Here is a 115,343-nt window from a genome sequence, read left to right on the forward strand (position 1 = left end):
TTGTGTTAGCTCTCGACAAGCACCACACAACACCCGGAGGTCCTCTTATTGCGACAAATCATCCCCTCGTGTCACCAACGTCCCGGGACAGTACACCTAGAGCTCCTGGCGGTAGACGAGCAGTTTGATGTCTGTGCCCGGGACCAGCCAGTCGCGGTCCGGCGCCCGGAGGAAACCGGTTTTCCGGTAGAGCCCGTGGGCGCTTTCCCAGCTCTGGCCCGTGGTGAGGGCCACGGCACTGATTCCCGGCAGCGATCTGGCGTGCTCGATGATGGCCTGGACCATGGCCTTGCCGGCGCCGCTGCGCTGGACCGCCGGGTCCACCACGAGCATGCGGAACTCCAGTTCGTCGCTGCGGGCGATGTCCGCGTACGGCTCACCCTCGACCGCCAGCGTGACCGAGCCCAGGATCCGGCCGTCCCGCTCCGCGACCCACACCGTGGCGTCTGCGGCGCGCTGCCCGACGTTCTGGATCTGACGCATGTACGGGTGGTCCGCGCTTTCAAAGTAGCCCGCCGCCAGGTAGGCGTCCCGGGTGATGCGCGCTATGGCGTCGAAGTCGGCCGGAACGGCGGGGCGAATGAGGATCTGCGAAGGCACCTGTCAATGGTACGGGCGGCCGACGCCGGCCTCCCCCGGAACCGCCGTTTCCGTGACTGAACTATCACTACGTCAGGCACTGCGGCACTCCGCCGCTTAGAGCGGGAATTTCCCGGAGAGTTCCAGCGAACCGGCGCACGTCCACGCGGCCAGGCGCTCATCATCGGACGGTCCGCCGGCCAGGGGGCTGGTGAGCCGGGGCCGCCGCACCCAGCAGCCTGCTTCCTCGGCCACCAGGGCCCCGGCGGCGAAGTCGTGTTCGTTGAGCCCGCGCTCACCATAGGCGTCGTGGGTGCCGTCCGCCACGAGGCACAGGTCCAGGGCCGCCGACCCGAGCCGGCGCATGTCGGCGAAGCCGTCCATCAGGGCGCCCAGGGCAGTGGCCTGTTCCGCCCGGACGTCGGGATCGTAGCTGAAGCCCGTGGCCAGGATCTGGCCGGCCCGGCCTGGGACCGGGCCCAACAGGGCGGTCAGCCGGCCCTGTTCCTCGAGCCAGGCCCCCTCGCCGCGGGATGCGTAGTAGGTGCGTCCCAGCGCCGGGGCGCTGACGACGCCGGCCAGCCAGACGCCGTCGGCGTCCGCCACCGCCACGGAGGTGGCGTAGTAAACGATGTTGCGGATGAAGTTGGTGGTGCCGTCGAGCGGGTCGATGGACCAGCGATAGCCGCTGGGTTCCGCAGGAAGGACGGTGCCGCCCTCCTCCCCGGTGATGATGTCCCGCGGCCGGGCGGTGGTGATGACGTCGCGGACGGCGGCCTCGGCGGCGAGGTCGAAGGCCGTCACCCAGTCTCCCGAATCGCCCTTGTTGCTGACGTCCAGGGCGGCGGTCTTCCGGGTGGCCAGGACCGCGGCGCCCGCCGCCGCGGCCGCCTTGGCCAGCTCCAGCAACTCCGCAGTGCCCGGAGTCTGAGCGGAGTCCCCAGCGGGATGTGGGCTCATTCGGCCGCTGCCGCAGCATCGACGCCGAGGGACCCGCCGCCGTCGTCCATGCCAGGCACGCTATCCTCGGCGGTATCCGCGGGGCTGTCCGCGCCGGCGTCGGCCGGTCCGTCCGCCAGCAACGCCCGGAACCCGTCCTCATCCAGGACCGGGACACCGAGTTGCTCGGCCTTGTCCAGTTTGGTGCCGGCGTTCTCGCCCGCCACCACGTAGCTGGTGTTCTTCGAGACCGAGCCGGCCGCCTTGCCGCCGCGGATCAGGATGGCTTCCTTGGCCTCGTCGCGGCTGAAGCCCTCGAGGCTGCCGGTCACCACGATGGTCAGCCCTTCCAGGGTCCTCGGCGTGGATTCGTCACGTTCGTCCGCCATCCGGACGCCGGCGTCCGCCCAGCGGTCCACGATGTCGCAGTGCCAGTCCTCGGCGAACCATTCCGTCAGCGCCTGGGCGATGACCGGGCCGACGCCGTCGACGTGGGCGAGCTCCTCCTCGGAGGCCCGCCGGATGGCGTCCATGCTGCCGAACGCGGTGGCGAGGGCGCGCGAGGCCCGCGGGCCGACATGCCGGATGGACAGGGCCACCAGGACCCGCCACAGCGGCTGGGACTTGGCCTTCTCCAGTTCGCGGAAGAGCTTGTCCGTGGTGGCGGTGGGCTTGGACGGGGTCTTGGTGGTGGCCTTGGTGTAGAAGTAGGGCACCAGCTCGAATTCGCCCGTACCCACGCCCTTGGAGCGCTTCTCGCGGCGGACGCGGACGTCGGCGAGCTGCTCCGGGGTGAGGTCGAACAGGGTCGCCTCCGTGGTCAGCGGCGGGTCCGAGGGCTCGGCGGGCTGGGTCAGGGCGATGGCGGCTTCCCAGCCGAGGGCCTCGATGTCGAAGGCGCCGCGGCCGGCGAGGTGGAAGACGCGTTCGCGCAGCTGCGCCGGGCAAGAGCGGGAGTTGGGGCAGCGGATGTCCACGTCCCCTTCCTTCCCGGGCGCCAGCGGTGTGCCGCAGGAGGGGCATTCGGTGGGCATGATGAAGTCGCGGACGGGCGGGTCCTGCTGGTCACGGAGGGCCAGGACGGGCCCGACAATTTCCGGAATGACGTCGCCGGCCTTGCGCAACACCACGATGTCGCCGATCTTCACGCCCTTGGCCTTGACCACTTCCTGGTTGTGCAGGGTGGCCATTTCCACGGTGGAGCCGGCAACCTTGACCGGTTCCATCACGCCGTACGGGGTGACCCGGCCGGTGCGGCCGACGTTGACGGCGATGTCCAGCAGCTTGGTGTGGACCTCTTCCGGCGGGTACTTGTACGCCACGGCCCAGCGCGGCACCCGGGTGGTGTAGCCCAGGGCCCGCTGGGTGGCGAAGTCGTCAACCTTGATCACGATGCCGTCGATCTCGTGGGTGAGGCTGTGCCGCTTGTCCCCGTAGCGCTTGATGAAGGCCAGCACGTCCGCCAGCCCGGGAAGGACCTCGAAGTACGGGCTCGTGGGCAGTCCCCACTCGGCGAGCTTGCGGTAGGTCTCCGACTGGCTGGCGGTTTCGAGTCCCTCGCGGGCGCCGATGCCGTGGACGTACATCCGCAGCGGCCGCTTGGCGGTTTCCGCGGGGTCTTTCTGCCGCAGCGACCCCGCGGCGGCGTTGCGCGGGTTGGCCAGCGGGGCCTTGCCGGCCTCGATCAGGGCCTCGTTGAATTCGGCGAACGCCTGGGACGGGATGAAGACTTCGCCTCGGATTTCCATCTCCGCGGGGAAGCCGGTGCCGGTGAGCTGCTGCGGGATTTCCTTGATGGTCAGGACGTTGTGCGTGATGTCCTCGCCGGTGGTGCCGTCGCCGCGGGTGGCGGCCCGGACCAGCGCCCCGTCGCGGTAGAGCAGGTTGACGGCCAGGCCGTCGATTTTCAGTTCGGTGAGCCAGGCTGCCGGGTTGCCGCCGTTGCCGATCTTGGCAACGCCTGCCTCGGCCTTTACCATCCAGGCCTCAAGCTCCTCGAGCGAGAAGACGTCTTCCAGGCTGTACATGCGCTGCAGGTGCTGGACGGCCGCGAACGCCGCCGAGACCTCGCCGCCGACCTCCTGGGTGGGCGAATCGTTGGCCACCAGTTCCGGGTGCATGGCTTCGAGGGTTTCCAGCCGCCGGTAGAGCTCGTCGAACTCGGCGTCGGAGATGGTCGGCGCGTCCTCCTGGTAGTACGCAAAGCGGTGTTTGCGGACCTGCTCCACAAGGTCCTCGTACTCCTCGCGGATGTCCCCGGACGGGACCTGCTCCCCCTCCGGAGGTTGACGATCCGTGGCGTGCCCGGGGGCTTCTTCGGCGGCTTTTTCAGCTGCTTCTTCAGTGCCTGCTGCGGTCTCTGCTGCGGTCTTCCCTGTGCTCACAGACCTATCCTGCCCTAGATCACCGACATTGTCCGGTCCAAGGGCAGGTCAGGGAGGCGCGGGACCGGTCAGGGGCCGGGCGCGGGGCCGGTCAGGCGGGCGCATCCTCGCTTGCAGTCCGGGCGTCTACCACGATCGCCGTGATGTTGTCCCGGCCGCCGCTGCGCAACGCCGCCTGGATCAGTTCGTCCACGGCCGCCTGCGGGTCCGCCTCGGCCGCAAGGATGCCGGCAATCTGCTCATCGCTCAGTTCCCCGTTGAGACCGTCGGAGCAGACCAGGATCCTGTCGCCGTCCTCCAGGGGAAGCAGCCAGTAATCGGCCTCGGAGTCGTCTCCGGTGCCTAATGCCCGCGTGACAACGTGCCTGCGCGGATACACAGCAGCCTCATCTTCGCTGATCTGGCCGGTGTCCAGGAGTTCCTGCACCTCGGAATGGTCCACGCTGATCTGGACCAGCTGGCCGTGGCTGTACCGGTACGTGCGTGAATCACCAATGTTGAGCACAAGCCAGTACGGAACGTCCAGCTGTTCCACCACCACGACGCCGGACAAGGTGGTTCCGGCGCAGGATCCGGTGGCGTGACGGATGCCGGTGTCGGCCATCAGCAGATGCTCCTGGAGGATGTCCGCCGTCGCGTCCCGGCTGCCGGTCTTGAACTGTGGCAGCTCGGCCAGGGTGCGCACGCAGATGCCGCTGGCAACTTCGCCCGCCTCATGCCCGCCCATGCCGTCCGCCACGGCGAAGACGGGGTCGGCGGCAATGAAGGAATCCTCGTTAGCCTCGCGGCGCAGCCCCCGGTCCGTACCGTACCCGCAGCGCAGGCGCGGTCCCCGTTTCCCGTCTGACGGCGGGAGGGGGGCGTCTGGCGATTGGTTCATGGCGGTCCTCAATAAAGTGGTGCGCGGCTGCAGTGGTGCGCGAGGGTTCACGGCGGTCACAAACCCAGCCGGATCGCAACTGCCGGTCCGACTATTGCATATGCGCCGCACACTGAGAAGCCCGCCACGGGCTACCGCCGGGCTTATCCTGATCTGCCGCTTAGTCCAGGACCAGACCCCGGCCGCTGCCGGGCAGCAACTGCACGGGGTGGATTTCACCGAACCCGCGGACGTCCTCGGCCGGGCGGGGCACCAGGACGAAGCGTTCGTCCTGTTCCAGCGCGGCCGCGGTCATCGAATCCACCAGCACCGTTCCGGGGTCCGCGAGGGCAGTCAGGCGTGCGGCGAGGTTGACGGTGGGTCCGTAGATGTCGCCCAGGCGGGAGAGGATGCGGCCCCAGACCATGGCCACGCGGGCCTGGGGCAGGATCTCGTCCTCGGTGAAGGCGCGGCACAGTGCCAGGGAAATTTCGGCGCCGGCGGCGGGGGTCTCGGCAATGTAGAGGACTTCGTCGCCGACGGTCTTGACCAGCCGGCCGCCGCCGACGGAGATGATTTCGGCGCATTTGTTCTCGAAGCGCTGCACCAGCTGGGCGAGGGTTTTCTCGTTCATCCGGCGGGAGAGGCTGGTGTAGGACACGAGGTCGGCGAAGCCGACGGCCCGGGCCAACGGCAGCGGCGAATCGTCCTCGTCGCCTTCGCGGCCCTCCTCGCTGGACTGCAGTCCGGCCTCGGCCCGGACGGCCAGGCGCTGGACCGCGGCGTTGAGCTGCCGGCGCCACGAATAGACGAGCATTTCCTCGAGGGCGTCAATGAGGTTCGGCAGCTCGGTGACGAGTCGCTTGCGCGCGACGGCGTCCGGCACGCCCTGCTCTTGGACCATGTCTTCCACCAGGGCCTCGATCTGCCACACGACCATCCGGTCGGTCATCTGGCCGATGGCACGGGTGATCGAGATGGCGGCTTCCTCGGTGAGCTTGCCGTCACGCACCAGGTCCACGATGGTGGACAGGGCGGCCTGGTCGCGCTCGGTGAAGGCGACATCCTCGTCCCCGAGGTTGGGAAAGCCGAGGGCGCGCCAAAGTTTCCGGGCGGAGAGCAGCGAGAGTCCGGCACCGGCGGCGACTTCGCGGCGCCGGAGCTTGCGTTCCCCGCCCAGCAGCCGGGCTTCCAGGGCCTTGGCGGCGAGCCGGTCGGCGGACATCGTTCCGGTGGCCGGGGCGGCAGGGTCGGCGTCGGGCTCGAAGTCTGGATTGGCGGGCTGGCCGTCGGCCGGCTCGTGTTCGGCGGGTTCGATGAGCTCTGCGGCGTCGGTGTCGAAGGGTGCCTCAGTGTCGAAGGCGGTCTCGGCGTCGAAGGATGACTCAGTATCGAAGGCGGCCTGGGCGTCGCTGTCGGCCGCGGCCGGGCCGGTGCCGTCCCGGGGCTCCCGGGGCAAATCCGGGGCGGCGAGGTCGATGTCCTGGTGGACGTTCTCAGCGTTCATCTCTTCCACCTTCTCTCGTCTCCCACGGCCGGGCCTCGCCCGGGTTGTAGCTCATGCCCTCGCCCCCGAACACCTCACCCTTGGGGAGATCGCCGATGGCGTCGAGCATGAAATTTCGGAATGTCGCGACCTCCGGGACATCCGGAACCACCATTCCATCGGGGTACCCGGTCTCCAAGGATATATTCCCGGAGCGCAATAGGCGCTGCAACAACGATTGCTCAATGGCCACATTGCGGACGGTCGCGAGGGGTACCTGTTCGTCGCGCCGCCGTAACATGCCGTAGCGGGTAACTAATCGCTGGCTGGTCAGGATGTAACGCGTGGCGTGCCAGGCTATGACCCGCGGGAGGCAATAGCCCAGCAGCACCCACGCCGCCAGGCCCAGGCAAACGGCCACCAGCCACGGCGTCCAATCCTTGGGAATGAAGGGCACCAGCCTTGCAGGGCCGCCCTTGACAACCCAGGCGCAGGCGTACGCGGCCAACGCCGGAACAACAACAAAGAACAGCCCCGGGACAATGAGCATCCTGGGCTGCGGCCGGGTCACAACAATCACTTGCTCTCCCGGCAGGAGCACTCTACGCATAGCCGCTTTCTGCCCCGCCGCGGCCCTCGCCCTGCCCGCCGGCCCCGGCCGGGTTCCACGGCCTCAGGTGCACGACGTCGCCGGCGGTCACCACGTGTTCATGGCCAGCCGCATCAGTCACCAGGAGCGAACCATATTCGTCCAGCCGCGTGGCGTGGCCAATGATCTCGTGGTCGCCGGGGAGCTGGGCACGGACCTGCTTGCCGAGGGTCGTCAGCAAGTGTTCCACCCGCTTGTGCAGCGAGGGGCCGCCGGCCATGCCCGCGGCGGGGTCGCCGTCGGCGTTGCAGAAGCTCCGGTAGAGGGTGGCGAAGCGGGACAGGTAGCTCTTCAGGAGTTCCGTCCGGTCCACGGTGTCCGGGTTCTCCAGCAGCACGGACGTGGCGGTGGGCACCGGCAGTTCGGGCTCCGTGAGCGTGACGTTCAGGCCGGTGCCCAGGATGACCGGAGGGGTGCCGGTGCCGCCGAGCGGGCCGAGCTGGGCGAGGATGCCGGCGATCTTCCGCCCCCGCACCAGGACGTCGTTGGGCCATTTAAGTTCCGCGGGAAGCCCCGCCGTCTCCGCCAGCGCCTCACGCAGGGCGAGGGCGGCCAGGAGGGAGAGCCAGGAGTAGCTGTGGGTCGGCAGCGGCCGGCCGGCAGCGTTGACCGGGCGGAGTACGAGCGAGACGGAGACGGAGCTGCGGGCCGGCGCCTCCCACCGGCGGTCGAGGCGGCCGCGCGCGGCGGTTTGGTATTCCGCGGTCAGTACGGACAGGTCCGGCCAGGCGCCGGGGTCCTCGGTCACGCCGCGGAGGAGATCGGCATTGGTGGAACCGGTGGATTCGACCACCGTCAGGTGCGGGATTCCGTTGGCGGACAGGAACGCCTCATCGCTGAGGGCACTGAGGTCCAGGGGCGGACGGTCCGGGGTTTCCTGCACGGCTTCCATGTTTGAATCCTACCGAGGAAAGCCCGGCCCGGCTCGCGGCCCGGCTGGATCAAGCGGCCGCGGAAACTCCCCACCTTTGGCCGCCAGGCCCGGCGGGTCGGCCCGACATGCCGGGAATTTTCGGCCACCGATCCGCAAACAAGGGGAAATTCCGCAGGGAAGGCGGCCGGGAAACACTCAGCAAGTTCAGAGGAAGATGTCCGGGACCAGCTGGTCCTCCGGCGCGCCGAGGCTGTAGGGGCTGAAGTCCGTCACCCCGGCCGCGGAGAGGACCTGTTCGTCGGTGTAGAAGTTGCCGCTCCGGCTGCCGCCGGCCGGGACCGCGTTGGCACCGGTCAGCACGGCGTGGGCGGCGTCGGCCATGATCTCGGGGCTGCGGGCACCCTGGACGATCTTCTCGCCGCCGGGCATGTTGCGGATCGCCGCGGTGTCGATCAAGGTGCAGGGCCAGAGCGAGTTCACGGTGACGCCGTCGGCCTTGAGTTCCTCGGCCAGCCCCAGTGTCGTCAGGCTCATGCCGTACTTGGCCATGGTGTAGGCCAGGTGCATCCCGGCCCACTTGGGATCCAGGTTCAGGGGCGGGGAGAGCGTCAGGATGTGCCCGGCGTCGGATGCCCGCAGCGCAGGCAGCGCCATCTTCGAGAGCAGGAAGGTGCCGCGGACATTAATGTCCTGCATGAGGTCGTAGCGCTTCATGTCCACGTCGTCGGTCGTGGAAAGGTCGATCGCCGACGCATTGTTGATGACGACGTCGATCCCGCCAAAGCGGTCCACGGCGGCACCGACAGCGCCGGCGACGTCGGAGTCGTTCCGGACGTCGCCAACCAGCGGCAACGCCTGGCCGCCGGCGGCCTCGATCTTTTCGGCGGCGGTGTACACGGTGCCCTCGAGCCGGGCGTGGGGCTGGCCGGTCTTGGCCATCAGGACGATGTTGGCGCCGTCCCGGGCCGCGCGGAGCGCGATGGCGAGGCCGATGCCGCGGCTGCCCCCGGAGATGAGGACGGTGCGGCCCTGGAGGGAACCGGCGGCCTGATACGGCCCTGCGGCGGCGCCCGAAGCATCGTTGCTTGAAGTCATGAGCCCACTCTAGCGGACGGATGTTACCGACGGGTAACAAAACGGCGCCGGAGCTACATTGCGGGAAAATTGTAGGTTCCCTACAGCGGCACCCGCCAATACCGTCACTAGACTTGCCAGCAGAGCCCTGCTTTTGTGGATTCCAGCCAAAGGACCCACAGGACGGGCACCGAACAACCTAGCGACAGAGCCGGAGACACTTGATGAGCCACGATCTGACCACGACTGCGGGAAAGATTGCAGATTTCCGCGACCGCCAGGCCCGTGCCGAGCAGCCTTCCGGCCCGGAAGCGATCGAGAAGCAGCACGCGCGCGGCAAGAACACCGCCCGCGAGCGCATCGACCTGTTGCTGGACGCCGGTTCGTTCGTCGAATTCGATGCGCTGGCCGTGCACCGCTCCACCGCCTTCGGCATGGAGAAGAAGAAGCCGCTCGGCGACGGGCTCGTGTCCGGCTACGGCACAGTGGACAGCCGCCCGGTCGCCGTCTACAGCCAGGACTTCTCTGTCTACGGCGGCTCCCTGAGCCAGGTAAACGGCGAGAAGATCGTCAAGGTCCAGGAGTTCGCACTGCGCAACGGCTGCCCCGTGGTGGGCATCCTCGACGGCGGCGGCGCCCGCATCCAGGAAGGCGTCGCCTCGCTGGCCATGTTCGCGGACATCTTCCGCAACAACGTCCACGCCTCCGGCGTCGTCCCACAGATCTCCCTCATCATGGGCCCCTCCGCCGGCGGCGCCGCCTACTCCCCCGCCCTGACCGACTACGTGGTCATGGTGGACAAGACCTCCCACATGTTCATCACCGGCCCGGATGTCATCAAGACCGTCACCGGCGAAGACGTGGACATGGAAACCCTCGGCGGTGCCCGCCAGCACAACGCCAACACCGGCACCTCGACATACCTGGCCTCCGACGAGGCCGACGCGGTCGAGTTCGTCCGCGAACTGCTGGACTTCCTGCCCTCCAACAACCTCGCCGAGGCTCCGGTGCTGGAGCACCAGCAGGAGCTGGAGATCGACGACGACGACCTCACCCTCGACGCCCTGATCCCGGACTCGGCCAACCAGCCCTACGACATGCGCAAGGTCATCGAGCAGATTGTCGACGACGCGCACTTCCTGGAGATGCAGTCCCTCTACGCCCCGAACGTGATCATCGGCTACGGCCGGGTGGAGGGCCACACGGTGGGCATCGTGGCCAACCAGCCCATGCAGTTCGCCGGCACCCTGGACATCGCCGCTTCGGAGAAGGCCGCCCGCTTCGTCCGGCACTGCGACGCCTTCAACATCCCCATCATCACGCTGGTGGATGTCCCGGGCTTCCTGCCGGGCAAGGACCAGGAGTTCCAGGGCATCATCCGCCGCGGCGCGAAGCTGCTCTACGCCTACGCCGAGGCCACCGTGCCCAAGCTGACCGTGATCACCCGCAAGGCCTACGGCGGGGCCTACATCGTGATGGGCTCCAAGAAGCTCGGCGCGGACCTCAACCTCGCCTGGCCCACCGCCCAGATCGGCGTCATGGGCGCCCAGGGCGCCGTGAACATCCTGTACCGCCGCGAACTCGCCGCGGTGGCCGAGAACGGCGGCGACGTCGAAGCCAAGCGCGCCGAGGTGATCCGACAGTACGAGGAAGAGCTGCTGAATCCCTACCAGGCCGCCCAGCTGGGCTATGTGGACTCCGTCATCGCGCCGTCCGAGACCCGGGTGCAGATCATCAAGGGGCTGCGCGCGCTCCGGGACAAGCGGGCCGCGCTGCCCGCCAAGAAGCACGGGAACATCCCGCTGTGATCCCCACCGGCTCCCAACCTTCGCAAGCTCAGGCCGGGTCCCTCGCCGGCGTGGGCCCAGCCATCGAGCCGGCAGTACCGGCCGACGAAACAGCAAGCGACGCGGCGCCAGCCCTGCTTTCCGTAGTGAAGGGCGATCCGACGCCGGAAGAGCTGGCAGCGCTGACCGCCGTCGTGCTGTCCCTGGGACAGGCCGAGCAGGCCGCACCGGAAACCCCGGGCGTCCGGCACTGGGTCCGCCGGCAGCAGCTTCGGCTGGCACCCCGGCCGGGACCGGATGCCTGGCGCCGCAGCCTGGGCTGAACGTCCCCGGCTGGGCGGGGGCAGAAAAAGTTCAGTGACTCTTTCATAACTGACTTGCCCGGGCTAGTCTCGTCGGGTGACTACCGAAACGATCGCCTCAGACAACACTGCCCCCGTGCGCCAGCAGACCGCCATCGACGCGGTCGCCGACGCCTACACGGACACCCTGATCCGGCTGAATCCGAGCTTCGCCACCGAGCTCGGCCTGCCCGGGCACGAGACCGAGTACCAGGACTTCTCCCCCGCCGGCCACGAGGAATTCGCGGCTGCCGCTCGCGAGGCACTCGCGGCGCTGGACGGATTGGAACCGGTTGACGACGTCGACGCCGTCACGCTCGACGCCATGCGCGAGCGGCTGGGCCTGCACCTGGAAATCCACGAATCGGGCTGGGACACGGCCGACCTGAACAACATCGCCTCGCCGTCCCAGGACATCCGCGCCATTTTCGACCTCATGCCGACCGATACCGCCGCGCAGTGGGACCACATCGCGGGCCGGGCCCACAATGTCCCCGCCGCGATCGACGGCTACATCGAGTCGCTGCGTTCGGCGCTGCAGGACGGCAAGGTTTCTGCGGCCCGCCAGGTGTCGATCGTGATCGAGCAAGCCACCAAGCACGCCGCGGAGGACGGCTTCTTCGCGAAGCTCGCCGCCGGCGCCAAGACCGCGGAAGGCCCGCTGCCCGCCGACGTGCAGTCAAAGCTCGACGCCGGCGCTGCCGCCGCGCGGGTGGCCTACTCCCGGCTGGCCGGCTTCCTGGAGTCCGAGCTGCTGCCGGTCGCCCCGGCCAAGGATGCCGTGGGCCGCGAGCGCTACGCCCTGGCCTCCCGCGACTTCCTCGGCGCCACCGTGGACCTGGAGGAAACCTACGCCTGGGGCGTGCAGGAGCTTGACCGTCTCATCGCCGAACAGGAGCGCGTGGCCGGGGAGATCCGGCCCGGCGCCACGATCGAGGAAGCCAAGGAGATCCTGGACAACGATCCCGCGCGCCAGCTCAAGGGCACCGATGCCCTCCAGGCCTGGATGCAGGAGCTCTCCGACAAGGCCGTGGCCGACCTCGCGGGCGTGCACTTCGAGATCCCGGACGTCATGAAGACGTTGGAGTGCCGGATCGCGCCCACTGATGAAGGCGGCATCTACTACACCGGCCCCTCGGACGACTTCAGCCGCCCGGGCCGGATGTGGTGGTCCGTGCCGGCCGGCGAGGACACCTTCACCACGTGGGCCGAAACCACCACGGTTTACCACGAGGGCGTTCCCGGCCACCACCTCCAGGTCGCCACCGCCACCTACCGCCGCGAGCTGCTGAACAAGTGGCGCCGGAACGTCTGCTGGACCTCGGGCCACGGTGAAGGCTGGGCGCTTTATGCGGAGCGGCTCATGCAGGAACTGGGCTACCTCACCGATCCGGGCGACCACATGGGCATGCTGGACGCCCAGCGGATGCGTGCGGCCCGCGTGGTGTTCGACATCGGGGTGCACCTGGAGCTGGAGGTCCCCGAACGCTGGGGCTCCGGAACGTGGACCCCGGACAAGGGCTACGAGTTCCTGAAGCAGAACCTGGCGATCAGCGAAGGTCAGCTGAAGTTCGAGTTCACCCGCTACCTGGGCTGGCCGGGACAGGCGCCCTCGTACAAGGTGGGCCAGCGGCTCTGGGAGCAGATCCGGTCCGAGCTTGAATCCCGCCCCGGCTTCGATCTCAAGTCCTTCCACACGAAGGCGCTGAACATCGGCTCGGTGGGCCTGGATACCCTCAAGCGCGCACTGCTGGGGTAGGGCGGTTCCCGGGAGCAGGCATCGTTCCGGATGCCTGCTCCCGGGCGTCCCTTGACGAGACAATCGCCACATCCTGCCCGGGAATAACTTCACAAAAGTGCCGAACCACGCGGAAAGGCCGGGATCTCGCGCTGCGGGACCTCAAGTTGGCCCGTAACATTTCTCAACATCCGTTCGCCATGCTATGAATGGCCGCCCTAGCGTGTTCCGGTGACCACTCAGACAAACACCCCCGCACCTGCTGGAAAGACCGGGTTCCAGCTGCCCACATGGGCCGGATCCTTCGGCTTCCAGATCATCGCCGCCTTGATCGTCGGCCTGGGCCTTGGCCTCCTCGCCAAGTACACCGGCAGCACCAAGACGAGCCCCAACGCCCTCGGCGCCACACTGCAGACCATCGGCTCGAGCTACGTTTCGCTGCTGCAGACCGCCGTGGTCCCCCTCATCTTCACCGCCGTCGTCAGCTCCATCTCCAACCTGCGCGCGGTCTCCAACGCCGCCCGGCTGGCCTGGAACACGCTGCTCTGGTTCGCGATCACCTCGCTTGTTGCCGTGCTGATCGGCATCGGCCTGGGCATCCTGCTGCAGCCCGGCGCCGGTACGGGCATCAACCAGGAAGCCAAGTACACCGGCAAGTCCGGCGACTGGTGGGCCTTCCTCACCGGCCTGTTCCCGAAGAACTTCCTGGGCCTCGGCGCGAGCACCACCGTCACCGACGGCGTCGCCACCACCGCCGTGAGCTTCAACGTCCTCCAGATCCTGGTGATCGCGATCGCCGTCGGCGTCGCCGCGCTCAAGGTGGGCAAGGCCGCCGAGCCGTTCCTGAACCTCAACGCCTCCGCCCTCGCCGTCATCCAGAAGGTCCTCTGGTGGATCATCCGGATCGCGCCGCTGGGCACCGTCGGCCTGATCGGCAACGCCGTGGCCGTCTACGGCTGGGACACCATCGGCTCGCTCGGCAAGTTCACTGTGGCGATCTACATCGGCCTGGCGCTTGTGCTGTTCGTGGTCTACCCGGTCCTGGTCCGCAGCCACGGGCTGTCCGTCAAGCAGTACTTCTCCGGTGTGTGGCCGGCCGTGCAGCTGGCCTTCGTCTCGCGCTCCTCGATCGGCACGCTGCCGCTGACCCAGCGCGTGGCCGAGCGGAACCTGGGCGTCCCCCGCGCCTACGCCTCCTTCGCGGTGCCGCTCGGCGCGACCACCAAGATGGATGGCTGCGCCGCGATCTACCCGGCCGTGGCGGCGATCTTTGTGGCCCAGTTCTTCGGCATTCAGCTGGACTTCACCCAGTACCTGCTGATTGCACTCGTGTCCGTGCTCGGCTCGGCCGCGACCGCGGGCACCACGGGCGCCGTCGTCATGCTGACCCTGACGCTCTCCACGCTGGGACTGCCGCTGGCCGGCGTCGGGCTCCTGCTGGCCATCGACCCGATTCTGGACATGGGCCGCACCGCCGTCAACGTGGCCGGGCAGGCCCTGATCCCGGCGATCGTGGCCAAGCGCCAAGGCATCCTGGACGAGACGCTGTACAACGCGCCCCGGAACGGCGATCCGTTCGTCGACGACGCCGATGGCACGGTCGATGTCGATGGCACGGCCGCCGTCGATCCCGCGCCCGCCGCGGCTCCGGCGGGACGGGACGATCGGGAACTGGCGGACGCGAAAGCGTAGCCACTGGAACGACCGCTGACAGGGAAGTCCCCGGAAACCCCGGGGACTTCCCTGGTTTAAGCGGCGTCTCAAAGCGGCGTCGGCCCGAATCCGTCGGCCCAACTACCCAGCGGCCTAGCGTCCGCCGATCACGCCCTTCTCGGCGGCCTTGGTGACGGCATCCGCCTCCGCCTGGGTCAGTGTGCCGTCCTTGACGGCCTGGTCCAGCCGCGGCTTCAGCGCTGCGGCGTGGCTGGCCTGCTCGGCGGTGCGCAGTTCCTCAAGGGCTGCGGTGACCTTGGCTTCATCGATGCCGAGAGACTTCGCCAGGGATGCGGCCAGGGCCTTTTCCATGGCGGCGCGGTCCGGTCGCTGCCCTGGGGCCGGCGGGGTGGCCTGCTTGTTGGCTTCACGGAAGGCCTTCAGGGCGTCAGTGACCTTGGCCTCGTCAACGCCCAGCTTGGCGGCGAGGTCTTTGGCGCGGGTGCCGAATTCCGCACCGCCGTGGCCGTGGCGTCCACCGCGCATGCCGTGGCCGCCGGCGAAATTGTCCGCCGGGGCACTCGAGCTGGGGGCCGGGGTGGGGGTCGGCGTCGTGGTGGCGGAGGCAATCCCTGCAACTCCGAGCCCGGCGCCCAGTGCCACGGCCGCGGCCCCGAGGCCGAGCGCAATTTTGGTGGTGCGTGACATGTGCTGTCTCCTGGATCTGCCGCGCGGTGACGGCGCTTGAAGCCAATAGTTTTGCCGGGGAAGGCTGCTCAACGGGCATCATCAGTCTGCACCCGCCCCAGCAGAGATAGCTGTTTCCCACCTTTCACTTTCCTGTGAATCTCACAGGGAAACGCGGGCGGCAAAAGTGGATAGGCTCTGGGCATGCTGATCGTCACATCGAACGACATTCCGGGCCACCGGATCGACGCCGTCTTCGGCGAAGTCATGGGCCTGACCGTCCGCTCCCGGGACATCACAGCCCAGGTCATGGCCGGCTTCCGTTCCCTCGGTGGCGGCGAGGTGCTGGAAATGACGCGGGCGCTCTACGACAGCCGGCAGGATGTCATGGCCCGGATGGTGGCCGAGGCCGAGCAGCGCGGCGCCAACGCCATCGTCGCCATGCGCTTCGACACTTCAGCGATCGGGGCGAACTGGACAGAAATCTGCGCCTACGGCACTGCCGTTTTTGCGATTCCGCTGTCCCAGGATCAGCCCGGAGCCACCGGCCAGTCGATCTATCTGACCAATTCCGGCGGCACTGCGTCCCAGCTCAGGCCCTGATTCCCGGCTCAAGACCCCTTCAAGAAGATACTTGCGCAGAGTGCAAACATGCACGTAGTGTAAGCGCGTGACCCCAGCATCATCGCCTTCCGGCCAGGCCGCCCCCTCCAGCGGATCCGGCGCCGTACCGCCCTCGGGCCGCGAACTGAGCCGTCGCGAATTAAACAAGGCGGCCACCCGCCAGGCCATCACAGACGCCGCCATGGACTTGCTCCGCACCCGGGGTCCCGGAAACTTCACGGTGGAGGACATCGCCGAAGCCGCCGGGATATCCCGGCGCACGTTCTTCAACTACTTCGGCAGCACCGAGGCAGCGCTGTCCTCGGTCACTCACGGGTTCCTGGACAATGCCCTGCAGCAGTTCCGGCTCCGCCCGGCAGATGAACCCATCCTGGAGTCCGCCCGAGCGGCCCTCGTTGAACTGGCCGATCCCATGACCGTGGCACCGGTGGCCGAGATCTACAGCCTGGGCCAGACCAACCCGCAGCTCAGCCGTTCCGAGCTCGAAGCATGGGACCACTGCACCGAACAGATCATCGACGCCGCCCGTGAACGCTTCGCCCGGGACGCCGGCACCGAGATCGACGAACTGTACCTGCGCGCCCTCGCGGGCTCCATCATCTCCTGCGGGAAGGCCGCCATGGACGTCTGGTTCGCCCGGTGCGGCGGCGACCTCAGTCCGGCGTCCTTGTCCATCCTGCGCCAGCTCCTCATCGACTCCATGAGCCTCCTCGGCTCCGGCTTCTCGTCCCCCTCCCCCGCCACCCCTTCCCCAGATCGGCACTGACATGGCCCTATTGCTCTACCGACTCGGCAAGTTCTCCTACCACCGCCGCTGGCTGGTCATCTCCCTCTGGCTCGCCGTCATGGTGGCCGTCGGCGGCGCCGCGGCGGCCTTCCACGGCACCATGTCCAACAACTTTCAGATCCCCGGCACCGAAACCCAGCAGATGGCGGACAAGCTCAAGCAGGAGCTGCCCAAGTCCTCCGGCGGCTCGGCCGGCATCGTGTTCCAGTCGCAGGACGGCCAGTTCACCCCGGCCGGCAAGGACGCGGTCTCTGCCGCCCTGACCAAGCTGAAAACCCTTCCCGATGTTCAGGGCACCGTGGACCCGTTCGCCACCCAGGCCCAGCTGGACAAGGCCGTCACGGACGTTGCCGCCGGCGAGCAGCAGGCGTCCGCAGGCAAGGCACAGCTGGATGCCTCGGCTGCCCAGCTGGCCGCCGGGAAGTCCCAGCTGGCCGCCGCGGAGCAGCAGATGACCGCCGCGGGCATGTCCCCGGAGGCCATCGAAGCCCGGATCGGCCAGCAGAAGGCCGCCCTCACCGCGGGCCAGGAAAAGCTCGACGCCGGGACCAAGGAACTCGAGGCCGGCGCGGCCAAGCTAGATCTTGCCAAGCGCCAGCTTGACGCATCCCTGGGCATGCGGTTCGTCTCGGAGGACGGCACTGCGGCGATTGCGCAGGTCCAGTTCAAGACCTCGATCAACGGACTTGCCCCCGCCGTGCGCCAGCAGGTCCAGGACATCGCCCACGAAGTCTCTTCTGCCGGCGTGACCGCGCTGGCCAGCAAGGAAATCACCGAGGACGTCTCCGAGCTGTTCGGCATCTCCGAGATCCTCGGCATCGCCATCGCAGCGCTGGTGCTCATCGTCATGCTGGGAACCCTGATCGCCGCCGGGCTCCCCCTCCTGATGGCCATCGTCGGTGTGGCAGTGGGCGTCGGCGGCACGTTCGCGCTCAGCGGCGCCATCGACATGAGTTCCATTTCCCCGATGCTGGCGCTCATGCTGGGCCTCGCCGTCGGCATCGACTACTCCCTCTTCATCGTCAACCGGCACCGCAGCCAGCTCCTGGTCGGCATGGACGCGGAGGAATCCGTGGCCCTCGCCACCGGTACGTCCGGCAACGCGGTGCTGTTCGCGGGCCTGACGGTCATCATCGCCCTCGCGGCCCTCGTCATTCCAGGCCTTCCCTTTCTGGCCGTCATGGGCCTGTCGGCCGCGGCAACGGTGGCAGTCGCCGTCGTCGTCGCTTTGACCCTCACTCCCGCCGTGCTGTCGCTGATCGGCCCCAGGCTCATCTCCCGCCGTGCCTGGGCCAAGGCGGAGAAGCACAACGCCGCCCCGGGCCACGAGCGCGAGGACCGCGCCCGCGACGAACGCCGCAGCACCCGGGGCTGGGGCGGCCTGGTCACCCGGCACCCGGTTCTGGCGTTGCTGGCCGGCGTCCTGCTGCTGGGCATCGTGGCGCTGCCGGCCAGCCAGTTGCGGCTGGCGCTTCCCGACGGCGGGTCCGAGCCCGTTGAATCTCAGGCGTTCAAGGCCTATGACGTCACCGGCCGCAGCTTCGGCGAAGGCATGACGGGCCCGATCGTGGTGGTGGGCGATTTCCCCGCCGGCCTCAGCGAAGCCGAAGCCACGGCAAAACAGCTCGACGTCGCCGATATCCTCCGCGGCACGGACAACGTCACCGCTGCCGTTCCGGTGGCGCTGAGCGAGGACCGCCGCACCGCAGTCTTCCAGGTCATTCCCCGGGAGGGTCCCGCCAGCGCCAGCACGGTCAAGGTGGTCTCCGAACTGCGCGCCGAGAAGAGCCGGATCAAGGACTCCACCGGCGTCAGCATCGGCCTCACGGGCCAGACGGCCGGCAACATCGACGTCTCCACAAAGCTCGGCGACGCGCTGCCCCCGTACCTGGGAATCGTCGTCGGGCTGTCTCTGATCCTGCTGCTTCTCGTCTTCCGTTCGATCGTGGTGCCACTGCTGGCCACCGGCGGTTTTCTGCTCTCGCTCGCTGCCGCGTTCGGGGCCGTCGTCGCGGTCTACCAGTGGGGCTGGCTGGGGAGCGTGTTCGGCGTCGAAAATCCGGGCGCCGTGCTGAGCTTCCTGCCGATCATCCTGATCGGCGTGCTGTTCGGCCTGGCCATGGATTACCAGGTGTTCATTACCTCGGGCATGCGTGAGTCATTCATGCACGGGGAATCGGCCAAGCATGCGGTCCGCACCGGCTTCAGCCATGCCGCGTCCGTGGTCACCGCGGCCGCCATCATCATGGTCAGCGTGTTCTCGGGTTTCATCTTCTCGCACCTGAATATGGTCCGGCCGCTGGGCTTCGCGATGGCCTTCGGGGTCCTGGTGGACGCGTTCGTGGTCCGCATGACGATTGTCCCGGCCGTGATGTACCTGCTCGGCGACAAGGCGTGGTGGCTGCCCCGCTGGCTGAACCGGGTCCTGCCGGACGTCGACGTCGAGGGGGCGAGGCTCCGGCAGCCGGCACCCGCCCCGGCGGCCTCGCCCGAGGCCTCGCCCGAGGCCGAGCCTGAGGCTGAACCTGAAGAGGTCGGAGCGCGCTGACGTTCGCACCCCCGCTGACTAAGTGCCCGGATGCCGCCCGCTGATCACTACGATCGGCGGGCGGCTTTTTGGTGCGTGCAAAACTTCGTGCGTGCAAACTTCGTGAATGCAAACTTCGTGAGTGCACACGGGAAGGCTTGTGCGTCAGTCTCCCGCTCAGGCCACTAGTGAGACCGCAGGCCGCGCACGCTTTTGCTTCTTCGCATGGTGGCGCTGGCCGCGTCGTTGGCGGCGGAAATCCGCGTTCGCTTGGTCGGTTGGCGTCCCCGGCAGGGGCGGGGCGGTGGATTTGTAGGTGTGGCCGGTGGGGGTGGTGAGTTCGATGGTGTGGCGGCCGGCGCTGCCTGTTCCGGTTCCGCTGGCCGACCCTGGTGTGGTGACGGGGCGTGCGGTCCAGCCGGGGGCTTCCTTGGTGTGGTTGCAGGCTTCGCAGAGTCCGGCGCCGTTGCTCTGGGTGGTTTGGCCGCCGTGGTGCCAGGGGGTGATGTGGTCCAGGTGGCGGATGGGCGCGTCGCAGTATGGGGTGCGGCAGGTGTCGTCGCGGGCCTGGATGAAGCGGCGGAGCCCGGGCGGGAAGATCCGGGCGCGGGAGTCCATCGCGACGAGCTCCCCGCTGCCGGGGTGGGTGTAGAGCCGTCGGAGCCAGACTTTGTACGCGGTGTCATCGGCGGGAGCTCCGCCCATGTCACCGGGTCTCTCTGGACGCCCGGCACCCGGGCAATCACCGGCTGCGCCGCCGGGTCTATGCGGACTCGCGGGCCCCGGGCATCCGTCGGCGGTGGCGCCCGGCGCACTGGCAGGGTCGGGGTCGGGGCCGTTGATGAGGGTGCGGGCCCAGGCGGCGGGGACGGTGCCGTAGCCCGGGAGCCGGGCGGGCTCGGAGTCGGCCTGGAGGAGGCTCCGGTCGGTGATGACGAGCTGGATCTCGACCCCGGTGATCCCGCCCGGGGTGCCGGTGGCGCGTTCGACCAGGTCATCGGCCATCAGCTGCCCCCGGCCCCTCGGGTCGCCGGCGTTGCGGAGGGTGTCTGCGAGCCGGGCCAGGGCGGTGTACACGGCCACGCCCTGGGCGACCGGGAGCAGGGCGCTGAGCCGGCACATGGTGTCCGGGGCCGGGCGGAGGCTGACGTGCCGGTCGGTGGCGGCGTGCGCGGCGCGCTGGGTGACGGTGCGGGGGTCGAGCCGGTACGCGGCGGCCCGGGCGGTGGCCACCAGGGACCGGTCGCCTACGCCGTCGAACGTGCCGGTGTCGGCGGCGAGCTGTTCGTCGACGGCGGCCCGGTCCGCCGCGGCCAGGCCCGCGGTCTCGCGGACCAGCAGGGTGGCGCGCCATTCGTTCAACATCCCGGTTTCCAGGGCGGTGAGGGCGTGCGGCATCTCGGTCACGAGCGCTTTGGCCAGGCCGAGGAGCCGGCCGCCTTTGGCGGGGGATTCGCGCCGGGCGAGGGCGATCTGCGCGCCGATCCCGGCGCCGAGATCCTTGGCGGGCATGCCGGCGTCGGCCTGGGCGCGGCGCTGGAGCAGGTCGAACTCCACGGCCAGCCGGGCCTGTTCAGCCGCCGCCGCCGATTTCACGTCCTCTAGCACCCGGATCCGGTCGATGATCCAGGCAGCGTCCGCAGACGCGGGGACGGCGGCCGACACGGCGGGGACGGCGGTGTCGGCCGTGAAGGACCGGCCGACACGGCGCGCCGCCGCCGGCCCGGAAGCAGCAGCGCGTCCGGCGGCACTGAAGCGAGTGTCGCCGTGTCCTGCCGGAACCACTTCGGGCCCCTGATTGCCGTCCATGAATCCAGTGTCCCTGCGACCTACGACAGTAATGACCAACGAGAAGAGGGCCACGAAAAGTAGGGCTGGGCCCGTGGTCGGACGTGTTGCGTCGGAGGTGCTGCAGTGCCCTCAGTCGGAATCGGCGGCGACCGGAAGCCCCGCGCCCGCCAGGTAATTGGTCATGACGCTGGTGAATATTTCTTCTGGTCTCCCGGGTTCGTGCTGCCCGGTGAGTGCGCCGGCCAGCAGCGGGTAATCCCCGGACGATAGAACCTCGGAGAGGTACTGAAAGCGTGCCGGCGCAGCGCCGTCGCCCGTCCCGGAAGCGGCGGCGGAAGCGGCGGCGGCAAGCTCATTCTGCACGAAGGCTGACGTGATGGCCGTCATCATGGCCACCGTCTGCAGTTTGGCGGGCCCGGGCATGTCCACAGCCTGCAGTGCACTCAAGGCCCTCCCTAGATAACGGAGCGAGTTGGGCCCCATCGAGGGCCGGGTCAGCAACAACGGAGCCAGCCAAGGGTGCCCGTGCATCATGGCACGGCCCTGCCGTGCCAAGTTCAACAGCTGGATCTGTGGTGGTTCGCCGGAAGGGTCGAGGTCGTATTCAGCACTGACCGTGTCCACCATGAGTTCGACGAGCTCGTCGTGGGATTTCAGGTAGCGGTACAGGGACGCGGCTCCGGCCCCTACACCGGCAGCGACGCCACGGATGGACACCGCCGCCCCCAACGAACGGCTGGCTGCCGCCGTCACCCAGGCCACCACGACGCCGGCCTACGCCGCACGCGCAGGCCAACTGGCGGCAGCCCTTGCAACGGAAGACGGAACCACGCCCGTTGCAGCAGCCCTCCGGGCCGCTGCAAAGCGGACCCCGTCAACTAGGCTGGAACGGTGACCCGCCTCATTCTTGCCTCCCAGTCCCCCGCCCGCACCAAGCTGCTCAGCCACGCCGGGATCCGGCACGAGGTCCTCGTTTCGGATGTGGACGAGGACGCCGTCCAGGCCCGCTACGGCGTGACCGACCCGCATGACACGGCCCTCCTGCTCGCCCGGGCCAAGGCCGAGGCCGTCGCCTCCCTGCCAGAGGCGGACGGCGCAATCGTGATCGGCTGCGATTCCGTCTTCGAGTTCGACGGCGAGGCCCACGGCAAGCCCTACACGGCCGAGGTCGCGCGCGAGCGCATGCTGCGCATGAGCGGCAGCATGGGCGTGCTGCACACCGGCCACTGGCTTGTGGACTGCCGGGACACCGACGGCGGGACAGACGACGGCGGGACGGCCGACGACGGCGACGACGTCACCGCGCGCGGCTCCGGCGCCACCCTGGGCTCGGTATCCTCCGCTGAGGTGCACTTCATGGAAATGAGCACTGAGGAAATCGATACCTACATCGCCACCGGCGAGCCGCTGCAGTGCGCCGGATCGTTCACGATCGACGGCTACGGCGGGGCGTTCATCCGCAAGGTCGACGGCGATCCCCACACCGTCGTCGGGCTCTCCATCTCAACCCTGCGCGCGCTGCTCAGCCAGGCAAATGTGGGAATTACCGAGCTTTGGACCGGCGGGGCTGTGGACCCGGCGGACGTCCGCGCGGAGTAAGGACGGAGTAGGGACCAAGTGGGGACCGAGTGAGCCATTTCGCCGCCCTTTGTGGCAACCCTACAAAGGAGGGGCCGTTTACGCGCGGAATCCGCAAGTAATATCGGCGGAACCCACAAAACCGCGCTAGGCTCCCTGAAGGAAAGAAGGAGACGCCTTGTCAGCAAATTCGGAGCAGTCCGCCACCACCGTGCCGGGATCAACGCAGTCATCTGCAGCCGCGGGCACCCGCCCGCTCAGCAAGGTGCTGATCGCCAACCGCGGAGAAATTGCGGTGCGCATCATCCGCGCCGCCCGCGATGAAGGCATCACCTCGGTGGCCGTCTACGCGGACCCCGACCGCGATGCGCTGCACGCGCGGCTCGCCGACGAGGCCTACGCGCTCGGTGGCAACACCGCCGCCGAGTCCTACCTGGTGATGGACAAGATCATCGACGTCGCCCGCCAGTCAGGCGCGGACGCCATCCACCCCGGGTACGGGTTCCTGGCCGAAAACGCCGAGTTCGCCGCCAAGGTGATCGGTGCCGGCATCACGTGGATTGGCCCCTCCCCCGAGGCGATCTCGGCCCTCGGCGACAAGGTCCAGGCCCGCCACATCGCCGAAAAGGTCGGCGCCCCGCAGGTCCCCGGCACCGCCGACCCGGTCGAATCCGCCGAGGAAATCCTCGAATTCGTGGACAAGTTCGGCCTGCCCGTCGCCATCAAGGCGGCCTTCGGCGGCGGCGGACGCGGCATCAAGGTGGCCCGCACCCGCGAGGAAATCCCCGAACTCTTCGAATCCGCCGTGCGCGAGGCCACCGCCGCCTTCGGCCGCGGCGAGTGCTTCATCGAGCGCTTCCTGGACGCCCCGCGGCACGTCGAGACCCAGTGCCTCGCCGACGCCCACGGCAACGTCGTGGTGGTCTCCACCCGCGACTGCTCGCTCCAGCGCCGCAACCAGAAACTCGTCGAAGAAGCCCCAGCCCCCTTCCTCACTGAAGAGCAGAACCAGCGCCTCTACGAATCCTCCAAGGCCATCCTCAAGGAGGCCGGCTACCTCGGCGCCGGCACGTGCGAATTCCTCGTCGGCCAGGACGGCACCATCTCCTTCCTCGAGGTCAACACCCGCCTCCAGGTGGAGCACTGCGTCTCCGAGGAAGTCACCGGGATCGACCTCGTCCGCGAACAGTTCCGGCTGGCCCGCGGTGAGGAACTCGGCTACGACGACCCGGAAGTCCGCGGCCACTCCATCGAATTCCGCATCACCGGCGAGGATCCCGGCCGGAACTTCATGCCCGCCCCCGGCACCATCACCACCCTGAAGAACCCCACCGGCCCCGGTGTCCGCATCGATTCCGGCGTGGAACAAGGCGATGTCATCAGCGGCAACTTCGACTCCATGCTCTCCAAGCTGGTCGTCACCGGCGCCACCCGCGCCCAGGCCCTGCAGCGGTCCCGGCGGGCGCTGGAGGAAATGGTGGTCGAAGGCATCCCCACCGTCATCCCGTTCGACCTCGCGGTTGTTTCCAACCCCGATTTCGCCCCGGCCGACGGCAGCTTCAAGGTGCACACCCGCTGGATCGAGACGGCCTTCGTCAACGACATTCCGGCCTGGACCCCCACCGGTACCGGGGCTGAAGCGGCCGACGCCGGCGATCGCCAGCGCGTCGTCGTCGAGGTCGGCGGCAAGCGCCTCGAAGTCGTGCTCCCGGCGTCGCTGGGCTCCCGCACGTCCATCGGTGCTGGCGGCGGCAAGCCGGCCAAGATCAAGAAGCGCACTCGTGGCGGCGGCGCCACCGCCGCCGCGAGCGGCAACGCCCTGACCTCCCCCATGCAGGGAACCATCGTGAAGGTGGCCGTCGCCGAGGGTGACACGGTCGCCGAGGGCGATCTCGTCGTCGTGCTCGAAGCGATGAAGATGGAACAGCCGCTCACGGCCCACCGCGCCGGGATTGTGATGGGCCTCTCCGCGGCCGCCGGCGAGACCGTGTCCGCCGGTGCTGTGATCGCCATGATCGAAGACGGCGAGTAAGCGCAGGACAGTATGACCACACCGGTCACGGGCGCGCCTCTGGCGCCTCCGTGACCGGCCAGTGGAAACTTGGAGTGTGAAGCCATTCCTGCTCCTCGCCTCCCGCGCGGAAGAAACCGCTGCCGAGGACGAATACCGCGCCTATCTGCGCTACTGCGGGCTCGAGCCCGAGCAGCTGCACCGCATCCGGATGGAAGCCGCCCCGCTGCCCGACCTGGCGCTGTCCGACTATTCGGGCGTCATTGTGGGCGGCAGTCCCTTCACCTCCAGCGACCCGGCCGATCATAAGAGCGCCACCCAGCACCGGGTGGAACGCGAACTCGCAGGGCTGCTGGACAGGATCGTGGCGGAGGACTTCCCGTTCCTCGGTGCCTGCTACGGCGTCGGAACCCTCGGCCTGCACCAGGGTGCCGTGATCGACCGGACCTACGGTGAGGGCCTGGGCGGCGTCACCATCAAACTGACGGCCGACGGGCTGCAGGATCCGCTCCTGCGCGGACTGCCGGAGAGCTTCGTAGCCTTCACCGGCCACAAGGAAGCCTGCACCGTCCTGCCCTCCCACGCGGTACTCCTGGCGAGCTCGGCAGCCTGCCCGGTGCACATGTTCCGGATCAAGACCAACCTGTATGCCACCCAGTTCCACCCCGAGCTCGACGCCGAGGGGCTCGTCACGAGGATCGACATCTACCGCCACGCCGGCTACTTCCCGCCGGAATCGGCCGAAATGCTCATGGAAGACGCCCGCCGGTACACAGCAACGGAGCCGATGAAGATCCTGCGGAACTTCGTGGAGCGCTACGCCAGCTAGCCGCTGGCAGACGCGGAAATGCCCGGGTGTTCGACGAACACACCGGGCATTTCTGTCAGCAGCCTCGCTGGTGCGTCAGGCTACGTTGTTCTCGTACTCCAGATCGCGGGTTTCCTTGCTCACGAACAGGGCAATCAGCGTCAGGACGGCCATGACGGCGAGGTAGACGCCGACCAGTGCCGGGCTGCCCTTGCCGACTTCCCAGAGCCAGACGGCGATGAACGGAGCCACCGCCGCACCCAGGATGCTGGAGAAGTTGTAGCTGATGGCCGAACCGGTGTACCGGACGTTTGTCGGGAACAGCTCCGGCAGCAGCGCCCCCATGGGCCCGAAGGTCAGTCCCATCAGGGAGAAGCCGATAATCAGCAGCGCCATGGTGCCCACGAACCCTGCGCTGAACAGCGGGACGAACAGCAGGCCGAAGGCCAGGATGCCGGCCGTAACAACCATGAGCATCTTGCGGCGGCCGTACTTCTCGGCCAGGGGACCCGAGACCAGGGTGAAGATGCCGAAGAACACGACGCCGACAATCAGCATCCAGAGGAAGTCGTTGCGGGTGTAGCCCAAACCGGGGACGAACGCGGCGGCCGCGGCCTCGGTCATCGGCTTGCCCGCCTTCTCGGCTGCGGCCTTGGCGGCATCCAGGCTGGAGGCACGGGTTCCGTAGGTGAGCGTGAACGTGGTCATCAGGTAGAAGAGCACGTAGGTGGCAAGCATGATGAACGTGCCGAGGATCAGGTGGCGCCAGCTGGTCTTGAAGACCCGGGCGAGAGGCAGCTTGGCGACCTCTTTGGATTCGATGACCTTGGTGAACGCGGGCGTTTCGATCAGCTTGAGCCGGACGTAGAGACCGATGATCACCATGACGGCGCTCAGCAGGAACGGCACGCGCCAGCCCCACTGCATGAAGGCCGCAGGCGACAGGGTGTAGCTGAAGACCAGGAAGATCACGTTGGCGATGATGAAGCCGATCGGGGCACCCAACTGCGGGAAGGTGCCGTAGATGGCGCGCTTGTTCGCGGGGGCATTCTCGGTGGCCAGCAGTGCCGCACCGCTCCATTCGCCACCGAGGGCAAGGCCCTGGAAGAAGCGCATGACGACGAGAAGCGCAGGAGCCCAGAATTCCCAACCCGGAACGGTCGCCGTCGGCAGGCAGCCGATCAGGAAGGTGGCAATGCCCATCGTCAGCAGCGAGGCCACGAGGGTTCCCTTGCGGCCGAACTTGTCGCCGAAGTGGCCGAAAACGATCGAGCCGAGAGGGCGGGCGATGAACGCGACACCGAATACTGCGAAGGACGCCAGAAGCTGGGCGGTTTCGTTCTGCGCGGGGAAGAACAGGGAGGGGAAGACCAGCACGGCGGCAGTGGCGTACACGTAGAAGTCATAAAACTCGACGGTGGTGCCGATCAGACTGGCGACAATCACGCGGCCGCGCGAGTTCACCTGCTTGGCATGCTCCGCGGAGGTTGCTGTGGATGACATGTAGTAGCGCTTTCATGAAGACCGGGCGGGTGTTCCCCGGAGCCCGATGCCCCGGTTACTGCCCGGTAAGGATTCGTATATGTCTGATAATAGTTCCCACCGTCCAGTCAATGGACAAATGTTCCGCTATTTGGACGCCGTGTCGCCGTCTCACGTGGTGGTCCTCACACCTATTCTCACACCGTAATAAAGGCCCCGATAGGCAAAAGTCACAGCGCGTTAATAAACCGCGACCGTCCCCGAAACGCGGGATCCCTACCTTTGAAGGACAACACCCCCCAAGGAGGTCTCCCAAGTGACTGCTGAACGCACCGCCGAAATCGGCACCGCAGATGCCGCTGCCGCCCGTACCGGCGGCACCCTTACCCTCGACCACCGGCCCGGCCGCTGGATCGCCAACTGGGATGCAGAAAACAAAGAACAGTGGGAGTCGGCCGGTCGTTCGATCGCCCGCCGTAACCTGAACTGGTCCATCTTCGCCGAGTTCCTGGGTTTCGTGGTCTGGCAGCTCTGGTCGATCGTGGTGGTCCAGCTTCCCTCCGCAGGCTTCAAGTTCTCCACCAATGAGATCTTCTGGCTGATCTCCATTCCGAGCCTCGTGGGAGCCACCCTCCGGATCCCCTACACCTTCATGGTGCCGCGCTTCGGCGGCCGCAACTGGACCATCGTCTCGGCCCTGCTGCTGCTGCTCCCCTCAATTGGCCTGGCGCTGTGTGTGGCCAATCCGGCCACCCCGTTCGGCGTCATGCTGTTCGTGGCGGCGCTGGCCGGATTCGGCGGCGGCAACTTCGCGAGCTCGATGGCGAACATCACCTTCTTCTACCCCGCCCGCGAAAAGGGCTGGGCCCTGGGCCTGAACGCCGCCGGCGGAAACCTCGGTGCCGCCGTCGCACAGCTGGCCGTGCCGATCGCCATCACCCTGCTGGCAGCCGGCACCGTGAACCTGCCCGTCGCCGGCTTGATGTGGGTTCCGCTGATCCTGCTGGCCGCCTTCGGTGCCTGGAAGTACATGGACAACCTCACCAGCGCCAAGGGTGACGTCGCGGGCTCACTGGCCGCGCTGAAGGAACCGCACCTGTGGATCATGGCGCTGCTGTACATCGGCACCTTTGGCTCCTTCATCGGGTTCGCCGGCGTGTTCCCCAAGCTCATCAAGGACTACTTCCCGGCCTTCTCCTCCATCTCCGTCGGCGCCGTGGCACTGTCCCTGGCCTTCCTCGGCCCGCTGGTCGGCTCGCTGGCCCGCCCCTACGGCGGACGCCTGGCTGACCGAAATGGCGGGGCCCGCATGACCGTCACCGCCTTCGCAGCCATGGCCGTCATCACCCTGACCATGATCTGGACCCTGCCGTTGAAGAACTTCTGGCTGTTCCTGGTCCTGTTCCTGCTCCTCTTCACCGCCAGCGGCTTCGGAAACGGCGCCACCTACCGCATGATCCCGGTCATCTTCGCCACGTCCAGCCGGGCCGCCCGCTCCGGTGCCAGCACGGTAGCCACCCAGCGGCTCGCGTCCTCGGCTCTGGGCCTGATCTCGGCCATCGGCGCCTACGGCGGATTCGTCATCCCGCAGGTGCTCAACGCCTCGAACACCGCCAGCGGCTCCTACACCCCGGCGTTCTACGGTTTTGTGGGGGCCTACGTCCTGATGCTGGCGGTCTGCTGGTTCTTCTACATCCGCAACGCCAACCGAAACGCGATGGGACACGTCTAACATGACCACCAGCGCCGACACGCACTGCCCTTACTGCGCCCTGCAGTGCGCCATGACGCTCACATCTCCAGCGGCTCTGACCCCGGCTGTCCAGCCGGGGTCAGACCCCGTGCCGGGGCAACCTGCCTCCGACGCCCCGGTTCTTAACGTCGCCGGGCGGGACTTCCCCACCAACCGCGGCGGCCTGTGCCGCAAGGGCTGGACCTCCGCCGCACTGCTGAACCACACCGGCCGCGTCACCGAGCCCCTGCTCAGGGGCGCCGACGGCGTCCACCGCCCGGTGAGCTGGGACGAGGCCCTCGGGCTGATCGTCTCCGCCGTGCAGCGGACCCGCGCCGAGCACGGCCCGGACGCCGTCGGCGTGTTTGGCGGCGGCGGCCTCACCAATGAGAAGGCCTACCAGCTGGGCAAGTTCGCCAGGCTGGGCCTGGGCACCTCGCGGATCGACTACAACGGCCGGTTTTGCATGTCCTCAGCGGCCGCGGCCGGCATGCGCGCCTTCGGCTTGGACCGCGGGCTCCCGTTCCCGCTGGCGGACCTCGACGCCGCCAGTACCATCCTGATGTTCGGCTCCAACGTTGCCGAGACCATGCCGCCCTTCGTCCAGCACCTCCAAGGCGCGCGCGACGCCGGCGGGCTGATCGTCGTCGACCCCCGGCGCTCCGCAACCGCGGCATTCACTTCCGACGGCGGCGGCCTGCACCTGCAGCCGCTGCCGGGCACCGACCTCGCCCTGCTCCTGGGCATCTCCCACGCGGTGATCCACGAGGGCCTCGCCGACGCCACGTACATCGCCGAGCGCACCACCGGCTACGACGCCGTGGTCCGCAGCGTCGGAAGCTTTTGGCCGGAACGGGTCCAGTCGATCACCGGCGTCCCCGCCGGGCTGATCCGTGAAACCGCCCGGCGGCTGGCCGACGGCGCCGGCAAGGGCGGCAGCTACATCCTCACCGGCCGCGGCGTCGAACAGCATGTCGACGGCACCGACACCGCCACGGCCGCCATCAACCTCGCCCTCCTGCTGGGCCTGCCCGGCTCCGCACGCAGCGGTTACGGCACGCTCACCGGCCAGGGCAACGGCCAGGGCGGGCGCGAACACGGCCAGAAGGCGGACCAGCTCCCCGGCTACCGGAAGATCACCGACCCCGCCGCCCGTGCCTACATGGCAAGGGTCTGGGGCGTGCCCGAATCCCTGATCCCGGGACCCGGCGTCCCCGCCGTCGAACTCCTCAAGTCGCTGGGACAGCCCGACGGCGTCCGGTGCCTCTTCGTGCACGGCGCCAACGTGGCCGTGTCCGCCCCCGACGCTAACGCCGTGATCGCTGGCCTGCGCAGCCTGGACTTCCTGGTGGTCTGCGACTTCTTCCTCTCCGAGACGGCCGCCGAGGCCGACCTGGTCCTGCCGGTCACGCAGTGGGCCGAGGAAGAAGGAACCCTCACCAACCTCGAGGGCCGCGTGCTGCGCCGCCGTCGGGCCCTCACTCCCCCGCCCGGGGTGCGCAGCGAGCTGTGGATCATGACCCGGCTGGCCGAATTGTTGGACGCACCCTCCACCTACAGCGATGACCCGGAAACCGTGTTCGAGGAGCTCCGCATTGCGTCCTCCGGAGGCCTGGCCGACTACTCCGGGATCGACTACGCCATGCTGGACCGCGGCGAGGAGGCCTACTGGCCCTACCCCGCCGGAAGCACGGGCACGCCGCGGCTCTTCCTGGACGCTTTTGCCCACGCGAACGGCCGGGCAGTCTTCACGCCCGTCTCGCCCCGGCGTCGTACGCCTTCTGCCCCGGTGGCCCCGGCCGGTGCCGCCCCGGCCGCCGCTTCCCCGGCCGGAACGCCGATGACCCTGATCACGGGCCGGCTGATGGAGCACTACCAGTCCGGCGCCCAGACCCGCCGGGTGGCCGCGCTGGCCGAGGCCCGGCCCGAGGCGCGGCTTCAGCTCCACCCCGCCGCGGCCGCAGCCCAGGGCATCGCCGACGGCGATTACGTCTCAATTTCCAATGAACGCGGCGTGGTCAGCTGCCGTGCGGAACTGAGCACCGACATCCGCCCGGAGACGGTGTTCATGCCGTTCCACTTCCCGGAGCTCGAGAGCGCCAACCGGCTCACCGAGGCGGCCACGGACCCCATTTCCGGGATGCCCGAGTTCAAGACCAGCAAGGTATGGATCCGCCCGACGGTACCCGTGAACGCCGTGTCCGGCGACGCGGTTTCCGGGGCTGTCCCGGCTCGTGCTTCCGCCGGTGCTTCTGCCGGTGTTGCCGGCCGCATTCTTCAAGCAGAGGAGACCTCATGACTGAGCGGATTGTGGTGGTGGGCTTCGGGCCCGTCGCCGCGAGGCTGATCGACGAACTGCTGCCGGCCGTGCGCAGCGGAATCGCGCATCTGACGGTGGTCGGTGAAGAGTCCGAGGCAGCGTACAACCGCGTGCTGGTGGCGGACCTTGGCGTTGGCCGGACCACGCCGGCCGCCCTGGCCCTCGCGGATGCTGCCGCACTGGTAACCGACGGCGTCGATGTCCGGCTGGGCGTCCGCGTCCGCCGCGTGGACCGCGCGCGGCAGCAGGTCCTGCTCAGCGATGGAACCTCGCCCGGCTACGAGCGGCTGGTCTTCGCCACCGGTTCGCGGCCTGTCATCCCCAACCTCACCGGCCTCAATCCGGATCCGGCCGCGCCGGTGCTGCCGCCGGGCGTGACGGCCCTGCGCGATCTCCGCGACGCGTCCGTGCTCCACTCGGCCGTGGCCGGCGGCAAGCGCGTGGTGGTCCTGGGCGGCGGCGTGCTGGGCCTCGAGACGGCCCTCGCCGCGGCAGAGGAAGGCGCCACCGTCACCGTGGTGCACAACGGCCCGCATCCCCTGGGCCGGAACATCGACCGCGGCGGCGGCGCCGTGCTCGCGGCCTCCCTGCGGAATTGCGGTGTGCGGGTGGCCGGCAACGCCCGCTCCGTCGGCGTAGAACACAACGCCCCCGACGGCGGATTCTCGGCGCTGCTGCTGGATGACGGTTCCGCGATCGACGGTGACCTCCTGGTGCTCTCCTGCGGTGTCCGGCCGAGGACCGAACTGGCGGAAGGCTGCGGGCTCTCCACCGCCGCCGGGATCCTGGTGGACCACAAGCTCCGCGCCCACCACGAGCCCCACATTTTTGCGATCGGTGACTGCGCCGAGGTCCGGTGCCAGGACCCCGAGTGCGTGGAGTGCCGGACAGCCCGGGGTCCGTCCGGGCTGGTGGGGCCAGGCTGGCGGCAGGCCGAATGGCTCGCCGATTACCTGACCCTGCTGGCATCCGACGCCGAGGCAGAGGCCGAGGCCTTGCCGTCGCTTCCGGGGGAACTACCGGGCGTGATCGTGCTCAAGGCCCGCGGCATGAACATGGCCGTGGCCGGCAATGTCTCAGCAGACCCGTGGGACGAGGAAGCCTTGACCGCCGGGGCCGTCAACGGCCGGGCCCGGCTGCAGATCGCCCAGTGGGCCGATCCCGAGCACGGCCGCTACGTCAAGATGACCACGCGTGCCGGCGTGCTCGAGGGCCTCGTGTCCGTTGGCATGCCGCGGACCTCGGCCGAGCTGGTGCAGCTCTTCGAGCGTGGCGCCGAACTCCCCGCAGACAGGTCCCTGTTGCTGCGCCTGGACGGACCGGACCAGCTCGCAGCTCCCGGCGCCGTCGACCCCGCCCGCACCGTCTGCCGGTGCGCCGGCGTCAGCGGGACGGCCATCGCTTCTGCTGTTGCGGGGGGCTGCGGGACCGTGTCCGAGGTCTCCGCGGCCACCCGTGCCGGCACCGGCTGCGGCGGCTGCCACTTCGACATCAAGGGCATCATCGAGGCCCACTTTCAGGGGGCGGTTGCCTGAGGAGCAGCCGTGGTGACCCCGGCCAGGCGGGGCCTTAGTGCGCTGCGTTGTCGAAATTCTTCTGCCACTGGGCATGGTCGCGGACTGTCTCCAGCCGGCGGTTCGCAGTCCACCGGGGCAGATATTCGAGCGCTGGCAGCTCGCGGGCAGGCATGGGCTTGGGTTTGGATTCAGGCCGGGTCTGGACAGGCTTGGGCTTAGGCCGGGTCTGGACAGGCTCTCGGCGGTAGCTCGGCTTCGGATCAGCGATCGTCCAGTTGATCAGGGTGCGCATGATGAGCACCAGAACCCAAAGTCCGAGCCCAGCCAAGATGTATTGCCAAAACACGACCAGCAACAAAATGGCTATTAGCACGAAAAGGAACATAGCGCCATTATGCATTTGCGACACGCCCGGAGGTAGAGGTCTTTTTTCCCTGATCGCCCGCACGTGAGTTGGCGTCCGCACGGTCCTCACCGTGCCGTTACGGACGACGAGCAGAAGCTGCGCCGCCGATCCGTCCACGGGCGCCTGGTTGCTAGCCGTTCTCGTCGCGGCGGTCCGCGCGGGCCACGGGGAGGTCGCCGAGTCGGTCCACCTGCTCGGCCAGGGCATCAATCACAGCGCGCAGCTGGACTTGGGCCACCTTGGTGTAGGTGCGGACATACTCGATCTCCTGTATGGCGTCGGTGTAGCCGGCCGCCTGCGCTGGAACGGCCTGCCGCGTGGCCGCGGAGTCCTCGGCCTGCCGCGTGGCCACAGAATCCTCGGCGCGGCGCAGGATCTCGCTGTACTGGGTGCGGGCGCTGGCTACGAGGTCCTTCGAGTACTGCTCAGCCTCGGCGACGAACTTCTCCGCGAGGATCTGCGCCTGCGTGATGACCTTGACCATCTCGTCCTTGGCCTCAGGGCTTGCTGCGCCGGGCTGGCGCTGGTCCGCCTCGAGCTGCTCCGCGACAGCGCGAAGGAACTCGTGGACGGATTGCTGGTCGTACCCGCGTCCCACCACCTCGAACGAGGCATTGCGGATGTCGGAAGGGCTGATGCGGCCTTCTGCGCTAGCGGTGCTCATGGTATACCTCTTCCTGGTCTGCGCCGGTGGCCGAGGAGTTGTCTTCGACGCCTGCGTAGTCTTCGTACCGTATGTCGGCGCGGGGCGTGCCCGCGGCGACGAGTTCGTTGATGGTGTGCCCCACCATCGCCGTCGATCCGGCCACGAGGGCCAGACGGCGGGGTGCCTCGGGGTGTGCCGCGGCCACGGCGCCCACGTAGCCCTGGGCACCGGGGAAGGTCGCGTCGTCGGAGACGACTGGGTGGTAGCTGAACCACCGCTCCCTTGAGGCGAGCTCGGCGAGCCGCTGCTGGTCGTAGAGGTTCCACGGGACCCGGGCCCCGTGGAAGAGGTCCACGCGCGGCCCGCTGCCGTGCTCGTCCCACTGCTGCCGGGCCGCGTCGACTATCGCCGCCATCGGCGCGAGCCCGGTCCCGCCGGCAACCATAAGCAGGTCCCGAGAACTCTCAAGGGCGAGCTGGTCCCCGACAGGGGCGCCGATGCGCACCGTATCGCCCACCTTCGTGCGGCGGACGGCGGCGGTGCTGAAGAGACCGCCGGGGATCAGCTGGACGTGCAGTTCGATGGTGCCGTCGGGGCGGGGGGCGTTGGCAGGACTCAGATAGCGCCAGGTCCGCGGGAGTGATGGGACCTCCACCGCGGCCGACTGGCCGGGCGAGTACGTGAAGCCGTCCGCGACGCGGACCTCCAGGATCGTGACGTCCAGGCTGCGGCGCTCGAGGGCGGTGACCTCGCCTTCCCACCACGGCGGAGTAGTATCCGAGGCCTCCTCGGCGGCCATGACCATGACCTTGGCGATCAGTCCGTACGCGTCGGCCCACGCCTGTGCCACCTCGTCGGTCCATTCCGGACCGAGGTACTTCTGCAGTGTGGCAAGGAAGGAAGCGCCCACCATCGAGTACTGTTCCGGTTTTACGGAGAAGCGTCGATGGTCGCGGCCTAGCTGGCCGATGAACCCGGCCACCTCGTCGATCTGATCCGCGTGGCTCACAATGTGCCCGAGCGCGGCGAAGAGTTTGTCCCGCTGGCCGGCCATCGAGACCGGGAACATCTCGCGTAGCTCCGGGTGCGACAGGAATAAGTGCGAGTAGAAGTACAGGGGGACTTCGTCTCCAAGCGCGGCCGCCATGGACCAAGTCCTCTTCAGCCCACCGGCATCCATCAAAAGGCCCTTCTGTCGGGGTCGGCCTCCGCCGGTTCCGGCGGAGCGGGCCCCCCCAGCGCCTCGGCAAACCTACCCCATTGCTTGTGGACGGGTCCAATAGAGGGAGAGGTGCCGAAACAAGAAAAAAGAAATTCCGATTGGTGCGTAACTTCTCAGGGTTCCCCAACGATTACTGCTTTGTGAGCGCCGCCGGAGCTTGGACCCCCACCAGTGCTCCTGCCGGCCTTTCACTGTAAGCGCTGGCCGGTGTCTGCCCCCAAGAGGCGCCGGCCAGCCTTAACGCAACCCAAGGATGGACGTTTCTTGTGATGAGTGTTAGCAAGACCGCACCGTGCTGACCATGCAGGGAAAGCGGCTCGGTGCCGTGCTCCGCATAGACGCCCCGTTTGGCATCAACCCCGGAGGCGCCGCCCTGACGTACGTCAGAAGCAACGCCACCGGATTCACAGAACCGGCCCCGTTCACCGGGAACGCCGAAACCCGCGAAACCATCCCGGCCTACCACCCCGATGGATGGCCCGACGCACTGGAGAACAGTCGATTACAGTGGGCCCAAGTCCTGGAGAACCCCGCCGCCCTGAACGGTCCGACCGCGCAGGAACTGTCAGGAGCTTTCCAGCACCCCACCACCCGGGACTGCCTCATGAGCGACGTCATCACCGGCGCACCGGATCAGTTCACATTCGTCATGCTCGGGGTGTTCCCCACCCGCCAGGACTGGGCACGCGTGGACGCTGCCCAGGAAGTCGCCTTCGAACTGATGAAGGCAACCCCCGAAGGGCAGCGAGCCCCGCTGCTGTGCCTGATCGGCTGGCTGGAGTGGCTCAAAGGCAAGTCCAGCTTCGCCGCCCGGTACTTCAAACTGGCACTGGAGGACACCGCCAGCTACCGCCTCGCCGAACTGCTGACCGAACTCGTGAACCGCGGGCTGGTCGCTGACTGCGCCCGGAACCCGGAAAAGTCCTACGCACGCCTGAAGAACCGCTAACCGGAGGCACAGAGGCCGGACCCCACACAAAAGGGGGTCCGGCCTCACCCGTCGGGATCTTTCCCCAGGTGCGCGGTGGCCTCCCCCACTGGCGCTCCGCTGCCCGCCGGTAACGCTGGCGAGGGCGCAGTCCCAACGCCAGTGAACGCACAGGAACTCCCGTTAGCGTGGAAGGACAACACCGACCGACACACAAGGCAAGGAACCCCAGCTGTGGCAGATGAGGTCCGCATGACCGAGGAGGACACCGTCTCCCCTGACGCCAGCCAACTCGAAGACATCCTGGAGCTGAGCCTGCTCACCGCAGGCCCGTTTGCAGTCCTGGCAGACTATCCCGGAAAAGACCACCGGCTCGGGGAGCCGTAACCCCTGCATCAGTAAGGCTGCACCCCAGATTTCCTTTTCCGAGGGATATTGATGAATGCTGGGGCCTGCGGGCCTTGCAAGCGTGCCTTTGAGGCGTTGGGCGCGGCCCAACCAGAACGCAGAAACCCCGCCCGTCTAAGGCGCCCCCAAAGCATGAGTATAACCACGCAGGCACCACCGGCAACAAGAGTGCTCAGCGTGCATGCCTGCTAGAACGCGCTCCACGGTGCGCCGAGTCCGCCTGGATCGAATACAACTCTGGAAACCCGGAGTTCAGGACGATCAGCGACTCCTCGTGTCCTGCACCGAAGCAGGCCTTTCTCCCCTTGGCACAGCAGCTCGGACGTGGATGCAATGAACGTAGGCTCCGTTCGTCATCAGGAGGCATCCCATGAACGTCCCGGTCATTTTGGCGCTCGGCGCGATCTTTGTGCTCGCCGTTGTCATGATCATGACGCGCGACAAGGATCCGCAGCAGCGCTCCACCGTGCTGCTTCGGACGGGGGCGGCCATCATGGCTGTGTTCACGGTGGTCGCCGGAATCGTGATCGTCGGCTACGCGATGCAGGACCCCGGCGGAACAACCGCGATGCTGATAACGCTTGCCTGGGTGGTGCCGATGCTCATCCTCGCCGTCTCGGCCTGGTTCTGGCCTGCCCCCACCGCTCCCCTGCTGCTCGCCCTGTCTTCTGCGTTCATTGCGGCCTGCGTGTGGCTGGCCTTCGACCCCGCAGGCCTGAGCAGCTTCGTCAGCGAAAACGGGCCCATCATCGCCGTCAGCGTCGTCGCACTGGCCTTCCCGGCCGCCGTCCTGGGCCTGAAGCGCACCGCGCTGGCCGGCTGGCTGCTCGTCGCCCTCGGGGTCCTGCCGCTCGTCATTACTGTCATGGCCAGGTCCGGCGCGGTCGCATCGATCACCGCCGCAAGCGTGGTCCCCCTGATCGCGGGAATCAGCTACCTCGCCTCCGCGCGAATGGCCCGCGGCAGCACGGCACCAGGCGGGCATCGGGCGGCTGCCGCCTGAGAATTGCCCGTTACCCGGCCGCGTAACGCGAATCGGGCCAGGGAACAAACGGCGGGTAGCATCGGGGCCATGAGCGCCGACGACGACGACATCACCGAAGAACTGCTGGCGGACGCCGGGAAACTCACCGGGCTGAGCCTGGAACTCCTGGGGCTCGACCCGCACCCGGACGACATGACCGCCGAGCAGCGGCTTCAGTTCGATCCCGAAGAACTGGCCGAAATGGCCGCGGCCGCTCCGGTTGACCGTCAGAAGTCCGTGCACCAGACCCGCCTGCTGGCCGGGCTCCTGTGGAATTCCTCGAGCATCCTCATCGACCAGCTGTTCCGCGATCTCGGAACACTCAGCACACTGGAAGTTCCCACGCCGGCCGACATCGCCGGGACCTCTGTTCTGTCCTCGCTGCCGTCCCAGTTCGCCGCCAGCTACGACGCGAAGTTCACCCAGAAGTTCATCGTCGTCGCTGCGGACGTCACCGCCTCCCTGGTCCGGGGCTGGACCGCCCCCGGATGCCTTGCAGCGGAACTCGCCGTCCGCTGCCTGCTCGATCAGGCGGAAATCACCGAGGAGATCTACGAACTGGACCTTGCGGAGGACTGGCGGGCCGACGTCGAGGAAGTCCTCCTGGAAGATGCCGAAAGCGGCGCGCTGTACTCCGACGACGACAGCGCTGAGCTTCCTTCCGAGGGCGCCGACGCCAGCCTGGACTTCGAGCAGTGGTTCAAGCCCTTCGCCCCCGGCGACTCGGTCCCGCCCTACGCCTACTCCTGAGCCCTACTTCTGAGCGCTACGCCGGACCGGCTGGCTTGGCCAACCCCGCCAGGTAGTCCTCGGTGAAGCGCTGGACGCCGTCCCACTCCGTGTACACGTAGTCACGGGACGTGTCCGTGTCCAGGGAGCCCTTGTCCTTGGCGATCTTCTTCATCAGGTGCCTCTTGATGAAGCCGTAGTGGGTGTAGAGCAGCGCGCCGGCGAACAACCCGACGTGCTCAGGCCGCCACCCCGTGTCCTCCTCAAACTTCTGCACGTAGCCCTCGGCGTTTTCCGCGTCACCGTGGGCGGCCAGGCTGACGGAAACCAGTGCGGACGGCAAGCGCTCGAGCTCACCGCGGTTCTTCTTCACAAAGTCCGTGACGTGCCCTTCGTGTTTGCCAGCATGAACAGAAGCCGCCACGATCACGCCGTCGTATCCTCCCGGCAGGGTGTGGCCGGAATGTTTGAGGTCCGCCGCCTCTGCCTGGTGCCCGTGCGCGCGGATAAGATCGGCGATGTAGTCCGCAATCTGGGCTGTCTGGCCTTCAACCGTTCCGTAAGGGATGTATATCCGCGCCATGAATCCAGTGTGGGAGCGGGGCGGGTGGCGGCTCTAGGGTCGAACGCCCCGGGACGGCGAAGCACAAGAGGGCCGAAAGCGAAGAGTCCCTGCCCGGATTCCCGGGCAGGGACTCTTCGCTTTTGGAACTGCCTGCTGTTCGGAATCCGCTAGTAGCCGGAGGGCTGGTCGAACCTCTGGCCGGCCGGATTGGACGGCAGAATTGTCATCACCAACAGCGCCAGGCCGCCGAGGATCGGCACCAGGACCAGCAGGATCAGCCAGGCGCTCAGGTTCACGTCATGCAGGCGCCGGGCCAGGAGGGCCAGGGACGGAACGATCGTCCCCAGGCCCCAAACAACAGCAAGGATCAGCCCGACGATGGCACCGGGTCCTGTCATGGCGGTCCCGGACGCAGTGGCGGTCGTGCCGGTGCTCGTGATGATGTTGATGATAATGCTGACGACGAGTGACACCAGCGCCCACCACCAGTACTCGCTGCGGCTGGCCCGGCCGGAGAAGGTGGCGTACTTCTTGAAGAACCGCTGGACGGCCTGCGGGAGGGTGGCCCCGTAGAGCGGCGCCCAGATCGGCGGCTCTCCGGTCTGCGGCGGAAATGCATTCGGTTGCTGCGGATAACTCATGTAGTCCCCTTAAATGAGTGCCAATGACGAGATTCATCCTAGGGCCGCCAGCACCCAGGAATTACTGTTGGGCAACGAGAATTTACAACCCGTTCATCATCAGGCGCCGGTTTAACTTAACCTTTCGTGCTCAAGCTCCCGGCTCGAACACCGCAGTTCCCGCCATCAGGATGCCGCGCCGGGGTATCCAGAAATCCCCCAACCTGTCCTGGACCGTCAAGGCCGCAGGCTCTCCCAAGTCGAGCCCTTCCAGCACGGCCCGGCTGCCTGCGACGAACCACAGGCGCCGGGGGTAGACGGCGAAACGTTGGCCGTTGGGAACGTGGCCCGTCAGCCTCAGCCGGCCAGCCCCCAACGCCGGGCCGGCGACGGCGCCCATGGCGTGCAGGAACGTCCGGCGGCGCAACAGCCGCTCCGGAACGCTGCCGGAGACCGCCGACATGATCCTGGTGACCGGTGTTGCCCGCAGCATGAGGTCCCAGTGCAGGACATCCCCGCCGTCGACGTCGATCGTGATGGCGTGGCCGCCGCCCCAGGCGAGGGAGATGCGGGAAGTCGACGCCGATTCGAGGGCGGCGCCGAAGTACCGGGGGCAGGAGAGCCCGGGGTCCACGGTGCCGTGCATTGACCATGCCCCGGCCGGGTCGCGGATCCAGACCGAGGTGTACCCCGGCCCGATCGATGACGCGGGAAAGCGCCGCAAGGCCAGAACATGGCCTGAACTGAACGGAACCCCGGTGACGCCGAACCCGGTAAAGCGCTCCGCATCCCCGGCACCACCTTCGCCTGCGCCGGCGGCCGGTACGGCCGCCCGCTCGAGGGCTTCAATATGAGCCTGGGGACTCTGCATGGCATCGGCTCCGGATGAGGGCGGGCCCTGCTGGCACTACCTGCGCCCGAACTACATGTGGACGTGGAGCCGGCGGGCCGCTTCGGAGATGGAGCCGCTCAGCGACGGGTACACGGTGAAGGTGCTGGCGACGTCGTCGACGTGCAGTTTCTGGGTCACGGCGATCGAGATCGCGAAGATGAGCTCGGAGGCGTTCGGCCCCACCACCACCCCGCCGATGACCGTGCCGGAACCCTTGCGGGCGAAGATCTTGACGAAGCCGTCGCGGTGGTTGCGCATCTTGGCGCGGGCGTTGCTGCGCAGGGACAGCTTGATGATGTCGCCCTGGTACTTGCCGGACTCGATCTCCGCCTCGGACACGCCCACGGAGGCGATCTCGGGCGAGGTGAAGATGTTGGACGCCACCTGGTGCAGCTTGATCGGCATGACGGCGTCGCCCAGGAAGTGCGCCACGGCTATCCGGCCCTGCATCGCGGCCACAGAGGCCAGGGCCAGGACGCCGGTGCAGTCGCCCGCGGCGTAGATGTTCGGCGCCGTGGTGCGCGAGACGCCGTCGACCTTGATGTGGCCGCTCTCGGTGAGCGCGACGCCTGCTTCCTCCAGGCCGATGCCGGCCGTGTTCGGGATGGAACCGACGCAGACGAGGCAGTGGCTGCCGGTGACCTTGGAACCGTCGCCGAGGGTGACCACGACGCCGTCGTCGGTGCGTTCCACGGTTTCGGCGCGGGCGCGGGAGAGCACCTTGAGCCCGCGGCGTTCGAAGACGGCCTCGAGGACCTCGGCGGCGTCGGTGTCCGAGCCCGGTAGCACCCGGTCGCGGCTGGAAATCAGGGTGACTTTGGAGCCCAGGCCGTTGTAGGCGGAGGCGAATTCCGCACCCGTGACACCCGAACCCACCACGATGAGCTCCTCGGGGAGTTCGTCCATGTTGTAGATCTGGGCCCAGTTCAGGATGCGCTCACCGTCCGGCCGAGCGGTGGGCAGCTCGCGCGGGTGGGCGCCGACCGCCAGCAGGATGGTGTCCGCCTCGACCGTTTCGGTGCCGTCGGCGGTCAGGACCTCGATGGTGTGGTTGTCCAGCAGCCTGCCGGAGCCGATCAGGATGCGGACGTTCTGGTGCTCCAGCCCGGCCTGGATGTCCTCCGACTGCTTCCGCGCCAGCCGGAGCAGCCGGTCGTTGATGTGCTTGAGGTCCGCGCGCATCGACGGGGCAAAGTCGCCGCCGTCGACGTCGAACTTGACGCCCAGCTCCCCCGCCTCGCCCACCCGGGTCATCAGGTCTGCAGTTGCGATCAGGGTTTTGGAGGGAACGACGTCGGTCAGCACGGCGGATCCGCCGAGGCCAGCGCGTTCGATGATGGTGACCTGCGCCCCCAGCGACGCGGCGACCATGGCGGCTTCGTAGCCGCCAGGCCCTCCGCCGAGAATTGCGATGCGGGGTGAGCTGAAGTCAGGATGCGTAGTCACAATCAACCATTGTCCACCATCCGAACCGAAGCCACCAAGAATCCGGGCCGCCGGGGCCCGCACAACTCCCGGTGACGCAGGTGCTGGGCAGCCGGCCACCGGCACGATAACTTGTACCGGTGAGTACAACAGAATTCCTGAACACGGATCCCTTCGATGCCGCCCGCGCCGCCGCCGACTACATCGCTGCAGAGACGGGCGTCGATTCCCACGACGTCGCACTGGTCCTCGGCTCTGGCTGGGGCGACGCCGCGGAGCTCATCGGCGAGACCACCGCGACGCTGTCCGCAGCCGAAATCCCCGGGTTCTCCGCACCGTCCGTGGTGGGGCACGTGGGCACTATCCGCTCGGTGCTGACCAAAGAGGGAAAGCGGGCCCTGGTCCTGGGCGCACGCACCCACTACTACGAGGGCAAGGGCGTCCGCGCCGTGGTCCACGGCGTGCGCACGGCTGCGGCCGCCGGTTGCAAGACCCTGGTCCTGACCAACGGCTGCGGCGGCCTGAACGAGGGCTGGGCGCCCGGCACGCCGGTCCTGATCAGCGACCACATCAACCTCACCGCCACCTCTCCGCTGGAGGGCGCCACGTTCGTGGACCTCACGGACCTGTACTCCTCCCGCATCCGCGGCCTGGCCCGCGAGGTGGACCCGTCACTGGACGAGGGCGTCTACGCGCAGTTCACCGGCCCGCACTACGAGACGCCCGCCGAGGTGCAGTACGCCAAGCGGATCGGCGCCTCCCTGGTGGGCATGTCCACGGCCCTTGAGGCCATCGCCGGCCGCCACGCCGGCATGGAGGTCTTCGGCATCTCGCTGGTGACCAACCTCGCCGCCGGGATCAGCCCCGTGCCGCTCAGCCACGAGGAAGTCCTCGAGGCCGGCCAGGCCGCAGGACCGCGCATTTCCAAGCTGCTCGCGGAGATCATCGCCAAGCTCTGATCCAGTCCCGCGACAGGTCCTGGACCACCAGCTGCGGCTACTCCGCAGCCAGGTAGTCCAGGACCTTCGCCTTGTCCGCCGGGAACCGCCGCTCGATCGAATCCGCGATCCCGGCGATGCTCTGCCGCGCCAGTGCCTGCCGCCAGGCGAGTTCGGCCTGGCGCATGGTCTGGGAAATAAGGCACGACCGCGCGAAGTTTTCCTGCCGGTCCGGCTCCGGGACATTTCCCAGGATCGCCTCGCACCGGAAAGCCGGTTCCTGGCCCTCCAGCGCCAGCACGATGTCCAGCACGGTGATGTGTTCCGGCCTGCGCGCCAAGTGAAATCCGCCGCGGGGCCCCGAGACCGAGTCCAGCACCTTGGCTCGGACCAGCGCCTGGAACTGCTTGTTGAGATAGGCGGCCGGAAGCTTGTAGAACTCCGCCAGCCGTGCACTGTTCACCGGCTCTCCCGGTGGGGTCCAGGCCATGTTCACGCAACTGTGCACGGCCCATTCCACGCCACGCCCCATCTTCATATTCCAGACGTTACGTGTCCGGAAATTTGGGTGTCAAGGGCCTTCTGGAGGCCCCAAATTGGCACCTGAAATGCCAATTCCCGGCAGTCTGGGCAGGCTTCTCCCACGATTGGCGATAGTTTGGTTCCTATGACGTCTTCTGATGCCGAACTCGCCCGACTCCTGAGCGACGCCCGGGACTGGGCCGACCAGGACCCGGACCCCGCCACCGCCGCCGCCCTCTCTGAGCTGATCCGCCTCACCGACGACGGCGTCGGGGCGGCCCGCCAGGAGCTCGCCGACAGCTTCAGCGGTACCCTCCAGTTTGGCACCGCCGGACTGCGGGCAGCCCTCGGCCCGGGTCCGAACCGGATGAACCGCGTGGTGGTCCGCCGCGCTGCAGCAGGTTTCACGGCTTTCCTCACGAACGCCGTCGAGCAGGCCTCCCCCGGCACCCGGCCGCGCGCCGTCGTCGGCTTTGATGCCCGCTACAACTCCGATATTTTCGCCGAGGAAACCGCCGCGATCCTCACCGCGGCCGGTGTGGAAACTTTCCTGTTGCCCTCCGCTCTGCCCACTCCGCTGCTCGCGTACGCGGTGCGGGCGCTGGACTGCGACGGCGGCGTCATGGTCACCGCCAGCCACAACCCGCCGCAGGACAACGGCTACAAGGTGTACCTCGGCCGTCACGCGGTCGAGGAAAGCGGCCGCGGCGCCCAGATTGTGGCGCCCTACGATGCCCTGATCGCGGCGAAGATCGACGCCGTCGGCGCCCTGGACTCGATCGTGCTGGCCGCGGACGGGTGGACCGTGCTGGAGCCCTCCATCGCCGCCGAGTACCAGAGCGCCGTCGCGGCCCTGGCGGTCCCCGAACACTTCCCGGCCCGCGGGCTGAAGATCATCCTGACCCCCATGCACGGCGTGGGCGGGGAAACGGCGGTGGCGGTCCTGAATGCCGCCGGTTTCGCCGACGTCACCCTCGTCACGGAACAGGCGCAGCCGGATCCGGACTTCCCGACGGTCAGCTTCCCCAATCCCGAAGAGCCCGGGGCGCTGGATCTGGCCCTCGAGGCGGCAGCGCGCGCGGACGCCGACATCGTGATCGCCAACGATCCCGACGCCGACCGGGCGGCCGTGGCGGCGAAGGATCCGGCCACCGGCGCGTGGCGCATGCTGCGCGGCGACGAGGTCGGCGCCCTGCTGGGTGCCCACGTCGTGGCGCGGCAGGCAGCGGGCGGCGAGGCGCCGGCCGGTGTCTTCGCCAACTCGATCGTGTCGTCCCGGTTGCTGGCGCGGATCGCGGCAGCGGCGGGTTACGCCCACGAGGAAACCCTGACCGGCTTCAAGTGGATTGCCCGGGTGCCGGGACTGGTCTACGGCTACGAGGAGGCGCTGGGCTACTGTGTTGCCCCGTCGCTGGTGCGGGACAAGGACGGCATTTCGGCCGCTGTCCTCATCGCCGAACTCGCGGCGGCGGCAAAGGCCGAGGGCAAGACAATCTTTGACACCCTGGACGAGCTCTATCTGGTGCACGGGCTGCACGCGAGCGACCAGCTCAGCATCCGGGTGGCGGACCTTGGCCTGCTGGACGCGATGATGAACCGGCTGCGCGTCAGCCCGCCGGAATCGTTCGGCGGCTCAGGCGTCGAGTCCGTCACGGACCTGGCCGTGGGCACCGAGCAGCTGCCGCCCACGGAAGGGCTGCTGTACCTGACCAGGGACCTCAGCCGCGTCATCATCCGTCCCAGCGGCACGGAACCGAAGCTCAAGTGCTACCTGGAGGTCATCCACAGTGTGGGCTCGGCGGCCGAACTTCCGGCGGCCCGGGACGAGGCCCGCGCCGCCTTGGACAGTGTCCTGGCCGACGTCCGCGAGGCCCTGGGCCTCTAGAGCTCAACCTCTAGAGCTCAACCTCAATGTATCCGCCCACAATGCGGGTACTGAAGGTTGCGAGCCGGACTTCCGGGTTGCCGAGGCACTCGCCGGTTTCGAGGTCATAGACCTCTTTGTGCAGCGGCGAGGAGATGGTCGGACGGTTGCCCCGGGAACCGGTGATGCCGCGGGCCATGACATTCGCGCCGGTTGCCGGGTCCTCGTTGGCGACGGCGAAAACCTCACCGTTCGCGGTCTGGAACACGGCGACCTGGCGCCCGGAAATCAGTGCGGCCTCGCCCCACGCGGGCTCCAGGTCCGCGACGGCGCACACCCGGTGCCAGCCGGCGTCGGATCCGGAAATCTGACCCTCGATGTCGGATATTGCGGTTTCAAGTACGGCGGTCATCCCGGCCCTCTCTGATACATCCCTCACGGGTTCAACCGCTGCTGCGGCCACACATTTAAGCTAGGCCTCCGGTGTTTCATCCGGACGCGCCGGATGTGTCCGGCGCGTAAAAGAGAGCTCACACGGCCGGAAATGCATTCGTGATGCAGAAGTTAAGATCACGAAACATAAGGGAAACTGAAGCGAAATTCCCTTTCCCTAGTCTGGGACGACAAGCTGCAGAGCACCGTCTGCGGCCCATGCGAAAGGCCCACCGTGACCGGACTCCCTTCAAGCCACCCGAACCAGGGCGCAGCCAGCGCCGCCCCGCGCCGTATCGTGGTGGCCGGCGGCGGCCCCGCAGCGCACCGATTCGCCGATGCCATGCACGCCCGCGGACTCGACGGCTGGCACGTTACAGTCCTCACCGAGGAAGCCCACCTCCCCTACGACCGCGTCGCGCTGAGCAAGGCACTCACCGACGGCGACGTCGACCTCACCCTGGGCAGCGCTTCCATGTGGGACCACACAGCCCTGGACCTGAAGACCGGCGAGCGCGTCGTCAGCGTCGACGCCGCCGGCAAAACCGTCAAGACCGCCGCGGGCACCATCTATCCGTACGACGAGCTCGTGGTCGCGACGGGCTCGGACGCGGCCCGCCTGCCCATCCCGGGCGCCGAACACACCCACGTGTACCGCACCCTTGAGGACGTCTGGTCCATCAACAAGGCCATCGCGGACCTCACCGTGAAGCTGGGCCGCCAGGTCAATGCGGTTACCATCGGTGGCGGTCTGCTGGGCCTGGAATCAGCAGCCGGCACCGAACAGCTCGGCGCCACCCCGATCGTCATCAACGGCTCGCCGTGGCTCATGAACACCCAGCTGGATGAGGGTGCCGGGCAGGCGCTCGGACGGCTCATCGAGGCCAAGGGCTTCACCGTCCACGGCGGGGTGTTCCCCTCCGAGGTCCTCTCCGACGACGACGGCCAGGTCACCGGCGTCCTCATGGCCGACGGCCGGACCATCGACGCCGACATCGTGATCGTGGCGATCGGTGTGCGGCCCCGCGATGAGCTGTTCCGGGCCGCGGAAGGTGAAGATCAGCAGTTCCAGCTCGGCCAGCGCGGCGGCGTCGTCATCTCCGACGACTGCTCCACCGAGGTTCCCGGCATCTGGGCGATCGGCGAGGTCGCCAACTTCGGCGGCATGTGCCTTGGCCTCGTGGCCCCGGCCAACACGATGGCCGAAATCGTTGCCGACCGGCTGCACGGCGGCGAGGCAACCTTCCCCGGTTTCGACACGGCCACCAAGCTCAAGCTCTCAGGCGTCGACGTCGCCAGCTTCGGCGACGCCTTCGCCCGCACCGAACACTCCCTCGAAATCGTCTACGCCGACCCCGCCCGCGGCGTCTACCAGAAGATCGTCACCACGGATGACGCCAAGACCCTGCTCGGCGGCATCTTCGTCGGCGACGCCTCGCCCTACACTTCCCTGCGTCCCATGCTGGGCCGCGAACTGGCCGCCGAACCCGGCGCGTACCTCACCGCGGCCGGCGGCGGAGACGCCCCGGAAACCGAACTGCCGGACGACGCCATCCTGTGTTCCTGCAACAACGTATCCGCGGGCACCATCCGCGACACCGTCAACGGCTGCGGGGCCTGCGAGGGCAACGCACCCGTCCAGGAACTCGGCGAGCTGAAGGGCTGCACCCGCGCCGGAACCAGCTGCGGTTCCTGCGTCCCGATGCTCAAGAAACTGCTCGAAACCGAACTGACCAAGTCCGGCGTCGAGGTTTCGAAGGCGCTCTGCGAGCACATCGAGCTGTCCCGCCAGGAACTCTTCGACGCCATCCGCGTCCTGGAACTGACCTCCTTCGAGGAGATCATGGCCAAGTACGGCACCGGGGACGGCTGCGATATCTGCAAGCCGACCATCGCCAACATCCTGGCCAGCCAGAACAGCGCCTACGTCCTGGACGCCGGCCGCGGCACCCTGCAGGACACCAACGACCGCGCCCTGGCCAACATGCAGAAGGACGGCACCTACTCGGTGGTTCCGCGTATCGCCGGCGGCGAGATCACCCCGAAGAAACTCGGCGTGATCGCCGCGGTCGCAGAGCAGTACGGCCTCTACACCAAGATCACCGGCGGCCAGCGGATCGACATGTTCGGTGCCCGGCTGGAGCAGCTGCCGGAGATTTGGAAGCTGCTCGTGGATGCCGGCTTCGAATCCGGCCAGGCCTACGGCAAGAGCCTGCGCACGGTGAAGTCCTGTGTCGGCTCCACGTGGTGCCGGTTCGGGGTCCAGGACTCGGTGGCCATGGCCATCCAGCTCGAACTGCGCTACCGCGGCCTCCGCAGCCCGCACAAGCTGAAGATGGGTGTCTCCGGCTGCGCCCGCGAATGCGCCGAAGCCCGGGGCAAGGACGTGGGCGTCATCGCCACCGCCGACGGCTGGAACCTCTATGTCGGCGGCAACGGCGGGGCCACCCCGGCGCACGCGCAGCTGCTGGCCAAGGACCTCGACGACGAAACCCTGATCAAGTACATCGACCGCTACTTCATGTACTACATCCGCACGGCCGACCGCCTGCAGCGCACCGCGCGCTGGCAGGAGGAGCTCGACGGCGGCATCAAGCACGTCGAGGACGTGGTGGTGCACGACACCCTGGGCATCGCCGGGGACCTCGAGGCCGCCATGGCCAAGCACGTGGACACATACATCGACGAGTGGGCCGACACCCTGAAGGATCCCGAGCGCCTGCGCCGCTTCCGCTCCTTCGTCAACGCCCCGGACCAGAAGGACGATTCCATCACCTTCGTCCCCGACGAGCGCGGCCAGATGCGCCCGGCCACGGCAGAAGAAAAAGGGAAGGTGCTCATCGGCAGTTCCATTCCGGTCCGTCCCCGCGATGAGGAGAAGGTATAGCCATGCAGCTCACCATCGACCTCACCGGACGCGAAGTCCTGGTCACCGGAACGGAGCACGCCGCGCGGCAGGCCGTGCGGCGCTATGAGGCGGCCGGCGCCGTCGTCTACCGCTTGAGCACTCCGCAGGGTGCCGGTGCCGACGGGCCGCTGCCCGAGCGCCCGTTCCTGGTGGCGGCCGTCGACGACGGCCAGCCCGGCTGGGAGGCCCTCCTGGACCGGTGCCGGGCCACCGGCATTCCGGTCGCAACCGAGCCGGCTGCCGGCCCGGTGGGACACGTCACGCTGGTCGGCGGCGGCCCCGGAACCACCGAGCTGCTCACCGTTGCCGCCGTGACGGCGCTGCGTGATGCCGACGTCGTCTTCTACGACCGGCTCGCGCCCTACCAGAAGCTGCCGTCCCTGACCTCGGCAGAGCTCGTGGACGTGGGCAAGAAGCCCGGCCACCACAAGGTCAGCCAGGCCGACATCGAAAAGCTCATGGTGGAGAGCGCGCTGGCGGGCAACAACGTGGTCCGCCTCAAGGGCGGGGACCCCTACGTCTTCGGCCGCGGCGGCGAGGAAGTCGCCTCCTGCGTCGCGGCAGGGGTTCCGGTCCGCGTCATCTCCGGAGTCACCAGCGCCATCTCGGTTCCGGCCGCCGCCGGCATCCCGGTCACGCACCGCGAAGTCAGCCACATGTTCACCGTGGTTTCGGGCCACGCACCGCTGACCGAGAACGAACTGAAGCACCTGGCCGGGCTCGGCGGGACTATTGTGGTCCTGATGGGCATCGGCACACTGCACCATCTCGCCGCCGGACTCCGCCGGGCCGGGATGCGGGCCGACATGCCGATGGCCGTGGTTGAACGCGGCTACCGCCCAGGTCAGCGCACCACGATCGCCGAACTGGGCACCATCACCTCCGCAGCCGCGGGCTGCAGCAACCCCGCTGTCCTGGTGATCGGGGACGTTGTCCGGGTGGCCGAGGCCAACCGGGGCTGCGCCGAGGCCACGGCGGAGCTTGACCGCCTGGCCGCCTCACTGCTGGAAGCATAAGGATTTTCATGAGCGCACTGAACGCCGCCGCCGCAACTTTCCCGGAACCCGGCGCACCCCTGACCCGGCTGACCCCGGCAACCCTGATCCCGGCGTCCGCCGGGACGACCCCGCCGGATGCTGCCGACGACGCGACGGACCGGGACCTTCCCCTGGACGGTTTCCGGATCGGCGTCACCTCGCACCGCCGTTCGCAGGACCTCATCGAGGCCCTCGAGCGCCGCGGTGCCGAGGTGCTTCACGCCCCGGCACTGAAGATCGCCCCGGTCCAGGAGGACCAGAGCCTGATCGAGGACACCCGGGCAATCATCGCCGCCCGGCCCGATCTCTGCATCGCCACCACCGCCTACGGCATGCGCCGCTGGTGCGAGGCCGCGGACACGTTCGGCATTGGCGACCAGCTTCTGGAGACCCTCTCGGCCGCCCGGATGTTCGTTCGCGGGCCCAAGGCCCGCGGCGCCGTGCGTGCGGCCGGGCTCGCCGACGTCGGGATCAGCAGCGACGAAACCACCGCCACGCTCGTGGACATGCTCCTTGCCGAAGGGGTACGCGGCAAGACCGTCGCGGTGCAGCTGCACGGCTACACCGACGTCCGCCAGCTCGAACGCCTGCGCATGTCCGGCGCCACCGTCCTGACGGTCACCCCGTACCGCTGGGTCAAGCCTGACGGCGCGGACCGGCTGCCCAAGCTCATCGAGGCCGCGTGCAGCGGCAACCTCGATGTCCTGACGTTCACGAGCGCCCCCGCCGTGGACGCGATGTGGAGCACGGCGCACGAGATGGGCGTCTACAAGCAACTCGTGGAGAGCCTGAAGACCACCGTGGCGACCGCCGTCGTCGGACCCATCACCGCCCAGCCGCTGCTCGACGCCGGGCTGCACCCGCTGATCCCGGATCGGTTCCGGATGGGCGCGCTGATCCGGCTGGTCTGCGAGCACCTGGCGCTCAACCACGTCCGTCGGATCGACACCGCATCCGGCAGCGTGGAGCTGCGCGGCCGCTCGCTGCGCATCAACGGCGAGCCCGTCGAGATGGCCCCGGCGCCCCTGTTGCTGCTGCGTGCGCTGATCGGCGCCGGCGGGGCCGTGCTGTCCCGCGAGGCGCTCTCGGACCTGCTGGAACTGCGCGGCTCCGTGCACGCCCTGGACATGACCGTCAGCCGGCTGCGGTCCGCGCTGCCGGACACCCGGCTGGTGGAAACCGTGGTGAAGCGCGGCTACCGGATCCGGGTCTAGCGGAGGTGCCCGGAGGGCCCGCCGCGATGGTGTGACGCAGGACATTACCGGCGGGTAAATACTGGCGAACGGGCAGGGCAGAAGCGGCAACACCCGGGAAACACCCCGGAAAAATCGGAAGCCTACGCTGGGTTTCATCAAGCAAACCGGCCGCACGATGGCCACCCCAGCGAAAGGGCCAGCACATGTCCGCTCCGGCATTGTCTCCCACCACCGGCACCTCTTCCTTGACTGCAGCTGCCTCCGGCACCGCCTCGCCGACGACCACAACGGCTTCCCGGCCCCGGATCGTCATCGCCGGCGCGGGTCCGGCCGCCCAGGCCCTCGTCCGGCAGCTCATCCGGACTCCGTTCGCCGGCGCCATCACGGTTCTCAGCAACCGCGATGACGCCCCCGAAGAGCTGCTGGAACTCGCCGTCCTGCCCCAGGTCTCCGTCCGCTTCGGCCAGCCGGCCAGCTACATCGACGCCGAAAACCGCGTTGTGACCACCGCCGACGGCATGGAATTTACCTACGATGAGCTCGTGATCGCCACCGGTTCCGCTCCGGCCGAGACGCCGGTGGAAGGTGCCGGACGGTGTCTGAGCTACTCCACGATCGACGACGCCGCCCGGCTGGGCGAAGCCGTCAAGGACGTCACCCGGGTCCTGGGCCGGCGTCCCCTCGGCATCCTCGTGGGCACGGGCTCGGCCGCCGGCCAGGCCGAGGCGGTCCTCCGGGCCCGGGGCGTCCGCCCGGTCCGCACCACGGTCCGCCCCGCCGCCGTCGTGCCCACCATCGCCGGGTCCGTCCTGCCGGCGTCCGGCATCGTCTTCGAGGACGGCTCCAGCATGAACGGCGACCTCGTGATCCTTGCCGAGGAGCGTATCGCCCGCGACGAACTGGCCGCCACGGCCGGGCTGGCAACCGCTCCCGGCGGCGGGATTGTCATCGGCCAGGACTTCCGCAGCTCCGTGCCCGGCATCTGGGCGATCGGTGACGCGGCAGCGTACGACGGCGTCCGGTTGGGGCTGCTCGTAGCCTCCGGTTCGGCCGCATCCGTCTGCGCTTCCCAGTTGCTGCAGGCCACTCTGGCCCGGCCCCTGGCGGCTGCCGCCTGAGCCGACGGAGCATGCCCGGCTGAGGCATCTGCCGGGCATGTTCCTATGGCAAGATGGTCACCTGATAAGCCGCGCACCACGCGGCGCCGCCAAGGGCCGGCAGGCCCACAAGGCCCGGGAAGGGACCATCGTGTCCCCAGGCCCGCCAGGAAAGGGACCAACCATGAGCCACGAAGCCGCCGCCGGGGGCACCCCCGACATTGCCTCCTACATCGACCACACCCTGCTCAAGCCGGAAGCCAGCGAAGCGGAGATCCTCAAGGTCTGCGCCGAAGCGGCCGAGTTCCATTTCAAGTCCGTCTGCGTGAACCCGGTCTGGGTCAAGACCGTCAAGAAAGCGCTGAAGGGCTCCGGCGTCCTGACCTGCTCCGTCGTGGGATTCCCGCTGGGCGCCACGCCGAGCGACGTCAAGGCTTTCGAGGCCCGCGGCGCGGTCCTGGACGGCGCCGAGGAAGTGGACATGGTCATCAACATCGCCGCCGCCCGCGCCAATGACAAGGGCACCCTAGTGGATGACATCACCGCCGTCGCCGAGGCCGTCCACGAAGGCGGGGCCATCCTGAAGGTCATCATCGAAACGGCGCTGCTGGATGACGCCCAGAAGGTGCTGGCCTGCCAGGCTGCTGTGGAGGCCGGCGCGGACTTCGTGAAGACCTCCACCGGTTTCAACGGCGGCGGGGCCACGGCCGAGGACGTCGCGCTCATGCGCCGGACCGTGGGCCCGGACCTGGGCGTCAAGGCCTCCGGCGGCGTGCGGTCCCTGGCCGATGCTCAGGCTATGATTGCTGCAGGTGCAACACGTATTGGCGCCAGCTCCGGCATCGCGATCGTCAAGGGTGAACAGGGTTCGTCCGCGTACTGATCCGCGTCGGCAGCGCCCAAAGTTTTGAGCCCCCAGGGGCCGAGGAGGAACAAATGTCCAGCAACAACACCCAGTCCCGGCAGGTCGAGAACAGCCTCGGATCCAGCATCGCCCTGTTCGTGCCGATGATGGTCCTGTTCCTCGGCGCGATCTACTCGCTGTCCTTCCTGACGCTGGACAACGTCTGGCCGATGGCCGTCTGCCTGGGCCTCTTTGCCCTCGCGTTCTGGATCCCGCAGACGCTGCTGGGCCGCTCGGATTCGGCCGGCGAAAACTAAACGCCACGTTCTTAAATGACTGAAGCTCCGGAAATTTCCGGAGCTTCAGTCATTTAAGTAAGCCTTAGTAAGCCCTTCACCAGCCCCGCGCCCAGCGCCAGGGCCGCCGGGAAATGCGCCTTGGCCACTGCCAGTCCGGCGCCAAACATCCCCACCATCGCGTACCCGCTGACCGGGATGAGGACCAGCCATTCCCGCCGCGAGCCCGCCCGGCCCAGCAGCGGGATGGAAAACGCCCCGTTGGCCTTCCAGACGTTTTTGAGCAGCGGCAGTTTCCGCAGGACCTTCGGCGGCTTGATCACGATCGGCCAGAGCAACGGCACTCCCCCGGTGGTGATCATGTCCCCCACGATGTGCACCAGCACGCCGGTGAGCATCGAAACCGGCAGCCAGGTCCACTGCTGCGGCGCGAACCACGTCACCAGGCCTGCCATGAGCAGCGCGAAGATCCAGTTGCTGACCACGCCGGATTTCGGAAAGAGTTTCAGCGCCTTCGCGGCGATGTTGATCATGAACATGCACAGCAGGCCGGCCCCGACGGACAGCAGCCCCCACTGGGTCTGCACCTGGAACTGCCCGGCGATCGTGGCCAGCAGCACGAAGAACGCCGCGCCCAGCACCGAATGCGTGCCCTGCCGGTGGCCGCCGCTGACGTTCTCAATGCCGCGCGCCACCAGGTTGGACAACGGTGGCAACGCGTGCGCCACCGTGCTGGCACGGTGGTCCCAGTCGCAGACCAGCGCGGTCCCCGCCGTCGCCATGGCGCCGATCACGGTTCCCGTGGGATCCAGCGGGTACCAGCCGAGGGCGTACGGGCCGGTCGAGGCAATGGCTACCCACGCCGCGGCTCCCGACGCGGCGTGATGTCCTCCCATCATTCTTTTACTTCACCGCCGGCGTCGCAGATACAGCGGCATCAGCGAAAATGTTGCTGATGACGCCGTTGGCCCACTCGAGGATCTCGGCGTCCTGCAGGTCCCGGCCGCCGATCCTGGCGGTCTTCGGCTTCGGGATGAGCACCGCGTCCAGGGCCGGCTTGGCCTGCGCGCCCGGGTACATCCGGGTCAGGCGCATGAGCTTGGACTCGGGCAGCTGGGCCGGGGAGAACTTGATGAAGTTGCCCTGCAGCGCGACGTCGGACAGGCCGGCCTCGCGGGCACCCACCCGGAAGCGGGCGACGTCGATCAGGTTGGTTGCGGGCAGCGGCAGTTCGCCGTAGCGGTCCACGAGCTCGGCGAGGACCTCGTCGATCGCCTCGTAGGTGATGGCGCTGGCGAGCTTGCGGTAGGCCTCCAGGCGCAGCCGTTCGCCCGGCACGTAGTCGTGCGGCAGGTGCGCGTTGACCGGCAGCTCGATCTTCATTTCCGCGGCCTTTTCCTCGGCCTCGCCCCGGTACTCGGCCACGGCCTCGCCGACCAGCCGGATGTAGAGGTCGAAGCCGACGCCCTGGATGTGGCCGGACTGCTCGCCGCCGAGCAGGTTGCCGGCGCCGCGGATCTCCAGGTCCTTCATGGCCAGCTGCATGCCGGCGCCGAGCTCGTTGTGGGTCGCGACGGCCTTGAGCCGTTCCAGTGCCACCTCGCCGAGCGGCTTTTCCGAGGGGTAAAGGAAGTAGGCGTAGGCGCGTTCACGGCCGCGGCCCACGCGTCCGCGCAGCTGGTGCAGCTGGGAGAGGCCGTACTTGTCCGCACCGTCCACGATCAGGGTATTGGCGTTGGAGATGTCCAGGCCGGTCTCGATGATGGTGGTGCAGACCAGGACGTCGAAGCGCTTTTCCCAGAAGTCCACGATGATCTGTTCCAGCCGGCTCTCGGACATCTGCCCGTGCGCCACCTCCACCCGGGCCTCCGGGACCAGTTCGCGGATCTTCGCCGCGGTGCGGTCGATCGTGGACACCCGGTTGTGGACGAAGAACACCTGGCCTTCGCGCATGAGCTCGCGGCGGATGGCGGCGGAGGTCTGCTTGTCCGTGTACGGGCCCACGTAGGTCAGCACGGGGTGCCGTTCCTCCGGCGGGGTGGCGAGGGTGGAGGTCTCGCGGATGCCCGTCAGGGACATTTCCAGGGTGCGCGGAATGGGCGTGGCGCTCATGGCCAGGACGTCCACGTTGGTGCGCATCTTCTTGAGCGCCTCCTTGTGTTCGACGCCGAAGCGCTGCTCTTCGTCCACGATCACCAGGCCGAGGTCCTTGAAGCCGAAGTCCTTGGACAGCAGCCGGTGGGTGCCGATCACCACGTCCACGGAGCCGGCCTTGACGCCGTCGGCGGTTTCCTTGGCCTCCTTGCCGCTCTGGAAGCGGGACAGCGGCTTGACCACGAGCGGGAAGCCGGAGAACCGTTCGGTGAAGGTCTCGTAGTGCTGCTGGGCGAGCAGCGTCGTCGGCACCAGCACGGCCACCTGCTTGCCGTCCTGGACGGCCTTGAACGCGGCGCGGACGGCGATCTCAGTCTTGCCGTAGCCGACGTCGCCGGAGATCAGCCGGTCCATCGGGATCTCGCGCTCCATGTCGGCCTTGACCTCGTTGATGGTGGTCAGCTGGTCCGGGGTCTCCACGTAGGGGAAGGCTTCCTCGAGCTCCCGCTGCCACGGGGTGTCCGGGGCGAAGGCGTAGCCGCGGGAGGCCATCCGGGCCGAGTACAGCCGGATCAGCTCGCCGGCGATCTCCTTGACCGCCTTGCGGGCTTTGGACTTGGTGCTGGCCCAGTCCGCGCCGCCCATCTTGCTCAGCGCCGGGGTGTCGCCGCCGACGTAGCGGGTGACCTGGTCCAGCTGGTCGGTGGGCACGAAGAGCCGGTCCCCCGGGGCGCCGCGCTTGGACGGGGCGTATTCGAGCACCAAGTACTCGCGTACCCCATCTGCCCCGCCTGCCACCTTGCGCTGGATCAGCTCCACGAACCGGCCGATGCCGTGCTGTTCGTGCACCACGGAGTCCCCGGCCACGAGCTGGAGCGGATCCACGGCGTTCCGCCGTTTGGACGGCATCCGGCGCATGTCCTTCGTGGAGCCGGCGGAGGTCCGGCCCAGCAGGTCAGCCTCGGTCAGCAGTGCCAGCTTGAGCGGATCCAAGACAAAGCCGCGGCCGACGGCGGCCGTGGTCACCTCGATCAGCCCTGCCTGCGGATCCGCCTCGAGGGTGTCCACCCGGGCGCAGGGGATGTCGTTGTCGTGGAAGAGTTCCGCGAGTCGCTGGGCCGGGCCGGGACCCTCGGTGACCACGACGATCCGCCACTGGTCCCGGACGCGGGAGCCGATGAAGTCCATCATTTCCGCCACGTCGCCTTGGTAGCCGCGCGGTTCCCGGGCGTGCAGGTTCAGCACGTCGACGTCGGGCAGCAGCTCTTCGTCGCTGGCCAGCGAGGTGATGGACCACCAGGAGACGCCGTGTTCGAGGGCGGCGGCGCGGGTTTCGGCCAGCGAACGGAAGCTGGCCGAGTGCAGGGCCGCGGACGCCGCGGAACTCAGATCCAGGGGCGCAGTGCCGCCGTCGGACGCCGTGGACCAGGCCGCCTCGAGGAATTCCTCGTTGGTGGCGGCGAGGTCGTGGGCCCGGGTGCGGACTTTCTCCGGCTCGATCACCACGGAGATGGAACCGGCCGGGAACTGGTCCAGGAACGGGACCATGGCATCCACCAGGACCGGGGCCAGCGATTCCATGCCTTCGACGGCGATGCCGCCGGCGATCTTCTCCAGCATGTCCGCGGCGGCCGGGAGCTGGGACTTCAGCGTCGCCGCCCGGGACATGACGGAGGGGGTGATCAGGATTTCGCGGCACGGCGGGGCGTGGAGTTCCGTGGGGTGGTGCAGGCCGGGAGCGGTCAGCGAGCGCTGGTCGGCGACGGCGAACCAGCGCATCTGGTCCACCTCGTCGCCAAAGAACTCGACCCGGATGGGGTGGTCTTCGGTGGGCGGGAAGACATCCAGCATGCCGCCGCGGACGGCGAACTCGCCGCGGCGGGTCACCATGTCCACCCGGGCGTAGGCGGCGTCGGCGAGGCTCTTCACGACGCTGCTGAAGGGGGCCTCCTGGCCCACCTTCAGGGTCACGGGCACCAGTTCGCCCAGGCCGGCGACGATCGGCTGCACGACGGCGCGCACGGGCGCCACGACGACGCGCAGGGCGCCGGCGGTGGACGATTCGGGGTGCGCCAGGCGGCGGAGCACGGAGAGCCGGCGGCCGACGGTGTCCGAGCGCGGGGACAGCCGTTCGTGCGGCAGGGTCTCCCAGCTGGGGAACTCGGCGACGGCGTCTGCCGGCAGGAAGGCGCGCAGGGCCTCGGTCAGGTCCTCGGCCTCGCGGCCGGTGGCGGTGACGGCCAGGACCACAGGCATCGGGCTGCCGGAGCCGGCTTCCTTCGTCGCGAGCGTCGCGAGCCCGTCAGCCATTTCCGCGAGCAGCGTGGACCGCATTCCGGCCGGGGCGCTGATCTGGTAATCCTCGCTGCGGGCGGCGAACCCGCGGGCCGCCTCGGCCTGGATCCGGGCGTAATTCCGGTCTTCGGCGAGGACACGGCGCAAGCCGGTGAGAGAGGGGCCGTTGAGGCTCATGGCTGGAGCTCCTGATGGGATCACGGGGATGCAGGCAACACGAATAGCCGAAATTCGCGAGAATCCCGGGTCTTCCAAGCCTACCGCGCGGCCGGGGCTACGCTGGAAGAACCGCTGCGGGCCCGGCGGCCGTCCGCGGCCGGCCACACTCCGAATGCCTTGTATGCGCAACGATCAGGAGCCTCCCATGAACGGCAAGCCCCAGGACCCGAAACCGAAAACTGTGCTGGTCACCGGCGCCACCGGCTACATCGGCGGCCGGCTGGTCCCCCGGCTGCTGGAGGCCGGGCACCGGGTCAAGGTCGTTGTCCGTACGCCGGCCAAGATCGCCGGGGTGCCGTGGCTGGAGGACGTCGAGGTGGTCCACAGCAGCCTCGACGACGGCGACGCCCTGCGTGAGGCGCTCGACGGCGTCGACGTCCTGTTCTATCTGGTCCATTCCATGGCGGCCGGGGCCGGCTTCGAGGCCAAGGAAAAGGCGATGGCCGGGACGGCCGCCCGGGCCGCGGCCGCGGCAGGGGTGGGCCGGATTGTCTACCTTGGCGGCCTGCACCCGGCCGGGGCCGAACTGTCCACCCACATGCGGTCCCGGGAAGCGGTGGGGCAGGTTTTCCTGGACAGCCCGGTGGACGCCATCGTGTTCCAGGCCGGCGTCGTCATCGGCTCAGGCTCGGCGTCGTTCGAAATGATCCGGCATCTGTCCGAGACGCTCCCGCTCATGCCGGCCCCGAGCTGGGTGCGCAACAAGATCGAGGCGATCGCCGTCCGCGACGTCCTGTACTACCTCGTGGCGGCGGCCTCGCTGGACGGGACCATCAACCGGACGTTCGATGTCGGCTGCCGCCAGGTGCTCACCTATGCCGGCATGATGCAGGAATACGCGGCCGAGGCGGGCCTGCCGCACCGGGTGGTGCTGGCGCTGCCGGTGCCCGCGCCCAAGCTGGCCGGCGTGTGGGTGGCGCTGACCACGCCGATCCCGCTCTCCATGTCGCTGCCGCTCGTCGAATCGCTCCAGCACGACGCCGTCGCCCGGGAGCACGACATCGACCAATACATCCCGGTGCCCGACGGCGGCCTGACCCCCTACCGGCGGGCCGTGGCCCTGGCCCTGGGCAAGGAACGCGACGGCCAGGTGGAGACCACGTGGGCGAGTGCCGGCGTCGACGCCGACCCCCTGCCCAGCGACCCGGACTGGTCCGGCCACACGGTCTATGTGGACGACCGCAGCTTCCGCAGCGACGTGGTCCCGCGGCACGTGTGGACCGTCATCGAAGGAATCGGCGGCCGGAACGGCTGGTACTCCCTGCCCCTTGCCTGGCAGGTGCGCGGCTGGCTGGACAAGCTCACCGGCGGGGCGGGGCTGCTGCGCGGCCGCCGGCACCCGCACCTGCTGGCGGAGGGCGAGGTAGTGGACTGGTGGCGGGTCGAACAGATCGACCGCGGCCGGCTGCTGCGGCTGAGGGCGGAAATGCGGGCCCCCGGCCGGGCTTGGCTCGAGCTCTCCGTGGAGCCGGAGGGTACCGGCAGCCGCTACCGCCAGCGCGCCATTTTCTTCCCCAAGGGCCTCAGCGGCCGCCTCTACTGGCTCGCGGTGCTGCCGTTTCACAGCGTCATATTTCCCGCCATGTCGCGGAATATCACCGCCGCCGCCCGGGATCTGGCACACCTCGAGTCGGAGCCTGCCCGGCCCACCACGTAGGATGTTGGAGCCCGAATCGTCCACTTCCACATCACGGAGGACCCCTATGGCCCTGAGTGCATCCACTACCGTTCCGCACAGCGTCGACCGCGTTACCGCGGTTTTCGTCAATGAAGACTTCCTGCGCCACACGAGCGAACTCGTCGGCGGCACCCTGGAATCCTTTGCCCTCGACGGAGACCCCGCCGGCGCCTTCAACACCACCACGGTGCGCACCATCCCGACCACCCGGATGCCCGACCTCGCCCGGAAATTTGTCGGCGAAACCCTAAAGGTCACCCAGCTCGAGGCGTGGGAAGCCCCCGCTGCCGACGGCTCCCGGCAGAGCGAGATCTCCCTCAAGGTCGCCGGCGCCCCGCTGGACGTGAAGGCTGTTCAGCGCCTCGTGTCCGACGGCGGCAGCACCCGGATCGAGCTCGAGGGCAACGTGACCTCCTCGGTGCCGTTCCTTGGCGGCAAGATCGCCGATGCGGCCGAACCGATGGTCGGCAAGGCCCTGAACCTGCAGTCCCAGCAGGCCCAGGCCTGGCTCGAAAGCCACTGACGCCGTGGAACTGCCCGCCATCCTCGCCGTCGTCCTGATCGTCGCCGGCGTCTGGTCCCTGGCCGTCTGGCCGCAGTTCCTGCGCCGGGTCATGAAGGACCCGCGTGCCCGCGACGCCAACGGCAAGGCCACGCGCTTCCTGACCGTCCACGTGGTCCTCGTCAGCATCTCCATGCTGCTGGGGGCCGCGACGGCGGCGATCGGCATTGCCGGGCTGTTCAGCTAACATCCGGCACACCGGCGGCCACAGCGCCGCCGGTGTGCCGGATGTGCTGCCCCGGAGGCGTGCCGGCGGCTAGAATCAGCAAAAAGGTGGACCGCTGAAAGGGGACGCCAGTTGCTACCCCGCCGTGCGGCCATCTGGGGCCTGGCCATCTACGTACTGGTACTTGGTCTCATCGCCTTCTGGCCCGTTCCCGTGGACCAGGGCGCATCCGACCTGCTGATGCGGTCGCTGCGGAAGCTGCACCGCTGGGGCGTCCCCACCTGGTTCGACTATCGGGTGGTGGAACTGGCCTCCAACGTCATCCTCTTCCTCCCCCTGGGCGCCCTGGTGACCCGGATTCTGGGCCCACGGCTGTGGTGGGGCGGGGTGGCCGTCGGCTTCGTCGTCTCCGTTCTGATCGAGCTCTCCCAGCTCATCTTCCTCCCGGCACGCTTCCCCTCCGTCGCCGACGTCGCCGCCAACACCTTTGGCGCCATGGTCGGCGCCCTCGCCGCCCTGCTGCTCATGGCATACCAGGACCGTGTACGAAACACGGACCCGGCACGTACGCTGTGAACTATCCACGGCGGGAGGACACAGGCAGCTATGCGAATCTCGGTTATCGGTTGCGGTTATCTCGGCGCGGTCCATGCGGCCTCCATGGCCAGCCTGGGGCACGACGTCGTCGGCATCGACCTGGACGGGCACAAGGTGGCGCAGCTGTCCCTGGGCACGGCCCCGTTCTACGAACCTGCGCTGGATGACCTCCTTGCGGAACTGGCCCACACGGGCCGGCTGCGGTTCACCACGGACATGGCGGCGGCCCGCGGCTCCGAGGTCCACTTCATCTGCGTCGGAACCCCGCAGAAGCGCGGCGAAAACGGCGCGGACCTGCGCTACGTGGATGCCGCCGTCGCGGCCCTCGCCGCCCAGCTCTCCCCCGGCGACGTCGTGGCCGGAAAGTCCACCGTGCCCGTGGGAACCGCCGCACGGCTGGCGGATGTGCTGACCGAATCGGAGCCCGGCGCCACACTCCTCTGGAACCCGGAATTCCTGCGCGAAGGCCATGCGGTGGCGGACACCCTGAATCCGGACAGGTTTGTCTACGGGACACCGGACGGCAGCGAAGAGCATCCCGCGGTGGCCGTCCTGGACCGGGTCTACGCCACGCCGCTCGCCGGCGGGACTCCCCGGCTGGTGCTCGACTACGCCACGGCGGAACTGGTCAAAACGGCCGCCAACTCGTTCCTCGCCACCAAGATCTCCTTCATCAACGCCATGGCCGAAGTCTGCGAAGCCACCGGGGCCGATGTCACCCGGCTGGCTGACGCGATCGGCCTCGATGAACGGATCGGCCGGAAGTTCCTGAACGCGGGGATCGGATTCGGCGGCGGGTGCCTGCCCAAGGACATCCGGGCGTTCATGGCCCGCGCCGGTGAGCTGGGGGCGGACCAGGCGCTGACGTTCCTGCGCGAGGTGGACGCCATCAACATGCGGCGCCGCACCCGGGTGGTCGAGCTGACCCGCGAACTGTGCGGAGGGTCCCTGCTGGGACAGCGGATCGCCGTGCTGGGGGCAGCATTCAAACCCGAGAGCGACGACGTCCGCGACTCCCCCGCGCTGAGCGCCGCCGCGCAGCTGCAGCTGCAGGGCGCCGTCGTGACCGTCACGGACCCGCAGGCGCTGGCCAACGCCGCCAAGCGCTTCCCGGAGCTTCCGCTGGAACCGGACCTGGACACGGCGCTGCACCGGGCCGACGCCGTGCTGCTGCTGACCGAGTGGCAGGCGTACCGGGAGCTCGATCCGCACGCGGCCAAGGCGCTCGTGGCCGAACCGCGCATCCTGGACGGCCGCAACGTCCTGAACCCGGCGAAATGGCGGGCTGCCGGCTGGGTCTACAAGGGCCTGGGCAGGCCCTGACGCGGTACTGTCAGGCTGAAGTCAGGCTGCGTGCGGGCCTGCGGTCAGGATGCCAGCGCCTGGCCCAGGGCGTCTTCCGCGGCCACCCAGGAGAGCATGGCGCACTTGACCCGGGCGGCGTAGCGGGACACGCCCTCAAACGCGGCGGCGTCGCCCAGGACCTCCGGATCGGCCGGCACTTTGCCGCGGGACCGCAGCACTTCGCGGAAGCTGTCGATGACGGTGCGGAGTTCCCCGACGGTCATGCCCTCCGCGAGGTCCGTCAGCACGGAGGCCGAGGCCATCGAGATGGAACAGCCGTCCCCGTCCCAGCGCAGCTCACTGACTTTCCCGCCGGCCACGGACACCCGGACCGTGATTTCGTCGCCGCAGGTCGGATTCAGCTGGTGGGACTGGCCGCTGCTCGCGCCATTGGGTGCCGCCGCGGCGGCCAGGCCGCTGCCGTGCCGGGCCTTGGAGTGTTCCAGGATGATCTGCTGGTAGAGCTGGTCAAGACTCATCGATGGCCGTCCTAGGCTTTGAAGTAGGCACGGACATCGGCGACTGCGTCAAGGAACGCATCCACATCATCCGTGGTGTTGTAAAGGTATGTGCTGGCGCGCGTGGTGGCCGTCAGTCCGAGCCGGCGGTGCAGCGGCTGGGCACAGTGGTGGCCCACCCGCACGGCAATGCCGCGGCTGTCCAGGAACTGGCCGACGTCGTGCGCGTGGACGCCGGCGACGTCGAACGCGGCCAGGCCGATCCGTTCCTGCCCCGCTGCGGGGCCCAGCACGCGGATGCCGGGGATGGAATCCAGGCCCTGCACCAGGCGCTGGCCGAGTTCGGCCTCCCAGGCGTGGATGCGGTCCATCCCGGTTTCACTGAGGTAATTCACCGCCGCGGCGAGCGCCACGGCCTGCGAAATGCGCTGGGTGCCGGCCTCGAACCGCTGCGGGCTCGGCAGGAAACCCGCCCGTTCCATGGTGACGGTGGTGATCATGGAGCCGCCGGTCAGGAACGGCGGCATCGCGTTGAGCAGCTCCGAGCGGCCATAGAGCGCGCCGATTCCGGTAGGGGCGAGCATCTTGTGGCCGGAGAACACCGCGAAGTCGACGTCGAGCGCCTTGACGTCCAGGGGCAGGTGCGGCGCGGACTGGCAGGCGTCGAGCACCACGAGGGCCCCCGCGGACCGGGCCAGGGCCACCAGGGCGGCGACCGGGTTGATGGTGCCCAGGACGTTGGACGCGTGCGTGAACGCCAGGACGCGGGTGCGGGGGCCGATGATGCCGGCGGCGGCCGTCAGGTCCAGGGTGCCGGCGTCGTCGATCGGGATGAATTTCACGACGGCGCCGGTCCGGGCCGCCAGCTCCTGCCAGGGAATCAGGTTGGCGTGGTGTTCCATCTCCGTGACCACGATTTCGTCGCCCGGGGCCAGGGCGAACCGGGCCGCCTCGGGTGCGGCGCCGGGCAGGGACGCGTTGAGGAAGGAGTAGGTGAGCAGGTTCAGGCCCTCCGTGGCGTTGGAGGTCCAGATCAGTTCATCCCACTGCGCCCCGACAAAGTCCGCCACGGTTTCCCGCGCGTTTTCGAAGGCTTCGGTGGCCTCGACGGCCAGGTGGTGCGCCCCGCGGTGGACCGCGGAGTTCCGCCGCTCGTAGAACTCCTGTTCGGCCTCGAGCACGCTGAGCGGGTTCTGCGAGGTGGCCCCGGAGTCCAGGTAGACGAGCGGCTGGCCGTTGACGTGCTGCTGCAGGATCGGGAAGTCGTTGCGGATCCTCAGAACCTCATCGTTTCCGAGCGTGGTGGCAGAGCGGCGGAGGTGGGCTGGGGTGGTTACCATGGCGGAGACTCCTGGATCGGCGGTCGCTGCGGCGTACCCCTGCCGGCCGGGCAGCCGGAGCGAAATACGTCACACAGATTAAACCTAATTATCCCACGTTCCCGCAGCCCTCCTGTGCGGCCACCGCGCGGACCCGCACGCCACGGAACTCGACGGGAGGACCGGCGTCGTAATTCTTGAGCAGGGTCAGCCATGCACCGCCGTAGCGGGAGTCCTCGGCTGAGACGCTCCAGCCGGACGTACCGCCCCCGTCCCGGCGGACGCCGATGCTCCACGGCCGCAGTGACACAACGAACTTCATCCACTCCCCTGCCCGCGGCGCGGGGCTGCCGGTTTCGGCGAGCCGGACCGGATCCGTGGTCCCGGCGTCGTGCCGGTAGAGCGCCAGGGTGCCGTCCGCGGCGACGTCCAGGGAATAGCCGGAGCCTTTCGGGGCGGACCCTGGACGGTACGGCGCGTCGGTGTCCTGGCCAAAGGCCACACCCGCCCCCGGGCCCGCCGCCGGGGGTCCGGACGGCCAGCACAGCTCGAACTCGAACTCCCGGTCCGGGGAGTCCACCGCCTCCGCCAGGGAGCCCAGCACGTAGCCGGTCTGGTCGGGGCTGGAGATGCTGATGGCGCCGTCGGCAAATGCCGGCTGCCCGTCCCAGACGGCGTCCGCGGCCCACGGCAGATCGCCGGTTCCGCGGCGCCCGGCGGCGAAGCCGTCTTCGAGGAGCGGTGGATCCTGGTGCAGGACATAGCGGATGTTCGCGCAGATGAAGCCACGCACACCCAGGTCCCGGAGGCGGGCGTACTCGCTGCGCCGATGCAGCTCCCAGGCGAGAACCGGCTTTCCGGAGGCCACCACCTGCCGGATCATGGACTCCGGCGCGGTGTGGTGGATCCCCAGCAGGTCCGTCCGCGTGATGAGTTGCGGCACCTTGTCCTGGTCACGGGAGACCATGTAGCCAAAGGTGGTGTAGCCCTTCGCCGCGGCGAGGTCGTGCCCGCGCGATGCGGCGGGCTGTTTCCACACCACATGCTCACGGGCGGCGGGATAGTTCTCCAGCAGGGCCAGGATTTCGTCCGCGTTGGTCCCGGGCTTGTCCTCAAGGAAGATCACATGGCTGGCCGCGAAGGTGTCCAGGACATCGGTGAGGAGCGCGATGGGTTCCAGCGGCGTGGCCGGGCCGAGCCAGGCCCGGGCGTCGTTGCTTAGGGGCTCCAGCGCGGCGTAGGGCGCCCGGGCGATGGTCAGGTCAATGCCGGTCAGCCGCTGGGTGTTCAGGTCGTGGTGGCAGACCAGCACGCCGTCCGAGGTGGCGGACACTGACACCTCGATCGCCTTCAGCCCGGCCGCCACCGCCCCCTTGTAGGCGCGCATTGTGTGCTCCGGCCAGTTGTCCCCCGAGCCGCGGTGCGCGACGAAGAACGACGGCGTTTCCAGCAGGGCGGCGACCGTGAAGGGCCCCTTGCCCCCCGGCGCCGCGACGGCGCCCGCGGTGACGAATTCCTGGGCCGCGGACGCCGCCGGGACAACCGCGGGCCGCGGCCGCGGCGTTGCTCCCGCCGCGCGGCCCCCGGGACAGGCCGAGCAGCCGGCCACGCCCAGTACGGCCCCCGCTGCGGCGAAGCCCAGGAACTGCCGACGCGCGATCACGGCGATCCTGGGCCCGGCAGGTTTGCGGCGGTGAGGGCGGGTGCCGTGGCGGGCGCGGGGACGGCGGCGGCTGCGTGTACGCCCGCGGGGGCGGCGGCTGCGTGTACGCCCGCGGGGGCGGGCGCCTTGGCGGTGACACGTGCGCGCGGGGACGCCCTGCGTGCCCTGGCCTCGTCGGTTGCGATGACCACCATGGCCAGGACCGTCCAGATGACGATGCCGCCGGCGGACCGGGTGGCCAGGGAGCTGTAAGTCTGGGGAATGACCAGCGCCATGAACCCGGCGAGGGTCAGGCCGGGATAGCCGGTCCTCATGCCGCGGAACACCAGCACGGCCATGGAACCGAAGTAGAGGACGGCGAACAGGAGGCCGAAGTCGATTCCGTACATCAGGGTCGGATTCTCGAAGCTCGTTTGCAGCCCGGCCTGGACGGCCAACCGGTAGCTGGAGCCGATTCCCTGGCCGGCCACGGCGAAGTCGTTCCACCGACTCAGGAAGTACTCCAGGGCAATGCCGCGGGCCTCGCTGGACCCGGTGTCGTCGGCCACGCGCGCCGCCACGCCGGCCACCAGCGGGGAGACCATGATGGCCGCGCCCACTCCCGCCATCACCAGGAGCATAGCCGTCTTGACCCAGACAGGCCGGCGGGCAATAAGCACCACCACCACGATTGCCACGGCCAGGGCCACGAGACCCACTCGGGACTGCGAGATCAGCACGCCCACGGCCATAAGTGCCAGCAGCCCCGCCTGCAGCCACTGCCGTGTCAGGCCCGCCACCAGCGGCGCCGCAACACCGACAACCAGGGACAGGGCGAGCGGCTGGTCGAGTGTCCCCATCCAGCGCCCGGCATCCCGGGCGAACCAGTACTGGCTCTTGAACCCGGCCTCGTAGAACAGGACGTTGCCGGTCAGCCACTGCGCCACGGCCACGGCGCACGCGATCGCAACGAGGGACAGGAGCACGGTGCGCAGCATCACCACCAGTCCCCCGCCGCGAACGGCGTCGGCCAGCAGCAGCAGGAAAAACAGCACCGGCACCACAATCTGGTCCACCAACAGCACCATGCCGCCGCCGTTGCCGGAGGTCGACGTGGCCAGGTACGCCGCCACGATGACCAGCCCCAGGATCAGGAACAGCAGGAAATGAGCCCCCAGGACCATCCGGATGCTGGCGGGGTCGTGAAGCAGCCGCACAAGGAAGATCGAGGCCACCAGCCACGTCGCGGCGTGGACGGACGTGGGGCCGGAGGACACCCCGGTGAGCGTCGAGGATCCGATTGCCGGCACCAGCAGCCACAGGCCCAGCACCGCAGCCAACGGCACCCTGTCGCGTTTGCGGAAGAGGAAGGCCGCCGCGAGGCACAACCCGATCCAGGCCGCCAGCTGCATCTAGGCCGCCCGGCCGGGCTTCACGGTCCGGCCCGGAGCGGGGACCACGAGGACAGCGCCGTCCATGCTCACCGCCGGGCGGCGGAATGCTTGACCGGAGCCGGCTCCGCAGGGGCCTCCGGGGGCGTCACCTTGCCACGTTTCTTCGGCTTGCGCAGCTTCGTCCGCGGCTGTTTGCGGCCTTCGGACAGCCGGAGCGGAAGGGCGTTCAGCACCGCGCCCGCCACAGTGCCTTTGACCAGTTCCAGGTTCCGCAGGGACGCGCCCAGCAGTTCCCGCGTCACCTTCTGGTACCGGACCACCAGCACTGTTGAGTCCGCCTGCACGGCCAGCAGGGCGGCGTCGCTGAACGGCTGCATGGCTGGCGCGTCGAGGATGACGCGGCTGTAACTGCCCCGCATCTCGCCCAATGCGGCGGCCATGGCCTGGCTCGCCAGGAGTTCGGTGGGGTTCTCTGGAACGGAGCCGGCAGCGAGAATGCGGAGCCGCTCGCTCGCTGTTTTCTGGATAACACGGGGCAGGGCTGCCCGGCCGGCGAGGACGTCGGCCAGGCCGAGCGCGTTGCCGAGCTTGAGATCCGATTCCAGCCGCGGGAAGCGGAGGTCCGTTTCCACCAGCAGGACCTTCTCCCCCGCCTCTGCCCACGCGCGGGCCAGCATGAGTGCCACCGTGGTCTTGCCCTCCCCGCCCCGAGCCGAGGTAATGAGCACGACGCCGGAGGCCGGCAATGCGGGCAGATGTTCGATGTTGGTGCGGAGCCGCCGTGCCGCCTCGTCCAGCAGCGAGGCCGGGCGGCGTTCCAGGACGGCGGAGAACTGCCGTGCCTGTGTGCTGGCCGGGACGCGGGCCAGCAACGGCAGCCCGGAGGCGTCCTCGACCTCTTCCGGTGTCCGGAGCGTGTGGTCCGTCATCCGGCGGGCGACAGCGACGCCGATGCCGGCGCCGAGGCCCAGCAGCGCGCCAAGGGCGAGGTTCAACGAGAGCCGGGGGGACACCGGATCCGCCTCGTCGGTGGGTCCCGCCACGACGTTCAGGACAGTCTGCCCGCCGCCGCTCTGCGTCCGGCCGGCTCCGACGTCATCCAGCGCCGAGTTGAGCCCGGCGACAATCTCGCGGGCGATCTCAAGGGCTTTGGCCTGGTCCGGAAGGCTGACCACAACCGTCAGCATCAGGGTGTCCTGGTCCGCAGACGCACTGACGCTCTGGGCAATGTCCGCTGCCGTCAGGCCGGTGGAACTGCTGCTGACCAGTTTTTCCACAAACTTGTCGCTCTTGATCAGGCTCGCGTAGGAGGCAATACGTCCCCGCGACAACTCGAGGGACTGCAGGGACGACTGCCCCGCCGACGGCGGCGAGACCACATAGAACTTGACGGTGCTTTGGTACACCGGCGTTGCCCTCTCCGTCACGCCCCAGGCAACGGCGACGCCGGCCAGCAGGCACAGGAGCACGATCAGCCAGCCCCGCGCAATTGCGCGCCCGTATTCAGACAGTTCCAAGCGAACCCCCCATGCGGCCACCACGCCGTGCCTGCAGCGGCACGGTCCTTCATGGTCCCTTGACGCACCATTATTGACTGCGTCCGTGCCGGGCGGAAGCTTTTTGGTTTTGTGTCTTTTGGGGCCGGCTCGGGCCCCCTCGCCTCGGGGCGCCGGAGCGAACGCCGCCCTGCCGGCGGACGGTCCTGCGTGCAGGGCCTGAATCCTAGCCAAATTCCGGCACCGGCCGTAGTCTTTCCCTAAGCCAGGGCGGACCGGCAGGTCCAGCAACCTTTTGGGCATCAAGTCCTGGAAACAGGCCTGGGCTCAGATCCTGGCGGCAGGTCTCAGCAGCAGGTCTCAGCGGCAAATCTCAGCGGCGGGGTCCCAGCAACGGGTCCCGGGGCCCGTCCCCGGCGGCCGAACCGGTGTTCCTGCGTCAGCAGCGGCCCGGTCCTGTTCAGGGGTGCCTTCCGCCGCGGTACCGGATCAAGGGGGGCACTATGAAGACTGACGGCGGGCAATTCTCGGTACTGGTGGCCCATCCCAGCGCGGATCTCTACGGCTCCGACCGGGTGCTGCTGGAAACCATCGACGGGCTGCACCGCAGCGGCGCCCGCGTCCTGGTGGCCCTGCCGTCTCCCGGGCCGCTCGTGGCGGAACTCAAGCGCCGGGGCGCCGCGGTGATCCTCTCGCCGACGCCGGTGCTGCGCAAGAGCCTGCTCACGCCGCCGGGTCTGGTGAAGCTCGCGGCCACCTCGGTGCACGGGCTGCTCCGCAGCATCGGGGTGATTCGGGGCGCCCGTCCGGACGTCATCCTGGCGAACACCATCACTGTCCCCCTGTGGACGGCGGCGGGACGGGCTACAGGGGTCCCGGTGGTCACCCACGTCCATGAGGCAGAGGCCAACGCCCCGAGGTTCCTTCGCGCAGCCCTGGCCCTGCCACTCCTGTTCTCTCGCGGCATCCTGACCAACAGCCAGTTCAGTTCCGACACGCTGGCCTCCGCGCTCCCGGCGCTCCAGGGCCGACCGCGAGTGCTCTACAACGGGGTCCCCGGGCCGGCCGAGACGGTCCCGCCGCGGCCGGATCTCCACGGCGGGCTCCGGATCCTCTACGTCGGACGGCTGTCCCACCGCAAGGGCGTGGACGTGGCCATCGACGCCTTGCTGCGGCTCCGCGGCGATGGCGTGCCCGCCCGGCTGTCGTTGGTCGGGGCGGTCTTCCCCGGCTACGAGGAGTACGAGGCCGGCCTCCGGAGCCAGGTTCAAGCCCATGGGGCCGAAGAGCACGTCACGTTCCATGGGTTCCAGAATGTTGTCTGGCCCTTCCTAGCCGAGTCCGACGTCGTCGTGGTGCCTTCACGGCTCGACGAGCCGTTCGGCAACACCGCGGTCGAAGCAGTCCTGGCCTCCCGGCCCGTCATCGTCAGCAACACCTCGGGCCTGAGGGAGGCCGCGGCCGGGTACCGTTCGGCGCAGTTCGTCGAACCCGGCGATCCCGGCGAGCTGGCCGCAGCACTCGCCCGCGTCGCCGGCCGGTGGCAGGAATACCAATCCAGCGCAGTGCTCGACGCCGCCGAAGCGGGCCGCAGGCACAGTCCGGAACACTACGGGACCCTCATGGCCGGGCATCTGGCTCAGGCCGCCGGCAGGCTGTTGTGACGGGCGGCCCGTCCCCCCGCGCGGTCGCTATCCCGGCCGCACCGCCCAAAACCGCGCGAGGCGTCCGGTGGAGCTTCGGGGCAGTACTGGCCCGGCAGGGATTCCAGATGCTCTGCGCCGTGGTCCTGGCCCGGATCCTGGGCCCGCAGAGCTACGGGGTCATCGCGGCGGCCACCGTGTACATCAGCCTGGTGGCGCTGCTGCTGGATCAGGGCCTCTCCGCGGCGCTCGTCCAGCGGCCCGATGTCACCCGCCGCATGGCAGGTGCCACCGCCATGCTGAACATCCTGGTGGCGGTCCTGCTCGGGGTGGTGACCTGGTGGGCCGCTCCGTGGATCGCGCAGTTCTTCGGCGTAGCGGAGCTTGAGCCGATCCTGCGGCTGCTGGCGCTGGCGGTCCCCATCAAGGCCCTGGCCATCACGCCGCGGGCCATGCTGTCCCGAAATTTGGCCCTCCACAGGGTCGGCGCGGCGGACATCGCGGCTGCCGCCGCGGGCTGCGCGGCCGGAATCGGCGCCGCGTTTGCCGGTGCCGGCCCGTGGTCCATGGTGTACCAGGTGGTCACAACCGACCTCGTCTGCAGCGCGTTGCTGCTGGCGGCCAGCCGGGGTCCCGTCCCCAATTTTGCCTTCCGGACCGTGGCGCCTCTCTTCCGCTTCAGCTTCAGCGTCTTTGCCACGGACTGCCTGGCCTACTTCTCCCGGAACCTGGACAACATCCTGGTGGGCCGGGTGCTCGGCGTTGCCGCCCTCTCGCTGTACGGGATGGCCTACCGCATCCTCGTCATCCCGGTCCAGCTGATTGGGCAGACCGTCAACCGCGTCATGTTTCCCGCGTTCTCCCGAGCGGCCGGCAGCCCGGAGAAAGTGGCCGCCAGCCTCGTGGCAGCCACGCGGCTGCTGGCGATCTCCGCGGTTCCGCTCATGATCTTCGTGGCCTGCGCCGCCCCCGAGCTCGTGGGCCTGGTCCTGGGTCCCGAGTGGCTGCCCGCAGCCGGGCTGGTCAGCGTGCTCGCCATCGGGGGCGCCCGCGAAACCGTTTTTTACGTCACCCCCTCCCTGATGAAGGGCCTCGGGCAGAGCGGGCTGATCGTCCGGTATGAGACTCTCGCCGCCGTCGTGCAGGTGGGCGGAATTGTGATCGGGCTCCAGTTCGGCGTCTTCGGCGTGGCCGTCGGATACTCCGCCGCCGGCTTCATCCTCACACCCGTGCTCCTGCGCATCCAGTACCGGCTGACGGGGGTGACGGCGACGTCCCAGCTGACGGCCATCTTCCCGGCCGTCCATGCCGCGGCCTGGGGCGCGGCAGGGTACTGGGCGCTGTCCCTGGCAACCGTTGGCCCGTGGCATCTGTTCGCCGGGCTGGCGCTCTATGCTGCGCTCACCCTCGCCGCGCTGCGGGTTTTCCACCGGCGCATGCTCTCGGGCTACCTCGAGCAGGCGCGGGCCCTCATTGGACGTCCTGCCCGCCGCCAAGCCCAGACGACGAGAGGCCAGAATGGCTGACATCACCCACCCCCGCGTCCGCCCCTCGGGCGAGGAACCCGCCGTCGGTATCCCGGCGGACGGCCTCGTCATTGCGGTGCTGACCTTCCGCAGGCCGGAGGACATCGCCCTGGCTCTGCCGCGGCTGGCGGCCCAGGCGGGAACCGGCCAGGAGTCCCTGGGCGGGCCGGGCGGGCCACCGGCCACGGTGCTGGTGATCGACAACGATCCCGAGGCGAGCGCCGGTCCCATCGTGGAACGGCTCTCCGGCACTCTCCGGCCGGGGCTGGTCCGGTACGTCCACGAGCCTAGGCCGGGGATCGCGGCGGCGCGGAACCGCGCCCTGCGGGAGGCGGCATCAAGCGCGCTGCTGGTCTTCATTGACGATGACGAAGTGCCCTCGGAACAGTGGCTGGCGCAACTGGTGGGCCTGCAGCGCTCCAGCGGCGCCGCCGCCGTCGTGGGCCCGGTCGTCAGCGAATACGAACACACTCCGGAGCCATGGATCGAAGCCGGAAAATTCTTCCACCGCCGCCGGCTCGCCACCGGGACCCGTCTTGATGTGGCAGCGACGAACAACCTGCTCCTGGACCTGCGGCAGGTCCGTGAGCTGCGGCTCTCATTTGATGAACGATTCGGCCTCAGCGGCGGCTCGGACACACTGTTCACCCGGCAGCTCGTCCAGCGCGGAGGATCCATGCTGTGGTGCGATGAGGCCGTCGTGGTGGACCGGGTCCCGTCGGGGCGGCTCACCCGCGGCTGGGTTCTGCGCCGCGCCCTGCGCAGCGGGAACTCCGCGACCCGCGTGGACCTGGAACTTGCCGGCGGCACCGCGGCCCGGCTGGGCGCCAGGGGCGTTGCCTTGGGAACCGGGTCAGTCCGGCTGCTCGGCGGATCGGCACGGCTGGGGGTGGGCCTCATCAGCGGCTCGGCCCAGCAGCAGGCCAAAGGACTGCGGACTGCCGCCCGGGGCCTGGGCATGGCGGCCGGTGCTTTTGGCTACGTCTATAGCGAGTACCGCAGAAAATAGTTCTTTGCTGCTGTTTCACCGGTGTCGCGCCGCCCGTCCTGAAGCCCTGATTCGCAGGGGCTTTCACGACCTGTCGCAAGCGACACGCCCGGGCGTGATCAAGTTGGAATGCCCAGCGTGCCGGTGTTATCAATTTGCAACGTTGCGGGGACCTCGACTAGCGTGTCTGCACAGACGCCGGGGTCGGGGAGCGCCTCCCGGTACGTCAGTCGCGAGAGCCACGGGCCCGCCCGCGCCTTGCCCGGGTCGTAGTCACCTGGGCCCCACGAGCACTACTTGCACTGACTATGCACCAGCCAACATACCGGCGCGGTCTCCACGCCGCCGGCAGACAGGCCCTCACGGGCCTCCCGCCACTTCCGCTATGTCCGTGCGATTCCCCGTGCCCGGATAGCTAGACAACAGAGGTTTTGACACTATGGCCATTGGCTCGAAGAAAATCCAGCGCAAGAACGTCCGCGCAACGTATGCCACCGGAGCTGCGGCAGTGACGATCACTGCCCTCGCCCTGTCCGCGGCACCGGCCGTCCAGGCTGCGCCCGCAATGGCGCCCGCCGCGCTGACCATCGGCTCCTACCAGCCGAGCGCGTCCACCACCGGTATTCCGGCCGGAACGGCGCTGAAGCCCTACAACACCTCCGGCGCGGACCTCGTCATCACCAAGGACGGCACGGTCCTGGACGGGCTGGACATCTACGGTGACATCAAGGTCCGGGCCAAGAACGTGGTCATCAAGAACAGCCGGCTGCACGGCGGCAAGGCGACCCCAAAGTCCAACACCGGCGTCGTCGACGCGAACAACGCCGCTGTTGTCAACCTTGTGGTCCAGGACAGCACGATCATCCCGGACAGCCCGTCCTACTACCGCGACGGCATCGTCGGCCACGATTACACGGCCCGGCGGAACCACATCCAGGGCTCCAACGATGGCCTGGGCATCTACAACCGCCCCGGCGGCCCCGTGACCGCCAACGTAACGGCCGAAGGCAACTACATCCACGGGCTGACCTACTGGTCGAACGACCCCGCCCACAGCGACGGCACGCACAATGACGGCATCCAGGTCCAGGGCGGCCAGAACATCCGCATCGTCGGCAACAACATCGTGGCCAACTCCAAGCCCGGTGCCGGCAGCGCACCAAACCCGCGCGGCACCCACGCGGGAATTGGCATCATGCTGCAGCAGAACGTTGCCAAGCTCGCCAACGTCGTGGTCGACAAGAACTGGGTGGACGACGGCCAGACGTCCATCAACATCGACAACGGAAAGTACTCGAACATCACGGTCACGGTCTCGAACAACAAGCTCGGCCGCAACCAGTTCGATTTCGGCAACGGCTCGAAGTATCCCATCCGCGTTATCAGCCGCGCCGCGAGCACGGTGGCCGGCCTGACCACCAGCAACCGCTGGGCCGACACCCAGGGCATGCTGGTGGAGGGCAAGACCGGCGGCATCCGCTACAACTCCTAGGCCCTTTGGCCGGGTCCTGAAACGGGCCGGATCCGTCACGGATCCGGCCCGTTTTGCGTGTCATTTCGCTCTCAGGCTCACAGTCGTGGACGACTTGGCGTTGCCGAACGCATCGCTGACCACCACCTTGTACCCATGGGTGCTGCCGGGCGGCACCGAGTCGAGGTGCTGGACGGTGGGCCGGTACCAAAACCGGGACGAGACCGTCCGTGTGCTGATGAGCGTCCCGTCCCGGTACAGCCTGTAGGTGAGCCTGGAATTGTCACGGTCCCAGTTCGCCTGCCAGCTGATGTTGATCGCGCCGGCCGACGGCGATGACAGCACCGGGTTTGTGGACGCGGCCGAGGATCTCGGGCCTTCCTTGTTCGGAGCCATGCTGCTGACGGCAAAGCGCGCCAGCCCCTGCTGCCCGCGCAGGTTCACGTTGCGGAATTCGCCGCCCATGACGACGTATTTGTCGTTCCCGGTCACGGTCCACGGGCCCTGGTTCTGGCCCGTCGCCGTTCCGGTGTCCATGTCAGGGAACCACACCAGCACGGTGGGCATGGGCTGGCCGGTGAAGCTGGGGAGCCGTGAATTGGGCCGGGTCAGGATCCCGGTCGCTGCCTTGCTGTAGGCGAGCGCCCGGTGCCAGGCGCGGGGCTTGGATTCCGGGAAGCCACCGATCTTCCCGCAGTCATGGGAGTGGCCTGCCTTGTAGACGGCGGTGCTGCTGGCAAAAGTGCTGTACGAGTCGCCGCTGCAGTCATCGATCCACTTGATCGCGAGGTCGGACCAGTTCGCGGCAAACGATCCCTCAAGGTTTCCGGTGCCGCCGCTGTCAATGAGGATGAAAGCCGTCCCGTACCAGCTCGTCCCGTCGCTCGAGAGGGACGTGATGGCCGCGTAGGTGCCGGCGTTGCGGACGACCTTGTTGGCAGGCGTTGGTAGGGTCTTGCCGCCCACCACGTCCACGGCGCCCAATCCAAAGCCGGGGTCCCCACTGCCGTTGAGGGTGCTGAACGCCCCGCCGACCACCAGCTTGCTGCGGTCAGGAGCCAGGACCAGGGCGTTGACCCGTCCGCCGCCGGCCGCGGGCTTCCAGTCCAGCACGCCGCCGTCGGAGGCGCGGACCGCCGCCAGCCGCAATCTTGAGGTGGACCCGACGGCGGTGAACGTACCGCCCATGAAGACCGTGTCCGGCGTGGCCACGATCGCCCGGACCGAGCCCGACATGGGCGGCGCCCAGCCCGGGATGACAGCTCCCGTCGCAGGATCCAGTGCCACCACCTTGCGCACGGCCTGGCCGTTGGCCTTGGTGAAGTCACCGCCCACATAGAGCCGCTTGTGGTCCGGGGACACCGCCACCGCCAGGGCCTGGGCGTTGAGGGACGCCGTGAAGCTGGTGATGAGCTTGCCCGTGGTCAGGCTGAACGCCAAGATGTTTTTCCGCGGCGTGGTCTGCGTGCCGGCCGCGGCGCCGGCGGGGCGGGCGGTTCCGAAATGACCCACGGCGTACACCGTGTCTCCGATGACAGCCTGCTGCCAGACCACCCCGTCAACCTGGACCGTCGGCAGCGAATCAGCCGTCACCGTCACAGGACTCGAGGGAAGGCTGGGATCGGCCGGGGCCGAGTCCGCGGTGGCCCCGGGGGCCGCCGTAAGGGCCAAGGCTGTGGCCAGCACAGCACTGGCAACCGTTTTCCAGGCCCGGGCCGCGGCCGGCAAACGGTGCCGCCACCGACGCAGCCGGGGAGTTCTCCGGGAAAGCTCTCCGTGTGCATGAAGCGCGGTCGCGCCCCCAATCGTGCAGGACATCAGTGTCCTCCTTCGCTCGGCTTCGCCATTCCTTGAGTGAATGCCCGGTCGCAGCTGCCCGTTCCCGGTCCTGCTGGTGTTCCTTCCGCTCGTCGCGTCAGTTCGGCGGCACCTGGAGGTTGTCGAACCGTGCCAGCACCGGCCCATTGGTGGCGGAACTGGAGAGGTAGGACAGCAGCCCCACCGATCCCCCGCCTTGCAGGCCGACGGTGGAGTCGGTGGCCGTGACAGCCCATGTGCCCGGCTCCTCGGTGCCCGTACGCCAGGTCTTGGCCCGGATCGTAGTGGGCGCGGCCCCGGCGACCTCCACCCGCAGCTGCAGCTGCTGGCCGGCCGCAAGTGTGATTCCCGGGGTGGACTGCCCGAGCACGGTCTCCGCGCCGCCCGAGAGCCGGGTCAGCTGGACGGTGGTGGCCCCGTTCGATGCGACCTTGACCTTGCCGCGGTATTCCGCCGTGCCCACACGCCGTCCGATCACGCCCAGGTAGGTGCCGCCGCCGTTGCCGATCTTGTCCAGCGATACCGTCACGAGCGAGTTGCTCGCCGCGGTCGACACCGACGGCAGGAATGCTGACGGGCCCCGGCCTGCGGCCAGGTTCATGATTCCCTGCCCTCCGGCCACCGAGAAGAACGACGCCGAGCCGTTCAGCGACCATGCTCCGCCGGAGTCCGCCGTTCCCCAGCCGGAGGCCAGGGTCCGGCCAAAGGCGTCCTGCGCCAGGACCCCGCCGGCTGTGACGGTGACGGCCTGGCTGGTGCTGCCGGTGGCGCCGCTGTTGTCCGTCACGGTCAGCGTCACGGTGTACGTGCCGCCGGCCGCGTAGCTGTGCGACGCCGTGACGCCGCTGCCGGTGGCGCCGTCGCCGAACGTCCACGAGTAGCCCGTGATCGCGCCGCCGGGGTCCGAGGACGCTGCGGCGTCGACGTTCACGGTCAACCCCGTGGTGCCGGCCGTGAAGGCGGCCATCGGCGGGGTGCCGGTGGAACCCGCGATGGTGATGCTGCGGGTGTCTCCCGTAACCGTGTTTCCCAGCGGATCCCGGACCGCGATCCGGTAGGTGTGCGCACCGGCGGTGAGTCCGGCGTCGTTGAACACCAGGTTGGGGCGCTGCCAGAAGGTGGACTGCGCGGAGACGGTGTGGACCGGGACGGGGTTCCCGTCGCGCAGGACGCTGTAGCTCAGGTTCGAATTGTCGCGGTCCCAGTTGGCCTGCCACTGCACCCGGACCTGCCCGGCGCCGGGGCTGGAGAGGGTGGGCACAAACGCGGCCCCGGTGACGCGCGGGCCCTGCAGGTTGGGCGCCGCGTCCCTGCGCGCGAACCGCGCCATGCCCTGCTGCGGCTGCTGGTTGACGTTGCGGAACTCCCCCACCATCACGACATACGTGTTGTTGCCGGTTACGGCCCAGGGGCCCTGGCTTTGGCCGCTGGCCGTTCCGGTGTCCATGTCCGGGAACCAGTTCAGCAGCGACGGCGCGGGCTGCCCGCTGAAGGACGGGTAGCCGAGCGTATCCTGCGCCAGGGTTCCCGTTACGGCCTTGCTGAAGGAGACCGCCCGGTGCCAGACGCGCGGCGTGACTTCCGGGAATCCTCCCAGGTTTCCGCAGAAGTGCGGATGGCCGGCGACGTAGACGGCGGTATCAGTGGCAAAGACGCCGTAGGAATCGCCGTGGCAGTCCTCCACCCACTTGATGCGGCCGTCGGACCAGTTCGCCGCGAAGGCACCCTCCAGGTTGCCGCCGGTGCCGAAGATGTAGCCGGTGCCGTAGAAGCTCGTGCCGTCTGTGGAGAGCGAGAGCACCGCGGAGTCCGTTCCGGCGTCGCGGACCACGTCGTTGGCCTGGAGGGGCAGGTTGGTGCCGGTGACGGCGTCAACCATGCCGAGCCCGTACCCCGGACGGGACGAGCTGTTCAGCGTGGTGAACGCGCCGCCGGCCACCACGCGGGTTCCGTCGGGAGACAGGGCCAGGGCGTTGACCTTGCCGCCCGTGGCAACCGGGGCCCACGGCAACAGGGCCCCGTTCGCGGCGCTGACGGCGGCCAGCCGGGTGCGGGAGGCAGTTCCGACGCCGGTGAAGGTGCCGCCCATCCACACCGTCCCGGCCGATGCCGCGATGGCCCGCACGGAGGCGTTCATCCCCGGCGCGAACGAACTGATCAGGGCACCCGTCACGGGGTTCAGCGCGGCGACCCTCAGGCGTTGCACGCCGTTGACGGTGGTGAAATCCCCGCCGATGTACAGCCGCGATCCGTCCGGCGACGGCGCGACGGCGAGCGCCTGGGCATTCAGGACGGGCGCGAAGCCGGTGATGAGCCGTCCCGTGGTGATGTCGAAGGCCAGGATGTTGGCCCGGGGGGTCAGCTGCGTCCCGGCGGCCGCGCCGAAGGGGCGGGCATTGTTGAACCTGCCGACCACATAGACGGTGTTGCCGATCACGGCCGATTGCCACGCCACGCCGTCGTGCTGGGCGGTGGGGAGGCTGTCCGCCGTGACCGTCACCGGCGTCCTGGGGTCGTTCGGGTCAAGGGGCGCCGAATCGGTGACCCCGCCGGGTGCCCCCATGAGGGCCGCGGTGATGAACAGGAGCAGGGAAAGGGCCAAGGCACCAGCCAGGGCCGCGGCGCGGCGGACGGGCCGGCCGGCGCTGGAGCGGGCCCGCGGCGGAGCATCCGGGCCGGTGGTGCCGGGCTCCGTAGAGGTGCCCGGCTCCGCAGTGTTGCCGGCCGCCGCTGCGGTTCCGGCCGCCGCTGCGGTTCCGGTGGCGGCTTCTGATCCCCACGTCATGCTCGTCCCTTCGTCTGGACTACAGGTTTCCCTCCTCGACCAGGCTCACCCGCAAATGTTTACCCCGCGGTTCTCAGTTGAGCCGCACATTGAAATCGTCAAACTTCGCCTGCACGGGCGCGTTGCCCGCGGTGCTCCACAGGAAGGACATCAGCCCGACCGAACCGGAACCCTGGAGCGAGGCCGAGGCATCGCCGGCCGTTGCGAGCCACGTGGCCGGTTCGGGGGCACCGTCCCGCCAGACCTTGGCCCGGAGGGAAGCCGGCGCGGCACCGGTCACCGTCATCCGCAGCCGGAGCTGGTCTCCGGCCGCGACGCTCAGGCCGGACACCGTGATGGACTGCAGGGTGGTTTCCGTGCCGCCGACGAGCTTGGTCAGGTACAGGCTCGCGCTCCCGGTCGCCGAGATCTTGAGTTTGGCCCGGTACTCGTCTGCCCCCGCCTTCCTCCCGATGATCCCCAGGAACATGCCCCCGCCGCTGGCGATTTTGTCCGTCGAGGTCTTGACCTGGACGTCCGCGGCCGGGGCCGAGATCCCGGGCAGGTACGCCAGGCGCTGGACTCCGGCAGCTCCCAGCGTCATGGAACCGACCCCCGAGCCCACGGCGTAGTTGCCCGCAGTGCCGGCGGCCGTCCAGGCCCCGCCGGTGTCCGCCGTGCCCCAGCCTTGGGCTGCCGTCCGCCCGAAGGCGTCGGCGGCGATGGGTGAGTTCGGCGGCGGGGCCGCCACGGTGACTGTCTTTGTGACGGTGCCGGCGGCGCCGTCGTTGTCCAACACTGTCAGGACGACGTTGTAGCTCCCGGCCGCAGAGTACGTGTGCGAGGGTGCAGCGCCGGTTCCCGTCGACGCGTCGCCGAAGTCCCAGGCGTAGGAGGCGATGTTGCCGTCCGGATCCTGCGTCCCGGCGGCGTCAAATGCTGCGGCCAGGTTGCTGACCGTGGCCGTGAACTGCGCGGACGGCGCCTGGTTCGGCTGCACCGTGACCCGTGCGGTGCTGGTGCTGACGGCGCCGCTGTTGTCGGTGACGGTCAGGGTGACCTGGTAAGTGCCGCCGCTGGCGTAGCTATGGGATGTGGTTTTCCCTGTTCCTGTGGCGGCGTCGCCGAAGTCCCAGGCGTAGGAGGTGATGGTGCCGTCGGCGTCGGCGGACGTTGATGCGTCCATCGTGGCGGTGAGCTTGGCGGTGGCGGACGTGAACGCCGCCGTCGGCGGCTGGTTTCCCGGTGGAGCCGTGGCCGTGACGGTCCGCGTCGTGCTGGAGGAGTTGCCGTCGCCGTCCGTCACGGTGAGCCGGACGGTGTAGGCGCCGGGAGCCGCATAGACGTGCTGCGTGGTGACGCCTGTACCGGTGCTCCCGTCGCCGTACGCCCAGTTGTAGGAAGTGACCGGACCGTTCGGATCCGAGGATCCGGAGGCGTCGGCGCTGACGGTCAGGTACGTGATCGACGACGTGAAGGCCGCCGTCGGCGGCGTGGCCGGGACAGTGAGTGTGCGCCCGGAGGCGCGGTAGTGGTTCTGGACCTGCTGGAGGCCGAGGGCCGCGGGATAGAGCGCTACCTCGTCGATGTCGCCTTTGATGCTGCCGCTGGTGGGCTGGCTGGGCCAGGTGCCCACCAGGTCCGATCCGATCCGCCAGTACCCGTCAAAGATCCGGCCCGAGGTGAAGTCGGTGCGGAAGGCAGCCCGGGCGCCGTCGATGTAGAGGAACATGCCGCCGCCGCTGAGAGTGGCCACGACCTGGTGCCATTGACCGTCGTTGAACCCGGCGGCGCTGTTGATGGACCGCACGGATCCGTTCCAGAGGCCGAAGTAGATCCGTCCGGCGTCGTCCATATAGACGTTGCGGTCCGTAACCCGGGACGTGCCGCTGGCAACGTTGCCGAAGCCGATGATTTTCCCGCCCGTGGTGCTGGTGGTGCGGATCCAGGCTTCGGCGGTGAACACGTCCGGTGTGCGCTGGAACCCGTTGTTTGTGGCGACGCCGTTGACGGTGCCGTCAAAGGTTCCGGCGCCGGTGGTTTCCCCGACGACTGCGCCGTCCGTGCGGAGCCCGGCCCCGGATGCGGCCGCGAGGTCCTCGGCGCCGGCTGAATCCACGAGCGTGGGTCCGGCGGGGTCGTTGAAGCGCCAGAAGTTCCCCGGCTTGTCGGCCCGGACGGCGTCGGCGTAGCCGCTGGCTGGTGTCGACGCCGCTGCCGTGATCGAGACGGTATCGGACCGGGACTCGTTGCCAAGCGGGTCCGTGGCGAAGATCCGGTACCTGTAGGTCTGGCCGGGGACCAGCCCCGTGTCGACGTAGCTCATCCCGGGCCGCTGCCAGAACGTGCTGTCCCGGGTGACGGTGTGGACGGGGGCGGCGGTGATGCCGTCCCGGATGACCCGGTAGGTGAGCCGGACATTGTCCTGGTCATGGTTGGCCTGCCAGCGCACGCGCACCGTCCCGGCGGCGGGCGAGGTCAGGGTCGGGTTGGTCTTGGCTCCGCTGAGGACCGGTCCGCGGGCATTGGGGGCCTTGTCCCGGACGACGAACCGGACCAGGCCCTGCTGGCGTGTGCCGTTGACGGTGGTGAATTCGCCGCCCATGACCACGTACTGTCCGTCGCCGGTGACAGCCCAGGCCCCCTGGTTCTGGCCTGTGTACGTGCCCGTGTCGACGGCGGGGAACCAGTTGAGCAGGGACGGCGAGGGCAGCCCGGCCCAGTTGGCGTAGCCGAGCGGGTCCCGGATTACGGTGCCGGTGGCAGCCTTGCTGAACGCGAGGCCGCGCTGGAAGCTCCAGGGTTCGGTCTGCGGGTAGCCGCCAACGTTCCCGCAGTAGTGGGAGTGGCCCACCTTGTAGATGGTGTCCCCGGCCGGATAGACGGCGTAGGTGTCGCCGTGGCAGTCCTCCAGCCAGGTGATCTGGCCGCCGTTCCAGCCGGCCGCGACCGTCCCTTCGAGATTGCCGCCCGCGCCGAAAACGTAGCCGGTCGCGTAGACGTTGTCGGCGTCCCCGCTCAGGCTCGTGATGGCGGAGTTGAGTCCGGCGTTGCGCACGCGCTCGTTGGCGGCCCACGGCAGGAGTCCGCCGTTGACGGTATCCACGGCGCCGAGCCCGTAGCCGGGGTTGGCTGAGCCGTTGAGGGTGGTGAAGGCGCCGCCGACCACCACCCGGGTGCCGTCCGGTGACAGGGCCAGGGCGTTGACCCGGCCGCCTTCCGCGGATGGCGCCCAGGTTGTGAGTCCGCCGTTGGAGGCCTGGACGGCCGCGAGGCGGCTGCGCACGGCTGAGCCGACTGCGGTGAACAGCCCGCCAAGGTAGACAGTGCCGGCCGTGGGCACGATCGCCCGGACGCTGCCGGCGACCTTGGGCAGGAACGAGGGAATGAGCGCCCCCGTGCCGGGATCCAGGGCGGCGACCCGCCAGACGGTGGCACCGTTGACGGTGGTGAAGTCGCCGCCCACGTAGATCCGCGAGCCGTCGGGCGATGCGGCGATGCTGAACGCCTGGGCGTTGAGCGCGGGGGCAAAAGGAAGCAGTTCACCGGTGGTGAGGTTGTAGGCCAGGATGTTGCGGCGGACCACCGTGTTGGTTCCGGCCAGCGAACCCGCCGGCCGGGCAGTGCCGAAGCTCCCGGCCGCGTAGACGGTGTTGCCGACCACCACCTGTTGCCAGACGACGCCGTCGATCTGGGCGGTGGGGAGGGCATCGGCCGTTACCGTAGCCGGGTTGGCGGTGCTTGCCGGCTCCGGCGGGGCGCTGTCCGCCGCCGCCGGAGCCACTGCTGCCAGTCCCATGGACAGTGCGAGCGCTGAAGCCGCGAGGGAAGCCATGATCTTTTCCAGCAGCCGTCGCGGGACTCCCCGCGGGCCCGGGCCGCCCGCCTGTGCCCGTCGTTGCGCGGGTCCTTGTAGCGGCTTCAGCATCTTCATGGCTTCCCCCCGTTTCCCGATGCCTACGGGATCTTCACGGCGAAGGTGTCAAAGCGCAACACCATCGGGACATTGGTGGACGATCCTGAGAGGTAGCCGACGAGTCCTGCACCGCCGGCCACTTGGAGCGCCGCCGTCGAGTCGCTCGCAGTCAGCTGCCATGCCGCCGGTTCGGCCGCCGAGGCCCGCCAGACCTTCGCGCCGAGAGCTGTCGGAGCGGTGCCGGTCAGGCTGAGCCGGATGATCACGGGATCGTTGGCGGCCATGGTCAGGCCGGCAATCGCCAGGGGCCCGGCAATCGTCGTCTCCGCGTTGTTGATGACCCGGGTCAGGTACAGGGACACGGCGCCGTTGCTGCCGACCTTGATCTTGGCCCGGTAGTCGTTGTTGTTCGCCCGCCGGCCGAGCAGTGAGGCGAACATGCCGCCGCCGTCGGCGATCTTGTCCGCCGAGACCGTGACCGTCCCATCGAAGGCTGCCGTGGATACCGAGTTCAGGAACCCGCTCCGGCTGGCTCCGGCTGCCCCGAGGGTCACGGCACCGGAGCCGTTGTTTACGGCGAAGCTGGTGTTGCCGCCGGAGAGCGTCCAGGCCCCTCCGGTGTCCGCCGTGCCGAAGCCTCCGGTGACGGCCCGCCCGAAGGCGTCCGCGGCGACCACGGTGTTGGACGCCGGGGCCGTGACGGTGACCGCCTTGCTGAGCGTGCCCGTGGCGCCGTCGTCGTCGGTCACGGTCAGGGTGACGGTGTAGGTGCCGGCACCGGCGTAGGTGTGCGACGCCGTCGCCCCGGTTCCGGTACTGGCGTCCCCGAAGTTCCAGGCGTAGCCGGTGATGGTCCCGTCCGGGTCGGCTGATCCGGTGCCGTTGAAGGAAACGGCCAGGTTGGCGGCGGTCGAGGTGAACGCGGCCGTCGGGGCCACGTTCGCCGGCGGAGCCACCACCGTCACGGAATGGACGACCGTGGCGGTGTTTCCGGTGTTGTCCGTTACCGTCAGCCGGACCGAGTAGGTGCCGCCCGCCGCGTAGGTGTGCTGCGCCGTGACCCCGGTGCCGGTACCGCCGTCGCCGAAGTCCCAGGCGTAGGCGGCGATGGGTCCGTTGGCGTCCGAGGACGTGGTCCCGTCCACCGAGGCCTTGAGTCCGCTGGCCGTGGACGTGAACCCGGCCACAGGTGCCGCGGGAGGGGCGCTGACGGTGCGGCCGGAGGCCACGAAGTGCGCCTGCACCCGGGACAGCGGCAGCACGGCCGGGTAGATGGCGACGTCGTCGATCTGGCCGTTGAGGTACCGGCTCGTCGGACGGCTGGGCCAACCGGCCAGGTTATCGCCGCCGATGCGCCAGAAACCGTCGATCGGCCATGCCCCGGTGGTGTCGGTCCGGTTGGCCGCAAGGACGCCGTCGAGGAACAGCTGCATCCCGTTGGGACCCAGGGTCGCCACTACGTGGTGCCACTGGTTGTCGCTGAAGGTCTTGGTGGTGTTGACGGTGTATCGGATGCCCGCGCCAGTGCCGCCGGTCGGGCGGACGCCGAAGAAGATCCGGCCGAGGTTGTCCATGTAGACGTTCCGGTCGTAGTCCACCGACACCCCCGTCTGCGAGTTGCCGAAGCCAATGATCTCGCCGCCCTGCTTGGTGCCGGTCCGGAACCACGCCTCGGTGCTGAACACCTGCGGGCGGACGGACAGGGTCGGGCTGCTGGCCACCCCGTCGGTGGTGGCGTTGAAGGTCGCGGCCGTGTCGGAATCTCCGGTCATCGCCCCCGCGGCGCCGAAGCCCACGCCCGGCCGGACGATCAAATCGTCCTTGCCCGCGAGGTCCACGCCGGTGGCCCCGCCGGTTTCGCCGAGGCGCCAGTAGTTGCCGGGCTTGTCGGCCAGCACCTGCTGTGCGTAACTGCCCGGCGCCGTAACGGAACCGGGGACGGTGATCGTGACAGTCTCGCTGCGGGCCTCGTTGCCGAAGGCGTCACGGGCGAAGATGCGGTAGCCGTAGCTCTGGCCGGGGGTCCGGCCGGAGTCCAGGAACGTCATGCCCGGCCGCCTCCAGAAGGTGGATGCCTGGTTGACGGTGGAGATCACAGCGCCGTTGCGGCGGACCTCATACGTGAGGTTCTCGTTGTCCTGGTCCCAGTTGGCCTGCCAGCGGACCCGCACGGTACCGGCGGCCGGGCTGGACAGCGTCGGGTTGAAGTTCGCGCCGCTCAGACGCGGCCCGCGCAGGTTCGGCGAGAGGCCGGTCCGCGGGAACCGGGTCAGTCCCTGCTGGGGCTGGTTGTTGATAGTGGTGAATTCACCGGCCATCACGATGTAGTCGGCGTTGCCGGCAACTGTCCAGGCGCCCTGGTCCTGGCCGGTGAAGGTGCCGGCGTCCAGGATCGGGAACCAGTTCAGCAGCGAGGGCGACGGGTTCCCGGCGAAGTCAGTGTACGCGTGGCTTTCGGCCGTCACCGTGCCAGTGGCCTTCTTGCTGAAGGCGATGCCGCGGTTGAACTGCCAGGGCTCCGCCTGGGGGAACGCACCGATGTTGCCGCAGAAGTGCGCGTGGCCGGCCAGGTAGACCGCATCCCCCATCGGCTGGATGGAATAGGTGTCACCGTGGCAGTCCTCGAGCCAATTGGTGGAGTCGTCCGCCCATTTGACCGAGAACATTCCTTCCAGCGTGCTGCTGCGGCCATAGGTGTAGCCGGCGCCGTAGACGTTGACGCCGTCGGTTGCCAGCGTGGTGATGGCGCCGGTGGTGCCGCCGTTGCGGGCGATGTTATTGATCTGGAAGGGCTTCACGGCGCCCAGGGAGGTGTCCACCTTGGCCACGCCGTAGCCGGGGTTACTGGAGCCGTTGATGGAGGTGAAGGCCCCGCCCACCACCATGCTCGCGCCGTCCGGCGAGAGGGTCATGGCGTTGACCCTGCCGCCGGCGGCAACCGGGTTCCAGGGCAGGAGCGCGGCGTTGGAGGCGCTGACTGCGGCGAGCTTGTCGCGGGTAACGGAGCCGACGGCGTTGAACAGGCCGCCGAGGTACACCGTGGTGGACGTCGCCACGATCGAGCGGACCGATGCGGACATGCGGGGCAGGAAGCTGGTGATGAGGGCACCGGTGGCCGGGTTCAGGGCGACGGCCCGCCACACGGTGGAGCCGTTGTAGGCGGTAAACGCGCCGCCGACGTACAGCCGCGATCCGTCCGGGGAGGCTGCCAGTGCCGTCACCTCGCCGTTGAAGCTGGGCGTGAATGTGTTCAGCAGCGCACCGGTGGTGAGGTTGTAGGCCAGGATGTTGTTCCGGGGGACGGTCCCGGTGCCGGCAGCGGCGCCGGCGGGCCGGGCCTCGGTGAAATTGCCGCCGACGAACACCGTGTTGCCGATGATGACCTGGGCCCAGGCGACGCCGTTGATCTGGGCGGTGGGCAGGCCGTCGGCGGACACGGTGACGGGGGTGGCCGGGCTGGCGGGATCCGCGGGAGCGGTGTCCGCCGCGGCGGGCTGGCTGCCGACCAGCCCCAGGGACAGGGCGACTGCGGCGGCCAGCAGCAGCGCCAGCGTCTTTTTCGCACCGGCCCGTACGGTGGTGTAGCCGGTCTTGATTGTTGCGGGTGCCGTCGTCGGTGCCGGGCCGGCTGGCGGCCGTGCCCCTCTCCCCCGAGCGCTCCCCAGCGTTGCGTTCCTGAGCATCTTTTCTTGTCCCCTTAGTTCAGTTGATGACTGGCCGCGCTGGCACCCAGCGCCGCCACATCCTCGGCCGAAAAGAGGCCTCGAATGCAGTGATCGTTTTGGTTCTCTCCCACGTTTGTGCTCATGAGGGTCTGGCCCTGGCTGCCGGGAATGATCGGAAAGTGCCGGGGCACCGGCCCGACCTGGCGCACTGGTATACCGGCGCGCAGGGCCACCCATTTCAGCCAGATGTCATCCGCGCGCCGGCACGAGTCCAGGAAGCCGTCCGCGCGCAGCCGCAGCTCCTCGAGCATCGCCGGCGGGTAGATGACGCCGGACACGCCGGTGGCGAAGTTTGCCGGCCGTTCGGCGGTGTCACGGGCCCGGCGCCAGGTTCCGTAGCCGGCTATCTGGTCCCCCTCGACCCCCATGATGCTGACCCAGTGCGCGCTCACGCTGCCGGGGTGGCGCTCGGCGGCGTCCACCAGCTGGGCCAGCCACTTCGGCGGGTAGACGATGTCGTCGTCGGCCGTCACCAGCGGCACGGTGTGCCGTGGGACGGAGGTGACGTAGGGGTAGTACTTGGTGTGCGGCCCGTAATTGGCCGTGCCGTAATCGGAAGCGGCCAGGATCTCCAGGCCGCGGCGTTCGAGGCGCCGAAGCGAAGCGGGACACGCCGCGACGTCTTCGGGCGAATCCAGCCACAGAACGAGGCGTTGCGGCCGCACCGTGCCGCGGGCAATCGACTCGATCCCGATCGACACCGTGCGGATCCGGTCGCCGTGGGTGGTCAGGGACACCACGACGCCGGCGGCCCCCGTGACCGGCCCGCGGGCCAGGAGGTTGCGGACCCGCAGGCAGGCCACAGCGCAGGCCGCCCGCACGCGTTTGCCCAGCTTGCGTGCCCGCCGGACCGCGCGCCGAAGAACAGACACGGAAGCGGAGACCGGCGGCCCGCCGGGTGCCGGCGTCATGGTTTGGTCCCGGCCGGGGCGCGGCCGGCAAACGTCGCAATCGGCGTCTCGGCTTCCAGGTTGAAGTGGACTTTCACGGTGTCCCGCGCGTCGAGCGGCACGGCGAAGACGAACACGCCGACGCCGGTGGCCCCGGCCGCGACGCTCGCCGGGAACGCCACTGGGTCCGGCCCGCTGAGCTGGCTCGCCGGGGCGTCGTCCTTGCCATAGCTGACGTCCACGAGCGCCCGGTCAAGCGAGAGCGGTGCCGCGGTGGCGTTGACCACAGTGATCTTGAACCGCACGGCAGGTCCGGCCACTTCGCCGATCCCGGTTGCCACGCCCTGGACGGCCGTCATCTCCGTGATGGTCGCCGTGACACCGCCTTTGACGGCCTTCTTGGCCGTCAGCTCCACCGGGGCGGCCGTGGGCTGCGCGATCGCCGCGAGCTCCTGGTCCGACTTGCCCTTCCGGTCCACAGGTGCCGGGTTGACCTCCGGCGGGCCGGACGGTTTCGCGGCTGCCACCGGTCCGCCGGCAGCGGCGGCCGGGTCCGGCGTTCCGGAGCCCGTCTGGGCGGCGTTGGGGCTGGCCGTGTCAGGGCTGGCCGTGTCAGGACTGGTGGTGTCAGGGCTGGCGGTGCCGGGCTGGGCGGAAGCGCCCGCCGTGCTGCCCGGCCGGACTTCCGGCGCAGCGCTGCCGGAAGCCTTTAGTCCGGAGGCCCACGCGACGCCGCCAATGGCCAGGAGCGCGGAGACTCCGAGCGAGGTCGCCACCAGGCGGGTGCGGCGGCCGGCCTTCCGGCGCTCGTCGGCCGGGGTGTTTGCCTGCTTGTTCATGGCCGGCCTCCCTGCATGACGTGCTGCCCTGCCGGACGGGACCTCAGCGGGGCGGCGGAGAGCTCCCGGAACCACTTAACCGAGGCCAACACCAGGAACCCGGCCGTGGCAGCGAAGATCAGCGTGTAGACGGTCAGGAACAGAGGCAGCAGGCCGTAGCTGGCGAAGGACAGGCAGAGGACGCCGTAGTCCATCGGGATCACCAGCACCGAACGGATCCAGGAGCGGCCGCCGGGCTCGGCCACGGACACCCGGTCGGCCTGGCGCCGGAGCTGTTCGGTGAGGATCATGCCGAAGAACAGGACGGCGGACACCATGGCCGCGCCCAGCGGAACCACGAGCCACCACCGGTCCACGGCGTCGAAGCGATAGAGCCCGACGGCGAGTGCCAGCGGCATCGCGGAGGTCTTGACGGCGTCGACCATGTGGTCCAGCCACTCCCCGGCGGGCGAGCCGCCGCCCCGCATCCGGGCCACCTGGCCATCGGCCGAATCAAAGGCGTAGCCGGCCGCGAGGCACACTGCCACGCCGATGCCGAGCACGGCGGAGGGCGGGTAGAGCATCAGCAGGGCGATCCCGGCGAAGGTGAAGGCCGCGCTGATGGCTGTCACCGCGTTCGGGCCCAGGCCCGCACGTATCGCGGCCGCGGCCAGGAGCCGTCCCAGCCGGCGGTTGATGTAGCGCGAGTACGCGGGTGCACTGCGTGCGGCGGTCTTCTGGCCGGCCGACAGGGCCCTCACGGTGGCCCAATACCCGCCGGCGGCACGTTCGACGTGCTGGTCGATAGCAGTCATCGGCCGGCTCCTATGCTTTGCTGGGCCGACGCGGGGAGCCGTCGGTAGGCGCCGCGGGCAGAATGCATCTGCAGGCGGGCGAGGTCCCGGCAGAGCTCCTCATAGCCGTCCGTGACGAGCTCCCAGCTGTAGCGGTGCGCGATCAGCCGCGCCTGTTCCCCCCGCGAGGCCACATCCGACCCGGGGCCCTCGGCGTCCGCGACCAGCCTGGCCACATCTTGCGGGTCCGAAAAGAACCGGCCTGAGTGTTCCAGGACCTCACGGTTGAATCCGACGTCGAACGCGTTGGTCGCCGTTCCCGAACCGATGGCCCGCAAGAGCGAGGGGTTGGTTCCGCCGACCGAGTGGCCGTGCCAGTACACGAGTGCGTTGGCATACAGCTGGTCCAGCAGCTCCTGGTCCCAGATCCCGCCGACGAAGCGGACCCTGGCGTCGGCCAGGGCGTGGACGGCGCTCGTGTAGCGGTTCGAATAAGGGGCTGAACCCACGACGATCAGCGGCAGTTCCGACTGGCTGCGGACGAACCCGTCAACAATCAGGTGGACATGGTTCTCCGGCTCGAAACGCGCCACCACCAGGTGGTATGCCTGCGGCTTGAGGTCCAGTTGCCCGAGCTTGTCCGCGTTGCCCTCCGCCAGCAGCGGCGCGCCGTACGCGAGGTAGACGGTGTCGGCGTCGAATTTCTGCCGGTAGTAGTCCTGGATCCCGATGGCGTCGGCGATCAGCGCATCCGAGAGCCTCACGGCGAGCCATTCCACGGCCCGGTAGTAGTTCTGGCCGCCCTTGCCCCACTTGGCGCGCTTCCACTCCAGCCCGTCGACGTGCGTGGCCACTGGGATGCGCGCCGCCCGGAAGGCCGGCAGATAAGGAGCGTTGGCGGCGTTGAAGACGATGGCCGCGTCCGGGCGGTGCCGAAGCAGGTGGGCAACCGAGAGGCCGGTGTGGCTCAACGTCTCCAGGGACCGTTTGCGCATCGCCGGGAGGTGGACGAGTTCCATGCCCAGGTGTTCAGAGGGCTTGTCTGTGCCTTCCCCCATGTCCCGGCAGTAGACGGTGACGCGGTGGCCGCGTTGTACCAGGCGCTGCCCGATTTCCTCGATCGCTGTTTCGAAGCCGCCGTAGTGTGCCGGGACGCCGCGCGTCCCCACCATGGCGACATGCAGGCCGCTCACCGCCGTGTTCCTTGCCTGAGGTGCGACGGCGATGCGGACTGATTGATCAGTTCCAGGGCCGTCCGCAGGGCTGAACTGGAGGTGTGGACGGTGTACGGGAAGTGGACGACCTCGACGCCGACGGCGCCAAAGGCAGCCTGCAGCCGGTCGCCTTGCGGGGTGCCCTTCCAGTCGTCTCCTTTGAAGAAGACGTTGAAACGCAGTTCCTCCCAGATCTGGAGCTTGTCCGGGACGACTTCGGCGAAGACCCTGTCCACGTAGCCGATGCTGCCGACGATCTCCATCCTCTCGGCGAGCGGGACCAGGGGCAACCTGCCCTTGACCTCCTCGAGAATTTCGTCGGCCACGACCCCGGCAATCAGGTAGTCGCATTGGCTCTTGGCGTGCTTGAGGATGTTCAGATGCCCGATGTGAAACAGGTCAAAAGCCCCCGGGGCATATCCAATTTTGAGACCCATTGTGTTCTGCTGCCTTCCCGTGTGACGCCGGCCCAGTACCGGCGTTTAGTGCGTTTAGTAGGCCCCCACCGGATGAAGAATGACCCTGAACGTTCGCCACAGGATCATGATGTCGCCGGTCAGTGACCAGTTCTCCACGTAGTAGAGGTCCCAGCGGACGCTCTCGTCCCAGCCCAGATTGGACCGGCCGTTGATTTGCCACAGACCCGTGATTCCCGGCTTGATCAGCAGCCGCCTGCTCACGTCGCCCTCATAGCCCTCGACCTCGCCGGGCAGCTGCGGCCGCGGCCCCACCAGGCTCATGTCACCCTTCAGGACGTTCCAGAACTGCGGCAGCTCGTCCAGCGAGTACTTCCTGAGCCAGCGTCCGCACGTGGTGATCCGGGGATCGTTCTTGAGCTTGAACAGCAGCCCCGCCGCCTCGTTGAGGTCCTGCAGCGCCGCCAGGTCCTGTTCCGCCGTGGTGACCATGGAGCGGAATTTGACCATCTTGAACCGCTTACCGTTGAGTCCGACCCGCTCCTGGCGGAAGAACACCGGGCCCTTGCTGTCGCGGACGATGATCCAGGCCAGGGCGCACAACAGGGGTGAGAGGACCAGCAGGGCCGCTGCGGATGCCACGATGTCCACGAGGCGTTTGAGCGTGTGCTTGCCGCCGGTGAACCGCGGCAGTTCCACGTGCATGAGGGGCAGGCCTTCGACGGGCCGCCAGTGGATCCTGGGACCTGCGACGTCGGTCAGGCTCGAGGCCAGGACAAGGCCGGCCCGGGTGCCTTCCAGGGCCCACCCCAGCTGCCGGATGGACCGGGTGCCGCCCTCGAGCCGTCCGGCCACGACGACGGCGTTCGCCCCTGTTTCCGCGACCTTGCCGGCGACCGAGTCGACGTCGCACAGGACCGGGATCCGCCCGGCGGAAATTTGCAGGTGGTTTTCGGTGTAGCCGGCCGGCAGGGCAGCCCCCACGACTTCGTAGGCGGCGCCGGAGACTTTGCCGAACTGCCGGATCACATACTCGACGTCCGCGGGTTCCCCCACGACGATCACCTTGGAAAGGTAGTGGCCAAAGAGCCTCTGGCGGTTCAGCCAGGCCCGCCATTGCCAGCGGTTGACCAGCAGGAGCAGGGCACCGGCCGGAAGCGCGAGGGCAAAGTGGCTGCGGACCACATCGATGCCCAAAAGGATCACCATGATGGCGATTCCGCCGAATACGCCGAGGGTCGCGTCGAGGACCCGTTTGTATTCCTCGGAGCCGATTCCCAGGACCGTCTCTTCGCGGGTGCGGTGCACTTCCAGTGCCAGGACCCAGACCAGGACAATGGCTATGCTGACGGCCAGGTATGAACCGCCGGCCGCACCGCGGGTCAGGAAGGGCTGGCCCGCTTCGAGATGGAAGGCATAGGCGGCCGCGACCGCAATCATCACGATGGCGGTGTCCGAGAGCCGGAGCCAGCGGCGATAGCGTTTGGCCCAGGACTTGCCCGAATCCACAACTGCGGCGGGAGCGTCGTTGCCGACGCCCGGGGCGGCGGTCCAGGGCTGGCTGAGCGGACCGGCGCTTGAGGCCAGCACCGGCGCGGGCCGGCCGGTCATACGGCTCCCCCGAGCCGAGTACCCCCTGCGGCGCTCGTCGACGGCGCTCATGCCGGGTCCGCGTCTCTTAGCGGCGCGGACCCGTGTATAGACCGGTTAAGGGAGCCGGCGGCGGCTGGGGGGAGAGCCTCGGTCTCAGAAGGCTCTGACGCCGCCGGCTCCGACCTTGGCGTACGGCTGCCAGTTTCGGCACCGTACGATTCCAATGAAGGAGTTCGGTGTAGGGAGGTTACGGCACGACCACCTCTAATGGTGGCAGTGGCTGCTTCAGCAAGCAAGATGGTTTGCGAGACCAAACTTCCCTGCAGGTCAAACCCGCGGTCGATTACCGCCCTGAAGTTCCTCATTTTGAGACCTTTGTGAGTTGTTCGTGGGACTGACTTAAGTCAATCCCCGGGACCCGATCTGCACACGAGTAGCGTTTACCCGACTTCTGTTGTCCCGGCCGCAACGGCACTACTTGGGGATACTCCCGCCGGTCCCCCGGTCCACCCGGGGCTGTACCCGGCCCCGCAGCTGCGGCCGTTTGGGCAGATACCGGCGGTATTGGGGGGCGTGCTTGATGGGGGCAGGTGCCGGCAGGACAAGGGGCCGGCTTGATGGGGCAGATGCCGGCGGGATAGACGCAGGCCCCCGAGGTGGTCGGGCCCCCGGACTCGGACTCAGGCCCTAGGTGTCAGGTGCCAGGTCTCACGTCTTAGGTCTCAGGACTCCGGTGCCAGCGTTCCGTGGTCCAGGGCGCTGTGATCCAGGGTGCCCTGATCCAGGGCGCCGTGATCCAGCAGGTCCGCGCGGCGGCCGACCCCGAGTTTGGCGAAGATCCGGGACAAGTGCCCCTCCACGGTCCGGTGGGACAGGCAGAGCGCCGTGGCGATCTCGGCATTCGTGGACCCGCGGGACACAAGGTCCAGGACCTCTGCTTCACGGCCGGACAGCGCGGCGCCGTGATCGCTGTGGACAACCTCCAACTGCGCCGACATGCCGGCCTCCACGAGCCGGTGATGGACCCGGCGCTGAACCGCGGTGAGCCTCCACCGGTCCGGGTCATCTGCCAGGATACGTTCCGCCTGCTGGGCGGCTTCGAGGGCCAGCAGGCCGTGCCCGCCGCCGAGCGCGTCGTCGCTGATGCCAATGAGGTCGGCGGCGTCGGACGCGGATACCGCCAGCGCATAGGATTCCAGTAGCCGCGCCTCAGGGCCGTCCACGGCCCGGCTGCTCATGGCAAGGGCCTCGGCCCCCGAGATGTCACCGCTGCGGAACGCGAGCCGCCTAATATCGGTTTCAACGCCGCGCAGGCCCTCGTGCATCGCTTCGTCCGCCAGCCGGGACAGCGCCGATACGCCGGGCCCCTCCGGGCCGGCGCCCTCCGGGCCGGCGCCGGCCGGGCCGGCACTGTCCGTAACGGTCCCGGGTTCCGCCGCCCGGCAATACGCCTCGGCCAGCAGGCGCAGGGTTTTCGGCTCGCGGTAATCCGAGAGCCGGAAGTCCAGGCAGTGCTGGCTGGCCTCGTAGTGGCGTCCGACGGCGGCAGCCGCGTACGCTGCGACGGCATGCGCGAACGGCAGCAGGTTCAAGGGGTCGGCGATGGTAAGTTCCTCGACGCCGAGCCGTACTTCGGCCAGGCATTCGCGCATCCGGCCCTGGCGCAGCCTCGAGTACCCGCGCATGAGGTGCAGCATGCCGCCGCTGTAGAGCAGCCGTCCGGGCTCACGGTCCGCGTAATCGTCGAGGACCTTCCCGAGCCCGTCCCAGTCGCCGGCCCGGATCAGGTTCAGGCAGTGGCGCACTACAAGGTCCTCGAATACCAAGGGAAGCCCCAGGCTTCCGCTGCGGGCACCGGCCCATGCTTCTCCGTCCAGGCGCAGCCCTGTTCGCAGCCGGCCTTGGGCGGTCAGTAGTTCGGCCAGGAGGGAAGCTGCCGGAACGCGGATTTCGGGCGGGATGCCGGCGGTCTCGACCAGTTCGCGCAACCCTGTCCCGACGGCCATGAATCTGCCGTCCCACGTGCGGTTCAGGAGCTCTGCGGCCAGTCCCCCGGCAGCGGTTCCGCCCCACGGGTTATTCTCCGGGGCACGTCCCGGCGGGTGCGCGGAAGACAGGGACTCCCGGGCCGGCGTCGTGGACCCGAGCCGGACCGCGAGCAGCGCGGCAAGGTAGGAGGGCTGGCCGGCGCGCACCGGCTGCGCGGACTCCAGGCACGCCATAGCTGCCTGCGGGCGCCCGGCAATGAAGTGGGAGTATGCGAGCTGGATCCTGGCCTCGGAAAGGAACCGGGCGTCCCGGATGGCGCCAGCGGCCCTGGCCGCGGTAGCAGGATCCAGGGCCGTGTTCGCGGCGACAGCGGCATGGAGCAGCTGTGCGGGAGGGATCTCCACGCCGCAGTCCAAAGACCAGCGCAGCCGGTTCAGGGCAGCTCCCGGCACCGCGGCACGCCCCGAGGGAAGCGACAGCACGCTGGAGCGCAGGGCCGAACTGCGGCCGGCCGGAACCCGGTGGCGGATGATCTCGCCAACGATCGGGCTCGCGGGCCGGACGAGCCGGTCGTGCCCGGCGGAAACGGCGATTATCCCTGCCGTGTCGAGCGCATCGACGGCTTTGGGACCGCTGATCCGCAGGATCTGGGCCAGGGAGAGCGGTCCTGCCAGGGCAACGATCGTGGCCGCGGTCTTTTCCTCCGGCGTCATGGAGCGCAACTGCCGGTCGACGACGTCGGCGGCCGGAACCAGGGCCATATCGGGGTTGGCCAGGAGGAACCATACGCCGTGCCGGCAGCCCAGGGCGCCGGTGGAGCGGGCATGCTGGATCAGGGACATCAGCATCAGCGGGTTCCCGTCGGCGGCGTCGTGAAACAATGCGCTGACCCACGGGGAGACGTCGGCCCGCAGGACCTGTTCGCACAGCTGGTGTGTCCCGGTCCGGCTGAGCGGGGCGAGATCGAACTTGGCGATGATTCCGTCGTCCCAGAGCGAGAGGAATTCTTCCGGGATCAGCGGCCCGGGCCGGCAGGTCGCCAGGATGCCTGCTGCGCCGGTGGCTGCGGCCTGTGCGAGTTGCCGGACGGTCCCGTGGTCCAGGCAATGCGCGTCGTCGACGACGAACAGCGGCCGGTCCGCCTCGGCTTTCAGGCTGTCGGCCATTGCTTCGACGACGGCGGCATATGAGTCGAGTTCCCGGTCGGGAAGCCGGGACAGGTAGGGCGCCAGGGCGCCAAAGGGAACGGCGGCCAGGGCCGGTGTGGCCGTCAGCCGGATCAGGTGGCTGCCGGTCCCAAGTTCTCGGATGGCGGCTTTGACGACGGCGGTCTTGCCCGTTCCTGCGCCGCCGACGACGATCGCACCTGACCGGGTGTCATCGCGCAGGCAACGCACCAGGTCCTTGACCAGCGCTGACCGCTCGATGAGCGGGGCGGTATCAGCCAGACTTTCCATCGCAGGTTCTTCCTGCCGCCCGTTGCCTTCCCCGGGGTGCCGCCCGGGAGGCCGCCCGAATGCTGCCGGGGTCAGCCGAGCCGGGCGCTGTCAGCCGGAGTTGAGATGACATCTTTGAGTTCCGTTCGGCTGGCGACGTGCAACTTCGAATACACCTGGTAGAGGTGTCCTTCCACTGTGCGAACCGATACGTGCATCTGTTCGGCGATCTTGCGGTTCGATGTGCCGGCGGCGGCCCGGACGGCCACTTCGCATTCCCTCGCCGTCAGGGTCGACGTCGTGAGCGAATGGAGACCGTTCTTGGGACTGCCGAACCTGTCATCGAGCGACTGCTGCGCCCGCTGGGCGATCCGCAGCGCAATCCGGTTGCCGGCGTCGTTCGCGCAGCTGACGGCCTTCCTGGCCGCGTCCCGGGCGAAGACGGCGTTGCCGTAGGCGTCCGCGTCCTTGGATGCCGCCAACAGGAGTTCGCTGTCAGCGTCCCGCATGCCTTCGGCCAGCCGCGAGCACAGGGCCGCGAATTGCCCGGTCACCTGTCCGCCGAGGCCGCCGAGCCGGTGGCCCATCTGGCGGTCCCCCAACCTGGTGGCCGCGGACATGAACAGGAGCGCCGGGGACACGGCCGAGGACTGGGCGTCGTTGTCCGCCTCGGCGGCGAGTGCGCGGATTGACGCTGCCCGCTGGCCGAGCTCGGCCTGTGCCGAGAGCTCGAAATAGCGTGTGAGCCGTTCAGCCAGCCAGGCCGTGGGTGGCCGCGGCTGGTCCAAATCGCCCAGCAGGAGCCCGGCCGTCTCCTCTTCTCCCTGGAGTGCGGCCGCGTAGGCACAGACTGCGGTGGCCAGGCCGGTCAAGGCATCGGGATCCTGGGCCCGGAGCTGCCACCTGCCGGCCTGGAGCCGGGACAGGGCGTCGTCGAGGTGTCCTGCGTGCAGGTCGATGACACCCTGGCCAATCTCGAACATCCCGCCGAGCCGGGTCTGGGGCTCTCCGCCGCCATACGTCTCGTCAAGGTAGCCGGATGCCTCCCGGAACTTCGCCGAAAGCAGCAGGAGCAGCAGGAACCTGCCCCTGATCTCGCGCACCGCCCGGTCCGTGAGCTGCACGCTCGCTGTGGCCGTCAGGACCTGCTTGCCCAGGGCCAGCGCCCAGACGACGTTGCCGGTCACGGCCAGGGCCTCGCAGCGCACGCTGGCGGTCATGATGCGCGGTTCGCTGCCCAGGTCTGTCGTGTCAATGTGGTCGGTCGCGGCCAGGACATCGGCGTAGCGTCCCTGGAAGGCGGCGAGCTCGGCCTCGGCCAGGCGCAGCTGCTCGCGGGCCGCTCCCACCACGGCGCTGTGTTGCTCCGGTTCTGCGGCCAGCCGCTCCGCGAGCTCCCGCAGCCGTGCTTTGGGATCGGCGCCCGGGGCCGTGCTGCGCTTGTCCAGCTCTGCGCGCAGCAACTGAAGGGCGGTCCACTCGGCGAGCGGCAGTTCCCGGCAGGCGGCCTCATCCAGCGTTTCGAGGACCCGGCGCGCCGATTCCTCGTTGTTGACCAGGATATGGGCGTTCACCGATTCGATGGCCGCCAGGGCGCCGCGTTCGCTTCCTTCGGCCTCCTGGATGAACCGCAGCGCGGCCACGGGGTCGGATGCGCTGTTCGCGGTGTGGGCCGCGGCCAGGGCCACCTCCGGGCGCACCTGCTCTCCGCAGTCCAGGGCCCAGGCGACGCCGGTGGCGCCGCCGGCGTCCAGGGCGTCCGACTCCTGGAGCACCGCCGTGAGCCGGCGGCGGAGTTCGGCGCTGCGGCCCGGCGGGACAACGCTGGCGACGATGCCGGCGGTCACCGGGTTGGCGACGCTGACCATCGGCGGATGCTCGTGGGTGACCCGGATCAGGGCCCGTTCCTGGAGCGCGTCCATGTCCTGGGGGTTGGCGATGAGCATGAGGGTCTGCAGCGGGACCGCGCCGGCCAGTGCCAGCAGCTCGAAGACATCCCGCTGGCCGGTGCCAAGCCGGTTGAGGCGGGCCTTCACGACATCCCGGATCTCGCCGGTCAGGGCAATAGGGCCGTTACCCAGGAACCATACGCCGTCCTGGCGGACCACTGTGCCCAGCTTGATCTGTTCGCGGGCGAGGGAATGGAGGAACAGGGCGTTGCCCCCGCTCGCGCTCCAGAGCGCCCGGGCCGCGGTCAGGGAGAAACGGCCGCCGTATTCGTGGTGCAGGGTTGCTGCCGTCTCGGCGAAGTCGAACGGCCCAAGGTCCACCCGCCGGAGCAGGTCATCCTTCCAGAGGCCCATGATGTCACCGCCGACATGGGGCATGTCCACGCACGCCGCCAGCAGGGTGACATGGGCCCCTGCGCTCAGCTGGGCGACCATCATGCTCGAGAGTTCGTCGAGGTCGTGGGCGTTGTCCACGAAGAGGACGATCCGCCGCCCGTCGGATTTGTTGTGGAGCAGCTGGGTCAGCCCGCGCAGCACCATCAGGGGGTGCTCGAGGTGGGAGGCGTCGAGGTCATTGAGCAGGACGCTCAGGGCCCCATAGGGAAGTTTGGACGAAATGGAGCTGCCCCTGACCTGGACTACCAGGTACTCGTCGCCGAGCTGCTCCAAAGCGCGCTGGGCGATGAAGGACTTGCCCGCCCCGTGGTCGCCCACGAGTACGATGCCGCAGCCGGACCCCGACGTCAGGGTCTCAACCACCTCGGCAACGACCTGTTGGCGGGTGAAGGGCCGGTCTTTGTTCCGGCCGTATCCGTTTCTTGGCGCCGGATAGATCGTTTCTGTCTGGCCGCTGCCCGCAGGCAAGCCGGCGTCTTGCTGGAACATATGAGAGACCTTCGCAATCAAAGTGTGAGCGGTAATACAACAACCGTAGGGACTACGCGTATTTTCGGTATGCGTAAGTAGTACTCGAATACGCAGCGAGTATTCGGCCCGCTCTACGTAGCTGTACTCAGTTGGACCCGCACCCCCGCAGGGTCCAAACCAAGTAGTCGGAATCCTGCTTCACGTGTCCCTGCCCGTAGCGTCCCCGACGCCGCAAAATCAGCGGTCCGCAGGGCCCTGCTGGCCGCCGGGAACGGCCCAGGCCGTCCGTCGCGCCGATGACCCGCTAGCGTCCGTCAATGCCGGGAAGCTGTTCACGGCCCTTGACGTTGAGCTTGGCGTAGCTGCGGTAGAGGTGGCCCTCAACCGTGCGCACGGACACCTGGAGCTCGGCGGCGATCTGCCGGTCGGTGAGGCCGCGTACAGCAAGCGCCACGATGTCACGCTCGCGGCGGGTCAGGATGCCGAGCGAGTCATCGCTCTTGGCCGCGTCCTCACCGGGGAGGTCATCGGCCCGGTCCAGGCACCGCTTCCGCTGGGCGTTCGCCATACGCTCCCTGAGCGTGTCGCCCGCGGCCCGGTAGGCGTGGGCCGCGGCGTCATAGGCAAGTGCGGCAAAGGTCCACAGTTCCGCAGCCTCACAGGTCTTCGCGGCCTCAAGGTGGTCTGCGGCGTTGTCCGTGCTGATGGCGGCCGCGTAGGCGCAGATCGCGTCGGGCCGTGGGCCTTCAAGCCCGGTCCGGAGTTCCAGCAGCCTCGGCACCGAATCCGTGTCCCCCAGGGCCAGGCAAAAGGCCAGTGCGTCGAGTTCGAGGCCGGCGCTGTCCACCTCCGGGTCCGGACGTCCGAGCCGCTTCAGTTCCGCGATGGCGCCGGGATAGTTCCCGAGCCGGGCTTTTCCGTAGACCACGGCCATCGCGGCCAGTGAGCGCATGTACCGGGGCAAAGCCGCGGGTGCGGCCTCGAAGTCGCCGAGGAAGAGCTCCGCTTTTGTCTGGGCCCCGACTTCTGCGGCCGCCGCAAAGGCCATGGCCGCTGTCAGGGCGAACAGCTGCTGGGGGTCGGTCAGCCGCAGAGCCTCGAGAGCCGCGCTTAGCGTGTTCAGCGCCTGCGCAGCCTTGCCCTGGTAGAGCAGGACGATGCCGTGGGCTGCGTGGACTCCCCCGCCGAAGGAAATCAGGCTGGGCCCGGATCCGGCGACAAAGCCGGTCAGGAGGTTCTCCGCGGCCTGCCAGTCTCCGGAGTGGATCGCTGCAGCGGCCGAACGGACCACGAGGAAGTCGGTAAGGAAGTACAGCTCGTCGTGATCCGCTCCGGCGGCCTCGACCGCCTGGGACATCACGGCCAGGGCGCTGAGCCCCTTGCCGCCGGCCAGGAGCCGCTCCGCGTCGAGGCAGAGCCGGAACGCCCTTTGGAGGGTGTTCGCAGCGGGCCTGGTACCGGCGGCCCCGTCCGCAGGGGCCACTGAGTACTCGCCCGCCAGCGCCAGGACCATGGCTTCCATGGTGTCCAGGCGCTCATTGATGGCAGCAAGAATGTGGTCGGCGTCCTCCGGCGTGGCCTCTGCGAGGCGCTGAGCGGCTCGCTGAAGCGCCTGTGCCCGGTCCATGATTTCCGCCGGCGAGTGGCCCAGCGCGGACATCACAGCGGCCCACAGGAGCGATCCGGCCAGCAGGCCGGGGATGCTGCCGCCCTGGCCGAAATCGGCGTCGAGGATGTCCCGCGCCGCACCATAGTCGGAGGCGTTGTAGCGGGTGCGCGCTATCACGGCACGGGCCGCCATCTGCAGTTCCGGATCCTTGACGAGGACGGCGGCCTTGCGGGCGAGCTCGTCCTCGTAGAGCCGGCTGGCCAGCACGGCGGCCCGCAGGAGCTGCCGGTCCTCAACCTCTGCACCGCATTCGATCGACCAGCTCACGTGCCGCAGCAGTCCTTCGGCCGACGACGGCTCGCTGTCCATCTTGCGCAGCAGGCTCTGCCGAAGCTGCAGGCTCCGCGCCGGCGAAATCAGGTTCCGCAGGGTGTCGCCGTACACGGTGTGCCAGAGCCGCAGCTCGCCGGTTCCGGAGTCTGTCACCCGGATCAGTTCGCTGTCGATCAGCGCTCCCACGGCCTTTTCCCCGGCCACGGATTCGATCAGCCCCCTGGACACCGGTTCGGCCAGCGCCACCAGGTTCAGGGCCTGCCGCTCCTCCGGTGAGCGCTGCAGCAGCTGCCGACGCACGACGTCGGTCAGCCGGTCGCCGTGGCTGTTCAGGTGCCGGGTGAACAACCAGACACCATTGCGCCGCAGCAGCGTCCCGTCGTTCTTGGCGTCGTCGAGCAGCCCGTTGAGGAGCATCGGGTTGCCGCCGGAGGCCTCCCAAAGAATTTCGGCGACATTCGGCAGCACCTGTGAGCCGAGCTCGCCCTCCAGCATCTCGGTGGTCTGCGGGAGCGTGAGCGGGCGGAGGTCGTGCCGTTCGGCGATGCCTTCAAACCACAGCTGCAGGAGCGGTTCCGGCAATCCGGGCCGGGCGGCCGCGCCCACAAGCAGTTTCGCCCAGCCGGCCGCGGCCAGCTCCGCCAGGATTCCCGCCGTCGCCTCGTCGAGGTCGTGGGCGTCGTCGACGATCAGCAGCAGGGGTTTCTGGGTTGCCCGCTTCTGCTCTTCCAGGTGCGCCCACAGCGTCCTCAACACGGCCAGCTGCGATGTTGCATCCTGGACGGGCAGTTCGACGATGAACGGGCCGAGGACCCCGTACGGCACCTTGCTCAGTGACGCGCTTCCGTGGATCGGCACCGGCGTCACCTCCGAGCCCAGCTCCGCCACCACGGCTTCGATGAGCCGGGATTTGCCCATGCCGCTGTCGCCGAGGACGAACACGGCCACATGGCTGCCACCCTGAAGGGCCTCGACTGCTGACATCAAATCATCCGACCGCCCGGTCAGGGCGCGGGTCGCCCCCATGCCGCGGTCCCCCGCGGGCCCCCTAGATGAGTCCAAGCAGATCACTTCGCGAAGAAACTCCGAGCTTGGTGAACACCTGGTACAAGTGGCCCTCCACGGTTCTGACTGAAATGCCGACTTCCAGGGCGATGTCCTTGTTGGAGACACCGTTCCCGGCAAGGGTGGCGATCTGCCGCTCCCGGTCAGTCAGCAGCGGACCCTTGTTGCGGGGCATCACGGGCAGCGCCGGCACCGACTCGGAGAGGCTCTCGAGCATGCTGTACGCGGCGTTGGCGCTGGCGGTCAGCCCGGCGCCCTTGGCGTAGTCGAATGCGAGCGCCGCGCACCTGGCCTGGACGGCATCAAGTTCGAGGGCCGCGGCCTGCCCGGCGGCTTCGAGCATGATCGCCGCGTCCTTCTTCCGGCTGCCGATGGCAACCGTGCGGGACATCTCGGCAAGCGGGCCCTGCCGCAGCCCGGCGAGTTCCTCCATGAACAGGAAATCCTTGGCGGTGCCGTTGACCGTGGCCCCGAACATGCAGATGCCGGCAAGGGTGTGGCGCCCTTTGCGGAAATGCGCCTCAGCGGACCGCACCAGCCGGTCCTTGGCCTCCGGGTCGCCGAGCCACCGCGAGGCCATGTCCATGCAGAACTCCGTGGCGCTGCCCACGGCGAAGCGGGCCGGGCCGTCAGCAGAGCGGGCGCGGTCCAGGTAGATCGCGGCCTGGACCGAATTGCCGGTCTGCGCGTAGGCAAAAGCGGTGGCGGCGTAGGCCTGGCGCATGGACTGCAGGCTTGCACGGACCTCAAGCTGGGCGATCGCGGCCAGCAACGGGTCCAGTGCCATGTAGCCGCGGCCGGCGTAGACGTAGGCGAGCCCGACGGCGAGGTCCGTGGCGGCGCTGCCGGAGTGCAGTCCGTGCCCTGCCCGGCCGCTCGCGTCCTTGAGCATGTCGATGGCCTGGCGCCACAGGCCGGAGAGGAGCAGTACGTTGAAGGAGCGCCAGGCGAAGTTTTCGCGGATGCGCGGCACGTTTGACCACTCGCCCAGCTGGCCGCCGATCTCCCGCATGAGTTTGCGGGCATCGAGCTCGTGGCCGGTCATGGACAAGGCTTCCATCAGGATGATGGCCGATCTGAGCCGGTGCACGGGATCGGCGCCCGGGACGTCTGTGGTGGCGGCGGCGGTGAGCCGGCCCATCATGGGCTCGAAATCGCCGATGAAGGAGAAGTAGTTGAACTCGCACAGATCCAGGGACAGCCCGGCCCGGGAGAGGGCCGCCGGGTCGGCGGGCGGCTCGTCCAGGCTCAAGTCCTGGAGCCGGATCCTGGCCTGCCGGAGCAGCTCGGGGACCTGGCCGGAGCGGTCCTCCAGCCACGCCATGCAGTCAGCCTTCGCCGCGATGAATTCGGCAAAGTTCTCGGCCGCGAGGTCGTTGACCTGCCGCTCGGAGACGTCATCCAGCGCGGACATGGCCTGCAGCGGCAGGCCGAGCTGGAGGTAGGCGGCCGATTTCTGGAGCTGCCCTTCGGCCCACTCGGGGTCCGCGGCAGAGAGGCTGCCGGCGCATTTGAGGGCAAACTTCGGGTCGAAGAGCTTCACGGCGGCGCTGGCGGCCGCCACGGCGTGGGCGGGGGCGAGCTGGGCGTTGCAGTCGTGGGTCCAGGCCGCGTAGGCGAGCAGGTCCTCGACCGAGAGTTCGCCCAGCTCATGTTCCTGGTGCCCGGGGACCTTGTCCCGAAGCTCCAGCCGGCGCTCCACGCTCAGCCAGTTGCGGACGATGTCGCCCAGGTACCGGTCGCCGAGGGTGACGAGGTGCCGGTCCGTGCGGTCGACGACGATCTGGCCGGCCTCTTCCATGTCGGCGATGACGCCGGGGCTGTACATCCTGGCGAGCCGGGACAGGGGCAGCGTCCTGGCGCAGGAGAGGACGTCGATGACTTCCCGCGCCTCCGGTGTCTCCCGGGCGTACCTGGCGCGGACAATATCCTCCAGCGCGGTCCGTCCGTCCAGCACGACCTCGTCGACCAGTGTCCACACCGATCCGGACAGGACAAGGTTTCCACGCTCGATTTGTTCGGAAACGACGGCCTGCAGGAGGGTGGGGCTGCCGCCGACCAGCTGGTGCAGCTGGCTTGCCAGGGCGGTCGAGACCCGATGGCCCAGGGCTGACTGCAGGACCTCCAGCGTTTCGAGCTCGGTCAGGTTGGCGAGCCGGACTTCGGCGAGGTGGCCCGATGTGATGAGCCAGTAGAAGTCGGGCGGAAGGTCCGTGGTGCGCTGCGCCGTCGCGATCAGCCGGGCGGTCCGGGTCTGCAGCAGGTTCAGCAGGACCCCAGTGCTCAGTTCGTCGAGGGCCCCGGCGTTGTCGAGCAGGATCACGCACTGGCGCCCGGCAGCGTCGTCGCGGATCAGCGAAGTAATACCGTGCAGGATGGCCGTCGGCGAGCCCAGGGAGCTCTGCGGGAGCCGTGCAAGGGTGAAGGCGAGGCAACCGTACGGTGTTGCCGAGCCCGGCCCGGAGCTGCGGAGTTGGATGGTGTAGACCTCGGGGCCGAATCCCGCGAGGGCAGTCCTGCCGACAAGCGTCTTGCCCACGCCGCGGTCGCCAGTGACGACGACGCCCATCCGGTCATGGGCCAGCAGTTCCTGGCGCACATGCTCGGCGTCGGCGTTCCGCGCCAAACCGGACCAACCGTGCCTCGCGACCGGACTGGCAGCATGTTCTTCTTCGGCGGGTGCCAATGTAGTGGAAACATTCCCCCAGCCCAGCGAATCCCTCGACATGTAGTTTCCTTCGTACCGCTTTGCAGACAGCAAACCCCGGACTGCCCACTTAGAAGTAGCGTATCCCTATCCCCCGACATGAGAGTAGACAGATCATAACTGGAATGCCGAAAGCTTTGGAAGGAAACCCACCCTACGGATACAACTAATACGCCCGGCGTCTGCCGCTGAACCGGCCCGGCCGGGTAGAGGAAGAGTTGGAGCTGCGTCTAGGTGGCCTTGGCCGGGTGGAATTTTTGTTGCGCGGCGAGGAGGCCGTCCGTGACCAGGACTTCGACGGCGTCGGCCGCCGAATCGATGAGGAACGGCAGTTCCTTCTTCTCCGGGGCGGAAAAATCGCGCAGGACGAAGTCCGCGGTATCCATCCGGCCCGGCGGGCGCCCGACGCCCACCCGCACGCGCAGGTAGTCCTTGGTGGCCAGCGCCTTGGAAATGTCCCGCAGTCCGTTGTGGCCGCCTTCGCCGCCGCCGATCTTGAGCCGCACGGTGTCGAAGGGGATGTCGATCTCGTCATGAACGGCGATGACATGGGCCGGATCGATCCCGTAGAACTGGGCCAGGGCCGAGACCGGGCCGCCGGAGACGTTCATGTAGGACAGCGGCTTGGCCAGCACGATCCGGGGCCCGCCGATGCCCAGCCGCCCTTCGAGGACCTGGGCCCGCGATTTGTGCGACTTGAAGCCGCCGCCCACGCGCGAGGCGAGTTCGTCCAGCACCATCTGACCGACATTGTGCCGGTTATGGCTGTACTCGGCTCCGGGGTTGCCAAGGCCTACGATCAGCCAGGTGTCAGTCATGGATCAGTCCTTCGGTGGGACGCGGCGGAGGAAAGGAGAGAAAGGAGGGAAAGGGGTGCAACGGGTTTGGGCGCGGCGCTGACGGCCACATCGGAGACGACGGCGGCCGGGTCCCTGAGGGACCCGGCCGCAGCCAAATGCGCCGGAATTACTCGGCTGCTGCTTCTTCGGCTGCCGGGGCGGCCGCTTCGACGGCTTCGCCCTCTTCGGGGATTTCGACGGCCTCGGAGATGTTGACCACGAGTGCTTCGGGGTCGGCCAGCAGGGTGGAGCCCTTCGGCAGGACGAGGTCGGAGGCGTGGATGTGCTCGCCGGCGCCACGGCCTTCGATGCTGACCTCGATGGCGGTCGGCAGGTGGGTTGCCTCGGCCTCGACGGAGACGACCGTCATTTCCAGGTTGTGGACGTTGCCCGGAGCCAGCTCGCCGCTCAGGTGGACGGGTACGTCAACGGTGACCTTTTCGCCGGTGCGGACGGTCAGCAGGTCGAGGTGCTCGATGATCTGCTTGATCGGGTTGCGCTGGATGTCCTTGACGAGGGCCAGGTGCTGCTCGCCGTTGATGTCCAGGGTCAGCAGTGCGTTGGCGGTGCGGACAGCCAGGGTGGTGGCCTTCGCCGGCAGGGTGATGTGGATCGGCTCGGCGCCGTGGCCGTAGATGACGGCCGGGATCAGGTTGGCCATGCGGGCGCGGCGGGCGAAGCCCTTGCCGAATTCGGTGCGGACTTCTGCTGCGAGCTTCTGCTCAGACATGGATATCTCCTTGTGGGATTCAAGCTGTGGGACTAAACGGTGTTCAGCAAGGGCGGAGGTCTTCACGACCTTCAACGCCGGGCTGCCGTGCAGCTGCCCTTCAGAAGGAGATTCAGACCCAGTCGATAACGGAGACCAGCAGTCCGGTTGACCGTGCATCTTAATTCCACACGGTTTGCCGGCGCTCTCCCTCGCCAAGGTTTCGGTACAAGGCTACCAGCGGCGGGCCCGGATCCTAAATCCGGGCCCGCCGCCGGCTTAGGCCTGGCCGTCGAACAGGCTGGTGACGGAGCCGTCGTCGAACACTTCACGGATGGCGCGGGCGATCAGCGGTGCGATCGACAGCACCGTCAGCTGCGGGAAGCGCTTGTCCGGGGTGATCGGCAGCGTGTTGGTGACCACTACCTCGCGGGCGCCGGACTCGGAGAGGCGGCGGGCTGCCGGATCGGAGAACACGGCGTGGGTCGCGGCGATGATGACATCCTTGGCGCCTGCGTTCTTGAGCACCTGGACGGCGCCGGAGATGGTTCCGCCGGTGTCGATCATGTCATCGATCAGCACACAGGTGCGGCCTTCGATCTGCCCCACGACCGTCTTGGAGACGGCCTGGTTTGGCACGGTCAGGTCGCGGCTCTTGTGCACGAACGCCAGCGGGGCACCGCCGAGGCGCTCGGCCCACTGCTCGGCGACACGGACGCGGCCGGTGTCCGGCGAGACCACGGTGACCTTGTCCGAGCCGACGCGTGTGCGGATGTAGTCGGCCAGCAGCGGAATGGCCATGAGGTGGTCCACGGGGCCGTCGAAGAAGCCCTGAATCTGGGAGGTGTGCAGGTCCACGCTCATGATGCGGTCGGCGCCGGCGGTCTTGTACAGATCGGCAACGAGGCGTGCCGAGATCGGCTCGCGGCCGCGGCCCTTCTTGTCCTGCCGGGCGTAGGGGTAGAACGGGGACACGACCGTGATGCGCTTGGCGGAGGCCCGCTTGAGCGAATCGATCATGATCAGCTGTTCCATCAGCCAGTTGTTCAGCGGGGCGGGGTGGGCCTGGATCACGAAGGCGTCGGTGCCTCGGACGCTCTCGCCGGCCCGGACGTAGATCTCACCGTTGGCGAAGTCGTAGGCGTCCAGGGGCAGCAGCTCGGTGCCCAGCTCCTTCGCGATCTCCTTCGCCAGCTCAGGGTGTGCGCGCCCCGCGGCCAGCACCAGCTTCTTCTCGCCGTGTGCCGTAATTTCGCTCATGATTGCTAGCCCTCTTCTGTTGGTGCCGGAGTAGTGGAGGAAGTTGGGGCGACGCCCGCGGCGGCTGTGTCGACCGCGGCGGCGGATTGAGCCAGGGCGGACTCGGCCAGGGCGGCGGAGATGGAGCCGGGGCGGTTGGCCGCAACCCAGCCTTCGGAATTCCGCTGCCTGGCCACGGAGAGGGCGAGGGCGCCGGCCGGGACGTCCTGGCGGATGATGGCACCGGCACCGCTGTAGGCGCCGTCGCCCACGTTGACCGGGGCCACGAAGACGGTGTTGGAACCCGTGCGCACACCGGAGCCGATCACCGTGCGGTGTTTCTTCTCGCCGTCGTAGTTGGCGGTGATGTTGCCGCAGCCGATGTTGGTGTCCTCGCCGATTTCCGCGTCTCCGGCGTAGCCGAGGTGGGACAGCTTCGAGCCGCGGCCGATCGTGACGTTCTTGGTTTCGTAGAACGCGCCGATCTTGCCGGTCTCGCCCAGGACGGTGCCGGGGCGCAGGTAAGTGAAGGGCCCCACGCTGGCGCGCGCGCCGATCGTGGAACTGGAGCCGTGCGTGCGGACCACTTTGGCGCCCTCCCCGACGTGGACGTCGGTGAGCGTGGTGTCCGGGCCGACGACGGCGTCGCGCGCCACCGTGGTGGCACCGTGCAGCTGGGTGTTGGGCAGGAGGCGGACGTCCTCCTCGAGGGTCACCGTGGCATCGATCCACGTGGTGGCGGGATCCACGACGGTTACCCCGGCGCGCATCCAGGCTTCGACGGTGCGGCGGTTGTGTTCGGCGCCGAGGGCCGAGAGCTGGACGCGGTCGTTGGCGCCCTCCACCTGCCAGCGGTCTTCGGTGACGACGGCGGCGACGCGGCCGCCCGCGGCGCGGGCCAGCGCCAGGACATCGGTGAGGTACTTCTCGCCCTGGGCATTGTCCGTGGTGACGTGGACCAGCGCGTCGCGCAGCACGGCGGCGTCGAAGGCGTAGATGCCGGAGTTGATCTCACGGATTTCGCGTTCGGCGTCGGTGGCGTCCTTGTGCTCGCGGATTCCCGTGACGGTTCCGTCGTCGGCGCGGAGGATCCGCCCGTAGCCGGTGGCGTCCTCGAGCACGGCGGTGAGGACCGTGACGGCGTTGCCCTCGGCCTCGTGGGCGGCGACAAGCTCGCCGAGCAGTCCGCCGGTGAGCAGCGGGACGTCGCCGTAGGTGACCACGACCGTTCCGCTCAGCGAGTCCCCGGTGTGAAGCGCGTCGAGCGCCTCCAAAGCGGCTTCCACCGCGCGGCCGGTGCCGGGCACCTCGTCCTGGTCCACGATCAGGGCCTTCGGATCGAGGGCGGTGACGTGGTCGGCGACGAGGTCGCGTTCGTGCCGGACCACGAGGGCCAGCTCGCGGGGCTTGATGCTGCGGGCCGCCTGGAGCGCGTGGCCGACCAGGGAGCGGCCGCCGATCTCATGGAGAATTTTTGGGGTACGGGATTTCATCCGGGTACCGGCCCCTGCAGCTAGGACGATCACGGCGGCTGGGCCAGTGTTCTCGGGGCTCACGTATTGGCTCTCCTTGCTTGGTTGCGCAGTGTGTCTCGCCAGTTCCGCCCATAGGACTCGAACCTATACTCCACGGCTCCAAAGGCCGGGGTGCTGCCATTACACCAGAGCGGACCGTGCCGGGCTTGACCTGTGGCACGAGAACCAATTCTGCCACGAACGTGATGCTCGTGCGACTCAGGGCAGCAGGACGGGCAGCGGGCGGGTACGGGCGCCCTTTAAGGCATGATGGTGCTGTGATCAACAGTGCAGGCGGATCCGTTGGGGCGGACGGCGGCCCCGCCAGGCCCGAGCGTGCCCCCGCCCGCGTTACCCGGCCCCGCATGACAGGTCCGCAGCGCCGCACACAATTACTCGGGATCGGCCGTGGGCTTTTCGCGCTCCGCGGCCTGGACGGCACCACCATCGAGGAAATCGCCGCCACCGCGGGCGTCTCCAAGCCGGTGATCTACGAGCACTTCGGCTCCAAGGAGGGCCTGTACACGCAGGTGGTGGAATATGAGTTCCACATCCTGCTGGCCTCTATCAACGACGCCCTCGCCGCGGACGCCAAGCCGCGCGTCTTGGTGGAACGGGCCGCCCTTGCCCTGCTGTCCTACATCGAGGACCGGACCGAAGGCTTCCGCATCCTCATGCGCGACGCGCCTCCCTCCCAGCCGGAGGGGGCCTTCTCCACGCTGCTGTCCCAAGTGACGGCCCGGGTGGAGCACATCCTCGAGGACGAACTCGCCCGCCGCGGCTTCAGCCCGGCCGACGGGGCCATGTACGCCCAGATGCTCGTGGGGATGGTCGCGATGACCGGCCAGTGGTGGCAGGACAGCCGCACCCCGGACAAACGCGAAGTCGCCGCGCACCTGGTCAACCTGGCCTGGAACGGCCTGACCGGGCTGCAGAAGGACCCGGAGCTCCGCAGCGAGGACTAGGCCGCGGGGTGGTGGGGGCTCGTCGCGCTTCGGTGAGGCATCGAACCGGCCATCCTCCGCGTGCTCGCTCGTTCCTCGCTTAGACGCACGCTTCCGGATAACCGTTTCGCTGCCACACGCCGAGGGAAGTGCTCTGGCGGGGTGTCAGCGGGACATGCCCACCCTTGACCTCGAAGAGTGGACATAACACCAACATGCTCATCCCTGGCCCGCGGCGAGGGGCATGTCCCGCGGGGTTTCCGCCCTCCACAGGACATGTCCAATGTTGAACCGCGCCGAGGCATGTCCCGCCACGACGTGCGCCGAGCCCCTTGAGCGCTCCACGGGACATGCCCACGCCAGACCTCGAAGAGTGGACATAACACCAACATGCCCATTCCTGGCCCGCGCGAAGGGACGTGTCCCTCGGGGTTTCCGCCCTGCACGGGACATGCCCATTGTTGGCCCGCGCCAAGGGGCATGTCCCGAGGAAGACAGTCACGCCGAAGGACATGTCCATCCGTGCTCAGACACACTGGGCATGTCCCACGGCCCGGAAGCTACTCCCCCAGCACTTCCAGGGCTTCGAGCCATTCGAGTTCCAGGGCTTCGCGTTCTTCGGCCAGGGTCTTCAGCTTTTTGTTCTGCTCGGCGAGGGCGTCGAAGTCGGAGTCCGCGGTGCTTTTCACCATCTGCTCGTGGAGCTTCTTCTCCTGCTGTTCGAGCTTGCCCAGCTGGCGGTCGATCCGGTTCTTGGCCTTGCGGGCGTCGCGCTTCTCGGCCTCCGAGGGACCGGTGGCGGCCGGCGCGGAACCGGCACTGGAGGAGGTGACGGGGTTGCCGCCGCCGGTGATCGTGGAACCGGCCAGAGCCCCTTCGCGCAGTTCGAGGTACTGGTCCACGCCGCGCGGCAGGGCACGGATCTTGCCGTCGCCCAGCAGCGCCATCTGGTGGTCCGTGACCCGCTCCAGCAGGTACCGGTCGTGGCTGACCACCACGAGTGTCCCGGGCCAGCCATCGAGCACATCCTCGACGGCGGCGAGGGTGTCGGTGTCGAGGTCGTTGGTCGGTTCGTCAAGCATCAGAACGTTCGGCTCGCCCACGAGCAGGCGCAGCAGCTGCAGCCGCCGTCGTTCGCCACCAGAGAGGTCCTTGACCGGGGTCCACTGCTTCTCATTGGTGAAGCCGAGCTGCTCCACGAGTTGTCCGGCGGTGAATTCCTTGCCGCCGACGTTGAAGGAGCGCTTCTCGCGTTCGATCACCTCGATCACGCGCAGGTCCGAGACGTCGTCGAGCTCCTTGACCTCCTGCGTCAGCACGGCGGTGACCACGGTCTTCCCGCGCTTGACCTTGCCGGAAGAAGGCTCGATTTCTCCGTTGAGAAGCTTGAGCAGGGTGGTCTTGCCGGCGCCGTTGACGCCCACGAGGCCAAGCCGCTCCCCCGGGGCGAGGCGCAGGGTGATGTTGTCGAAGAGCTTCTGTCCGGCATCGCCGCCGAGGAAGTCCAGAGAGACGTTTTCGAGGTCCAGGACGTCCTTGCCGAGCCGGGCGGTGGCCATCTTGCTCAGTGCCGTCGAGTCGCGCGGCTCGGGGACGTCGGCGATCAGCGCGTTGGCCGCCTCGATCCGGAACTTGGGCTTGGCGGTGCGGGCCGGGGCGCCGCGGCGCAGCCACGCAAGTTCCTTCTTGACCAGCTGCTGGCGCTTGCCTTCGACGACGGAAGCCATCCGGTCGCGTTCGGCGCGGGCCAGCACGTAGGCGGCGTACCCGCCCTCGAAGGGGTCCATGATGCCGTCGTGGATCTCCCAGGTCTTGTTGCAGACTTCATCGAGGAACCAGCGGTCGTGGGTGACCACGAGAAAGGCACCCTGGTTGGCCCGCCAGCGGGACTTCAGGTGCCGGGACAGCCACGCGACGCCTTCGACGTCGAGGTGGTTGGTGGGCTCATCGAGCATGATGACGTCGTGGTCCTCGATCAACAGCTTAGCCAGCGCCACACGCCGCTTCTGCCCGCCGGAGAGCATATGGACATTGGCGTGCCAGTCGACGTCGGACACGAGGCCGCCCATGACTTCGCGGATCTGGGGATTGCGGGCCCATTCATAGTCGGCCTGGTCCCCCACGATCGCGGCGCCGACGGTGAGGTCGCCGTCGAGCACGTCGCTCTGGTCCAGGTAGCCGATGTTGACCTCGCTGCGCTTGGTCACCCGGCCGGAGTCGGGCGTGGAGCGCATTGCCAGCAGCCGCATGAGCGTCGACTTGCCGTCGCCGTTGCGGCCCACCATGCCGATCCGGTCGCCCTCTTCAAGGCCGAGGGTAATGCCATCGAGGACGGTACGGGTTGCATACGAGACCGTGAGGTTCTCGCCGCCGAGCAGGTGTGCCACTGGGAACTGCTTTCTTAGGTGTAACGGTGAAGTGTTGCTGTTAAGTCATGAGGTGCGGTGCGTCAAAAGCTCCTAAAGGAGCGTATCGGAGATGATGCGGGCCCCGTGCACCGGGCCGTGCACCGCCAAGGCGTCGAAGCTGTGGTGGCGGAGCTCTTCGGCGAGTCCGGCGGCCGCGGCGGGGCTGTGCGCGAGGAAGGCGACGGTGGGTCCGGAGCCGGAGACGATGCCCGCAATCGCGCCGCAGGCCTCGCCGCGCCCCAGGGTCTCACGCAGGCCCGGGGCCAGTTCGATCGAGGCGCGTTGCAGGTCGTTGACCAGGACGCGGCTCAGGGCGTCCGCGTCGCCGGTGCGCAGTGCCGTGATCACGCCGGGGTCCACGGCGTCCGGTTCGTCCACCGCCACCCCTTCGGCGTCGCGCAGGCGGTCCAGGGTCCGGAAAACCTCCGGGGTGGACAGGCCGAAGTCCGCTGTGACCAGGACCCAATCCGTCTGGGCCTTGACCAGGGCCGGCGAGAGGTCATCGCCCACGCCCAGGCCGACGGCGGTGCCGCCGAGCAGTGCGAAGGGTACGTCCGCGCCGAGTTCTGCGGCCAGGTGGGCCAGCTCATCGCGGGACAGCCCGCTGTTCCACAATGCGTCGCAGGCCAGCAAGGTGGCGGCTGCGTCGGCCGACCCGCCGCCCATGCCGCCGGCCACGGGCACCCGCTTGGTGATCTCCAGGTGGACACCGGTGGAATGCTCCGAGACGTCGGCCATGATGGCCGCCGCCTTGTAGGCGAGGTTGCGGTGATCGAGCGGAATATCCACGCCGTCAAGGTCCAGGGTGCTCGCGCCGCTGATGCTGACGGTGATCTCGCCGGTGTCGGTGCTGGTGGCGGCAACTTCTTCGTAAAGTGAGACAGCCAGGTAGACGCTGGCCACCGAGTGGTAGCCGTCCGGCCGCAGCGGCCCTACGTCCAGTGAGACATTGACCTTGCCCGGGGCCTTGACTCGAACAGTCCTCGCGGCAAAGCGCCCTCTCACTGCGTTCATGGCTCCACGCTATGGCATCGCGGCCCCGGCTCCAAGCACGGAACGCCGCCCGCCCGGCTCACAACGAGCTCACCAGGAACCCACGAGGAGCTCAGGAGACGGGCTGTGCGTGGGCTTCGGCGATTCTGGCGAACGCCTCAATGTCGATCACTTCGCCGCGGGCTGTGGGGTCGACGCCGGCGGCCCGCAGGCAGCGTTCGGCGTCGGCGGCGCTGCCTGCCCAGCCGGCCAGCGCCGCGCGGAGCGTCTTGCGGCGCTGGGCGAAGGCGGCGTCAATGACGGCGAAGACCTGTTCCCTGGTGGCGGTGGTGACGGGGGGCTCCCGGCGGGTGAACGCGACGAGCCCGGAATGGATCTTGGGCGCGGGCCAGAAGACGTTCATGCCGATCACGCCGGCCTTGCGCATGCTGCTGTACCAGGCTGCCTTGACCGAAGGCACGCCATAGGTCTTGGAACCGGGCCCGGCCGCGAGCCGATCGGCGACTTCATCCTGGACCATGACCAGGCCGTGCTGCAGGCTCGGGAAGTGCTGCAGGAGGTGCAGCACCACGGGGACGGCGACGTTGTAGGGAAGGTTCGCCACAAGCGCCGTCGGCTCAGCGGGCAGCTCCGTCACCTTCATGGCATCGGCCAGGACGAGGTGGAAATTCCCGACGGCGTCCGGCCGCCACGTCCCCACCGTGGCCGGCAGGCGTCCGGCCAGGACGGGATCAATTTCGACGGCGACCACGGTCCGGGCGGCGTCCAGCAAGCCAAGGGTCAGCGACCCGAGCCCGGGCCCCACCTCCAGGACGGTCTCATCGGCCCGGATGTCAGCCGCGTTCACGATGCGCCGGATGGTATTGCCGTCTATGACGAAGTTCTGGCCGAGGGTCTTGGTGGGCCTCACGCCGATTTCCTCTGCCAGCCGGCGGATATCGGAGGCACCCATCAGCGGTGCGGGCGCCGCTCCGGGCAGGCTTTCGGGGGCGGAGGGGCTCGGTTCAGTCACCTAGGTATCCTATCCCGGCCCCGGTACGCCGCAGGCCGGGCCCGGAAGGAATCCGGACCCGGCCTGTGCGGCCCCGGGCTGTGGTCAGCAGCCGCGGGACTCGGGCGGTCAGTGGCCGGCGGTCAGCCGACGGCTTCGCTTACTCGTCTGGCCTATTAGTCTGGCCTGCCAGTTAGGCTGGCCTGCTAGCTGGAGGCGGCCCAGCCGCAACCCCAAGGCTGCAGGCCGCGCTGTGCGTAGACGCGGTTGGCGATGTCGATCTGCTGGGCTTTGGTGGCCGCAGCGGCGTTCGGGGCGTACGCGCCGCCGCCGGAGCCGAGCCAGGTCCGGACGTCGAACTGCAGGCCACCGTAGTACCCGTTGCCGGAGTTGATGGACCAGTTGCCGCCGGACTCGCACTGGGCGATCTTGTCCCACATGCCCTGGTTCATCATGGCGGGGGCGGAGGCGCCGGTGTTGGCGGCAGCCTGGGGCTTTTCCTTGGTGCCCACAGTCACCTTTTCGGTGACCGGCTGGGCGCTGACGGTCTCGGACACCAGGGTCCGGGAGGCTTCGCGGCCGTCCACGAGGACCAGCTTGAAGCTCTTGGCCGTAGTGCCGGCGACGCCCGCCTGGGTGACCTTCTTCTCACCCTTGAACATGTCGGCGCTCTCGGTGGTGAGTGTCTCGAACGCGACCGGCTCGGTGGTGTTGGCCGTCTTGCTGACATCAACGCGGGAAACCTTGATCACCATGTCGTTGACCACCGGCGCGTTCCCGGGCTGCGAGAGGCGGTCGCTGGCTCCAAGCGAAATGCCTGCGTCCTCGAGCACCTTGGCCACGGTGGCCTCAGTCGTGGTGGTCGCGGCTGCCTTGCCGTCCGCGACGATGCTCACGGTCTTCGGCGTGGAGATGGACACGAAGGAGCCGGAAACGGCGAGCTGGGCGTCCTTCGGCACGGAGACCTGCGAGGCGCTGGCGACGCCGAGTTCGGTCACGAGCCCTTCGACTGTGGGCGAGGTAGTGGAGATGGTCCGTTCGGCGCCGTCCAGGCTGACCTTGACGGCCTTGGCGAGGTTGACGTTGATGACTGATCCGTCCTGCACATGGGAGTCCACCGAAGGCGACACCCTGTCAGATGGCTGGAGTTCAACCTTGGCACCCTTGACGACCTGTCCGACGGTTCCGCCGAAGGTCTGGACGGAGCTGACTTTGCCGTCCACGTTGAGTGTGATCGTCTTGTTGTTGCCGACGAAGGCCACGAGGCCCAGCACGAGTGCCACCAGCACTACGAGCTGCGTGCCAACCTTGACGAAGCTGATCTTGCCGTCCGATGTGAAGAACTTGACCACAATTGCCCGAATCTCTTGGACCTTCCGGGCACGGGGAAAAGTACACGTGACCACCCTCCGTGAGAGCGCCAAAGGCGGCTCCGAACAGCGTCCGGATCGTCACGAAACATGCATGCACTGCCTCACCCAAAACGAGAGCGCGCATGTGGTTCGTTTGCCACAATGCACGCCCTGCTTGGGTGAAATTCTCCGAAGGCCTTCCCCGACCCCGGCTAATAGTTGACCACTGTAACCGAAGCGTTATAAAGGGACCAAGTAATTGTGCATACCCGGTATCTATAAGGAGGAGCCGGAAGAGACCGTTTCAGTCCCAGGATCCGTATGCCCGCACCGTATTTTCGGCGATCTGCGCGCACAGCCCGGACAGCTCTGATCCAGTCACATCGGCCATGGCCCGGACCGTGTATGGAACCATGTAGCTGGCGTTCGGGCGGCCGCGGTGAGGATGCGGGGTGAGGAACGGCGCGTCGGTTTCGACCAGGATCCGGGCCGGCTCCGCAATGGCGAGCGCCGCGCGCAGGTTCGCCGCGTTCTTGAACGTCACGGTTCCGGCAAAGGACATGTACCAGCCCTCCGCGTTGCAGGTCCGGGCGAGGGTCTCGTCGCCGGAAAAGCAATGGAAGACCACCCGTTCCGGGGCCCCTTCTTCGCGCAGTACCTGGACAACATCGTCGTGGGCGTCGCGGTCGTGGATTTGCAGCGTCAGGCCCAGTCGTTTGGCGATGTCGATATGGCGGCGGAACGAATAGCGCTGGTGGACCAGGCCCTCCCCCTCGGTGCGGAAGAAGTCCAGGCCCGTTTCGCCGATCGCCCGGACCCTCGGATGGGCGGCCAGGGCCTCGATCTCGGCCAGAGCGTCCTCCAGGCCCCCGCTCCGGGCGTAGCCGGGGGCATCGTTGGGGTGGAGGGCCACGGCGCCAAGGAGCCGCGAATCGAGGTCAACCGCCTTGACCGTGAACCGGGACGATTCGAGGTCGCAGCCCACTTGCACCGCACCCCGGACGCCCACCGCTTCGGCGGCATCGAGGGCGTCCTTGACGCCTACCAGGAGCTCCGCTTCGGGAAAATCCAAATGCGTGTGGTTGTCCATGACCGGCACGGGAAGCGGCTCGGGTGCGGGCGGATACCCGCTGCGTCCGGTACCGTCGGTTCCGGGCACCCGGAACGGGACGGGAGTGAGGGGATTGAGCATTCTTCCACCCTAACCGGCGCCCAGAATTCCCCGGAACTCTCTGTCAGGCCCGGCAGTTGTGTTAGTAGTCTGTTAGTACTCTGTTATTTCCCCGTTAGGAAACAGGCGAACGCCACTGCGGGGCCCGGCGGCCGCTGGCGG

Annotated in this window: 86 protein-coding genes and 1 tRNA gene; 35 read left to right on the forward strand and 52 right to left on the reverse strand. The window is 68.5% G+C overall.

All coding sequences use genetic code 11. From position 1 onward, the window contains the following. Positions 1 to 96: 96 nt before the first annotated feature. The 8 genes from ACFVTM_RS09670 to ACFVTM_RS09705 form a co-directional block, all read right to left on the reverse strand. Positions 97 to 600: a GNAT family N-acetyltransferase gene (locus ACFVTM_RS09670; protein WP_390203233.1), complete on the reverse strand. Its 504-nt coding sequence runs from the start codon at positions 598 to 600 to the stop codon at positions 97 to 99. 96 nt (positions 601 to 696) lie between these two features. Then, complete coding sequence (locus ACFVTM_RS09675; RefSeq protein ID WP_390203234.1) at positions 697 to 1,539, reverse strand: inositol monophosphatase family protein; 843 nt, start codon at positions 1,537 to 1,539, stop codon at positions 697 to 699. Then, positions 1,536 to 3,902 (reverse strand): NAD-dependent DNA ligase LigA, encoded by a 2,367-nt coding sequence (gene ligA, locus ACFVTM_RS09680; protein WP_390203235.1) that lies wholly within the window; start codon positions 3,900 to 3,902, stop codon positions 1,536 to 1,538. The genes ACFVTM_RS09675 and ligA overlap by 4 nt, the downstream gene beginning before the upstream one ends. 91 nt (positions 3,903 to 3,993) lie before the next feature. Continuing rightward, positions 3,994 to 4,782: a PP2C family protein-serine/threonine phosphatase gene (locus tag ACFVTM_RS09685; protein WP_390203236.1), complete on the reverse strand. Its 789-nt coding sequence runs from the start codon at positions 4,780 to 4,782 to the stop codon at positions 3,994 to 3,996. 160 nt (positions 4,783 to 4,942) lie between these two features. Further along, complete coding sequence (locus ACFVTM_RS09690; RefSeq protein WP_390203237.1) at positions 4,943 to 6,268, reverse strand: adenylate/guanylate cyclase domain-containing protein; 1,326 nt, start codon at positions 6,266 to 6,268, stop codon at positions 4,943 to 4,945. Continuing rightward, on the reverse strand, positions 6,258 to 6,857 hold the full coding sequence (locus ACFVTM_RS09695) for a PH domain-containing protein (RefSeq protein ID WP_390203238.1): 600 nt from the start codon (positions 6,855 to 6,857) through the stop codon (positions 6,258 to 6,260). The genes ACFVTM_RS09690 and ACFVTM_RS09695 overlap by 11 nt, the downstream gene beginning before the upstream one ends. Then, positions 6,850 to 7,788, reverse strand: coding sequence for a biotin--[acetyl-CoA-carboxylase] ligase (locus tag ACFVTM_RS09700; RefSeq protein ID WP_390203239.1), 939 nt, complete (start codon positions 7,786 to 7,788; stop codon positions 6,850 to 6,852). Before ACFVTM_RS09700 ends, ACFVTM_RS09695 begins: the two co-directional genes overlap by 8 nt. Positions 7,789 to 7,974: 186 nt before the next feature. After that, positions 7,975 to 8,865, reverse strand: a complete 891-nt coding sequence (locus ACFVTM_RS09705; protein WP_390203240.1) for an SDR family oxidoreductase — start codon at positions 8,863 to 8,865, stop codon at positions 7,975 to 7,977. A gap of 203 nt (positions 8,866 to 9,068) precedes the next feature. On the opposite strand from ACFVTM_RS09705, the gene ACFVTM_RS09710 reads away from it, so the two are divergent. The 4 genes from ACFVTM_RS09710 (at position 9,069) to ACFVTM_RS09725 (ending at position 14,402) form a co-directional block, all read left to right on the forward strand. Then, a complete protein-coding gene (locus ACFVTM_RS09710; protein ID WP_390203241.1) occupies positions 9,069 to 10,652 on the forward strand; it encodes an acyl-CoA carboxylase subunit beta in 1,584 nt (527 codons plus the stop codon). After that, positions 10,649 to 10,954 carry an acyl-CoA carboxylase subunit epsilon gene (locus ACFVTM_RS09715; RefSeq protein WP_390203242.1) on the forward strand — a complete coding sequence of 102 codons (306 nt, stop codon included), beginning with the start codon at positions 10,649 to 10,651 and terminating at the stop codon, positions 10,952 to 10,954. Before ACFVTM_RS09710 ends, ACFVTM_RS09715 begins: the two co-directional genes overlap by 4 nt. A gap of 76 nt (positions 10,955 to 11,030) precedes the next feature. Then, positions 11,031 to 12,731, forward strand: a complete 1,701-nt coding sequence (locus tag ACFVTM_RS09720) for a DUF885 domain-containing protein (protein WP_390203243.1) — start codon at positions 11,031 to 11,033, stop codon at positions 12,729 to 12,731. A 210-nt stretch (positions 12,732 to 12,941) separates the two neighbouring features. Next, positions 12,942 to 14,402, forward strand: a complete 1,461-nt coding sequence (locus tag ACFVTM_RS09725; RefSeq protein ID WP_390203244.1) for a dicarboxylate/amino acid:cation symporter — start codon at positions 12,942 to 12,944, stop codon at positions 14,400 to 14,402. 114 nt (positions 14,403 to 14,516) lie between these two features. Here ACFVTM_RS09725 and ACFVTM_RS09730 read toward each other — a convergent pair whose 3' ends face one another. Beyond that, positions 14,517 to 15,071 carry a Clp protease N-terminal domain-containing protein gene (locus ACFVTM_RS09730; RefSeq protein ID WP_390203246.1) on the reverse strand — a complete coding sequence of 185 codons (555 nt, stop codon included), beginning with the start codon at positions 15,069 to 15,071 and terminating at the stop codon, positions 14,517 to 14,519. Positions 15,072 to 15,254: 183 nt separating this feature from the next. On the opposite strand from ACFVTM_RS09730, the gene ACFVTM_RS09735 reads away from it, so the two are divergent. The 3 genes from ACFVTM_RS09735 (at position 15,255) to ACFVTM_RS09745 (ending at position 19,009) form a co-directional block, all read left to right on the forward strand. Beyond that, positions 15,255 to 15,653, forward strand: coding sequence for a YbjQ family protein (locus ACFVTM_RS09735; protein ID WP_390203247.1), 399 nt, complete (start codon positions 15,255 to 15,257; stop codon positions 15,651 to 15,653). 67 nt (positions 15,654 to 15,720) lie between these two features. Beyond that, positions 15,721 to 16,440, forward strand: a complete 720-nt coding sequence (locus ACFVTM_RS09740) for a TetR/AcrR family transcriptional regulator (RefSeq protein ID WP_390203248.1) — start codon at positions 15,721 to 15,723, stop codon at positions 16,438 to 16,440. Position 16,441: 1 nt separating this feature from the next. Beyond that, complete coding sequence (locus ACFVTM_RS09745) at positions 16,442 to 19,009, forward strand: MMPL family transporter (RefSeq protein ID WP_390203249.1); 2,568 nt, start codon at positions 16,442 to 16,444, stop codon at positions 19,007 to 19,009. 156 nt (positions 19,010 to 19,165) lie between these two features. Here ACFVTM_RS09745 and ACFVTM_RS09750 read toward each other — a convergent pair whose 3' ends face one another. Next, complete coding sequence (locus tag ACFVTM_RS09750) at positions 19,166 to 20,797, reverse strand: HNH endonuclease (RefSeq protein ID WP_390203250.1); 1,632 nt, start codon at positions 20,795 to 20,797, stop codon at positions 19,166 to 19,168. Positions 20,798 to 20,908: 111 nt separating this feature from the next. Next, entirely contained in the window at positions 20,909 to 21,544 is a 636-nt protein-coding gene (locus tag ACFVTM_RS09755) for a TetR/AcrR family transcriptional regulator C-terminal domain-containing protein (RefSeq protein ID WP_390203251.1), read from the reverse strand. A 126-nt stretch (positions 21,545 to 21,670) separates the two neighbouring features. On the opposite strand from ACFVTM_RS09755, the gene ACFVTM_RS09760 reads away from it, so the two are divergent. The 3 genes from ACFVTM_RS09760 to ACFVTM_RS09770 all read left to right on the forward strand — a co-directional run bounded on the left by ACFVTM_RS09760 (position 21,671) and on the right by ACFVTM_RS09770 (position 25,197). Then, entirely contained in the window at positions 21,671 to 22,378 is a 708-nt protein-coding gene (locus ACFVTM_RS09760) for a Maf family protein (protein ID WP_390203252.1), read from the forward strand. A 190-nt stretch (positions 22,379 to 22,568) separates the two neighbouring features. Then, complete coding sequence (locus ACFVTM_RS09765; protein WP_390203457.1) at positions 22,569 to 24,389, forward strand: acetyl/propionyl/methylcrotonyl-CoA carboxylase subunit alpha; 1,821 nt, start codon at positions 22,569 to 22,571, stop codon at positions 24,387 to 24,389. 76 nt (positions 24,390 to 24,465) lie between these two features. Then, positions 24,466 to 25,197, forward strand: coding sequence for a glutamine amidotransferase (locus ACFVTM_RS09770; protein WP_390203253.1), 732 nt, complete (start codon positions 24,466 to 24,468; stop codon positions 25,195 to 25,197). Between the two features lie 75 nt (positions 25,198 to 25,272). Here ACFVTM_RS09770 and ACFVTM_RS09775 read toward each other — a convergent pair whose 3' ends face one another. Continuing rightward, positions 25,273 to 26,679, reverse strand: coding sequence for an MFS transporter (locus tag ACFVTM_RS09775; RefSeq protein ID WP_390203254.1), 1,407 nt, complete (start codon positions 26,677 to 26,679; stop codon positions 25,273 to 25,275). Positions 26,680 to 26,974: 295 nt separating this feature from the next. Between ACFVTM_RS09775 and ACFVTM_RS09780 the strand changes: the two genes are divergently transcribed. The 3 genes from ACFVTM_RS09780 to ACFVTM_RS09790 are packed head-to-tail and all read left to right on the forward strand — an operon-like array spanning position 26,975 to position 32,245. Beyond that, on the forward strand, positions 26,975 to 28,390 hold the full coding sequence (locus ACFVTM_RS09780) for an MFS transporter (RefSeq protein WP_390203255.1): 1,416 nt from the start codon (positions 26,975 to 26,977) through the stop codon (positions 28,388 to 28,390). Between the two features lies 1 nt (position 28,391). After that, on the forward strand, positions 28,392 to 30,689 hold the full coding sequence (locus ACFVTM_RS09785; protein WP_390203256.1) for a molybdopterin oxidoreductase family protein: 2,298 nt from the start codon (positions 28,392 to 28,394) through the stop codon (positions 30,687 to 30,689). Beyond that, the gene (locus tag ACFVTM_RS09790) at positions 30,686 to 32,245 is read left to right on the forward strand and encodes an FAD-dependent oxidoreductase (protein ID WP_390203257.1); all 1,560 of its coding nucleotides are present in this window, start codon (positions 30,686 to 30,688) and stop codon (positions 32,243 to 32,245) included. The genes ACFVTM_RS09785 and ACFVTM_RS09790 overlap by 4 nt, the downstream gene beginning before the upstream one ends. Positions 32,246 to 32,279: 34 nt before the next feature. Here the strand turns inward: ACFVTM_RS09790 and ACFVTM_RS09795 are convergent, their stop codons facing one another. From ACFVTM_RS09795 to ACFVTM_RS09805, 3 genes are all read right to left on the reverse strand, one after another. Next, positions 32,280 to 32,612 (reverse strand): hypothetical protein, encoded by a 333-nt coding sequence (locus tag ACFVTM_RS09795; protein ID WP_390203258.1) that lies wholly within the window; start codon positions 32,610 to 32,612, stop codon positions 32,280 to 32,282. Positions 32,613 to 32,763: 151 nt separating this feature from the next. After that, entirely contained in the window at positions 32,764 to 33,297 is a 534-nt protein-coding gene (locus tag ACFVTM_RS09800) for a DivIVA domain-containing protein (protein WP_390203259.1), read from the reverse strand. Beyond that, positions 33,284 to 34,426 carry a globin domain-containing protein gene (locus tag ACFVTM_RS09805; RefSeq protein ID WP_390203260.1) on the reverse strand — a complete coding sequence of 381 codons (1,143 nt, stop codon included), beginning with the start codon at positions 34,424 to 34,426 and terminating at the stop codon, positions 33,284 to 33,286. Before ACFVTM_RS09805 ends, ACFVTM_RS09800 begins: the two co-directional genes overlap by 14 nt. A 376-nt stretch (positions 34,427 to 34,802) precedes the next feature. Here ACFVTM_RS09805 and ACFVTM_RS09810 point away from each other — a divergent pair, with 376 nt between their 5' ends. From ACFVTM_RS09810 to ACFVTM_RS09825, 4 genes are all read left to right on the forward strand, one after another. Then, complete coding sequence (locus ACFVTM_RS09810; RefSeq protein ID WP_390203458.1) at positions 34,803 to 35,450, forward strand: DUF4192 family protein; 648 nt, start codon at positions 34,803 to 34,805, stop codon at positions 35,448 to 35,450. A 231-nt stretch (positions 35,451 to 35,681) separates the two neighbouring features. After that, positions 35,682 to 35,816, forward strand: a complete 135-nt coding sequence (locus ACFVTM_RS09815; protein ID WP_390203261.1) for a hypothetical protein — start codon at positions 35,682 to 35,684, stop codon at positions 35,814 to 35,816. A gap of 391 nt (positions 35,817 to 36,207) precedes the next feature. Then, positions 36,208 to 36,840: a hypothetical protein gene (locus ACFVTM_RS09820; RefSeq protein WP_390203262.1), complete on the forward strand. Its 633-nt coding sequence runs from the start codon at positions 36,208 to 36,210 to the stop codon at positions 36,838 to 36,840. A 69-nt stretch (positions 36,841 to 36,909) separates the two neighbouring features. Continuing rightward, positions 36,910 to 37,611, forward strand: coding sequence for a hypothetical protein (locus tag ACFVTM_RS09825; protein ID WP_390203263.1), 702 nt, complete (start codon positions 36,910 to 36,912; stop codon positions 37,609 to 37,611). Positions 37,612 to 37,627: 16 nt separating this feature from the next. Here the strand turns inward: ACFVTM_RS09825 and ACFVTM_RS09830 are convergent, their stop codons facing one another. The 4 genes from ACFVTM_RS09830 to ACFVTM_RS09845 form a co-directional block, all read right to left on the reverse strand. Then, entirely contained in the window at positions 37,628 to 38,173 is a 546-nt protein-coding gene (locus tag ACFVTM_RS09830) for a flavodoxin domain-containing protein (protein ID WP_390203264.1), read from the reverse strand. 149 nt (positions 38,174 to 38,322) lie between these two features. Next, entirely contained in the window at positions 38,323 to 38,796 is a 474-nt protein-coding gene (locus ACFVTM_RS09835; protein WP_390203265.1) for a DUF805 domain-containing protein, read from the reverse strand. Between the two features lie 130 nt (positions 38,797 to 38,926). After that, the gene (locus ACFVTM_RS09840) at positions 38,927 to 39,646 is read right to left on the reverse strand and encodes a hypothetical protein (RefSeq protein ID WP_390203266.1); all 720 of its coding nucleotides are present in this window, start codon (positions 39,644 to 39,646) and stop codon (positions 38,927 to 38,929) included. A gap of 51 nt (positions 39,647 to 39,697) precedes the next feature. After that, positions 39,698 to 41,113: an NAD(P)H-quinone dehydrogenase gene (locus ACFVTM_RS09845; protein ID WP_390203267.1), complete on the reverse strand. Its 1,416-nt coding sequence runs from the start codon at positions 41,111 to 41,113 to the stop codon at positions 39,698 to 39,700. A gap of 119 nt (positions 41,114 to 41,232) precedes the next feature. On the opposite strand from ACFVTM_RS09845, the gene ACFVTM_RS09850 reads away from it, so the two are divergent. Beyond that, a complete protein-coding gene (locus tag ACFVTM_RS09850) occupies positions 41,233 to 42,051 on the forward strand; it encodes a purine-nucleoside phosphorylase (protein ID WP_390203268.1) in 819 nt (272 codons plus the stop codon). Positions 42,052 to 42,088: 37 nt separating this feature from the next. Here the strand turns inward: ACFVTM_RS09850 and ACFVTM_RS09855 are convergent, their stop codons facing one another. Then, on the reverse strand, positions 42,089 to 42,568 hold the full coding sequence (locus tag ACFVTM_RS09855) for an RrF2 family transcriptional regulator (RefSeq protein WP_390203269.1): 480 nt from the start codon (positions 42,566 to 42,568) through the stop codon (positions 42,089 to 42,091). Positions 42,569 to 42,697: 129 nt separating this feature from the next. Between ACFVTM_RS09855 and ACFVTM_RS09860 the strand changes: the two genes are divergently transcribed. Continuing rightward, complete coding sequence (locus tag ACFVTM_RS09860; RefSeq protein WP_390203270.1) at positions 42,698 to 44,437, forward strand: phospho-sugar mutase; 1,740 nt, start codon at positions 42,698 to 42,700, stop codon at positions 44,435 to 44,437. Between the two features lie 10 nt (positions 44,438 to 44,447). On the opposite strand, the gene nirD is transcribed toward ACFVTM_RS09860, so the two are convergent. After that, a complete protein-coding gene (gene nirD, locus ACFVTM_RS09865; protein ID WP_390203271.1) occupies positions 44,448 to 44,828 on the reverse strand; it encodes a nitrite reductase small subunit NirD in 381 nt (126 codons plus the stop codon). A 255-nt stretch (positions 44,829 to 45,083) separates the two neighbouring features. Here nirD and nirB point away from each other — a divergent pair, with 255 nt between their 5' ends. The 6 genes from nirB (at position 45,084) to ACFVTM_RS09895 (ending at position 52,247) form a co-directional block, all read left to right on the forward strand. Then, positions 45,084 to 47,735 carry a nitrite reductase large subunit NirB gene (gene nirB, locus ACFVTM_RS09870; protein ID WP_390203272.1) on the forward strand — a complete coding sequence of 884 codons (2,652 nt, stop codon included), beginning with the start codon at positions 45,084 to 45,086 and terminating at the stop codon, positions 47,733 to 47,735. 2 nt (positions 47,736 to 47,737) lie between these two features. Further along, the gene (gene cobA, locus ACFVTM_RS09875) at positions 47,738 to 48,772 is read left to right on the forward strand and encodes a uroporphyrinogen-III C-methyltransferase (protein WP_390203273.1); all 1,035 of its coding nucleotides are present in this window, start codon (positions 47,738 to 47,740) and stop codon (positions 48,770 to 48,772) included. 8 nt (positions 48,773 to 48,780) lie between these two features. Then, positions 48,781 to 50,007: a uroporphyrinogen-III synthase gene (locus tag ACFVTM_RS09880; RefSeq protein WP_390203274.1), complete on the forward strand. Its 1,227-nt coding sequence runs from the start codon at positions 48,781 to 48,783 to the stop codon at positions 50,005 to 50,007. Positions 50,008 to 50,192: 185 nt separating this feature from the next. Beyond that, a complete protein-coding gene (locus tag ACFVTM_RS09885) occupies positions 50,193 to 51,107 on the forward strand; it encodes an FAD-dependent oxidoreductase (RefSeq protein WP_390203275.1) in 915 nt (304 codons plus the stop codon). 163 nt (positions 51,108 to 51,270) lie between these two features. After that, positions 51,271 to 51,969, forward strand: coding sequence for a deoxyribose-phosphate aldolase (deoC, locus tag ACFVTM_RS09890; protein WP_390203276.1), 699 nt, complete (start codon positions 51,271 to 51,273; stop codon positions 51,967 to 51,969). A 53-nt stretch (positions 51,970 to 52,022) separates the two neighbouring features. Continuing rightward, complete coding sequence (locus ACFVTM_RS09895; protein ID WP_390203277.1) at positions 52,023 to 52,247, forward strand: hypothetical protein; 225 nt, start codon at positions 52,023 to 52,025, stop codon at positions 52,245 to 52,247. A gap of 53 nt (positions 52,248 to 52,300) precedes the next feature. On the opposite strand, the gene ACFVTM_RS09900 is transcribed toward ACFVTM_RS09895, so the two are convergent. Then, positions 52,301 to 53,125: a metal-dependent hydrolase gene (locus ACFVTM_RS09900; RefSeq protein ID WP_390203278.1), complete on the reverse strand. Its 825-nt coding sequence runs from the start codon at positions 53,123 to 53,125 to the stop codon at positions 52,301 to 52,303. Between the two features lie 4 nt (positions 53,126 to 53,129). Next, positions 53,130 to 56,792: a transcription-repair coupling factor gene (mfd, locus tag ACFVTM_RS09905; RefSeq protein WP_390203279.1), complete on the reverse strand. Its 3,663-nt coding sequence runs from the start codon at positions 56,790 to 56,792 to the stop codon at positions 53,130 to 53,132. Between the two features lie 187 nt (positions 56,793 to 56,979). Here mfd and ACFVTM_RS09910 point away from each other — a divergent pair, with 187 nt between their 5' ends. The 5 genes from ACFVTM_RS09910 to ACFVTM_RS09930 all read left to right on the forward strand — a co-directional run bounded on the left by ACFVTM_RS09910 (position 56,980) and on the right by ACFVTM_RS09930 (position 61,160). Next, a complete protein-coding gene (locus ACFVTM_RS09910; protein WP_390203280.1) occupies positions 56,980 to 58,491 on the forward strand; it encodes an SDR family oxidoreductase in 1,512 nt (503 codons plus the stop codon). 46 nt (positions 58,492 to 58,537) lie between these two features. Continuing rightward, positions 58,538 to 59,035, forward strand: coding sequence for a DUF2505 domain-containing protein (locus ACFVTM_RS09915; protein ID WP_390203281.1), 498 nt, complete (start codon positions 58,538 to 58,540; stop codon positions 59,033 to 59,035). A 4-nt stretch (positions 59,036 to 59,039) separates the two neighbouring features. Beyond that, positions 59,040 to 59,261 carry an SCO4848 family membrane protein gene (locus tag ACFVTM_RS09920; protein ID WP_390203282.1) on the forward strand — a complete coding sequence of 74 codons (222 nt, stop codon included), beginning with the start codon at positions 59,040 to 59,042 and terminating at the stop codon, positions 59,259 to 59,261. 111 nt (positions 59,262 to 59,372) lie between these two features. Continuing rightward, positions 59,373 to 59,816, forward strand: a complete 444-nt coding sequence (locus ACFVTM_RS09925; RefSeq protein WP_390203283.1) for a VanZ family protein — start codon at positions 59,373 to 59,375, stop codon at positions 59,814 to 59,816. Between the two features lie 30 nt (positions 59,817 to 59,846). Then, positions 59,847 to 61,160 (forward strand): UDP-glucose dehydrogenase family protein, encoded by a 1,314-nt coding sequence (locus tag ACFVTM_RS09930; protein WP_390203284.1) that lies wholly within the window; start codon positions 59,847 to 59,849, stop codon positions 61,158 to 61,160. A 44-nt stretch (positions 61,161 to 61,204) separates the two neighbouring features. Here the strand turns inward: ACFVTM_RS09930 and sufU are convergent, their stop codons facing one another. The 5 genes from sufU to ACFVTM_RS09955 all read right to left on the reverse strand — a co-directional run bounded on the left by sufU (position 61,205) and on the right by ACFVTM_RS09955 (position 67,511). Further along, positions 61,205 to 61,660 (reverse strand): Fe-S cluster assembly sulfur transfer protein SufU, encoded by a 456-nt coding sequence (sufU, locus tag ACFVTM_RS09935; RefSeq protein ID WP_390203285.1) that lies wholly within the window; start codon positions 61,658 to 61,660, stop codon positions 61,205 to 61,207. A gap of 11 nt (positions 61,661 to 61,671) precedes the next feature. Then, positions 61,672 to 62,979 carry an aminotransferase class V-fold PLP-dependent enzyme gene (locus ACFVTM_RS09940; protein WP_390203286.1) on the reverse strand — a complete coding sequence of 436 codons (1,308 nt, stop codon included), beginning with the start codon at positions 62,977 to 62,979 and terminating at the stop codon, positions 61,672 to 61,674. Positions 62,980 to 63,067: 88 nt separating this feature from the next. After that, positions 63,068 to 64,621: a glycerophosphodiester phosphodiesterase gene (locus ACFVTM_RS09945; protein ID WP_390203287.1), complete on the reverse strand. Its 1,554-nt coding sequence runs from the start codon at positions 64,619 to 64,621 to the stop codon at positions 63,068 to 63,070. After that, positions 64,618 to 66,012, reverse strand: coding sequence for a hypothetical protein (locus ACFVTM_RS09950; protein ID WP_390203288.1), 1,395 nt, complete (start codon positions 66,010 to 66,012; stop codon positions 64,618 to 64,620). The genes ACFVTM_RS09945 and ACFVTM_RS09950 overlap by 4 nt, the downstream gene beginning before the upstream one ends. Before the next feature lie 68 nt (positions 66,013 to 66,080). Next, positions 66,081 to 67,511, reverse strand: a complete 1,431-nt coding sequence (locus ACFVTM_RS09955; RefSeq protein WP_390203289.1) for a polysaccharide biosynthesis tyrosine autokinase — start codon at positions 67,509 to 67,511, stop codon at positions 66,081 to 66,083. Positions 67,512 to 67,993: 482 nt separating this feature from the next. Here ACFVTM_RS09955 and ACFVTM_RS09960 point away from each other — a divergent pair, with 482 nt between their 5' ends. The 4 genes from ACFVTM_RS09960 (at position 67,994) to ACFVTM_RS09975 (ending at position 73,139) form a co-directional block, all read left to right on the forward strand. Beyond that, positions 67,994 to 69,154: a glycosyltransferase family 4 protein gene (locus tag ACFVTM_RS09960; protein WP_390203290.1), complete on the forward strand. Its 1,161-nt coding sequence runs from the start codon at positions 67,994 to 67,996 to the stop codon at positions 69,152 to 69,154. Beyond that, positions 69,151 to 70,659, forward strand: a complete 1,509-nt coding sequence (locus ACFVTM_RS09965; protein ID WP_390203291.1) for a lipopolysaccharide biosynthesis protein — start codon at positions 69,151 to 69,153, stop codon at positions 70,657 to 70,659. The genes ACFVTM_RS09960 and ACFVTM_RS09965 overlap by 4 nt, the downstream gene beginning before the upstream one ends. Further along, complete coding sequence (locus ACFVTM_RS09970; protein ID WP_390203292.1) at positions 70,652 to 71,668, forward strand: glycosyltransferase family 2 protein; 1,017 nt, start codon at positions 70,652 to 70,654, stop codon at positions 71,666 to 71,668. The genes ACFVTM_RS09965 and ACFVTM_RS09970 overlap by 8 nt, the downstream gene beginning before the upstream one ends. A gap of 418 nt (positions 71,669 to 72,086) precedes the next feature. Next, positions 72,087 to 73,139, forward strand: a complete 1,053-nt coding sequence (locus ACFVTM_RS09975) for a right-handed parallel beta-helix repeat-containing protein (RefSeq protein ID WP_390203293.1) — start codon at positions 72,087 to 72,089, stop codon at positions 73,137 to 73,139. A 60-nt stretch (positions 73,140 to 73,199) separates the two neighbouring features. On the opposite strand, the gene ACFVTM_RS09980 is transcribed toward ACFVTM_RS09975, so the two are convergent. The 19 genes from ACFVTM_RS09980 to ACFVTM_RS10070 all read right to left on the reverse strand — a co-directional run bounded on the left by ACFVTM_RS09980 (position 73,200) and on the right by ACFVTM_RS10070 (position 107,478). Continuing rightward, positions 73,200 to 74,804: a hypothetical protein gene (locus ACFVTM_RS09980; protein ID WP_390203294.1), complete on the reverse strand. Its 1,605-nt coding sequence runs from the start codon at positions 74,802 to 74,804 to the stop codon at positions 73,200 to 73,202. A gap of 229 nt (positions 74,805 to 75,033) precedes the next feature. Further along, positions 75,034 to 77,721, reverse strand: coding sequence for a PKD domain-containing protein (locus tag ACFVTM_RS09985; RefSeq protein ID WP_390203295.1), 2,688 nt, complete (start codon positions 77,719 to 77,721; stop codon positions 75,034 to 75,036). Between the two features lie 73 nt (positions 77,722 to 77,794). Next, entirely contained in the window at positions 77,795 to 81,535 is a 3,741-nt protein-coding gene (locus tag ACFVTM_RS09990) for a PKD domain-containing protein (RefSeq protein WP_390203296.1), read from the reverse strand. Positions 81,536 to 81,657: 122 nt separating this feature from the next. Further along, positions 81,658 to 85,299, reverse strand: coding sequence for a PKD domain-containing protein (locus ACFVTM_RS09995; RefSeq protein ID WP_390203297.1), 3,642 nt, complete (start codon positions 85,297 to 85,299; stop codon positions 81,658 to 81,660). A 14-nt stretch (positions 85,300 to 85,313) separates the two neighbouring features. Then, the gene (locus ACFVTM_RS10000) at positions 85,314 to 86,252 is read right to left on the reverse strand and encodes a hypothetical protein (protein WP_390203298.1); all 939 of its coding nucleotides are present in this window, start codon (positions 86,250 to 86,252) and stop codon (positions 85,314 to 85,316) included. Further along, a complete protein-coding gene (locus ACFVTM_RS10005; RefSeq protein WP_390203299.1) occupies positions 86,249 to 87,070 on the reverse strand; it encodes a hypothetical protein in 822 nt (273 codons plus the stop codon). The genes ACFVTM_RS10000 and ACFVTM_RS10005 overlap by 4 nt, the downstream gene beginning before the upstream one ends. Then, positions 87,067 to 87,864: a CDP-alcohol phosphatidyltransferase family protein gene (locus ACFVTM_RS10010; protein ID WP_390203300.1), complete on the reverse strand. Its 798-nt coding sequence runs from the start codon at positions 87,862 to 87,864 to the stop codon at positions 87,067 to 87,069. The genes ACFVTM_RS10005 and ACFVTM_RS10010 overlap by 4 nt, the downstream gene beginning before the upstream one ends. After that, positions 87,861 to 89,015 (reverse strand): DUF1972 domain-containing protein, encoded by a 1,155-nt coding sequence (locus tag ACFVTM_RS10015; protein ID WP_390203460.1) that lies wholly within the window; start codon positions 89,013 to 89,015, stop codon positions 87,861 to 87,863. Before ACFVTM_RS10015 ends, ACFVTM_RS10010 begins: the two co-directional genes overlap by 4 nt. A gap of 17 nt (positions 89,016 to 89,032) precedes the next feature. Next, positions 89,033 to 89,494 carry an adenylyltransferase/cytidyltransferase family protein gene (locus tag ACFVTM_RS10020; RefSeq protein WP_390203301.1) on the reverse strand — a complete coding sequence of 154 codons (462 nt, stop codon included), beginning with the start codon at positions 89,492 to 89,494 and terminating at the stop codon, positions 89,033 to 89,035. A gap of 54 nt (positions 89,495 to 89,548) precedes the next feature. Further along, positions 89,549 to 91,135, reverse strand: coding sequence for a sugar transferase (locus ACFVTM_RS10025; protein WP_390203302.1), 1,587 nt, complete (start codon positions 91,133 to 91,135; stop codon positions 89,549 to 89,551). Positions 91,136 to 91,788: 653 nt separating this feature from the next. Further along, the gene (locus ACFVTM_RS10030) at positions 91,789 to 94,512 is read right to left on the reverse strand and encodes a LuxR C-terminal-related transcriptional regulator (RefSeq protein WP_390203303.1); all 2,724 of its coding nucleotides are present in this window, start codon (positions 94,510 to 94,512) and stop codon (positions 91,789 to 91,791) included. Between the two features lie 71 nt (positions 94,513 to 94,583). Beyond that, positions 94,584 to 97,325, reverse strand: coding sequence for a LuxR C-terminal-related transcriptional regulator (locus ACFVTM_RS10035; RefSeq protein WP_390203304.1), 2,742 nt, complete (start codon positions 97,323 to 97,325; stop codon positions 94,584 to 94,586). Between the two features lie 286 nt (positions 97,326 to 97,611). Next, positions 97,612 to 100,275 carry a LuxR C-terminal-related transcriptional regulator gene (locus ACFVTM_RS10040; RefSeq protein WP_390203305.1) on the reverse strand — a complete coding sequence of 888 codons (2,664 nt, stop codon included), beginning with the start codon at positions 100,273 to 100,275 and terminating at the stop codon, positions 97,612 to 97,614. Between the two features lie 22 nt (positions 100,276 to 100,297). Then, a complete protein-coding gene (locus ACFVTM_RS10045) occupies positions 100,298 to 103,042 on the reverse strand; it encodes a LuxR C-terminal-related transcriptional regulator (protein WP_390203306.1) in 2,745 nt (914 codons plus the stop codon). 209 nt (positions 103,043 to 103,251) lie between these two features. After that, positions 103,252 to 103,839 carry an aminoacyl-tRNA hydrolase gene (pth, locus tag ACFVTM_RS10050; RefSeq protein WP_390203307.1) on the reverse strand — a complete coding sequence of 196 codons (588 nt, stop codon included), beginning with the start codon at positions 103,837 to 103,839 and terminating at the stop codon, positions 103,252 to 103,254. 148 nt (positions 103,840 to 103,987) lie between these two features. Continuing rightward, the gene (locus ACFVTM_RS10055) at positions 103,988 to 104,590 is read right to left on the reverse strand and encodes a 50S ribosomal protein L25/general stress protein Ctc (RefSeq protein WP_390203308.1); all 603 of its coding nucleotides are present in this window, start codon (positions 104,588 to 104,590) and stop codon (positions 103,988 to 103,990) included. Positions 104,591 to 104,848: 258 nt separating this feature from the next. Beyond that, positions 104,849 to 105,829, reverse strand: coding sequence for a ribose-phosphate diphosphokinase (locus ACFVTM_RS10060; protein WP_026537748.1), 981 nt, complete (start codon positions 105,827 to 105,829; stop codon positions 104,849 to 104,851). 5 nt (positions 105,830 to 105,834) lie between these two features. Continuing rightward, positions 105,835 to 107,364 (reverse strand): bifunctional UDP-N-acetylglucosamine diphosphorylase/glucosamine-1-phosphate N-acetyltransferase GlmU, encoded by a 1,530-nt coding sequence (gene glmU, locus ACFVTM_RS10065; protein WP_390203309.1) that lies wholly within the window; start codon positions 107,362 to 107,364, stop codon positions 105,835 to 105,837. A 42-nt stretch (positions 107,365 to 107,406) separates the two neighbouring features. Beyond that, a tRNA-Gln gene (locus ACFVTM_RS10070) sits at positions 107,407 to 107,478 on the reverse strand. 209 nt (positions 107,479 to 107,687) lie between these two features. Between ACFVTM_RS10070 and ACFVTM_RS10075 the strand changes: the two genes are divergently transcribed. Further along, entirely contained in the window at positions 107,688 to 108,287 is a 600-nt protein-coding gene (locus ACFVTM_RS10075; RefSeq protein WP_390203461.1) for a TetR/AcrR family transcriptional regulator, read from the forward strand. Positions 108,288 to 108,826: 539 nt separating this feature from the next. On the opposite strand, the gene ACFVTM_RS10080 is transcribed toward ACFVTM_RS10075, so the two are convergent. The 5 genes from ACFVTM_RS10080 to ACFVTM_RS10100 form a co-directional block, all read right to left on the reverse strand. Then, on the reverse strand, positions 108,827 to 110,653 hold the full coding sequence (locus ACFVTM_RS10080) for an ABC-F family ATP-binding cassette domain-containing protein (protein ID WP_390203310.1): 1,827 nt from the start codon (positions 110,651 to 110,653) through the stop codon (positions 108,827 to 108,829). Between the two features lie 72 nt (positions 110,654 to 110,725). Continuing rightward, positions 110,726 to 111,688 carry a 4-(cytidine 5'-diphospho)-2-C-methyl-D-erythritol kinase gene (locus ACFVTM_RS10085; protein WP_390203311.1) on the reverse strand — a complete coding sequence of 321 codons (963 nt, stop codon included), beginning with the start codon at positions 111,686 to 111,688 and terminating at the stop codon, positions 110,726 to 110,728. Positions 111,689 to 111,779: 91 nt separating this feature from the next. Next, positions 111,780 to 112,679 (reverse strand): 16S rRNA (adenine(1518)-N(6)/adenine(1519)-N(6))-dimethyltransferase RsmA, encoded by a 900-nt coding sequence (gene rsmA, locus ACFVTM_RS10090; protein ID WP_390203312.1) that lies wholly within the window; start codon positions 112,677 to 112,679, stop codon positions 111,780 to 111,782. Positions 112,680 to 112,864: 185 nt separating this feature from the next. Further along, positions 112,865 to 114,010, reverse strand: coding sequence for a transglycosylase family protein (locus tag ACFVTM_RS10095; RefSeq protein WP_390203313.1), 1,146 nt, complete (start codon positions 114,008 to 114,010; stop codon positions 112,865 to 112,867). Between the two features lie 304 nt (positions 114,011 to 114,314). Further along, a complete protein-coding gene (locus tag ACFVTM_RS10100) occupies positions 114,315 to 115,202 on the reverse strand; it encodes a TatD family hydrolase (RefSeq protein ID WP_390203314.1) in 888 nt (295 codons plus the stop codon). Positions 115,203 to 115,343 lie beyond the last annotated feature (141 nt).

Origin of the sequence: Arthrobacter sp. NPDC058130, from assembly GCF_042884475.1 — a bacterium.
Classification (GTDB): domain Bacteria; phylum Actinomycetota; class Actinomycetes; order Actinomycetales; family Micrococcaceae; genus Arthrobacter.

Coding starts and splice junctions, on each gene's coding strand:
- ACFVTM_RS09675 (WP_390203234.1), bottom strand. CDS start 1,539: ATGAGCCCACATCCCGCTGGGGACTCCGCTCAGACTCCGGGCACTGCG.
- ACFVTM_RS09685 (WP_390203236.1), bottom strand. CDS start 4,782: ATGAACCAATCGCCAGACGCCCCCCTCCCGCCGTCAGACGGGAAACGG.
- ACFVTM_RS09690 (WP_390203237.1), bottom strand. CDS start 6,268: ATGAACGCTGAGAACGTCCACCAGGACATCGACCTCGCCGCCCCGGAT.
- ACFVTM_RS09695 (WP_390203238.1), bottom strand. CDS start 6,857: ATGCGTAGAGTGCTCCTGCCGGGAGAGCAAGTGATTGTTGTGACCCGG.
- ACFVTM_RS09700 (WP_390203239.1), bottom strand. CDS start 7,788: ATGGAAGCCGTGCAGGAAACCCCGGACCGTCCGCCCCTGGACCTCAGT.
- ACFVTM_RS09705 (WP_390203240.1), bottom strand. CDS start 8,865: ATGACTTCAAGCAACGATGCTTCGGGCGCCGCCGCAGGGCCGTATCAG.
- ACFVTM_RS09710 (WP_390203241.1), top strand. CDS start 9,069: ATGAGCCACGATCTGACCACGACTGCGGGAAAGATTGCAGATTTCCGC.
- ACFVTM_RS09730 (WP_390203246.1), bottom strand. CDS start 15,071: ATGTCACGCACCACCAAAATTGCGCTCGGCCTCGGGGCCGCGGCCGTG.
- ACFVTM_RS09735 (WP_390203247.1), top strand. CDS start 15,255: ATGCTGATCGTCACATCGAACGACATTCCGGGCCACCGGATCGACGCC.
- ACFVTM_RS09745 (WP_390203249.1), top strand. CDS start 16,442: ATGGCCCTATTGCTCTACCGACTCGGCAAGTTCTCCTACCACCGCCGC.
- ACFVTM_RS09750 (WP_390203250.1), bottom strand. CDS start 20,797: ATGGACGGCAATCAGGGGCCCGAAGTGGTTCCGGCAGGACACGGCGAC.
- ACFVTM_RS09775 (WP_390203254.1), bottom strand. CDS start 26,679: ATGTCATCCACAGCAACCTCCGCGGAGCATGCCAAGCAGGTGAACTCG.
- ACFVTM_RS09785 (WP_390203256.1), top strand. CDS start 28,392: ATGACCACCAGCGCCGACACGCACTGCCCTTACTGCGCCCTGCAGTGC.
- ACFVTM_RS09790 (WP_390203257.1), top strand. CDS start 30,686: ATGACTGAGCGGATTGTGGTGGTGGGCTTCGGGCCCGTCGCCGCGAGG.
- ACFVTM_RS09795 (WP_390203258.1), bottom strand. CDS start 32,612: ATGTTCCTTTTCGTGCTAATAGCCATTTTGTTGCTGGTCGTGTTTTGG.
- ACFVTM_RS09800 (WP_390203259.1), bottom strand. CDS start 33,297: ATGAGCACCGCTAGCGCAGAAGGCCGCATCAGCCCTTCCGACATCCGC.
- ACFVTM_RS09805 (WP_390203260.1), bottom strand. CDS start 34,426: ATGGCGGCCGCGCTTGGAGACGAAGTCCCCCTGTACTTCTACTCGCAC.
- ACFVTM_RS09810 (WP_390203458.1), top strand. CDS start 34,803: ATGCAGGGAAAGCGGCTCGGTGCCGTGCTCCGCATAGACGCCCCGTTT.
- ACFVTM_RS09815 (WP_390203261.1), top strand. CDS start 35,682: ATGACCGAGGAGGACACCGTCTCCCCTGACGCCAGCCAACTCGAAGAC.
- ACFVTM_RS09820 (WP_390203262.1), top strand. CDS start 36,208: ATGAACGTCCCGGTCATTTTGGCGCTCGGCGCGATCTTTGTGCTCGCC.
- ACFVTM_RS09825 (WP_390203263.1), top strand. CDS start 36,910: ATGAGCGCCGACGACGACGACATCACCGAAGAACTGCTGGCGGACGCC.
- ACFVTM_RS09830 (WP_390203264.1), bottom strand. CDS start 38,173: ATGGCGCGGATATACATCCCTTACGGAACGGTTGAAGGCCAGACAGCC.
- ACFVTM_RS09835 (WP_390203265.1), bottom strand. CDS start 38,796: ATGAGTTATCCGCAGCAACCGAATGCATTTCCGCCGCAGACCGGAGAG.
- ACFVTM_RS09840 (WP_390203266.1), bottom strand. CDS start 39,646: ATGCAGAGTCCCCAGGCTCATATTGAAGCCCTCGAGCGGGCGGCCGTA.
- ACFVTM_RS09855 (WP_390203269.1), bottom strand. CDS start 42,568: ATGAAGATGGGGCGTGGCGTGGAATGGGCCGTGCACAGTTGCGTGAAC.
- ACFVTM_RS09860 (WP_390203270.1), top strand. CDS start 42,698: ATGACGTCTTCTGATGCCGAACTCGCCCGACTCCTGAGCGACGCCCGG.
- nirD (WP_390203271.1), bottom strand. CDS start 44,828: ATGACCGCCGTACTTGAAACCGCAATATCCGACATCGAGGGTCAGATT.
- cobA (WP_390203273.1), top strand. CDS start 47,738: ATGCAGCTCACCATCGACCTCACCGGACGCGAAGTCCTGGTCACCGGA.
- ACFVTM_RS09880 (WP_390203274.1), top strand. CDS start 48,781: ATGAGCGCACTGAACGCCGCCGCCGCAACTTTCCCGGAACCCGGCGCA.
- ACFVTM_RS09885 (WP_390203275.1), top strand. CDS start 50,193: ATGTCCGCTCCGGCATTGTCTCCCACCACCGGCACCTCTTCCTTGACT.
- deoC (WP_390203276.1), top strand. CDS start 51,271: ATGAGCCACGAAGCCGCCGCCGGGGGCACCCCCGACATTGCCTCCTAC.
- ACFVTM_RS09895 (WP_390203277.1), top strand. CDS start 52,023: ATGTCCAGCAACAACACCCAGTCCCGGCAGGTCGAGAACAGCCTCGGA.
- ACFVTM_RS09900 (WP_390203278.1), bottom strand. CDS start 53,125: ATGATGGGAGGACATCACGCCGCGTCGGGAGCCGCGGCGTGGGTAGCC.
- mfd (WP_390203279.1), bottom strand. CDS start 56,792: ATGAGCCTCAACGGCCCCTCTCTCACCGGCTTGCGCCGTGTCCTCGCC.
- ACFVTM_RS09910 (WP_390203280.1), top strand. CDS start 56,980: ATGAACGGCAAGCCCCAGGACCCGAAACCGAAAACTGTGCTGGTCACC.
- ACFVTM_RS09915 (WP_390203281.1), top strand. CDS start 58,538: ATGGCCCTGAGTGCATCCACTACCGTTCCGCACAGCGTCGACCGCGTT.
- ACFVTM_RS09930 (WP_390203284.1), top strand. CDS start 59,847: ATGCGAATCTCGGTTATCGGTTGCGGTTATCTCGGCGCGGTCCATGCG.
- sufU (WP_390203285.1), bottom strand. CDS start 61,660: ATGAGTCTTGACCAGCTCTACCAGCAGATCATCCTGGAACACTCCAAG.
- ACFVTM_RS09940 (WP_390203286.1), bottom strand. CDS start 62,979: ATGGTAACCACCCCAGCCCACCTCCGCCGCTCTGCCACCACGCTCGGA.
- ACFVTM_RS09950 (WP_390203288.1), bottom strand. CDS start 66,012: ATGCAGCTGGCGGCCTGGATCGGGTTGTGCCTCGCGGCGGCCTTCCTC.
- ACFVTM_RS09960 (WP_390203290.1), top strand. CDS start 67,994: ATGAAGACTGACGGCGGGCAATTCTCGGTACTGGTGGCCCATCCCAGC.
- ACFVTM_RS09970 (WP_390203292.1), top strand. CDS start 70,652: ATGGCTGACATCACCCACCCCCGCGTCCGCCCCTCGGGCGAGGAACCC.
- ACFVTM_RS09975 (WP_390203293.1), top strand. CDS start 72,087: ATGGCCATTGGCTCGAAGAAAATCCAGCGCAAGAACGTCCGCGCAACG.
- ACFVTM_RS09985 (WP_390203295.1), bottom strand. CDS start 77,721: ATGACGTGGGGATCAGAAGCCGCCACCGGAACCGCAGCGGCGGCCGGA.
- ACFVTM_RS09990 (WP_390203296.1), bottom strand. CDS start 81,535: ATGGCTTCCCTCGCGGCTTCAGCGCTCGCACTGTCCATGGGACTGGCA.
- ACFVTM_RS09995 (WP_390203297.1), bottom strand. CDS start 85,299: ATGCTCAGGAACGCAACGCTGGGGAGCGCTCGGGGGAGAGGGGCACGG.
- ACFVTM_RS10000 (WP_390203298.1), bottom strand. CDS start 86,252: ATGACGCCGGCACCCGGCGGGCCGCCGGTCTCCGCTTCCGTGTCTGTT.
- ACFVTM_RS10005 (WP_390203299.1), bottom strand. CDS start 87,070: ATGAACAAGCAGGCAAACACCCCGGCCGACGAGCGCCGGAAGGCCGGC.
- ACFVTM_RS10010 (WP_390203300.1), bottom strand. CDS start 87,864: ATGACTGCTATCGACCAGCACGTCGAACGTGCCGCCGGCGGGTATTGG.
- ACFVTM_RS10015 (WP_390203460.1), bottom strand. CDS start 89,015: ATGGTGGGGACGCGCGGCGTCCCGGCACACTACGGCGGCTTCGAAACA.
- ACFVTM_RS10020 (WP_390203301.1), bottom strand. CDS start 89,494: ATGGGTCTCAAAATTGGATATGCCCCGGGGGCTTTTGACCTGTTTCAC.
- ACFVTM_RS10025 (WP_390203302.1), bottom strand. CDS start 91,135: ATGAGCGCCGTCGACGAGCGCCGCAGGGGGTACTCGGCTCGGGGGAGC.
- ACFVTM_RS10030 (WP_390203303.1), bottom strand. CDS start 94,512: ATGGAAAGTCTGGCTGATACCGCCCCGCTCATCGAGCGGTCAGCGCTG.
- ACFVTM_RS10035 (WP_390203304.1), bottom strand. CDS start 97,325: ATGTTCCAGCAAGACGCCGGCTTGCCTGCGGGCAGCGGCCAGACAGAA.
- ACFVTM_RS10040 (WP_390203305.1), bottom strand. CDS start 100,275: ATGGGGGCGACCCGCGCCCTGACCGGGCGGTCGGATGATTTGATGTCA.
- ACFVTM_RS10045 (WP_390203306.1), bottom strand. CDS start 103,042: ATGTCGAGGGATTCGCTGGGCTGGGGGAATGTTTCCACTACATTGGCA.
- pth (WP_390203307.1), bottom strand. CDS start 103,839: ATGACTGACACCTGGCTGATCGTAGGCCTTGGCAACCCCGGAGCCGAG.
- ACFVTM_RS10055 (WP_390203308.1), bottom strand. CDS start 104,590: ATGTCTGAGCAGAAGCTCGCAGCAGAAGTCCGCACCGAATTCGGCAAG.
- ACFVTM_RS10060 (WP_026537748.1), bottom strand. CDS start 105,829: ATGAGCGAAATTACGGCACACGGCGAGAAGAAGCTGGTGCTGGCCGCG.
- ACFVTM_RS10075 (WP_390203461.1), top strand. CDS start 107,688: ATGACAGGTCCGCAGCGCCGCACACAATTACTCGGGATCGGCCGTGGG.
- ACFVTM_RS10085 (WP_390203311.1), bottom strand. CDS start 111,688: ATGAACGCAGTGAGAGGGCGCTTTGCCGCGAGGACTGTTCGAGTCAAG.
- ACFVTM_RS10100 (WP_390203314.1), bottom strand. CDS start 115,202: ATGCTCAATCCCCTCACTCCCGTCCCGTTCCGGGTGCCCGGAACCGAC.